This window comes from Rhodococcus sp. 27YEA15 (assembly GCF_049739425.1).
Lineage (GTDB): Bacteria > Actinomycetota > Actinomycetes > Mycobacteriales > Mycobacteriaceae > Rhodococcus_F.
On record NZ_JBMHHW010000001.1, the window covers coordinates 1,190,172 to 1,275,000 of the forward strand.

General features: G+C 63.7%; 79 protein-coding genes, 2 tRNA genes, 4 pseudogenes and 1 riboswitch (2 of these 86 only partly in view). Of the genes and pseudogenes, 52 read left to right on the forward strand and 33 right to left on the reverse strand.

Annotated features, from left to right (window positions below; genetic code table 11):
* Both ABH922_RS05500 and ABH922_RS05505 read left to right on the forward strand, forming a co-directional pair.
* Nucleotides 1–226, forward strand: a pseudogene (locus tag ABH922_RS05500) (hypothetical protein) (it extends 666 nt beyond the left edge of the window).
* On the forward strand, nucleotides 223–546 hold the full coding sequence (locus tag ABH922_RS05505) for a 4Fe-4S dicluster domain-containing protein (protein ID WP_424805967.1): 324 nt from the start codon (nucleotides 223–225) through the stop codon (nucleotides 544–546). The pseudogene ABH922_RS05500 and the gene ABH922_RS05505 overlap by 4 nt, the downstream one beginning before the upstream one ends.
* Before the next feature lie 162 nt (nucleotides 547–708).
* Here ABH922_RS05505 and ABH922_RS05510 read toward each other — a convergent pair.
* A pseudogene (locus ABH922_RS05510) lies at nucleotides 709–936 on the reverse strand (alcohol dehydrogenase catalytic domain-containing protein); the annotation flags it as partial.
* Nucleotides 937–1,131: 195 nt separating this feature from the next.
* Between ABH922_RS05510 and ABH922_RS05515 the strand changes: the two are divergent.
* On the forward strand, nucleotides 1,132–1,806 hold the full coding sequence (locus ABH922_RS05515; protein ID WP_424805968.1) for a GntR family transcriptional regulator: 675 nt from the start codon (nucleotides 1,132–1,134) through the stop codon (nucleotides 1,804–1,806).
* On the opposite strand, the gene ABH922_RS05520 is transcribed toward ABH922_RS05515, so the two are convergent.
* The 5 genes from ABH922_RS05520 to ABH922_RS05540 all read right to left on the reverse strand — a co-directional run bounded on the left by ABH922_RS05520 (nucleotide 1,799) and on the right by ABH922_RS05540 (nucleotide 6,980).
* Nucleotides 1,799–2,152 carry a UBP-type zinc finger domain-containing protein gene (locus ABH922_RS05520; RefSeq protein ID WP_424805969.1) on the reverse strand — a complete coding sequence of 118 codons (354 nt, stop codon included), beginning with the start codon at nucleotides 2,150–2,152 and terminating at the stop codon, nucleotides 1,799–1,801. The two genes, ABH922_RS05515 and ABH922_RS05520, sit on opposite strands and share 8 nt — an antisense overlap.
* Nucleotides 2,153–2,225: 73 nt before the next feature.
* Nucleotides 2,226–3,659: an ATP-binding protein gene (locus ABH922_RS05525; protein ID WP_424805970.1), complete on the reverse strand. Its 1,434-nt coding sequence runs from the start codon at nucleotides 3,657–3,659 to the stop codon at nucleotides 2,226–2,228.
* A gap of 9 nt (nucleotides 3,660–3,668) precedes the next feature.
* Complete coding sequence (locus ABH922_RS05530; protein WP_424805971.1) at nucleotides 3,669–5,345, reverse strand: FAD-dependent oxidoreductase; 1,677 nt, start codon at nucleotides 5,343–5,345, stop codon at nucleotides 3,669–3,671.
* 614 nt (nucleotides 5,346–5,959) lie between these two features.
* Nucleotides 5,960–6,421 (reverse strand): 6,7-dimethyl-8-ribityllumazine synthase, encoded by a 462-nt coding sequence (locus ABH922_RS05535; protein ID WP_424805972.1) that lies wholly within the window; start codon nucleotides 6,419–6,421, stop codon nucleotides 5,960–5,962.
* Nucleotides 6,422–6,467: 46 nt separating this feature from the next.
* On the reverse strand, nucleotides 6,468–6,980 hold the full coding sequence (locus ABH922_RS05540) for an Lrp/AsnC family transcriptional regulator (RefSeq protein ID WP_424805973.1): 513 nt from the start codon (nucleotides 6,978–6,980) through the stop codon (nucleotides 6,468–6,470).
* Between the two features lie 213 nt (nucleotides 6,981–7,193).
* Between ABH922_RS05540 and ABH922_RS05545 the strand changes: the two genes are divergently transcribed.
* A complete protein-coding gene (locus tag ABH922_RS05545; protein ID WP_424805974.1) occupies nucleotides 7,194–8,324 on the forward strand; it encodes a Glu/Leu/Phe/Val family dehydrogenase in 1,131 nt (376 codons plus the stop codon).
* A gap of 148 nt (nucleotides 8,325–8,472) precedes the next feature.
* On the forward strand, nucleotides 8,473–9,591 hold the full coding sequence (locus ABH922_RS05550) for a methyltransferase (protein ID WP_424805975.1): 1,119 nt from the start codon (nucleotides 8,473–8,475) through the stop codon (nucleotides 9,589–9,591).
* 40 nt (nucleotides 9,592–9,631) lie between these two features.
* On the opposite strand, the gene ABH922_RS05555 is transcribed toward ABH922_RS05550, so the two are convergent.
* The 7 genes from ABH922_RS05555 to ABH922_RS05585 all read right to left on the reverse strand — a co-directional run bounded on the left by ABH922_RS05555 (nucleotide 9,632) and on the right by ABH922_RS05585 (nucleotide 15,957).
* Nucleotides 9,632–10,984, reverse strand: a complete 1,353-nt coding sequence (locus ABH922_RS05555) for a T3SS (YopN, CesT) and YbjN peptide-binding chaperone 1 (protein WP_424805976.1) — start codon at nucleotides 10,982–10,984, stop codon at nucleotides 9,632–9,634.
* Nucleotides 10,985–11,090: 106 nt separating this feature from the next.
* The gene (locus ABH922_RS05560) at nucleotides 11,091–11,618 is read right to left on the reverse strand and encodes a hypothetical protein (RefSeq protein WP_424805977.1); all 528 of its coding nucleotides are present in this window, start codon (nucleotides 11,616–11,618) and stop codon (nucleotides 11,091–11,093) included.
* Nucleotides 11,619–11,784: 166 nt separating this feature from the next.
* Complete coding sequence (locus tag ABH922_RS05565; RefSeq protein WP_424805978.1) at nucleotides 11,785–12,339, reverse strand: LysM peptidoglycan-binding domain-containing protein; 555 nt, start codon at nucleotides 12,337–12,339, stop codon at nucleotides 11,785–11,787.
* Between the two features lie 289 nt (nucleotides 12,340–12,628).
* Complete coding sequence (locus ABH922_RS05570; protein WP_424809575.1) at nucleotides 12,629–13,396, reverse strand: ABC transporter ATP-binding protein; 768 nt, start codon at nucleotides 13,394–13,396, stop codon at nucleotides 12,629–12,631.
* A gap of 26 nt (nucleotides 13,397–13,422) precedes the next feature.
* Nucleotides 13,423–14,226: an ABC transporter permease gene (locus ABH922_RS05575; protein WP_424805979.1), complete on the reverse strand. Its 804-nt coding sequence runs from the start codon at nucleotides 14,224–14,226 to the stop codon at nucleotides 13,423–13,425.
* On the reverse strand, nucleotides 14,204–15,247 hold the full coding sequence (locus ABH922_RS05580; RefSeq protein WP_424805980.1) for an ABC transporter substrate-binding protein: 1,044 nt from the start codon (nucleotides 15,245–15,247) through the stop codon (nucleotides 14,204–14,206). Before ABH922_RS05580 ends, ABH922_RS05575 begins: the two co-directional genes overlap by 23 nt.
* Nucleotides 15,232–15,957 (reverse strand): TenA family protein, encoded by a 726-nt coding sequence (locus tag ABH922_RS05585; protein ID WP_424805981.1) that lies wholly within the window; start codon nucleotides 15,955–15,957, stop codon nucleotides 15,232–15,234. The genes ABH922_RS05580 and ABH922_RS05585 overlap by 16 nt, the downstream gene beginning before the upstream one ends.
* Nucleotides 15,945–16,040: riboswitch (TPP riboswitch) on the reverse strand. Its footprint overlaps the gene before it by 13 nt.
* 103 nt (nucleotides 16,041–16,143) lie before the next feature.
* Here ABH922_RS05585 and ABH922_RS05590 point away from each other — a divergent pair.
* A complete protein-coding gene (locus tag ABH922_RS05590) occupies nucleotides 16,144–17,712 on the forward strand; it encodes a carboxylesterase/lipase family protein (protein ID WP_424805982.1) in 1,569 nt (522 codons plus the stop codon).
* Between the two features lie 22 nt (nucleotides 17,713–17,734).
* On the opposite strand, the gene ABH922_RS05595 is transcribed toward ABH922_RS05590, so the two are convergent.
* Nucleotides 17,735–18,007, reverse strand: coding sequence for a GNAT family N-acetyltransferase (locus ABH922_RS05595; protein ID WP_424805983.1), 273 nt, complete (start codon nucleotides 18,005–18,007; stop codon nucleotides 17,735–17,737).
* Nucleotides 18,008–18,572: 565 nt separating this feature from the next.
* On the opposite strand from ABH922_RS05595, the gene ABH922_RS05600 reads away from it, so the two are divergent.
* Nucleotides 18,573–18,905, forward strand: a complete 333-nt coding sequence (locus ABH922_RS05600) for a hypothetical protein (RefSeq protein ID WP_424805984.1) — start codon at nucleotides 18,573–18,575, stop codon at nucleotides 18,903–18,905.
* A 33-nt stretch (nucleotides 18,906–18,938) separates the two neighbouring features.
* Here ABH922_RS05600 and ABH922_RS05605 read toward each other — a convergent pair whose 3' ends face one another.
* Nucleotides 18,939–19,562: a Type 1 glutamine amidotransferase-like domain-containing protein gene (locus ABH922_RS05605; protein ID WP_424805985.1), complete on the reverse strand. Its 624-nt coding sequence runs from the start codon at nucleotides 19,560–19,562 to the stop codon at nucleotides 18,939–18,941.
* Between the two features lie 30 nt (nucleotides 19,563–19,592).
* On the reverse strand, nucleotides 19,593–20,411 hold the full coding sequence (locus ABH922_RS05610) for a maleylpyruvate isomerase family mycothiol-dependent enzyme (protein ID WP_424805986.1): 819 nt from the start codon (nucleotides 20,409–20,411) through the stop codon (nucleotides 19,593–19,595).
* Nucleotides 20,412–21,152: 741 nt separating this feature from the next.
* On the opposite strand from ABH922_RS05610, the gene ABH922_RS05615 reads away from it, so the two are divergent.
* The 3 genes from ABH922_RS05615 to ABH922_RS05625 are packed head-to-tail and all read left to right on the forward strand — an operon-like array spanning nucleotide 21,153 to nucleotide 24,015.
* Complete coding sequence (locus tag ABH922_RS05615) at nucleotides 21,153–22,262, forward strand: Re/Si-specific NAD(P)(+) transhydrogenase subunit alpha (protein ID WP_424805987.1); 1,110 nt, start codon at nucleotides 21,153–21,155, stop codon at nucleotides 22,260–22,262.
* Entirely contained in the window at nucleotides 22,262–22,585 is a 324-nt protein-coding gene (locus ABH922_RS05620; RefSeq protein ID WP_003941319.1) for an NAD(P) transhydrogenase subunit alpha, read from the forward strand. Before ABH922_RS05615 ends, ABH922_RS05620 begins: the two co-directional genes overlap by 1 nt.
* Nucleotides 22,585–24,015 (forward strand): NAD(P)(+) transhydrogenase (Re/Si-specific) subunit beta, encoded by a 1,431-nt coding sequence (locus ABH922_RS05625; RefSeq protein WP_424805988.1) that lies wholly within the window; start codon nucleotides 22,585–22,587, stop codon nucleotides 24,013–24,015. Before ABH922_RS05620 ends, ABH922_RS05625 begins: the two co-directional genes overlap by 1 nt.
* A 112-nt stretch (nucleotides 24,016–24,127) precedes the next feature.
* Here ABH922_RS05625 and ABH922_RS05630 read toward each other — a convergent pair whose 3' ends face one another.
* Entirely contained in the window at nucleotides 24,128–24,763 is a 636-nt protein-coding gene (locus tag ABH922_RS05630) for a hypothetical protein (protein ID WP_424805989.1), read from the reverse strand.
* A gap of 32 nt (nucleotides 24,764–24,795) precedes the next feature.
* Nucleotides 24,796–25,905, reverse strand: coding sequence for an MFS transporter (locus tag ABH922_RS05635; RefSeq protein ID WP_424809576.1), 1,110 nt, complete (start codon nucleotides 25,903–25,905; stop codon nucleotides 24,796–24,798).
* A gap of 209 nt (nucleotides 25,906–26,114) precedes the next feature.
* Here ABH922_RS05635 and ABH922_RS05640 point away from each other — a divergent pair, with 209 nt between their 5' ends.
* Nucleotides 26,115–27,143: a phosphotransferase family protein gene (locus ABH922_RS05640; RefSeq protein ID WP_424805990.1), complete on the forward strand. Its 1,029-nt coding sequence runs from the start codon at nucleotides 26,115–26,117 to the stop codon at nucleotides 27,141–27,143.
* A gap of 3 nt (nucleotides 27,144–27,146) precedes the next feature.
* Here the strand turns inward: ABH922_RS05640 and ABH922_RS05645 are convergent, their stop codons facing one another.
* A complete protein-coding gene (locus ABH922_RS05645; RefSeq protein ID WP_424805991.1) occupies nucleotides 27,147–28,346 on the reverse strand; it encodes a benzoate/H(+) symporter BenE family transporter in 1,200 nt (399 codons plus the stop codon).
* Nucleotides 28,347–28,409: 63 nt separating this feature from the next.
* On the opposite strand from ABH922_RS05645, the gene ABH922_RS05650 reads away from it, so the two are divergent.
* Nucleotides 28,410–28,889 (forward strand): hypothetical protein, encoded by a 480-nt coding sequence (locus tag ABH922_RS05650; protein ID WP_424805992.1) that lies wholly within the window; start codon nucleotides 28,410–28,412, stop codon nucleotides 28,887–28,889.
* Between the two features lie 18 nt (nucleotides 28,890–28,907).
* Here ABH922_RS05650 and ABH922_RS05655 read toward each other — a convergent pair whose 3' ends face one another.
* Nucleotides 28,908–29,381 carry an Lrp/AsnC family transcriptional regulator gene (locus ABH922_RS05655; RefSeq protein ID WP_424805993.1) on the reverse strand — a complete coding sequence of 158 codons (474 nt, stop codon included), beginning with the start codon at nucleotides 29,379–29,381 and terminating at the stop codon, nucleotides 28,908–28,910.
* Nucleotides 29,382–29,485: 104 nt separating this feature from the next.
* Here ABH922_RS05655 and ABH922_RS05660 point away from each other — a divergent pair, with 104 nt between their 5' ends.
* Nucleotides 29,486–30,109 carry a LysE family translocator gene (locus ABH922_RS05660; RefSeq protein WP_424805994.1) on the forward strand — a complete coding sequence of 208 codons (624 nt, stop codon included), beginning with the start codon at nucleotides 29,486–29,488 and terminating at the stop codon, nucleotides 30,107–30,109.
* A 39-nt stretch (nucleotides 30,110–30,148) separates the two neighbouring features.
* Nucleotides 30,149–30,985: a sulfurtransferase gene (locus tag ABH922_RS05665; RefSeq protein ID WP_424805995.1), complete on the forward strand. Its 837-nt coding sequence runs from the start codon at nucleotides 30,149–30,151 to the stop codon at nucleotides 30,983–30,985.
* On the opposite strand, the gene ABH922_RS05670 is transcribed toward ABH922_RS05665, so the two are convergent.
* Nucleotides 30,982–31,428 carry a DUF6328 family protein gene (locus tag ABH922_RS05670; RefSeq protein ID WP_424805996.1) on the reverse strand — a complete coding sequence of 149 codons (447 nt, stop codon included), beginning with the start codon at nucleotides 31,426–31,428 and terminating at the stop codon, nucleotides 30,982–30,984. The genes ABH922_RS05665 and ABH922_RS05670 overlap by 4 nt on opposite strands.
* A gap of 13 nt (nucleotides 31,429–31,441) precedes the next feature.
* A complete protein-coding gene (locus ABH922_RS05675; RefSeq protein WP_424805997.1) occupies nucleotides 31,442–32,260 on the reverse strand; it encodes a shikimate 5-dehydrogenase in 819 nt (272 codons plus the stop codon).
* A 128-nt stretch (nucleotides 32,261–32,388) separates the two neighbouring features.
* Here ABH922_RS05675 and ABH922_RS05680 point away from each other — a divergent pair, with 128 nt between their 5' ends.
* Nucleotides 32,389–33,960: a molybdopterin-dependent oxidoreductase gene (locus ABH922_RS05680; RefSeq protein WP_424805998.1), complete on the forward strand. Its 1,572-nt coding sequence runs from the start codon at nucleotides 32,389–32,391 to the stop codon at nucleotides 33,958–33,960.
* On the opposite strand, the gene ABH922_RS05685 is transcribed toward ABH922_RS05680, so the two are convergent.
* Nucleotides 33,947–34,591, reverse strand: a complete 645-nt coding sequence (locus tag ABH922_RS05685) for a TetR/AcrR family transcriptional regulator (RefSeq protein ID WP_424805999.1) — start codon at nucleotides 34,589–34,591, stop codon at nucleotides 33,947–33,949. The two genes, ABH922_RS05680 and ABH922_RS05685, sit on opposite strands and share 14 nt — an antisense overlap.
* Before the next feature lie 165 nt (nucleotides 34,592–34,756).
* On the opposite strand from ABH922_RS05685, the gene ABH922_RS05690 reads away from it, so the two are divergent.
* A complete protein-coding gene (locus ABH922_RS05690; protein ID WP_424806000.1) occupies nucleotides 34,757–35,989 on the forward strand; it encodes an amidohydrolase family protein in 1,233 nt (410 codons plus the stop codon).
* 11 nt (nucleotides 35,990–36,000) lie between these two features.
* Here the strand turns inward: ABH922_RS05690 and ABH922_RS05695 are convergent.
* Both ABH922_RS05695 and ABH922_RS05700 read right to left on the reverse strand, forming a co-directional pair.
* Nucleotides 36,001–36,584 (reverse strand): annotated as a pseudogene (locus ABH922_RS05695) (GmrSD restriction endonuclease domain-containing protein).
* A gap of 102 nt (nucleotides 36,585–36,686) precedes the next feature.
* Nucleotides 36,687–37,607, reverse strand: a complete 921-nt coding sequence (locus ABH922_RS05700; RefSeq protein WP_424806001.1) for an NADP-dependent oxidoreductase — start codon at nucleotides 37,605–37,607, stop codon at nucleotides 36,687–36,689.
* Between the two features lie 82 nt (nucleotides 37,608–37,689).
* Between ABH922_RS05700 and ABH922_RS05705 the strand changes: the two genes are divergently transcribed.
* The 8 genes and pseudogenes from ABH922_RS05705 (at nucleotide 37,690) to ABH922_RS05740 (ending at nucleotide 47,667) form a co-directional block, all read left to right on the forward strand.
* Nucleotides 37,690–40,506, forward strand: a complete 2,817-nt coding sequence (locus ABH922_RS05705; RefSeq protein WP_424806002.1) for a DEAD/DEAH box helicase — start codon at nucleotides 37,690–37,692, stop codon at nucleotides 40,504–40,506.
* The gene (locus tag ABH922_RS05710) at nucleotides 40,503–41,273 is read left to right on the forward strand and encodes an SWIM zinc finger family protein (protein ID WP_424806003.1); all 771 of its coding nucleotides are present in this window, start codon (nucleotides 40,503–40,505) and stop codon (nucleotides 41,271–41,273) included. Before ABH922_RS05705 ends, ABH922_RS05710 begins: the two co-directional genes overlap by 4 nt.
* Before the next feature lie 36 nt (nucleotides 41,274–41,309).
* Complete coding sequence (gene nagB, locus ABH922_RS05715) at nucleotides 41,310–42,089, forward strand: glucosamine-6-phosphate deaminase (RefSeq protein ID WP_424806004.1); 780 nt, start codon at nucleotides 41,310–41,312, stop codon at nucleotides 42,087–42,089.
* A gap of 149 nt (nucleotides 42,090–42,238) precedes the next feature.
* Nucleotides 42,239–43,741, forward strand: a complete 1,503-nt coding sequence (locus ABH922_RS05720; protein WP_424806005.1) for a CoA-acylating methylmalonate-semialdehyde dehydrogenase — start codon at nucleotides 42,239–42,241, stop codon at nucleotides 43,739–43,741.
* A gap of 14 nt (nucleotides 43,742–43,755) precedes the next feature.
* Complete coding sequence (locus tag ABH922_RS05725) at nucleotides 43,756–44,901, forward strand: isobutyryl-CoA dehydrogenase (protein ID WP_424806006.1); 1,146 nt, start codon at nucleotides 43,756–43,758, stop codon at nucleotides 44,899–44,901.
* Nucleotides 44,902–44,909: 8 nt separating this feature from the next.
* A pseudogene (locus ABH922_RS05730) lies at nucleotides 44,910–45,963 on the forward strand (enoyl-CoA hydratase/isomerase family protein).
* The gene (gene mmsB / locus ABH922_RS05735) at nucleotides 45,884–46,894 is read left to right on the forward strand and encodes a 3-hydroxyisobutyrate dehydrogenase (protein ID WP_424806007.1); all 1,011 of its coding nucleotides are present in this window, start codon (nucleotides 45,884–45,886) and stop codon (nucleotides 46,892–46,894) included. The pseudogene ABH922_RS05730 and the gene mmsB overlap by 80 nt, the downstream one beginning before the upstream one ends.
* Nucleotides 46,891–47,667 carry an enoyl-CoA hydratase gene (locus ABH922_RS05740; protein ID WP_424806008.1) on the forward strand — a complete coding sequence of 259 codons (777 nt, stop codon included), beginning with the start codon at nucleotides 46,891–46,893 and terminating at the stop codon, nucleotides 47,665–47,667. Before mmsB ends, ABH922_RS05740 begins: the two co-directional genes overlap by 4 nt.
* A gap of 292 nt (nucleotides 47,668–47,959) precedes the next feature.
* Here the strand turns inward: ABH922_RS05740 and ABH922_RS05745 are convergent, their stop codons facing one another.
* Nucleotides 47,960–48,493, reverse strand: a complete 534-nt coding sequence (locus ABH922_RS05745; protein WP_424809577.1) for a MarR family winged helix-turn-helix transcriptional regulator — start codon at nucleotides 48,491–48,493, stop codon at nucleotides 47,960–47,962.
* 85 nt (nucleotides 48,494–48,578) lie between these two features.
* Here ABH922_RS05745 and mraY point away from each other — a divergent pair, with 85 nt between their 5' ends.
* Nucleotides 48,579–49,655: a phospho-N-acetylmuramoyl-pentapeptide-transferase gene (mraY, locus tag ABH922_RS05750; RefSeq protein WP_424806009.1), complete on the forward strand. Its 1,077-nt coding sequence runs from the start codon at nucleotides 48,579–48,581 to the stop codon at nucleotides 49,653–49,655.
* A gap of 4 nt (nucleotides 49,656–49,659) precedes the next feature.
* Here mraY and ABH922_RS05755 read toward each other — a convergent pair whose 3' ends face one another.
* Entirely contained in the window at nucleotides 49,660–50,922 is a 1,263-nt protein-coding gene (locus tag ABH922_RS05755) for a multidrug effflux MFS transporter (protein WP_424806010.1), read from the reverse strand.
* Between the two features lie 222 nt (nucleotides 50,923–51,144).
* Between ABH922_RS05755 and ABH922_RS05760 the strand changes: the two genes are divergently transcribed.
* From ABH922_RS05760 to ABH922_RS05775, 4 genes are all read left to right on the forward strand, one after another.
* Nucleotides 51,145–51,215 (forward strand) — tRNA-Cys (locus ABH922_RS05760).
* An 805-nt stretch (nucleotides 51,216–52,020) separates the two neighbouring features.
* Nucleotides 52,021–53,811, forward strand: a complete 1,791-nt coding sequence (locus ABH922_RS05765; RefSeq protein WP_424806011.1) for an N-acyl-D-amino-acid deacylase family protein — start codon at nucleotides 52,021–52,023, stop codon at nucleotides 53,809–53,811.
* Nucleotides 53,808–54,641 carry an alpha/beta fold hydrolase gene (locus ABH922_RS05770; RefSeq protein ID WP_424806012.1) on the forward strand — a complete coding sequence of 278 codons (834 nt, stop codon included), beginning with the start codon at nucleotides 53,808–53,810 and terminating at the stop codon, nucleotides 54,639–54,641. Before ABH922_RS05765 ends, ABH922_RS05770 begins: the two co-directional genes overlap by 4 nt.
* A 75-nt stretch (nucleotides 54,642–54,716) precedes the next feature.
* On the forward strand, nucleotides 54,717–55,856 hold the full coding sequence (locus ABH922_RS05775) for a 3'(2'),5'-bisphosphate nucleotidase CysQ (protein ID WP_424806013.1): 1,140 nt from the start codon (nucleotides 54,717–54,719) through the stop codon (nucleotides 55,854–55,856).
* A 5-nt stretch (nucleotides 55,857–55,861) separates the two neighbouring features.
* On the opposite strand, the gene ABH922_RS05780 is transcribed toward ABH922_RS05775, so the two are convergent.
* Nucleotides 55,862–57,028, reverse strand: coding sequence for a N(5)-(carboxyethyl)ornithine synthase (locus tag ABH922_RS05780; RefSeq protein WP_424806014.1), 1,167 nt, complete (start codon nucleotides 57,026–57,028; stop codon nucleotides 55,862–55,864).
* Between the two features lie 240 nt (nucleotides 57,029–57,268).
* Nucleotides 57,269–57,643: a MarR family winged helix-turn-helix transcriptional regulator gene (locus tag ABH922_RS05785; protein ID WP_424806015.1), complete on the reverse strand. Its 375-nt coding sequence runs from the start codon at nucleotides 57,641–57,643 to the stop codon at nucleotides 57,269–57,271.
* 84 nt (nucleotides 57,644–57,727) lie between these two features.
* On the opposite strand from ABH922_RS05785, the gene ABH922_RS05790 reads away from it, so the two are divergent.
* Nucleotides 57,728–59,206, forward strand: a complete 1,479-nt coding sequence (locus ABH922_RS05790) for an MFS transporter (protein WP_424806016.1) — start codon at nucleotides 57,728–57,730, stop codon at nucleotides 59,204–59,206.
* A 141-nt stretch (nucleotides 59,207–59,347) separates the two neighbouring features.
* Here the strand turns inward: ABH922_RS05790 and ABH922_RS05795 are convergent.
* The 3 genes from ABH922_RS05795 to ABH922_RS05805 form a co-directional block, all read right to left on the reverse strand.
* Nucleotides 59,348–59,420: transfer RNA gene (locus tag ABH922_RS05795), tRNA-Arg, on the reverse strand.
* A 354-nt stretch (nucleotides 59,421–59,774) separates the two neighbouring features.
* The gene (locus ABH922_RS05800; protein ID WP_424806017.1) at nucleotides 59,775–60,509 is read right to left on the reverse strand and encodes a DUF305 domain-containing protein; all 735 of its coding nucleotides are present in this window, start codon (nucleotides 60,507–60,509) and stop codon (nucleotides 59,775–59,777) included.
* Nucleotides 60,502–61,332 (reverse strand): DUF3105 domain-containing protein, encoded by an 831-nt coding sequence (locus tag ABH922_RS05805; protein WP_424806018.1) that lies wholly within the window; start codon nucleotides 61,330–61,332, stop codon nucleotides 60,502–60,504. Before ABH922_RS05805 ends, ABH922_RS05800 begins: the two co-directional genes overlap by 8 nt.
* A gap of 226 nt (nucleotides 61,333–61,558) precedes the next feature.
* On the opposite strand from ABH922_RS05805, the gene argS reads away from it, so the two are divergent.
* The 21 genes from argS (at nucleotide 61,559) to ABH922_RS05910 (ending at nucleotide 83,723) form a co-directional block, all read left to right on the forward strand.
* Nucleotides 61,559–63,211 (forward strand): arginine--tRNA ligase, encoded by a 1,653-nt coding sequence (gene argS / locus ABH922_RS05810; protein ID WP_424806019.1) that lies wholly within the window; start codon nucleotides 61,559–61,561, stop codon nucleotides 63,209–63,211.
* Nucleotides 63,208–64,629, forward strand: coding sequence for a diaminopimelate decarboxylase (gene lysA, locus ABH922_RS05815; RefSeq protein WP_424806020.1), 1,422 nt, complete (start codon nucleotides 63,208–63,210; stop codon nucleotides 64,627–64,629). Before argS ends, lysA begins: the two co-directional genes overlap by 4 nt.
* A complete protein-coding gene (locus ABH922_RS05820; protein WP_424806021.1) occupies nucleotides 64,626–65,939 on the forward strand; it encodes a homoserine dehydrogenase in 1,314 nt (437 codons plus the stop codon). Before lysA ends, ABH922_RS05820 begins: the two co-directional genes overlap by 4 nt.
* Nucleotides 65,936–67,018 (forward strand): threonine synthase, encoded by a 1,083-nt coding sequence (gene thrC / locus ABH922_RS05825; protein WP_424806022.1) that lies wholly within the window; start codon nucleotides 65,936–65,938, stop codon nucleotides 67,016–67,018. The genes ABH922_RS05820 and thrC overlap by 4 nt, the downstream gene beginning before the upstream one ends.
* 44 nt (nucleotides 67,019–67,062) lie before the next feature.
* Nucleotides 67,063–68,007, forward strand: a complete 945-nt coding sequence (gene thrB, locus ABH922_RS05830; protein WP_424806023.1) for a homoserine kinase — start codon at nucleotides 67,063–67,065, stop codon at nucleotides 68,005–68,007.
* 494 nt (nucleotides 68,008–68,501) lie between these two features.
* A complete protein-coding gene (gene rho, locus ABH922_RS05835) occupies nucleotides 68,502–70,640 on the forward strand; it encodes a transcription termination factor Rho (protein WP_424806024.1) in 2,139 nt (712 codons plus the stop codon).
* A 225-nt stretch (nucleotides 70,641–70,865) separates the two neighbouring features.
* Nucleotides 70,866–71,102, forward strand: a complete 237-nt coding sequence (gene rpmE, locus ABH922_RS05840; protein WP_003941310.1) for a 50S ribosomal protein L31 — start codon at nucleotides 70,866–70,868, stop codon at nucleotides 71,100–71,102.
* Between the two features lie 144 nt (nucleotides 71,103–71,246).
* Nucleotides 71,247–72,326 (forward strand): peptide chain release factor 1, encoded by a 1,080-nt coding sequence (prfA, locus tag ABH922_RS05845; RefSeq protein ID WP_424806025.1) that lies wholly within the window; start codon nucleotides 71,247–71,249, stop codon nucleotides 72,324–72,326.
* 70 nt (nucleotides 72,327–72,396) lie between these two features.
* Complete coding sequence (gene prmC / locus ABH922_RS05850) at nucleotides 72,397–73,353, forward strand: peptide chain release factor N(5)-glutamine methyltransferase (RefSeq protein WP_424806026.1); 957 nt, start codon at nucleotides 72,397–72,399, stop codon at nucleotides 73,351–73,353.
* On the forward strand, nucleotides 73,350–74,012 hold the full coding sequence (locus ABH922_RS05855; protein ID WP_424806027.1) for an L-threonylcarbamoyladenylate synthase: 663 nt from the start codon (nucleotides 73,350–73,352) through the stop codon (nucleotides 74,010–74,012). The genes prmC and ABH922_RS05855 overlap by 4 nt, the downstream gene beginning before the upstream one ends.
* A gap of 172 nt (nucleotides 74,013–74,184) precedes the next feature.
* A complete protein-coding gene (locus ABH922_RS05860) occupies nucleotides 74,185–75,369 on the forward strand; it encodes a glycosyltransferase family 4 protein (protein WP_424806028.1) in 1,185 nt (394 codons plus the stop codon).
* Nucleotides 75,370–75,443: 74 nt separating this feature from the next.
* A complete protein-coding gene (locus ABH922_RS05865) occupies nucleotides 75,444–75,854 on the forward strand; it encodes a hypothetical protein (RefSeq protein WP_424809578.1) in 411 nt (136 codons plus the stop codon).
* Between the two features lie 285 nt (nucleotides 75,855–76,139).
* Complete coding sequence (atpB, locus tag ABH922_RS05870) at nucleotides 76,140–76,964, forward strand: F0F1 ATP synthase subunit A (RefSeq protein WP_424806029.1); 825 nt, start codon at nucleotides 76,140–76,142, stop codon at nucleotides 76,962–76,964.
* Between the two features lie 83 nt (nucleotides 76,965–77,047).
* Nucleotides 77,048–77,287: an ATP synthase F0 subunit C gene (locus ABH922_RS05875; protein WP_424806030.1), complete on the forward strand. Its 240-nt coding sequence runs from the start codon at nucleotides 77,048–77,050 to the stop codon at nucleotides 77,285–77,287.
* Between the two features lie 7 nt (nucleotides 77,288–77,294).
* The gene (locus ABH922_RS05880) at nucleotides 77,295–77,852 is read left to right on the forward strand and encodes a F0F1 ATP synthase subunit B (protein WP_424806031.1); all 558 of its coding nucleotides are present in this window, start codon (nucleotides 77,295–77,297) and stop codon (nucleotides 77,850–77,852) included.
* Between the two features lie 5 nt (nucleotides 77,853–77,857).
* Nucleotides 77,858–78,682, forward strand: coding sequence for a F0F1 ATP synthase subunit delta (locus ABH922_RS05885; RefSeq protein WP_424806032.1), 825 nt, complete (start codon nucleotides 77,858–77,860; stop codon nucleotides 78,680–78,682).
* A 62-nt stretch (nucleotides 78,683–78,744) separates the two neighbouring features.
* Nucleotides 78,745–80,388, forward strand: coding sequence for a F0F1 ATP synthase subunit alpha (atpA, locus tag ABH922_RS05890; protein WP_424806033.1), 1,644 nt, complete (start codon nucleotides 78,745–78,747; stop codon nucleotides 80,386–80,388).
* 48 nt (nucleotides 80,389–80,436) lie between these two features.
* Nucleotides 80,437–81,420 carry a F0F1 ATP synthase subunit gamma gene (locus tag ABH922_RS05895; RefSeq protein ID WP_424806034.1) on the forward strand — a complete coding sequence of 328 codons (984 nt, stop codon included), beginning with the start codon at nucleotides 80,437–80,439 and terminating at the stop codon, nucleotides 81,418–81,420.
* A gap of 3 nt (nucleotides 81,421–81,423) precedes the next feature.
* On the forward strand, nucleotides 81,424–82,875 hold the full coding sequence (gene atpD, locus ABH922_RS05900; RefSeq protein WP_424806035.1) for a F0F1 ATP synthase subunit beta: 1,452 nt from the start codon (nucleotides 81,424–81,426) through the stop codon (nucleotides 82,873–82,875).
* Nucleotides 82,876–82,881: 6 nt separating this feature from the next.
* Entirely contained in the window at nucleotides 82,882–83,250 is a 369-nt protein-coding gene (locus tag ABH922_RS05905; protein WP_424806036.1) for a F0F1 ATP synthase subunit epsilon, read from the forward strand.
* Nucleotides 83,251–83,300: 50 nt separating this feature from the next.
* Nucleotides 83,301–83,723 carry a DUF2550 domain-containing protein gene (locus tag ABH922_RS05910; RefSeq protein WP_424806037.1) on the forward strand — a complete coding sequence of 141 codons (423 nt, stop codon included), beginning with the start codon at nucleotides 83,301–83,303 and terminating at the stop codon, nucleotides 83,721–83,723.
* A gap of 3 nt (nucleotides 83,724–83,726) precedes the next feature.
* Here the strand turns inward: ABH922_RS05910 and ABH922_RS05915 are convergent, their stop codons facing one another.
* The gene (locus ABH922_RS05915; RefSeq protein ID WP_424806038.1) at nucleotides 83,727–84,299 is read right to left on the reverse strand and encodes a cob(I)yrinic acid a,c-diamide adenosyltransferase; all 573 of its coding nucleotides are present in this window, start codon (nucleotides 84,297–84,299) and stop codon (nucleotides 83,727–83,729) included.
* 54 nt (nucleotides 84,300–84,353) lie between these two features.
* Between ABH922_RS05915 and murA the strand changes: the two genes are divergently transcribed.
* Nucleotides 84,354–84,829 carry the beginning of a UDP-N-acetylglucosamine 1-carboxyvinyltransferase gene (gene murA / locus ABH922_RS05920; RefSeq protein ID WP_424806039.1) on the forward strand. Its footprint extends 784 nt past the window's final position, so the window shows 476 of its 1,260 coding nt (coding positions 1–476); the start codon lies at nucleotides 84,354–84,356; the stop codon falls past the right edge of the window.

Consider the following 84,829-nt stretch of genomic DNA (forward strand, 5'->3'; position numbering starts at 1 on the left):
CGGATGCAGTCGGCCGCGTCGCTGCCCGGCAGGCAGCGGCGATGACTGCCGTGGGGCGCTGGATGTACCACTCCACGCTGGCGCGGACCGAAAGCGGGGGATGAGCAAGCGCGAGGACTGGCCGGAACTCGATGTGGCGCAACGTCACCACATTCTCACCGGCGGCCTCGGCTCGGTATGGACGGCTACCGCCGGCGTCACCGGTTCGGTTCCGGTGCCGTCGTGATCGAACTGGTGCTGGCGGACACCTGCATCGGATGCGACAAGTGCGTCGAGGTGTGCCCCACCGACGTCTTCGACCGAACCACCTCGGGGATACCGGAAATCGCCGGACAATCCGATTGCCAGACGTGTTTCACGTGTGAGGCGTACTGCCCGGCCGACGCACTGTTCGTGCATCCACAGACATTCCCGACGTCCGCGTCCGATCTGGTCGACGAGGGTCAGATCGGACGCTATCGCGAGAGTATCGGCTGGGGAAAGGGCCGGGCACCCGGATCATTGCTCGCGGTGGGACCGGACGTGGTTCCACCGTCCACGACCTGACGAGGAGCTTGACCGCGGTGTCGTCGAGTTCGATCAACGTGGTGAAGCCTTCGGCGATCAGATCGTCGAGTTCGATGCGTCCGGTGACGACCGGGGCGAGGTCGACCACACCGTCCTGAACCACCTTGATGACGGCGTCGTGGTCACGGACGTATCCGACGCCACCACATCGTCACCGATCTCGCGGTCGGCGACGCCGTCACCGATCTCCTCGACTGTGCCGGAGAACTCGTGGCCCATGATGACGGGCGCGTTCTCGTGTGACGAGGGGGTGCGGATGCCTGGGGGCGAAGGTGAAGATCAGCCCTCCAGATACTCGTGCAGATCGGTTCCGCAGATCCCGCACCACGCGATGTGCAGCTTCACCGTTCCCGGCTGCACCTGGAACACCTCACGTCGTCGATCCCCTGGTGAGACGACGCTGGGCCCGCGGACCTGCGACTTCGTGGGGTCGTACCTGATTGCAGTTGTCGAATTGCAGTCGCGCCGCCAAGCAGTGGTCGATGTCTGGTTCGCAGTAGTATGCGAGCGTCACGTCCATCGATGTCGAGACACCGAACTGACTGATCGACGGCTGGAGAGGAGGTGGCGACTGTGGTGGTGAGACCGCCGACCGGCACGAGCAGCACTCCGCGAGTGATCGCATCTGCACTGAGGGGCGATCTACTCGAAGGCACTCTGGAACCTGGAGATCGACTACGCGAAGAATCGCTGGTGGCGCGTTTCTCGGTAGGACGGCACTCGGTGCGCGCGGCAATTCAGATGTTGGTCACCGAGGGTCTGCTCGTGCACGAGCGTAACAAGGGTGCGGTCGTGCCGGCTGTCACCACGGAGCGAATCGACGAGATATGTTCCTACCGTTCTGTTATCGAATTGGGGGCGCTGCGAATGGCGCTGGCGCGCGGGGCCGATTGGACGGGTGTCGAACGGGCCGTCGAGAAATTGGAGGCGTTGTCGAACGACGCATTGTGGCGTGAGGTCATGGAAGCCCACTCCGCTGTCCACCACGAAATCGTTGCGGCCAGTCACAACGATCGGATCGTGCGCGCGCACCGAGCGTGCGAAACCGAACTGGCGTTCATGTTGGCCGCGGTGAGACCGGACTATTCCGTTGAGCGTCTTGCCGTGATTCACCGGGAGCTGTGGGACAAGCTCTGCGGCGGCGGCGACGCGGCGGTTCGAGCACTCGACGACGATCTGGAACGAGGAGGTCGAGCGGCGATGCATGCGGCCCTGCAGCGCCGGTCCGAGATCAGTTGACCTGCTCCTGCCAATCGGCAGGTACCCGCCCGCGTGGTCCGGGTGTGGGCTGATCGACGGGATGTGACGTCGGCGGCGCCAACTCCGGCCCGTCGTACGCTTGCTCGGTCTCGAAGCTCCAGAACCAGTCCTCACCTGGCTCGTAGCTCTGCATGAACGGATGCTTGGTGGTCGCGGCATGTGCGCTCGCGTGTTGACCTGGCGACGAATCGCAACACCCGACGTGGCCGCACTGCGCGCAGCGCCGCAGATGAACCCACCACCCGCCGACGGCATCACACTCGACGCATCCCGCGCCGCTGGGCGGCACGCTCGGATCTATACCTGCTGGAAGTGCTTCTGTCATGGTTCAACCCTCTCGTGTGGTACGACGGTCGTCCCATCGTGCGCCTGCGGCGGTGATGCCCGCAATACTGCTATCAGTTCTCGGTCGGTCGTTCCGGTCCAGCGATGGGCACCACCACTCGGAATCGAGTGTCACCGGGGTGGGAGGTGACCCGCAGCTCGCCGTGATGTTTGCCGACCACGATGCGCCACGAGATGTCGAGACCCAGACCGGTGCCCTCGCCGACCGGCTTGGTCGTGAAGAACGGCTCGAAGATCCGATCGATCACGTTGTCCGGTATACCGGACCCGGTGTCGCAGATTTCGATGCACGCGCGATCGCCGTCCCGAGTGGTACGGATCGTGAGCGTACCGACCCCGTCCATCGCGGACACCGCGTTGTCGACGAGGTTGGTCCATACCTGATTGAGCTCGGCGGCATAGGCGTCGATCGGCGGCAGCGTCGGATCGTATTCCTTGACCACGTCGATACCGGCACCGATCTTGTTGCCGAGCATGATCAGTGTGCTGTCGAGTAATTCGTGAACGTCGACGGTCTGGAACGGTGCCCGATCCATCTGGGAGTACTGCTTGGCTGCGCCGACCAGTGTGGAGATCCTGGTGGTGGAATCGGCGATCTCGTTCATCAACAGTTCGGATTCGATGGTGTAGTTCAGCCACCGGATCGCGCCTTCGAGAACCGAGTCGTCCACCGCTGCCGACACGTTCTCGAGCCACCCGGTGTCGAGTCCGGCCTGCACGAACGTAGGCGCGAGATCCCACCCGTTGCGAATCGAATGATCGTCGAACCAGTCTGCCAGGGCGTCCTCGCGATCTGCGGCCGCCAACGGCGTCAGCGTCGGCGCCTTGGCGACCACCTCCGCCACCTCTTCCTGTAGCCGGATGAGGGTGACCAGAGAATCCTGGTTGAACTTGCCCGAGGCGATCATTCCCAGTTTGTGGCGCATCCCGGCGACGCGGTCCCGCAGGGTCGCCGTCGCCCGAACTGCAGCCGCTGCCGGGTTGTTCAGCTCGTGAGTGAGTCCGGCCGAGAGCGATCCGAGTGCCAGCAGCCGTTCACGCTGATCGATGACGTGCCGCGTGCTCTGCTTGCCGTAGAACGCACCTTCGAGCAGGTGAACAGCCATCGGGAACCATTCGCGTATCGCGTTGCCGAGTTTTTCGGCGTCGAGCACGAAGAAGATCGACGGTGTGGTCACCCGCATGGACCCCATGTAGATCTGGGGGACGCGATCACCCAGGTACGCGGTCCAGCCGCCGGCGTACACACCACGCTGCGACGTGCGGGTGATTTCGATGTCCTCGCCGCCCGACAGCTTGGACATGACGAGTTCGCCTTCTATCAAGACGTAGAAACACGTGGCCGGTTCACCTTCGAGATAGACCTGGCCACGGTCGATCTCGGCGATATGACCGGCCCGGCACAGTGATTCGAGCTGATCGTCGGTCAAGCTCTCGAACAGAAACAGCGAGCGTAGCAGTTCCGGGCTGCATTGCGGGACAGTCATCGAATCTCCCTAGTGTTGAGCAAGATAGCGGTGGACGAACATCACGGCCATGGCGCCTTCACCGACGGCCGACGCCACCCGCTTCGCGGATTCGGCGTGTACGTCCCCGGCGACGAAGATTCCGGGAACGCTGGTTTCGAGGTGATGGGGGGCGCGATCGAGTGGCCATCCGAGTGGAGTTGTCCCCTCGGTAACCAGATCAGGGCCGGCGACGATGAACCCGTTGCAGTCGCGAACCACCACGTCACCGAGCCAGTCGGTGCGTGGGGCGGCGCCGATGAAGATGAACATCCATTGGGCGTCCACCGTGTCTTCTTCTCCGGTTGCCCTGTTGCGCAGGATGATCCGTTCGAGGTGATCGTCACCTTCGGCTCCGATCACCTCCGTGCAGGTCCGCACCGAGATTCTGGGATTCCGTTCGATCTGCTGGATGAGGTAGTAGGACATCGACGCTTCGAGAGAAGTTCCGCGAACCAGGATGGTCACCGACCGCGCCCCACGCGAGAGATACACGGCCGCTTGGCCGGCCGAGTTCGCCCCGCCCACGATGTACACGTCCTGCTCGCCGCACCGCGCGGCCTCGGTGACAGCCGATCCGTAGTACACGCCGCGTCCGGTGAGCTCGTCCAGACCTGGCGCGACGAGTTGTCGGTACGACACCCCGGTTGCCAGGATCACCGCGTGCGCGTCGACGGACGTACCGTCGTCGAATCGGACGGTACGCGCAGAACCGTTGACCTCGAGGCCCACGACGTCTCGGGCCGTGATGACTTCGGCCCCGAACTTGTTGGCCTGACGTCGGGCTCGATCGGCCAACTGCGAACCGGAGACGCCGTCGGGAAAGCCGAGATAGTTCTCGATTCTCGAACTCTGGCCGGCCTGCCCACCGGTCGCGAGGCGTTCGACGAGGACAGTGCGTAAACCTTCCGACGCCCCGTAGAGTGCGGCACCCAGACCGGCGGGTCCGCCGCCGACGACCACCAGATCGTAGAAATCTTCCGACAGTGTCGTGTTCAGCCCGAGTGTATCGGCAAGTTCGGAGTCCGACGGTTCGATCAAGACGTCGCCGTTGGGGGCGACGACAACCGGGAGGCGGAGTTCGTCGGCACCGGCGGCGGTGAGCAAGCGCTGACCTTCCGGCTCGTCCGACATGTACCACCGATAGGAAAGCTGGTTGCGCGCCAAGAACTCTCGAACATCGGACGACCGTTCCGACCAGCGGTGGCCGATCACCTTCGTCTCTTCGGTCGACCGATGGCCGGAACTCGCCCAGGCGTCGAGTAGTGCATCGATGACGGGGTAGAGCTTTTCCTCCGGGGGATCCCACGGCTTGAGGAGGTAGTGATCGAGATCGACGACGTTGATGGCGTCGATCGCGGCATCGGTGTCCGCGTAGGCGGTCAGCAGGACCCGTCGCGCGATCGGATACAGATCCATGGCCTGCTCGAGGAACTCGATGCCACTCAGACCCGGCATCCGATAGTCGGCGACGATGATCGCGACGGCGTCGCCACGGAGCTTCATCTCGCGCAGTGTGTCGAGCGCCTGGTCACCGGATTCGGCTCGGATGATCCGGTACTTCTCCCCGTACCGTTTGCGGAGGTCACGAACGACGGCGCGGGAAACGCCGGGGTCGTCGTCGACGCTGAGTATCGCCGGTTTGGCCGGGGTTTTCGGTTCGCTCACGCGGTGCCTTCCCGAAGAGGTGGTCAACTTCTCCAGTATGCGACCGCATTGTCTGTCCGGCAGAAAAATGTGGGTGTGCTAGCCGCACGAACCATCGAGAGCTGGGTGAATTGTCATTGTTTGTTCGATTCGTCAGTCATGAGCGATGCGGGTTTCGCTACCGGCGAAAGTGGCACGGGATCCGGGTGGTCCACCGGTGATCGAGTGCCCGGGCGCACTCGACGACACCGATCGAATGCGAACTCCGGGCTCTGCCATGTAGCCCGAAGGTGTAGCTCTGGTCCGTGACAACGCGGAATCCGGAGAAGAAGGGGAACCATATCCGCGCCGGCAGCATCTAACTCGGTGAGTCGACATCAACCCAGGGGGGCGGTCATGGATCAGTCCGAACGGGGGGGTGGACAGATGCCATCGACCGGGGCACCGGTGTCGGCTGTGGCCGGACGCACCTCGACCGCCGGGGGGAGCGGTCGAGAGTGTGTCCGGGTGTGAGGCCGGGGCCTGAAATGGGACGGAACGAGTTGCCGGATCGTCCGCGACGACAAAAAATCCGGCTGAGTCGATTCGGGATCGACCCAGCCGGAATCGGCCTCGACCTCTCGGTCGTGACGACGTCAGGCGGTCGGTAGCGTCTTCAGCGACTCCAGAGTGGAGTGCACGGCACGAGCGGCCTCGGCGCCCTTCTTCACGAAGTGCGCACCGAAGTACTCGACATGCTCGGCGTGCTCATGGAAGTGGTGCGGAGTGAGCACCACGGAAAAGACAGGAACATCCGTATCCAGCTGGACACGCATCAGTCCGTCGATGACGGCGGTCGCGACAAAATCGTGGCGGTAGATGCCGCCGTCGACGACCAGTCCGGCGGCCACAACTGCCTGGTAGCGCCCGGTCTGTGCCAGGCGCCGCGCGTGTAGTGGGATCTCGAAAGCGCCGGGTACCTCGAAGAAGTCGACGTCCGCGCGGTTGTATCCCAGCTCGACGATCTCGTCGGTGAATCCGTCGCGTGCCTGATCGACGATGTTGCGGTGCCACGTTGCTTGAATGAACGCGATGCGCTGTCCCTCGTTGCCACTCATGCCACTGAAACTAGCGCACCGTCGAGAACGGTTTCGACCGGCCGGACTAACTCTGCTGATTGGGCAGTGCCGTGGAACGTCCCCACCCGGCGTCGTTCGTCAGATGTTCGAGCAGCGGTTGGATGCGGTACGGCAACGGGTTGGTCAACGAGATCGTCGTCGTCGAGTGGGTGACACCGCGAAGTGTCACTATCTGCTCCACCAGCTTCTGCAGTGCGGCGTGAGTGGACGTGGCCACCCGGACCAGAAGGTCTTCGCGACCGGTGGTCGCATGGATCTCGATGACCTCGGGCAGCTCGGTGAGACTGTGGACGACGTTGCCGATCTTGCCCTGTTCGAGTTCGAGTCCGACGAACGCCTGGATCGGAATCCCGACTTCCGGAAGGTCCAGGTTGGGCCGGAAGCCGGTCAGAAGGCCGTTCGACTCCATCCGCTTCATTCGAGACTGCACGGTGTTTCGAGCGACCCCCAGGGAATTGGCGAGCTCGGCCACGCTCATCCTCGAATCCTTGCTGAGTAGACCGAGTAGCTGCACGTCGAGCTTGTCGATGCTGAGCACTATGTGAACCTCTCCACGGTGACGACCGTCACCAAGTGATCGATTTGACTAGTTCAAGTCGATTGTATTGACCAAATCCTATCCTAGGTCGACTATTAGATTGTCGAACTGCCAAGCAGGCTGTTCATTTCCTCACGGTTCGACTTTTCAGACCACACGTCTCATCAGCTCTCCGTAGCGCTGCGTATCTCTTTCGGAAAGGTCTATTCCACAATGACTCTCACTGCTGAGCCTGTGAACTCCGTTGCCACCCAAGAAGTGTCGTCGGAGATTTTCGACCGAAGCGACTACCTGCGTGAATACCCCCACGAGCAGATCACCTTCTTCCAGGACCCGGCGAGTGGGCTCAAGGCCATCGTGGCTATTCACTCCACGACTCTCGGACCCGCGCTCGGTGGCACGCGCTTCTATCCCTACGCGGACGAATCATCGGCTGTCACAGATGTTTTGCGTCTCTCGCGCGGAATGACATACAAGGCCGCAGTGGCAGGTGTCGATCTCGGCGGCGGCAAAGCGGTCATCGTCGGCGACCCGGCATCGCTCAAGAGCGAAGAGTTGCTCAGTGCCTACGCCAAGTTCGTCCAGACGCTCGGTGGTCGCTACATCACCGCAGGCGACGTCGGAACCAACTCGAACGACCTCGACGTCATGGGCCGCCACACGGAGTTCGTCGTCGGCCGCAACACCGAAGCCGGCGGCTCGGGAGACAGTGCACCGATGACAGCGCTCGGTGTGTTCGTCTCGATGCGTGCAGCTGCCCAATCTCATTGGGGTTCTGCGTCCCTGGCCGGAAAGACCGTCGGCGTCGAAGGCACGGGCAAGGTCGGATACGAACTGATCAAGCTCCTCGTCGCAGAGGGCGCCACCGTACTGGCCACCGACGTCTACTCGCCCGCGCTCGATCGCGTCAAGGCGGATTTCCCTCAGGTCACCGTCGTGGGCAGTGTCATCGATGCCGAACTGGACGTCTACGCACCGTGCGCAATGGGCGCAACACTCTCCGACGTGACGGCTCGCTCGATCACCGCCGAGGTGGTCTGCGGCGCTGCGAACAACCAACTCACGGTTCCTGCGGTGGAACAGGTCCTTCGGGATCGTGGCATCACCTGGACGCCGGACTACGTCGCCAACGGTGGCGGTCTCATCCAGGTCGCAGGCGAGCTGAAGGGTAGTTCCGCCGCCGAGGTCACAGCCGCTGTCGAGAAGATCTTCGATACCGTCGCCGAGATCTTCACCAAGGCCGAGAGCGACTCGATCCTCGCCGGTGCCGCCGCGGACGCGGTTGCCGAAGCGCGCATCGCCGAGGCCGCGCGCCGCGCCGCCAACCGAGGTTCCGCCAGCTGACGTAAGCACTGTCGAGCAACGCGGCCGGTTCCCGCTAGGGTATACACCAGACAAAGCAGATATGCCGTTCTGGTTCACCCCGGCGGTAGACCGGCCGCCACGCGTCGTGTGCCCTATCCGCTCCACGTTCGGCGCCGGAAGGGCAAGCATGACCGATCAATTCGTGACATGGACCGAAGACGGCGTCGAGCGATCGGCTCGTTGGGGCTCCACCAGTGGCGCGGCTGCACCCAAGCGGGTGATCGTCGCCGATGACACGACCAAGGCCGACGACGCCTACCGATTGGCGTGCGAGGGAACTGCGCTGCTGTGGCGCGGAGACTTCCACAATGGAAGACAGCTCTCCAAAGCCGTCGCCGCTCGGATGGATCGAAAGCCGCGCAAGACCTCGGACGATCCGGCGACGGCATTTCACCTTCACCGCCAGACCCAGGGCCGTCGTGCCCGGATCCTCGGGATGCTGTTGGTTCCCCTGGCCGCGGACCTGTCCATCACACTTCGTCGCGCGCCGGAGGCACGTGCGGCGCTGACCGATGCATTCGGAATTCACGACATGCCGTCGGTTCGCTCACTTCGCGACGTGATGGGAGCGATAGGCGCCGGTGAATGGCACCGAACCGGGGTACGCATCGACGCGCTCGATGCCAGGATTCACCCTGTCTTCGGCGTGTTCTCGCCGGTCCGCGGCGAGTACGTCGACCTCGTCGCGACCGCACCGTTGCCGTCGACCACTTCCGCCTTCGACATCGGAACCGGTACCGGAGTCCTCGCCGCGGTCCTCGCTCGCCGTGGAATCCGTTCGGTCACCGCCACCGACCAGGACCCGCGAGCACTGCGCTGCGCCCACGACAACCTCACCGCACTCGGCTACGCCGATCGAGTGAAGCTGCTGCAGACAGACCTCTTTCCCACGGGGACGGCGCCACTGGTGGTGTGCAACCCGCCGTGGATCCCGGCGAAGGCCACCTCGCCGATCGAATATGCCGTCTACGATCCGGCCGGTGCCATGCTCGAAGGCTTCCTCACCGGTGTGGCGGCGCATCTCGACCACGACGGCGAAGCGTGGCTGATCCTCTCCGACATCGCCGAACATCTCGGTCTGCGAACCCGAGGCCAATTGCACGCGATGATCGCCGCAGGTGGACTGACCGTGATCGACCGACTCGACGTCAAACCCGACCACGGCAAGGTATTCGATCGTTCCGACGTGCTGCATGCCGCTCGGGCACGCGAGACGACGTCCCTGTGGCGGCTACGCCGGCGCTGACACCTGCCGGGTCACCGTGCCGTTCGACCGGTCCGGATCGTTACGACGGGTCGTCGAACAGCGTCTGTTGACGAGGATCCGCGAACAGGCCCATCTGCTCGGGCTGCGGCTTGACGGGAACATCCGACTTCGCATCGGGCAACACCACCAGGCGTAGTGCGCCGCGAAGGCGATCGACCATCCGTTCCCATCCGACCACCTGCTCTTCGCATCCCGCTGCCTCGTCGGAGTCACCTCGGCTGTGAGCGTCGGTGGCCTGATGCCGGAGCTGAATCTGCCACTCGTTACTGATGTGAAGCAGTTGCAGAATCAGATCGCGGTCGCGCCCACACACGTCGGCGACGGCATCGAGTTCGTCGGTGACATCGAGATCGAGATGCAGGAGTGTCTCCAGCTCAGGCGGAAGATCTTCCAACGCGAGAGCGTTTCCGGCGGAGTTCGACTCACCGTTCTTGCTGGTGAAGAAGAGCTCGCCGCCCATTCGCTCCGCGAACTCCTCGTCGACGGTGCGCAGGAACGACGTCAGTGCAGCGCAGGTGTCGGTGAGATGTTTCGGGACGAAAGGTGATCCTGGAACTTCGGTGAACACCGACAACCGATCGTCGATCAACACGAACTTGATGCGTGACCACTTGCGGTTGAGGTCGGCGACGACCTCCGATGCGCGGGTGCGATTGCTGATGTCCTGAACCAGCGGGGAGAACAACTGGACGTCCAGCGACTCCGACAGCGGCCCGACGAACATCACGGTTGCCCCGACCCGGATCGGAATGTCGCCGTCCGCGTCGCGTTCGGGTAGCCCACCCAGCACGGGGATCAAGGCCACCGTCACCATTTCCTTGAGATGATCGATGTCGTGGGGTAGATATGCAGTCGTGGCGTCGACGGCAGGCAACTGCTCCGGTTCGACCGCGGCCGGATCGAAGGCCGGAGTATTCGCGTCGCCGGTAAAATCGCTGGTCAAGAAGGTCGGGTGCTGGACTCCGAACACCTCCCGAAACGCGGACACGGCCATCGACGCGAGCTGGTCCGACCAGTTCTGTCGTTTGTCGACGCAGAATGCCGGGGAGTCGTTGGCGTCGTAACCGGCGTCGTCCCGGAACGGCGGCTGCCACCCCAGTGCGATCAGAGTCTGCTCGTCGGCGTCGTGCAGCCGATAGCGTGGATGCAGAAAATTGTTGGACGGCACTTCACACCGCACCATGTCGCCGTCCCAGATCATGAACTGCACGCAGGGTGCGGATCCGTCGGCCGGGTCGAAATCGCCGGTTGCCGATTCGACCGCGAGCACATCACCGTCGACCATGACGGAAACGTGGTCGGCGAGGCGACGCTGGAAATCCGCCCATGCTCGCTCGACGCCGGCGTCGAGATCGAAACCGCGTGTGGGCATCAGGCACCTCCTTCCACAAAAGCTCAGACAATACGGTAGCCGTAGTCTCCGACATCCCGGTCGGCCGGATGTCTTTCGTCGAGCGATGCAGCGGCGGTGATTCGGATCAGCGGTGGCCGGTCGGGGTGACCGGGGGTCTCCGATCACCACGATCAGCCGTGGTGGTGATCTCGACTGTCAGCGGAGTCGATCCCGTGGTGACGGTCGCGCTCGGGGATGCGGTCGCTGCAGTCGTCGTGGTGGCGGAACTGGTGCTGACGCCGGTCGAAGGGGTGGAGGTGCCGGTCGTCGTCGACGTGGCGCTCGGCGAGGTGGTGCTCGTCGTGGTCGCAGTGGTCGTAGCCGCAGTTGTCGTGACCACCAGCGGCTGATTGCGGGGAGCAGCGGAAGGCTCGGCGACACGCCAGGTCGGGGACGGCGGTATGGCGACCGGGGGAGCGGTGACCGAGTTGTAGAACACCGCCGGTTCGATGCCGGCGACCGTGTCCGCGCTGACCGTGGACACCAGTTCGGGCGGCGTCACCACCGGGCCGCCGACACCGAAGGCGCCGACCGCTCCGCCGAACACCAGACCGGAGGTCAGCGAGATCCCGGCGACGACGGCCGCGGCCACGATGACCGTTTTGTCTTTCATGTAGTCCCGTCCTTCCGAAAACCTACGAACGTACTTTAGGTGACGAACGGCTCGGACGGCACATCGGTGATCGATCGCCGAGATCGACGGAGACGGAATGAAACCTGTTGCAGCAACGAGCAAGGCCCTGGATTCGCGGGGAATCCAGGGCCTTGCTGCGCTCGACTCAAGCCGGGATGGTCAAAACCTGTCCGGCGTTGATGAGGTCCGGGTTGGCGATACCGTTGGCATCTGCAATGCGCTGGTACTGGTTTCCGTCACCGTAGAAACGCTCGGCGATCGCCCACAGAGTGTCGCCACCGGCAACGGTGTACGTCTGCGCCGCCGGAGCTGCGGGAGCAGCCTGGGGCTCGGGTGCCGGGGCAGCCTCGGGTTCGGGTGCCGGGGGTGCCTCGACGGCTGTGTCGGAGGACCACAGTACGTTTCCGCCCGCGGCGAGAACGACGTTACGGTCGTCCTGCACCGAGAGCGACGCGCCGCTGTTGCCCGACGTCTGCGACGCCCATACTGCATCGGAATCCTTGTAGATGACGAAGTTGCCGTCGTCCTGCACCTCGGCACGGTTCGCTCCGGACCCGTTGGTACCGGCGGCCCAGACGGCCTGCCCGTTCTCCGAGAGGACCAAGTTGCCGTCGTCCTGCAAGGTGAGGGAGTAGGAACCGTTGTCGGACTTGAGTTCTTGTCCGACTCCGAGGCTCTGACCTGACTGCAGTGTGCTCACGCTGTCCCTTTCCGAAAATGTAACGATGACTGTGACACCACGAGCCCATCTGATCGCTCAGCTATCCGCTGAGCAATGATCTCGTAGGCGACCGAGTGTACGTCATCGAATGGTACGACGAAGTGTGCATCGTGGCACGCGATACCGGCCAGAGTTTCGATCCTGCTGATATTAAGCCGATTTGGGTGATATTTTCGCGAGCCTGGACAAGCCGGTCGTAAACGCGACGTTGACGGGCGCTGACCATCGAATGAACCGAACGAATTCTCAGTTCATTCTCAGTAATTGACTACTCGCGGGCGGATTCGTGCAGTACTTCGAGCAGTTCACGCTCCACTGCGGCGAATTCCGGTGAGGTGATCATGGACAACTCTCGCGGCCGTGGCAACGGAACGGTCACGATGCGTCGGACCTGCGCCGGTCGAGCCGAGAGTACGACGACCTTGTCCGAGAGATAGATGGCCTCACGGATGTCGTGCGTGATCATCAGCACCGTCCAGCGGTACTGCTGCCACACCTCCTGCAACCAGGACTGCATGTCGGTTCGGGTCAGCGAGTCCAGTGCGCCGAACGGCTCGTCGAGAAGAAGAACCGGCTTGCCTTGAACCACGGTGCGCAGCATGGCTGCTCGTTGCCGCATGCCGCCGGACAGCTGTGCCGGTCTGGCGTCCTCGAAGCCGGACAGACCGAAGGGCGGGAAGAGTTCTCGGGCGCGGTGGCGGGCTTGCTTCTTGCTCGCGCCCTGGACTTCGAGTCCGAGAGCGGTGTTGTCGAGTATCGATCGCCAGGGGAACAGCAGATCCTTCTGTGGCATGTATGCAGTCGGCACCTCGCCGCGGATCGCCGAGGCCACCGGCCGTCCGGCAATTTCCACCGTGCCGGAGGTCGGCTCTTCGAGCCCGGCGACGACGTTGAAGACGGTGCTCTTGCCGCACCCGCTCGGTCCGATCACCGAGACGAATTCACCGACGTCTGCCGAGAAGGACACCGAATCGAGCACGAGTCGCGATTCGCCGCCGGTTGCAAACGATTTGGTGAGATCGCGAATCTCGACCATCTTCTCGTCGGTCACCGAATCTTCTCTCACGCCGGAGGCCTCCTCTGCAGTGCCCACGGCGCGACGACTCGTTCCACGGCAAATGTCAACAGGTACAAGGTGATGCTGATGGCCGCGGTGACCAGGACGGCCGCGAGCACCAGGTCCGTTCGGAACGAGTTCTTCTGGGTGCTCATGTAAATCCCCAGACCGGATGTCGCACCGACGTACTCCGAGAACACCGCACCCACCACCGCGTAGGTGATACCTATCCGCAGGGCGGTGAAGAATCGTGGAATCGCCGACGGAAGGCGGACATACCTGAACTCCTGCCATCGTGACCCACCCATACTTCGCAGGAGAGCGCCTGCCTCGCGGTCGGCGGCCGCGAAGCCCTCGACGAGGCCGATGGTCATCGGGAAGAAGGTCGCGAGCGCGATGACCAGTATCTTCGGCAAGAGGCCGAAGCCGAACCAGATGATCATCAGCGGTGCAATGGCGATGATCGGCAGGGTTTGCGAGACAACGAACAGCGGAACCAGCGCCCGTGCGAGCCACGGCGAGAAGTCGACCACGATCGCCAGCAACCACGCCAGCGCGAGCGAAACCGTGAATCCGATCACCGTCACCTGCAGTGTCGACGCGGCGTGCCCGGCGATCACCGAGCGGTTGTCCCACCCTTGGGAGAGCACCCGTGCGGGGGACGGGAGAACTTGCGGCCTGATTCCGCTCACGTCGACGTAGACCTGCCACGCGAGGACGAGCAGAACCAGAACCATCAGGGCCGGTAGAACGTTCCGGGTGGCTTTGGTGAACCGCCGCACCGGGTCAGGACGCGTCGAGATACTCATTGGTGAAGTACTCCGACCAGTCGGGCTTGGCGGTCAACGTCTTACCGTCCGGTCCGGCCAGCAGCGCGTGGTCGAACAGGAAACCCGAGTAACCCGACCAGGTTTCGAGATTCTGGGTACCGACGACGCCGTTTGCGTCCTTCATGTAATCGGCGGCAAGCATCCGTTGGCTCTCGCGGACGAGATTCTCGTCGGTGAAGACCCCGGGATTGGCGTCTATCAGATCCTGCGCTGCCTTGTCGGGGTCCTCTGCGGCAGTTCGATATCCGCGTTGCACGGCCTGTACGAACTGGCGGGCCTGATCGGGATGCGCACTCAGCCATTGCCGATTTCCGTCGATGACGATGGAGTACTCGTCGGGGAAACCGAAATCCGTGTACTGGAAGTACCGCATCGGTGTTCCGTTGTGCTGGGCCTCGAGGCCTTCCCACGCGAAGTAGGAGACGGTGAAGTCGGCTTGACCCGAGTAGACGGCTTCGTACGCGGAGGTGCCGAGTGTCACGGACTCGAAGTCGCCGGTACCGCCGTCGTTCCGGATTATCTGCTGTAGCGTCTCGACCTCGCCCGGATCTCCGAAACCGGCATAGGTTTTTCCGTCCAGATCTCGTGGGCGGGTGATGTCGGTCCGATCGGCCTTCACCCCGATCCCGGTGGCTCGGTGTTGAAGTGGTGCGATGACGGAGACGGTATCGGCACCGGCCGCGCCCGCGAACGTGGCTTGGCTCTGCGTGCTGATTCCGAACTCGGCGTTGCCCGCATCCACCAGGGTGTCCGGCGCCGTATTGTTGTACGGCAGGATCTGCACGTCGAGACCGGCGTCGGCGAAGTACCCCTCCTGCAGGGCGACGTAGATACCGGTGTGGTTGGTGTTCGGTGTCCAGTCCAGAGCGAATCTGATGGTGTTCGGCGAAGATTCGCTGCCGGCGGCGCACCCGGTCACCACCGTCAAGGCCAGGGCGACGGCGGCCGAGGTGGACAGTGCCCGGCGCAAGGCCGCGAAGGACGTCACGACGCCGGCCACGGCTGTACGTTCAGGGCGGAATCCCAGAACATCAGCTCGTAGCGACTGGCGATGCGGAACGCCTTGCTCATCGCCGCTCGATCGGCCTCGGTAGCGGCCGCTGCTGCGGTGTCGACGAGTTCGCGTGCCGCAGCCACTGATTCGTGAAACTCCGGGGCATCGTACGTGGTTACCCACTGCGCGTACGGATGTGACGGATCGGCGTCGAGTACTTGACGGGCCGATGCAGCGAGCTCGCGTCCGACTTCCGCGTAGATCCAGAAGCACGGCAGCACGGCAGCCGCCGAGACGGCATAGGGCGCAGTTGCAGCGGTGGCCGTCAGATACGACACGTAGCCCAGACATGCGGGTGAGTGTTCCGGCAGGCCGGAGCCGGCGGGGAGGGTGTCGCCCGCGAGTAGTCCGTCGTGCAGCGAAGACTCCACCGTGGCCGTCGTGAACGCGGAATTGGCCCAGAAGCCCGCGGAAACCGGGTCGGGAGCGTGAGCGGCGACCAGCGCCAACGCGGTCGCGTATCCCTCCAGATAGAGCTTGTCCTGCTCGAGATAGAACCGGAAGTTCTCCAGCGGCAGAGTTCCGTCGCCGAGTCGGCGCAAGAACTCCAGGGAGTCGATCGCGGTGCGGAGTTCCGTGATCTCGGACCACAGGTGATCGGTGAAGCGGCCCGTCGACATAGCGACAGGCGTGTGTGCAGGCTGTGTAGTAGCCATGACATCCCTTCGTCAGCATTACCTGATCAGGTTCCCGGGTGTGTTCTCAGCCCCGCCCGTGCGGAGCACCCCGTGTCAGAACTCACCGACCTTAACACCGAGGGTTCGGGCGGGCTGCCGCGCCTTCGGGACGTTGGTACGTTTGGTGGAGATCGGGCCAGGTTCGGGGCGTGAGGGGATTGCGGTATGGAGACCGAAGTTCGACCGGAAGCGATCGAGGACGGAACTCTGGTAGTGCCTACTCGTTCGGGCGCGGTACGTGGACACCATGACGGATCGGTATATGCCTGGAAAGGCATTCCCTATGCGGCGGCGCCGGTGGGCGAGCGTCGATTCCGAGCCCCGGTGCCGCCCGAACCGTGGAGCGATGTTCGCGAGTGTCGGGATTTCGGACCGATCGCACCGCAGGGGCAGAGCCCGGCGGTGCCGATCGATCGGGCCTTCGTGATCGACGAGGACTGCCTGTCCGTGAACGTGTGGGCGCCGGAGCCCAGTGGAGAACTGCTGCCGGTGATGGTGTGGATCCACGGAGGCGCCTATTGTCTCGGTTCCGCCGCCCAGACGATCTACGACGGTCGGCACCTGGTCGAATCCGGCAATGTCGTGCTGGTGTCGTTCAACTACCGAGTGGGTGCGCTCGGCTTCCTCGACCTCTCTGCGTTCTCGACCCCCGACGTGGAATTCGAATCGAATTGTGGTCTGCGAGATCAGATTGCCGCACTCGAGTGGGTGCGTGACAATATCGATGCATTTGGCGGTGATCCTGACGAAGTCACCGTGTTCGGTGAGTCCTCCGGTGCGGGTTCCATCACGACGCTGATGACGTGCCCGAGCGCGGAAGGGTTGTTTCACCGCGCGATCGCGCAGAGCCCGCCGGCGACATCGGTCTACGGTGCCGAGCGAGCGAGGACCGTGGCTGCGCGTTTCCTCGAATTGCTCTCGATCAATCCCGAGGACGCCGGATCACTTCGTGATCTTGATCTAGCAGTTATCGTCGCTGCGAGCGACGAGCTTGTCAACGAGATTCCGCAGCGAACTCCCGGCACCCTGGCGATGGCACCGGTTGTCGACCGGAAGTTGGTGCCGCACTACCCGGTTGCGGCATTTCAGAAGGGTTATGCGCACCGAATTCCGCTCATCATCGGATCGAACAAGGACGAGGCTTCGATCTTCAAGTTCATGAAATCCCCGTTGATGCCGGTGAGTGCGCAGTCGGTGGAAGCGATGTTGCAACTTCTGGCAGACGATCACCCCGACATGTCGCCGACCAAGTTGGCCGAGATCATGTCTGCATACCCGGACCACGCGAAACCTTCTGGTGTGCTGGCGCTTTCGACCGATGCTGCGTTCCGGATGCCGTCGTTGTGGATTGCGGACGCTCATTCCAGGCATTCCCCGACGTGGTTGTACCGCTTCGATCACGCAACTCCGATGCTCAAAGCCGCGCGGATCGGCGCCGGGCACGCTACCGAACTGCCGTACGTGTTCGGGAACTTCGGGACGTTGAACGTCGATCCGACGTTCTGGCTCGGGGGTCGCAAGGCGGCAATGGAGGTGGCGGGCAGGGTTCAGCGCCGATGGCTGGCATTTGCAGCACATGCGGTACCGGCGGCGCTGGACGGCTCGAAGCACTGGGCGCCCTACGACGCCGAACGCCGTTCAACGTTGATCATCGACACCGTCGACGTACTGCTGGACGATCCGGACCATGGATTGAGGACCGCGTGGGGAAACGAGGTCATGGGTTTCCAGTGAACCGGTGTGGCCCGGTGGCCGGTCACCTGGTCTGGAACTCGGGATTGTCGTCGATGAACTTTGCGACGTACGAGCATGTCGGGCGAATCGTCAGTTCGGCAGCCCTGGAGTTCTCGAGCGCTTCCCGCACGACGATCGCGGCCAGACCCTGCCCGCGGAACTGGGGGTAGGTCACCGTGTGATGCATGTCACGAACTCCGTCGGCGTCGGTGTATTCCGCGAATCCGGCGAGCTCGCCGTCCACGTGGATTTCGAAGCGGGTCGCCTCGCGATTGTGCGTCACCGTTACCGACATGTCGGCCTCCGTTCGAGCTTCGACTGCTTCGTTCGAAGCAGGTAATGGGTCGCCCGTTACTTTACTGCGGCGTGAATCACGACGGTCTGCCAGTGCGAATCGCTGCTGTTGCCGACAGCGAAACTGGACGAACGCTCAGAATGATGCTGCTGTCCTGTGGGCCCGCGATATAGCCCTGTACTGGCGATTTGCGGCCGGGTTCGATGGCGAGAACGGGTACGAAACTCGACATGACGCCAAGATATCTCAAATAGTGGGATCAAACCGAAGGTTTTTTCCTGTGAACGCGTAAAGCGACCGACTTGTCGCGTTTCGGTCAAAATGCTGGTCAGGGTGCGCAGGTCGTGATGTGCATCCCCGGCAGCATCCCGGGGAGCAGGCGTGAAATGCAGACGTCATCAGATCGTTTCCGTGCTGTCATCCCAAAGTCTTCGTCAGAGGATTAGCGTTTGAATCGTCGGGGATGGATGAAGCGTTACAGCTTTGCCGAAAAAACTTTTTCGGCTCGGGCCGGAGACAGGTTCGCATCGAATCCTCGTCGGACGCCATCGAGGAAGGAATGCACATGATTTTCGGGCAGCGTGAGTCAGACAGTTATTATTCCGCAATTTTCGCGTACGACTTTCTCGACAAAGGTGTCGGTTACGAAACCATCGCGCGGATCCATCGTGGCGAGATCGGTGAGTGGATCAGCGACCTCGAGGCATCGGGTCTGTTCTCCTCGGCCGAGATCCATGCTGCAGAACTGGCATGGCAGGAGAACCCCCGTCTGCTGATGAACGCATTGCTCGAAGACGCGGACGAGGTGTCGGTCAAGCGATGGGGAATCGCGTGGGCACGATTGGATCGTCAGCGCATCCCGGTGCCCGCGGACGGAGTGGTTGCCGAACACGGCTGACGCGCTCTTCGCCCGAATCGGCGGGGGAGTGGTTCACTGATCGACGATCACGGCCTGTTCGTCGGACAGGGCGCGGTAAGGAATTCCGGCCGCGTCGATAGTGCGAATCGTGGCGGCTGTGACGGCGGCGTTTTCGAGTAGCGAGTCGCCGGCATGCGGAACTATCGCGAAGTCGACGAAATGGAGCCCGGACCAAAGAGTTTCGACTCCCCAGTGCGCGGGAACATCGGCCGGATCGTCGGCTGCGTCGATTCCGGTCAACGTCGGTCCCGCCACGCATGCTCCGGCGCTGTACCCGGCATAGGTCAACTCCCCACCGCGCACCAATTCGTCGACGACGTGATCTGCTCCGGTGCGGGCCAACTGTGCTCGCAGGACGAAGGTGTTGCCACCGCGCACCCACAGGCAGTCGAAGCCGCGAAGATCTCGCCGTAGGCGCTGCGCCGAGCCTTCGTAATGCCGAAGATCGACTTCCTCCGCAGTGAACGCGGCAGCGGACAGGCCGACTACGTCACTGGTGACTGCCGAAGCGCGAGCGCGTGCGGGCCAGGCGTCTGCCGCAGCCGCGATCACGGCGATCCGGGCGCCCCGCCCCACCAACTGCGTGAACTGTTCCTGGTGATCACCGAAGCGGTACGACGAGAGGAACAGCTTCATCGGTGCCGCGCCGCCCGCACGGGGGGCGAGTCAGATGGTGAAGGCAAGACTGCTCACGATCCGTTCACCCACCGCGACATCGCCGCCGATCGAGATGGAGGCGCGGTGGTCGTCGGCCCGCACCCGCCCACCGCAGAGTCGAGTGAACAGCGTCGACGGCATGCCGATCGTTGTCGTGGCGGACTCGTCGAAAGACTCGACCAGCGTGGCTCGGTCGTTCACTGCAACGTGAAGACGCCGAGCGAGCGGACCGCTGAGATCGAAGGTGACCCGGGAGCCCGCCGGAGCACCTGCCCGCTTTCCGACGAGAAAGCCGACGGCGCCGGTGATCTCCGTGAGGGCGAGTTCACCGCGGAGCCCACCCTCGTCCCCGGGCCGGCCCAGCGCGTCTCGCACATCCATCTCGTGCATCCAGCAGTCGAACATCCTGATGCGCATGAAGCGACCGTACGGCGCGGGCCCCACCGGGGTAGGGGTGATTGCTTCCCACTCGGAGTCGGTCACTGCCGCAAGGTCGACTGCCCGACTGGCCGTGACGGCACGAAAGCGATCGAGGAGCGCCCGCGGTGGTGCGTCGGCCAGGGCGCGAACCCAGCGTTCGTTGAACGCCGCCACCTCGTTCCGTACATGTGCCTGAGCATGCGGATCGAAATCGTCGGTCGGTGCTTCGATACCGGCGAGGAGTGATTCCGTGCCGATCAGGTGCGAGACTATGTCGTGCACGGTCCACCCCGGAAGCCCCGACGCGGTGGCCCACTGATCCTCGCTGATACCGCTCAGTAGAGAGTCGATGACGTCCCACTCGTCGATCAACGACGCGATTACCGATTGTCGGGTCCACTCACTCACCGGACACTCTTCCTTACTGTCTCAGATGTGGCTGTTCGAGTTATGCAGGTCCTCGTTGTCCGAGATGTGCAGGACGGGGGAGCACAGGATCCTCGTTCCACCTTATTGCCCGGTGCCGAATGCGTCTCGTCGGCCGATTCAGCCGGTGCCTCCGTAGGCTACGTAGGAGCGCGTCTCGAAGCCGAACGAAAAAGACTACTGCGCAGACCATTTGCGCGGTAAGCCGGTATCGTCTTGGCGCCGAATCCGGTGGTGGTCACCGGTGGCGCTCGCTGACCGAAGGTGAATGCGCGCAGCGCTCGCTCGGGGTACGCGAACGACGCAAGCCCGGCGCGGGGTGATCCACGAGTCGAATCCCTTCCGGTCGTGTGCCGATCCCGCCGGGTGAACCGACTGGACGTCAGACCTACTTTCTCGCTCCTGATCGGACCGGGTGCATGGCAACATGTCGAATTTCGGGTGGAGTTTGTGCAATCTGCACTCGGCCAACTGCCGTTCAGGTGGAACAGGTCGGTTCATTTTATGTGACGGACGACACATCTTCGCATATTCGGTCGGTGAATACCTACTGTTCGGACTCGATTCAGAAGATTTCACACCACTGTCGTGTTCACCTGAACACCTCGAGTCTGACTAGTATCAGTCACCATTCATCTAAAAGCGGGTCATCTTCCGCTCATCACACGTTGGTTGCCGCTCGTCGCAGCAGGCGAACCACCAACCGCAGAAGGTCAGAAAAACATGGAAACATCGAAGAGCGCAGCAGTGCGTCCGTCGGTCGGCGTTCCTCGGGAGTCGAGTGACGGTGAGCGTCGGGTGGCGTTGGTGCCGAAGATCGTGTCGGCGTTGATCGGTAAGGGCGTGGACGTTGTCGTGGAGTCCGGCGCGGGTTTGGGGGCGTTGATTCCGGACGAGTTGTACACCGCTGCGGGCGCGACGATCGGTGATCCGTGGGTATGCGATGTGGTGGTCAAGGTCGCGCCGCCGTCGTCGGACGAGATCGGCCGGATCAGCTCCGGTGCGAAGTTGATCGGTTTCCTGAACCCGCGTAATGCCGATAATCGCATTGCAGAGTTGAAGGCTGCCGGTATCGAGGGGTATGCCGTGGAGGCGATCCCGCGTATTTCCCGTGCGCAGGTGATGGACGCGTTGTCCTCACAGGCGAATGTGTCCGGCTACAAGGCGGTGTTGTTGGCGGCGTCGGAGTCCACACGGTTCTTCCCGATGCTCACCACCGCTGCCGGGACGGTCAAGCCCGCGACGGTGTTGGTGCTCGGTGTCGGTGTTGCGGGTTTGCAGGCGCTGGCGACAGCGAAGCGTCTCGGTGGCCGCGCCACCGGCTACGACGTGCGCCCCGAGGTGGCCGATCAGGTGCGTTCGGTGGGTGCGCAGTGGCTTGATCTCGGTATCGATGCGGCGGGCGAGGGTGGATATGCCCGCGAGTTGACCGACGAGGAGCGCGCGAAGCAGCAGCAGGCACTCGAGGATGCGATCAAGGGTTTCGACGTGGTTATCACCACGGCGCTGGTTCCGGGTCGTCCGGCGCCTCGTTTGGTGACCGCTGCCGCTGTCGAGGGCATGAAGCCCGGCAGTGTTGTCGTGGACCTCGCCGGTGAGACGGGCGGTAACTGTGAGCTGACCGAGCCCGGTCAGATCGTCGTCAAGCATGGTGTGACGATTTGCTCGCCGCTGAATTTGCCGGCGTCCATGCCCGAGCATGCGTCGGAGTTGTATTCGAAGAACATTTCCGCACTGATCGAACTGATGTTGGTGGACGGTGCGTTGGCGCCTGATTTCTCCGACGAGGTCATCGCCGGTGCATGCGTGACGCGTGAAGAGAAGGGCGCCTGATGTACACATCGCTTCTGGCGAACATCGCGATCCTGGTGTTGTCCGGGTTCGTGGGTTTCGCTGTGATCTCCAAAGTTCCGAACACCCTGCACACGCCGCTGATGTCGGGCACGAACGCTATTCACGGCATCGTGGTCCTGGGTGCTCTCGTGGTTCTGGGCAAGGTGCACGATCCGTCGATCGGGTTGCAGATCATCTTGTTCGTCGCACTTGTCTTCGGAACCGTCAACGTCGTCGGTGGGTTTGTGGTCACGGACCGCATGTTGGCGATGTTCAAGGCCAAGCCGGCCGCCAAGTCTGTGTCGAAGGATGGTGACCAGTAATGGAATATCTGGTCAATGGTTTGTACATCGTCGCGTTTGCGATGTTCATCTACGGTCTGATGGGTCTGACCGGCCCGAAGACCGCGGTGCGCGGCAACCAGATCGCCGCGATCGGCATGGTGATCGCCGTAGTGGCGACTCTGATCTCGATTCGTGATGCGCAGGTGGGTAACTGGATTCTGATCGTCGCCGGCCTCGTCATCGGTGTGGTGCTCGGTGTTCCGCCGGCGCTCCGTACCAAGATGACGGCGATGCCGCAGTTGGTCGCGCTCTTCAACGGTGTGGGTGGTGGCACGGTCGCGTTGATCGCGTACGCGGAATTCCTGGACTCGGACGGGTTCACCGCATTCCAGCACGGTGAGTCCCCGACGGTGCACATCGTGATCGCGTCGCTCTTCGCCGCGGTGATCGGTTCGATCTCGTTCTGGGGCAGTGTGATCGCGTTCTTGAAGCTGCAGGAAACCCTGCCGGGCCGCCCCATCGGAATCGGTAAGCTCCAGCAGCCGCTCAACGCTCTGTTGCTGATCGCGGCCGTCGCGTTCTCGGTGATCATCGGTATCAAGGCGATCTCGCCGCAAGGCCCGACCAGCTCACTGTGGATCGTCGGTGTGCTCGTGCTCTCCGGTGTGCTCGGCTTGATGGTGGTGCTGCCCATCGGCGGCGCGGACATGCCCGTTGTCATCTCGCTGCTCAACGCTCTGACCGGGTTGTCGGCTGCGGCTGCAGGTTTGGCGCTCGACAATCAGGCGATGATCGTCGCCGGCATGATCGTCGGTGCGTCGGGCACCATCTTGACCAACTTGATGGCGAAGGCGATGAACCGGTCCATCCCGGCGATCGTCGCCGGCGGGTTCGGCGGTGGCGGCGGTGAGGCTGCGGCATCGGACGGTGTCGTGCGTACGGCGAAGGCGACCTCGGCCGCCGATGCCGCGATCCAGATGGCCTACGCCAACCAGGTCATCGTCGTACCGGGATACGGCTTGGCCGTGGCGCAGGCCCAGCACGCGGTCAAGGACATGGCGAAGTTGCTCGAGTCGAAGGGCGTCGAGGTCAAGTACGCCATCCACCCGGTCGCCGGCCGTATGCCCGGGCACATGAACGTTCTCCTCGCCGAAGCGGATGTCTCCTACGACGCGATGAAGGAAATGGACGACATCAACGACGAGTTCTCCCGTACCGACGTCACCTTGGTGATCGGCGCGAACGACGTCACCAACCCGGCAGCGCGTAATGATCCGAGCTCACCGATCCACGGGATGCCGATCCTGAACGTGGATCAGTCGAAGTCGGTCATCGTGCTCAAGCGTTCGATGAACTCCGGCTTCGCCGGTATCGACAACCCCCTCTTCTTCGCCGAGGGCACCTCGATGCTCTTCGGCGACGCCAAGAAATCGGTCTCCGAAGTCACCGAAGAACTCAAGGCACTCTGAGGGCACGTCCCGAATGACCGAAGGCGCACTCTCCCCGAACGGGGAGGGTGCGCCTTCGGGGTAAAGGATCGGCAGAATCGGAGTCGGATCCCGGTGTCGATCGGTGTCTTGCTCAGCACTGGGGCCGAATGCTGCGGTGGCGTGAGAATGCCATGGCCGCAGTGTCCGGCCGCAGCTCTTCACGTTTCGCGGCAACCGGCGAGCGCGCCATCACCGCTGCTGCGCCACAAGCCCACACGAGTGCGACAAGTGCGCCGCCGATCACCCCGAACAACCCGCTGTTTTCGGTGACAATCGTGCACGCGGCTACGGCGCATACTCCGACCGACCCCAATCCGAGCACGGCAGGTCGCCAGCCCGGCGCTGCGATCAGTACCGCCGAGCAGTAGAGGGCCGTGGCTGCAGCCACGTGACCACTGGGCAGAAGTGACCGCGGTGCAGCGCCGAGCCATGAACTCGATGCGGCGGCGGTGAGGGTGGCGCCCACTCCCAAAATCAGTATCGCGCCTATTCCGTACGGCAAGGCACGGACCATCGAGACCACCGCAAGGGCTGTGGTCGCCGTGAGTACCGCCGTGACGTCGAAGTGCACGAGAAACCACTCGGCCGGCTGGTAGACCGGATTCGGAACTGCCACGTGCGGTGAATCGGGCTGAACCGTGTAGAGAGCGATCAACAGCACGATGCCGATCGCGGCAAGGACGGCGAAACGGATGGTGGGACGGGATTGGGGGGTGGAGACGGTCACGATTACCAGCATCCGTCATGAGCCTGTGCCGATCATGAGGATCCGGTGTGATCTCGGTCGGTGGTAGGACCACCGCGACGAACGACCCCGGCGAACCCGGCCGCGACCAGGACACACATCAGCGGGACCAGCATTGCAGTGGTGAGCGATACAACTGTGGTGATCCATCCGATGACCGCCGGTCCGGCCAGGAATCCGACGTAACCCATACCGACCACGCGAGACATGTTGGTGCCTGCCGAACCGGAGCCGAGATTTCCTGCCGTCGTGAAGATCTGCGGAATACACCCGGAAAGTCCGGCTCCGAACAACGCCCAGCCGGCCAACGTCAGCGGCAGCAGGCCAGAGGTCACCACGGTGAGCATTCCGACCGCGGAGATCAGAGCGCCGACGCGGACGACGGCGACCGGCCCGACCCGAGCGCTGATCCGATCGGCGGTGAATCGGCCCACCGTCATCGTCGCCGAAAATGCTCCGAACGACAGTGCTGCAACGGCATTCGATGCCCCGAGTTGTTCCTTGACCTGAAGCGCACTCCAGTCGTTCGCCACTCCTTCGGCCAGCATCAACATGAAGGCGAGGGCGCCCAATGCCAGCACCCGACTCGAAAATCTCCCGTGCGACGACGACTCCCCGCCGACGGGCGGGTCGATGGCGCGGTGCGGAAGCAGTGGGCGCGAGAACGCGGCGACGGCCACGAAACCGACAGCCGACGAACAAGCGAGCGTGACGTACGGGGGTAGGGACGCGGCCAACGTTCCGAACCCGATGAGCGAGCCGAGAACACCGCCCACCGAGAACATTCCGTGAAACGCCGACATGATCGGCCGCCCGTACAGTTGCTCCGCCTCGACGGCTTGTGAGTTCATCGACACGTCGAGAGCGCCGTTGGCGAATCCGAAGACAGCCAGCGCGGCACCCAACTGCCAGGTGGTGACCGCGAACCCCGGACCGAGAGTCGCGGCCGCCAGTCCGCTGCCTGCCAGAACGACCATCCGGCGGCTGCCGTAACGGTCGGCAAGTGGACCACTGAGTTGCATACCGGCGATAGCGCCGACGGCGAGGAAGAGCAGTAGCGAGCCGAGCGTCGAATGGCTGATTCCCACCCGATGCTCGATCGACGGAATATGCACGACCCACATGGCGAGCAGAAATCCGTTGATGCCGAAAATGCCGAAAATGCCTGATCTTGCCCGAACCGGAACGGAATCAGAAGTTGGCGTATGGAGGCTCACGGTGTCATTTTCGCAGGTCGTTCGGCGGGGCACGAGTTTCGGTGGTTCGGAACCGGCGAGTAACAAAGCTGTCCGTACCCCTCCAGATCGGACCCTCACCCGCTAGCATCGGTGCGGTGACTGCAGTCGGGTTGAATGATGAAGCTGTTTCCGCGTGGATTGCCGGATTGGGGGTCGGGGCTACCACCCCACTGACCTTCGAAAGGATCGGCAACGGTCAATCGAATCTGACGTATTCCGTCTCCGATGCGGGGGGTGGGCGCTGGGTATTGCGCCGCCCACCGCTCGGCACTCTCTTGTCGTCCGCACACGACGTCGTCCGCGAGCATCGAATTCTGTCGTCCTTGCAGGGCACGAAGGTTCCCGTTCCCAAGGTCCTGGGAATCACCGAGGATCCGGCGATCACCGACGCGCCCCTGGTCCTCATGAGTTTCGTCGACGGAGTGGTGATCGATTCGGTGGCCGTCGCACAGAAGCTTTCGGTGGACGAGCGCCGGTCGATCGGGTTGGCGATGCCGAAGACATTGGCGGCGATTCACGGAGTCGACCTCGGCGATGCAGGGCTCGAGGATCTGGCCGGGCGGAAGCCGTTCGCCGAGCGTCAGCTCACGAGATGGACGGCTCAGTGGGAGAAGTCGAAGACCCGCGACATCCCGGATATCGACACATTGGCGGAGCTTCTGCATCGCAACGTCCCGGAACAGAGCGAGGTGACGCTTGTTCACGGCGATTTCCACCTCAGCAACGTCATCACCGACCCGGCTGAGGGACGAATCGTCGCCGTCGTCGACTGGGAACTGTGCACGCTCGGAGATCCCCTGGCCGATGTCGGGGCGTTGCTGGCCTACTGGTCGGAAGCCGGGGACGCGGCCGGCGGTCCCTTCCTGGCGTCGACGCAAGAAGGTTTCCCCGATCGCGACGAGTTGGTGACCGCGTACGCCGCGGCAACCGGGCGCGATGTCGTGGCGGTCGGCTACTGGCACGTTCTTGCATTGTGGAAACTGTCGATCATCGCCGAAGGTGTGTTGCGGCGGATTCTCGACGACCCCAGGAACAAGGCCGAGCACGGTGGCCCGACAGTCGCGTTGATCGACGGTATCGTCGCGAGGGCGGTGGCGACGGCAGCTGCGGTGGGTTTGAGCTGATCGTCATCGCGGCGACGGTTCAGCTCGCGGTTTCAGGGCGACTCGCACCGCCAGTCCGACCGCCAGGGCCCAGAATGCGGAGCCGATTCCGAGGATGCTGACCCCTGATGCGGCGACGAGGAATGTGACGACGGCACTTTCCCGCTCGCCGGCGTCGCCGAGTGCGGCAGCCAGTGCTGCCCCCAAGGTTGCCAGAAGGGCAAGACCGGCAACGGTTTCCACCACTCCGGCGGGGGCTGCCGCCACGAGAGCCGCGACCGCCGCCGCGCCGACGGCGAGCACGAGGTAGGCCCAGCCCGCGGTGGCAGCGGCAACCCAGCGGCGTTTCGGATCCGGGTGCGCGCTCGGTGCTGCCGCGAGGGCTGCACTGATCGCGGCGAGATTGACGGCATGTCCGCCGGCCGGCGCGCCGATGATCGTTCCGACCCCGGTCACGACCATGGCGGGCCGCCACGGCACGGCGAAACCGAACGATTTCATCACCGCGACACCGGGAATGTTCTGCGAGGCCATCGTCACGATGTAGAGCGGAACGGCGATGCCGATCATCGCCTGCCACGTCCATGCAGGCGCGGTCAGGCTCAGCCTCGGCACCATGGACGCCGTGTCGATTGCGCGGTCCGAGGTGAGCAGGCTGATCCCGATCACGATCGCGGCAGTGGCGAAGGCCAATGGAACTGCCCACCGCTTCGAGAACCGTTGCGCTGCAAGCCAGACCACGATCACGGGGGCAACCGCGCTCGGGGCGTCTCGAACCGCACCTATCGGTGCCAGGCACAGTGGCAGCAAAACTCCGGCCAGCATCGCCTGGGCGAGTGGAGTGGGAATGGCCGAAATGATCGTGCCCAACCTCGGCCAGAGTCCGGTCAGGACTATCGCGACACCGACGACGAGGAAGGCACCGACCGCGGCGGGCCATCCGCCCTGAACGGTTCCGGCCCCGGCGAGAAGTGCCGCGCCCGGCGTGGACCAGGCCAGGGTGATCGGCATGCGGTACCGGCGAGCCAGCCACAACATTCCGAGGGCCTGCGTCACGCACAGTGCCAGTAGCCCTGACGCGGCCTCGGTCGTGTCCGCGCCCACCGCGTGCAATCCGGTCAGAACCACCGCGAACGAGCTGGTGAATCCGACCAGGGCGGTCACGATTCCGGCGCTCATCGGCTGGGCGAGTGAGGGTGTGGCCCCCTCTGGTGTCTGCGGCATGGTCAATCATTGTGCCGGACCGCTACCGAGGCGGTGATGCCGTGCGAAGCTGGAGGCATGTTCATGCCGGAGATCAGCTACCTGAAGATTTGGAAGTTTCCGATCACGGGGTCGGATGCGCCGGGTGACGCGCCCGAGAACATCGTTCTCGCCTGCCACGCCGTTGGGCGTGATCTGCAATTGCGCCGGCACGGAACCGACGTCTACATGCACAACTGCACGTGGACGGTGTCGCTGGACGATTCCGGACACTGCCACATCAATCTCGACGGCGGCCCGCGACCACGGCACAAGACTGCGGGAACGATACCGCTGCGAGGTTTCGGCTTCGGCGGGCCGCACGTCGGACAGTCGGCGCTCGAGGCGACGGTGTCGATCGCCGGCGAAGTGCAGGACGAACTGGCCGGCAGTGGCGACTACGTGCTCTGGCCCATCGAGGGTGAGCGATTGCTGATGCCGGTGTCACGGGGTGGACGCGCAGTGTGGGTGGTTCGACGTACGGATCGTGTGGTCGCCGAGATCGGCGCGTTGCGCTCGCCGTGAATGAGCCGGGACGCGCGGTTACCGGTCCGGGCGTAGCGGCGCCGTGACGGCTTTGCCGTAGATGAGATGTGTCTGCGCGTGCCATACCTCCGGATGAGTGGCCAGACGATCTATCAGGATCCGCTGCAGATGGGCGCTGTCGCGGACTGCGACGTGCAGGAAGAAGTCTTCCGGACCCGACACGTTGAACAGTGCCAGGGTCTCGGGCATCGCCAGCACGTCGGCGGTGAAGCGATCGACCAGATCGCGTCGATGCGGGCGTAACTGCACGGCGATTATCGCCTGCATGGATCGCCCGACGGCCACCGGATCGACCACAGCGTGGATTCCGCTGATGACTCCGGTGGCGCGGAGGCGTCGAACTCGCTCGTGGCAGGACGACGTCGCCAACCCCACACGCTCGGCCAGTTCCTTGTTCGTGATGGACGCGTCGTTCTGCAGTTCGGCCAAAATCTTCCAGTCCACCGAATCCACACCGCCATTGTTCGTCATTTCTCGGATTCTATCCGGTTGTGTTTTGAATCATCCGAATCGGAATGCACACTCACCGTCATGAACTCGACTGCCGAATTACCCCCTGGACTGCGGTATTACGTATGAGTCTCGGACAGTGGCTGGCGTTCGGCTCCCTACTTTTCATCGTCCTGATCACGCCGGGTCCGGATTTCGTCCTGATTCTGCGCCACTCCTTGGCGAACCGGCGGACCGGGGCGACCGTGGCGGCCGGCGTCGTCTGCGGAATGTTCGTCCACACCGCTGCTGCAGCTCTCGGACTGTCGGCGCTGGTGGCGGCCCGGCCGGGGTTGCTCACGGTGCTGACCTATGCCGGAGCCGCCTACCTGGCGTGGCTCGGGTTCTCGGCGCTGCGCAGTGCATTTCGAGCACACGGCGCCGATGCGTCTCTGGTGCCGATGCGAGAGCGGATCCCGACCACCACGGCATTTCGATACGGCTTCCTGTCCAACCTCCTGAACCCCAAAGCGCTGCTGTTCTTCCTCGGGTTGCTGCCCCAGTTCGTCGAGCCGGGTGCAGGCGTCGTAGGGCGCACGGTGCTGTTGGCATCGGCCACCGTGCTCGCCGCAGCTCTCTGGTGGACGGGGCTGGTGGTCGTTGCCGCGAGCGCCGGCCGTCGGCTTCGTCGGCCCACCGTCTCGAAACGCATCGACGTCGTCTCCGGCGTCGCCCTGGTCGGGCTCGGAGCGTTCTTCGGGTTCGCCTGAACGGACGAATGCGTCGGCGACCATGTCAGGATGGAGTGCATGACCCTTCCCGTGCTGATCGACGTCACCGAACTGTCCGAACTCATCGATTCCGCAACTGCACCGAAACTCCTCGACGTCCGGTGGGCGCTCGGAGCGACGGACGGTGAGCAGCGTTTCCGCGACGGGCACATTCCCGGCGCCGTGTTCGTGGATCTGGACGCCGAGCTTGCAGCGCCGCCGTCGCCGGAGCGTGGACGCCATCCGCTGCCCGAACTCGACGACCTGCAGGCCGCTGCACGGCGGTGGGGGATCTCGGACGGTGATTCCGTGGTGCTCTACGACGCGAGTGGCAACCTCGCGGCTGCCCGCGGATGGTGGCTGCTGCGGTGGGCGGGCCTGTCCGACGTGCGCCTCCTCGACGGCGGTGTGCAGGCCTGGGAGTCGGCCGGACACGACGTGGCCGTCGGCGACGGTTCCGCCGTGGCGGCGGGCGACGTTTGCCTGACTGCAGGACACCTACCCACCGTGGACATCGACGGCGCCGCCGACTGGACGACAGCGGGGGGAGTGCTTCTCGACGCCCGCGCGGGGGAGCGCTATCGGGGCGAGACCGAACCGATTGATCCGGTGGCCGGTCACGTCCCGGGCGCGATCAATTTACCGACCGCCGGAAACGTCGACGCGGACGGAAGATTCCTGGCTGTCGCGGACCTGCGGGAGCGATTCGACGGAGTGGGCGTCGGCGATCGTGTCGCCGTGTACTGCGGATCGGGGGTGACTGCGGCACATCAGATCGCGGCCCTCGCCGTGGCGGGGTACGAGGCAACTCTGTTTCCCGGCTCGTGGTCACAGTGGTCCAACGACAGTTCGCGCGCGGTGGCGACCGGAGCCTAGAGGCGGTACGGGATCACGAACCACAGCGTCGAGAACATGACGGCAGCTGCGGCGGCGAGCACCTTCGCCAGAATCCCGCCCACGGCGACTTCGGCGATCAGCAGCACGGTGCCCGTCATGGATGCGGCCAGAAAAGCCGTACCGCACAAGGCGAATCGGTTGGCAAGCGTCAGAATGTCATGTCGACGGCCGCGCCGAAACAGCATTCGGTGCCAGACTGCCGGTGCCATCAGCAATCCGAAGGACACCGCAACCAACACCACCGTCACCATGTGGACGGTGCGCACGTACACCGACTGCTCCGCGTAGCGGTCGGTGAAGGCCACCGCGAGGAGGAACGCGAAGAGAATTTGGACACCGGAGAGTGCCACCCGCAGTTCTTGCAGGAGTTCGTTGACGTTCCTGGCGAGCTGCTGCGGTGGCGACTCTCCGGTGTCGGTCATGAGCGCGAGTTTTTCATGCTCGCGAGTACTCGGAGGCCCGTCTGATCTGATCAGCGGACGGTCGCACCCCCGTGTAGAGAACAAACTGCTCGGCTGCCTGCAACGCGATGACCGAGGCGCCGGTGATCGTGGTCTTGCCGAGTTCGGTGGCCAACACGATCAACGGTGTGTTCGCGGGCATCGCGACGACGTCGAAAACGACGTCCGCAGCCTCGACTGCTGCTTCGGTGAAGGGCAGGGCATCGGACTCGCTGCCGCCCGACATGCCGATCGGGGTGGCGTTGATCAGCACGCCGGGTCTGCGGTCACCCAGATCCGGTGCCCACTCGAAGCCGTACTGCTGTGCGAGCGCCGAACCGGAATCGTGGTTGCGCGCCACGACCGTCACGTCGCCGAATCCGGTGTCGCGAACCGCTGCCACCACAGCCTTTGCCATGCCGCCGCTACCGGCAACCGCGACCGACAGTGCGGTGTTCACCTGGTTCTCCCGGAGCAGGTCGGCGACCGCCTGGTAGTCGGTGTTGTAGGCGTGCAACACGCCGGACTCGTTGACGATCGTGTTGACCGAGTCGATGGCCGCCGCCGAGTCGTGCATCACGTCGACGAGGGTGATGACGTCCTCTTTGAAGGGCATCGACACGCCGCAGCCACGAATTCCCAGCGCTCGGATGCCGTTGACGGCTGCCGTGACGTCGTCGGTGGTGAACGCCTTGTAGACGAAGTTCAGACCCAATTCCTCGTACAGAAAGTTGTGGAATCGGGTACCGATGTTGCTCGGTCGCCCGGAGAGCGACATGCACAGCAGAGTGTCCTTGTTGAGGTCGACCGTCATTGCTGTAACTCTAATCGCCTGATCGGTGTAGTTTCTCGCGACGGGCTGTACCCATCCGTGGCACCGGCGGCCCCGAATGCCTCTTGTTCAGATCGAAGCACTATTCGCACCGACAGATCCGAGACGACATGGCCATCTCGACCATCGACGACCGACCTGGTGACGCGCGCGCGCTGCGCCGCAGGTGGGCGGCACATGCACTGTCCGGCGTAATCGCTGTCGCGGTGGTCCTCGGCGTCGGGGAACTGGTGGCATTGCCGATCAATCCGGACTCCTCGCCCTTCTACGCCGTGGGTGCCACGACGGTGGACCGCACCCCGGCCTGGGCCCGTGAGTTCGCGATCCACACGTTCGGCACCAACGACAAGCCCGCACTGTTCATCGCGATGTCCATCCTGATCGTGGTCCTCGGCGCTGTGGCCGGTTTGGTCGAGCGTCGTCGACGGCCGATCGGCAGCGTTCTCGTGGGCATATTGGGACTGGTGGGGGTGTACGCGTCGACGCAGCGTCCGAACGCCGACGCGATGTACGTGTTCCCGACCGTGGTCGGCGTGGTCGTCGGTATCGCCACCCTACGACTCCTGGTAGTGCAGTTGGAGGTGCCGCGGGATCCGATGATTGCCGAATCATGGCTTCCACGAAGGCAATTCCTGATTCTTGCGGGAGCGGCAATGGCACTGGCGGCTGCGGCGGCCGCCGCCGGGAAGACCGTCGGGCAGCGTCTGGTGGGTGCGGTCGCGAACCGTGATGCGTTCGTCGTGCCGACCGTTGCCGAGGTGGCTCCGCCGATACCGGCAGCTGCGAACATCGGGGTGGCCGGGGCGTCGACCTACATCACCGACAACGACGATTTCTACCGGATCGACACCGCGCTGCTGGTTCCGCAGCTCACCACCGACTCCTGGGAACTTCGCATTCACGGGATGGTGGATCGTGAGATCACGTTGTCCTTCGCGGACCTGACAGCGCGGACCCCCGTCGAGCGTGTGATCACCTTGACGTGCGTGTCCAACGAAGTAGGCGGAACACTGGCCGGGAACGCGACGTGGATCGGTTATCCGATGAAGGAACTGCTCGCGGAAGTCGGTGTTCACCCCGACGCGGACATGCTGCTCTCCACCAGCGTCGACGGGTTCACCGTCGGTACCCCGGTGCAGGCCCTCACCGACGGCCGGGACGCGATGCTCGCCGTTGCCATGAACGGGCAGCCGCTCCCGTTCGAACACGGTTATCCGGTACGTCAGGTGGTTCCCGGCCTGTACGGCTTCGTCTCCGCCACCAAATGGGTGACGGATTGGGAGCTGACCCGCTTCGACAAGGTAGAGGCCTACTGGACGCAGCGTGGATGGGGCGCGCAGGCTCCGATCAAGACGGCGTCGCGGATCGAGGCGCCGGCCGCGTTGTCACCTGTCGAGGCGGGTCAGGTGGTGGTAGCCGGGACGGCGTGGGCGCAGCATCGCGGCATCGAGAAGGTGGAGGTGCGCGTCGACAACGGCGACTGGCAGACCGCGACCCTCGCCGAGCAGTATTCGATCGACACCTGGCGGCAGTGGTCCTGGATATGGACTGCGACGTCGGGGCTGCACACCGTGCAGGTGCGGGCGACGGATCTGGACGGCAATGTTCAGGTGGAGGAGCGGACGTCGCCGATCCCCGGTGGCGCAACCGGGTGGCACACCAGGTCGTTCACGGTGAAGTAATTTCAGTATCCGAATGCTGTTCGGTGAGCAGGCGGAGAAGATGCCGAGCGGTCCATCCGGCGATCAGTGTTCGCAGGCCGAACTCGAACGTCTCGTCCGGGCGGACGGGACTGTTGGTCCGGCGGTCGTCGGTGATGCCCGGTGGGTGGGTCGGAGGTTCGGTCCAGGCCACGTCCGGAGTGGCCAACCGTAGGACCGAGCCGACTACCAAACTGTCCAAGGTGGAAATCGCGTGCCGAGCGTCCACCGGTGAGAATCCGCCCTCTGTAAACGCCTGGAACAGTGCATTGTCGATATCGAAGACGATGTCGGTGCGTTCGGTGTGCGCGATCAGAAGTGGGATGAGTCGCCAGTTCGCGGCAATGGTTCGCCGGTATGCCCACCCCCACGCGCGTACCCGTTCACTCCAGCCTGCAGGCGGTTCGGGGACGGCGATCGAGGACATGATCCGAATGCGCATCAGTTCCACGATCCGGTCCCGACCGGACACGTGCGTGTACAGCGACGACGCCGTCACATTCAACCGTTTGGCGATGCCGAGCATGCTGAAGTCGCCCGTCTCCTCCACCGACTGCAGGGCGGCGTCGGTGATGTTCTGCGTCGAGAGCAGTGGCTGGGTCGGTCGCGGCATTCGTTCTCCTGCCAGGGCATTCGCGGGTGACGGTCGGTGTCGGTCCGTCGGCACCGATGCGGTGTCGTGTCTTGATTTACCGCGGTGGCATGGATCATACTAACCGAAACCCATTCGGTATCGGTGAATTTCCCGAACCGGCACACAAGGCGGAGGAACTTCACCATGTCGACGACTTGGCTCACCGGTGCGACGATCATCGACGGCTCGGGAAACAGGCCCGTCGAGAACTGCGCCATCGCCTTCCACGGAGGTCGGATCGTTGCCATCGGCGGTACCGCGCCCGACGATGCGGAGATCGTCGACTGCTCCGGCCTGACCCTGACTCCCGGACTGATCGACGCCCACGTCCATCTCGGAGGTTCGAGTGATCTAGGACCGAGTTTGCGACGCCAGATCTCGGTGGCCGAGCTTGCCGCCGACATGTTCGCCAGTTGCGGGCAGGCTCTCGACGGCGGCTTCACCACCGTCCGCGACTGCGGCGGCGTCGATGGTGGGCTTGCCGGCGTTGTCGCGTCGGGCAAGGTCCGTGGGCCACGAATCCTCACCTCCGGCCCCATCCAGTGTCAGACCGGCGGGCACGGGCATCTGGCGTCCGAATGGGAGCCCACGTCGGACTGGTCCGATCACGACATCCCCGGATTACGGTGCATGTCATTGCTTTCCGACGGTCCGCACGAGATGCGGAAGAACGTTCGTGAGACGTTCCGCCGTGGCGCGGACTTCCTCAAGCTTTGCGTCACCGGTGGCGTCGTCTCCACTCACGACAAGCTCACCGACACACAGTTCACCGTCGACGAGATCGCCGTTGCCGTCGAAGAGGCGAGCGCGCGTGGAACATACGTCACCGTGCACGCGCACAACAACATCGGAATCCGCAACGCGGTGGCCGCAGGTGCGAAGTGCGTCGAGCACGGCTCCGACATCGACGATGCCACCGCTGAACTGATGGCCGCGAACGGCGTCGCGTTGGTGCCGACGCTGGCCGTGGTGCAGGCGCTGTCCGACAATGCGGCCGCTGCCGGACTGCCCGACTCCGTCTCCGGCCGGATCGGGGCGATGATGCAGGGGCAGATCGACGGACTGCTCGCAGCACGCGCCGCCGGCGTCCGGGTCGGGCTGGGATCGGACCTCATCGGCGCCGACCAGAGCGGCCGAGGTATGGAATTGGTGCTGCGCGCGCGAGTGGAAACGCCCATGGCGGCGCTGGTATCCGCGACCCGCATCAACGCCGACATCCTCGGTATCGGCGACGAGGTCGGGACCATCGAAGTAGGCAAGACCGCGGACCTCGTCGCATTCCGTGGCGATCCGTTGGTGGAACCGGAGATCTTCGCCGATCGAGAGCGCATCGCGCTGGTGGTGCAGAACGGTCGAGTGGTGAAGGACCGTCGATAGATTCGGTGCACTCAGCAGCGCGTTGCCAGATCGGACAGCGTCGAGTGATCGGCTCGGCTGATCGGCAGCCCGTAGGATACCGCGGCGGTCAATACTTGCCGGCGTAGAAACAGCGACAGGCCGAGTTCGGTGGTAACCAGTCAGCGGGCGTGCTGTCCCGCTCAGCCTGGTTGTCCGCCCCCCTTGACCGCCGGCAAGTTCAGCGAGGTGTCGTTGGCGAAACCCATCCGAACGGGCAAAGGCCACGCGTTCGCGCCGAAGCCCCACGCGGCCGCGAGCGGATATACGTGGTCGATCTGGACGTCCTTGGCGCGTTGGCGGTCGAATTCGATCCGGCTACCGGAATAGAACTCAGAACGTTGTTACGGGTATCGCAACCGTCATGGCCGTCAGGCGCATCCTGATCGTCGGACCAGGCCGGACCGAATACGCATCTCTCACCAGCGCCGCACCCGCGCTGATATCCGCCCGGATGCGGACGGGTGTCGACGACGGCAACCCGGGACGGGAGTTGTTCCATGTCAGTGCGGCTCGGACTACCCGGAGCAGGCGTCGACCGGGGTGTGCCGCTTGACGTCGTCGTGACCGCCACCATCGCGAGGACCACCCATCCGCCCAGCATCGAACATCGAAAACGCATCGTCCCCCCAACGGTCCGGGCTCATGAAACCAGGACCGACCGACAGCGTTCGACGGTTCAGGGGAACTCGATGACCACCTTGCCGCCATGGTGCCCGTCCTCGACAGCGGCGAGAGCCGCGCCGGCCTCGGTGAACGGGTAGCGGGCACCGACTCCGGGATCGAGAGCTCCGGTTGCCACCAGCGCGGCGACCTCGGCGAACACCGCAGTGGTGCGACGCCGATTCACACCGCCCCCGCCCAGCCGTCCGGCTGTCGACGGGTCGGCGATACTCACGATCGGGCCACCTGCCCGAACCAGAGTCGCGGCGTCGACGAGAGTGGATTCCCCGACGAGATCGAAGAGCGCGTCGACGCCGTGCGGCATGAGAGCGGCGATCCGGTCGGTGAAGCCAACACCCGAGCGGACCCAACGGGCACCGGCAGCCTCGACCGCGGACTTCTTGGCCTCGCTCGCGACACCGATCACCTCGATACCGCGAGGACGTGCGAGCGCCAGAGTGCTGACGCCGACACCGCCGCCGGCTCCGAGGAGCAGCAGCGTGCTGCCCGCGGGCAGGTCGAGGTCGTGCAACGCGTCGTAGGCGGTTCCCGCCGAGACGGTGAGGACGGCCGCATCGGCCCAGGACACGGATGCGGGTTTGTGAGCGGTGGACGCGGCGTCGAGCAGCGTCGATTCCGTGTATCCGCCGAAGCCGGACGCCGTGGCGCCGAAGACCTCGTCGCCGATCCGGAATTCGGTGACCTGCGCTCCGACGGCGGTGACGACGCCGGAGACTTCCCGGCCGAGCACTCCCGGCAACGTCACCGCCACCGTGCCCTTGCGGTCACCGGCACGCACCTTCCAATCGGCGGGATTGACGCCCGCCGCACGTACCGACACCTGTAACTGTCCGGCGCCGGGCGGGGGCAGCGTCACGTCGACATAGATCTGAGTTTCCGGGCCGCCGTACTCGGCAAAGCCGTAAGCCGTCACCATCCGTACAGCGTATGACCGGCGGACGGCACGCGGGGCGCCCGTCCCGGATCGTGGTGTCGGAGGTTGCTGATTTGATGGTGGGATGCTGCATGGACTCTGGTCGCCGGGATCGGGGCTCACACTGTGGGTGGACGGGCACGATCTGGCCGTGACCGAGGACCCTCACGACCCCGTCTCCTCGATCCTCGGCCGCAAGTTCCGGCATCGAGTGTCCGTGTCCATGCCGCCCGTTCCCGGTGGTCCGTTGCAGAGCGAATACGCGGCGGTTGCACTGGCACCGACAGGTGCCGCCGACATGCTTCTGCGGTTCGATCCAGGTGACCCACGGATCGCCGGTGACCTGCGATACCTCGTACATGTCGTCCGGGGTATCGACCGATGGGTCCGCGCCGGCCGAGTGGTTCCTGCCCTGAACCGGGCGGAGGGCAATTGGTGGCCCCGCTGGACGCTGATGGGTGGAGAACGCCGGCGTGCCTGGGTCGGTGAACTCGTGGTGGCGATGCCACCGGTGCAACGTCAGGTGGGTTCGCCCCGCGAGACGGTGGAGGACATCACCGCTGAACTCACCGATCCGATGGTGCGCCGGGTGCTCGCGACCGTCGACGCCCCGGTGGTCACCGACTTGTGGCGCGCGGCCGTCGACGGTGAGCCGTTCGACGGTGCGAGCCTGCGACTGGCCGAAGGGCTCGCGGAATGGGGGTCGTCCTTCACCGTGGACGAACCCGACCTGGTACTCAGGCTGATCGAGCCGGAACTGGACGAGAACTCACATCCGGACGACGAGGCGCTATGGCGCCTGCAGGTGTGCTTACAGCCGGAAGGTGAAGCGCCGCAACGGATTCGTCTGCACCGCACCGATGCCCGACGCATTCGTCTGGCCAGTGAGAAGCGGGAGCAGGCGATCATCGCCTATCCGAGACTGCGGGACGTTCCACACGACGACGACAGTCTCGATCTGCTCCTGCCCACTGCGGTGGTCATGGATCTGGTCGGCCACGGCGCAATTGCGCTGCGGGAACGTGGAATCACACTGTTGTTGCCCCGTGCGTGGAGCGTCGTCTCGCCGTCGTTGCGGGTGCGGGTCGCGTCGGCGGTATCACCGATCGTGGCCGAGAACCGCACCGTGGGAATGGATCAGTTGCTCGAATACGACTGGGAAATGGCGTTGGGGGACAAGGTGCTCACGATCGAGGAGATGAACCGCCTGGTGGACGCGAAATCCGATCTCGTGCAATTGCGCGGCGAGTGGGTGCAGGCGGACAAGGAGGTTCTGGCGCGCGCCGCCCGTTTCGTCAGTGCACGCCACGGTAACGGGGAACGAGCGATAGTGGATCTGATCAAGGACCTCATCGCCGACGATCTCAAAGACCTACCCGTCGAAGAAGTGAAAGCAACCGGTTGGGCTGCGGCACTGCTCGATTCGGCGGTCGAACCGCGAGAGGTTCCGGTGCCGGCGACGCTGGACGCGACGCTTCGCCCTTATCAGCGGCGCGGTCTGGACTGGTTGGCGTACATGAGTGAGCTGGGGGTGGGGGCGATACTCGCCGACGACATGGGATTGGGCAAGACTCTGCAACTCTTGGCGCTGCTCGCCCACGAGAACGCGAAGACACCGACGCTTCTGGTGTGTCCGATGTCGGTGGTCGGCAACTGGCAGCGTGAGGCGGCTCGGTTCGTTCCCGGCCTTCGCGTGTACGTCCATCACGGCAGTGATCGTGCCAGTGGAACAGTGCTGGACGAGGCCGTGCGGACTGCCGATCTGGTGATCACCACGTATGCATTGATGACCCGCGACGTGGCGGCGCTCGCCGAGCTCGACTGGCGGCGGGTGGTGTTGGACGAGGCTCAGCACATCAAGAACGCGAAGACCGCGCAGGCCAGAGCAGCACGTAGTATCCCGGCGGCGCATCGGGTCGCTCTCACCGGAACGCCGGTCGAGAACCGCCTCGACGAGTTGCGATCCATTCTGGACTTCGCCAATCGCGGTGTGCTCGGGTCCGAGCAGATGTTCCGCAAGCGATTCGTCGTACCCATCGAACGGGAGAAGGACCAGCTCGCGGTATCGCGCTTGCGAGCCGTCACCTCGCCGTTCGTGTTGCGTCGCGTGAAAACCGATCCGTCGGTGATCTCCGATCTGCCGGAGAAACTCGAGATGACGGTTCGAGCAAATCTCAGCGAGGAACAGGCGGCGTTGTACCGCGCGGTGGTGGACGAGATGATGGCGCAGATCAAGGGAACCGAAGGGATGAAGCGCAAGGGGGCGGTGCTCTCGGCTCTGACCAAACTCAAACAGGTCTGCAATCATCCCGCGCACTTCCTCCGGGACGGATCTGCGGTGCTTCGGCGCGGTCAGCACCGCTCGGGAAAACTGGGGCTGGTCGAGGACATCGTGGAATCGATCACTGCCGATGACGAGAAAGTCTTGCTGTTCACGCAGTTTCGTGAATTCGGTGAGCTGGTGGTGCCCTACCTTCGTGATCGTTTCACCACCGAAGTGCCCTTTCTGCACGGTGGGGTTTCCAAGGTCGGTCGTGACACCATGGTCGAACGTTTTCAATCCGACGGTGGCTCGCGCGTGATGGTGCTGTCACTGAAAGCCGGCGGCACCGGGTTGAACCTGACTGCCGCCAATCACGTGGTGCATCTGGATCGGTGGTGGAATGCGGCCGTGGAGAATCAGGCCACCGACCGCGTGTTCCGCATCGGTCAGCAGCGCAACGTTCAGGTACGCAAGATGGTGTGCGTCGGGACGCTCGAAGAACGGATCGACGCCATGATCGAGAGCAAGAGTGAACTCGCCGAACTCGCCGTCGGTACCGGCGAGAACTGGGTGACGGAGATGAGCGTCGAACAACTCGGCGAGTTGCTGCGACTCGGCGACGATGCGGTGGGCGAATGAGTCCGCGCGCGAAAGGGCCGGACTTCGGCGAATACACCGGCCCCCGCAAGCGGGCGGCGGCGCCGCTGCGATCTCGGCCCGCATTCGGTCGGACGTTCTGGGGCAAGGCCTTCGTTCGGGTGATCGAGGAGATCGGTGACAAACCACGGTTGGCGCGTGGTCGAACCTACGCACGGACGGGGCGCGTCCTGGCGCTCGACGTCGAACCGGGTGTCGTGACCGCCGAGGTGCAGGGCAGTCAGTTGCAGCCGTTCGTGTGCACGCTGACCGTGGACACTCTCGACGAAACGGATCGAGAAGACATGGTCGTCAAGATCCGCCGGGTTCCCGGTAGTCTGGCCGCGCTGGTCTCCGGAGAGATTCCGGACATGCTTGCCGCGCAGTTGATTCCGGACAGTCCGGCTGCTTTCAGCTTCGACTGTACGTGCCCCGACATCGGCTGGCCGTGCAAACACGCTGCGGCCGTGGCTTTTCTGACTGCCGAACGCATCGACAGCGATCCGCTCACCCTTCTGCGTCTACGCGGCGTCGAGTTGGACGATCTGATCGGAGGAGTTGAGAAAGAGGACACGGCTGCGCTCGACGTGGAGAACTGGTTCGGTGATTCCTCGCTCCTCCCGGCCTTGCCTCGAGTGCCGTTTCGGGCAGCTGTCGACGATCTGGACGTGCGCACGTTGCGGTCCGCGCTTGCGTCGGCCGGGCTCGGCCTGGCCGAGCAGAACCTGGCGCTCGAGGAACTGCACGCCCTTTATCGCCGGTTGACATGATGTTCTCGGTAGCACTCGCTACCGGAAAGGGAGCTCATGGAAATCGTCATTCGACCGACCGCCGCGGAGGTGGACTCGACCGCCGCGGACATCGTGGAACGCTACGTCAGGTCCGGCGCAACCACGCTCGGTCTGGCCACCGGGTCCTCGCCGATCGGCACCTACCGCGAACTGGCCAGGCGCCATCGTGATGCCGGTCTCGATTTCGCCGCGGCACAGGCCTTTCTGCTCGACGAGTACCTCGGGTTGCCGAGAACAGACCCGCAGTCGTACTACTCGGTGATCCGATCGGAATTCGTCGACCACGTCGATCTCGATCCGGCGCGGGTATGGAGCCTGGACGGAGAATCGTCGGATCCGGAGGCGGAGGCCGATGGATTCGACAGCAGCATCGGGGCCGTCGGGGGAGTGGACGTGCAGCTCCTCGGAATCGGAACCGACGGGCACATCGGGTTCAACGAACCAGGGTCGTCGCTCACCTCGCGGACCCGGGTCAAGACCTTGGCCGCGCAGACGCGGCGTGACAACGCCCGGTTCTTCGGCGGCGTCGACGACGTTCCCCACCAGGTGCTCACGCAAGGGTTGGGCACGATCTGCGATGCCCGCCATCTGGTGATGATCGCGACCGGGGTGGGTAAGGCCGCTGCGATCGCCGCCGCGGTCGAAGGGCCGCTGTCGGCGTTCTGTCCGGCATCGGTGATGCAACTGCACCCGCACGTGACCGTCGTGATCGACGAGGCGGCGGCCGCGTCACTCGCGTTGGCCGACTACTACCGATACGCACTCGAACACAAACCGTCCTGGCAGTCTTTCTGAGCCGTGCGCCTTTGTTCACCCCCGGCGGTTGACAAAGGCGCACAGCAAGCGTGACTCTGGACATACATGGACATCCAACTATAGGATGCTAGACATATCAGCTGCTGTTTCCGCGGCGGTCCACAACAAGCAAGGAACGGGTTAGCGCAATGGTGCAAGAGTTGACGCATTTCGTCGGTGGCAAGCGGGTGCCCGGAGAGTCCGGTCGTTTCGCGGACGTGTTCGATCCCAACACCGGCAAAGTGCAGGCGCGGGTTCCGCTCGCGAGCAAGTCCGAAGCCGAAGCCATCATCGCCAATGCCGAAGAAGCCCAGAAGGTATGGGCAGCGTTCAACCCGCAAAAACGTGCCCGCGTGCTCATGAAGTTCCTCCAGCTCGCCCAGGCCGAGATGGACTCGCTGGCCCGACTGCTCTCCTCCGAGCACGGCAAGACCGTTCCCGACGCCAAGGGCGACATCCAGCGCGGCCTCGAGGTCATCGAGTTCGCCGTGGGAGCCCCGCACCTGCTCAAGGGTGAATTCACCGAGAGCGCCGGCACCGGCATCGACGTCTACTCCATGCGTCAGCCGCTCGGTGTCGTCGCCGGCATCACGCCCTTCAACTTCCCCGCGATGATCCCGCTGTGGAAGGCCGGCCCGGCCCTGGCTGCCGGTAACTCCTTCATCCTCAAGCCGTCCGAGCGTGACCCCTCGGTGCCGCTGCGTCTGGCCGAACTCTTCCTCGAAGCCGGACTACCCGCCGGCGTGTTCAACGTCATCAACGGTGACAAGGAAGTTGTCGACGTCCTGCTCACCGATGATCGCATCAAGGCCGTCGGCTTCGTCGGCTCCACCCCGATCGCGCAGTACATCTACGAGACCGCGGCCGCGAACGGCAAGCGCGCACAGTGCTTCGGTGGTGCTAAGAACCACGCCATCGTCATGCCCGACGCCGATCTCGACGAGGTTGCCGACGCCCTGATCGGCGCCGGCTACGGCAGCGCCGGTGAGCGTTGCATGGCCATCTCCGTTGCCGTCCCCGTCGGTGAAGAGACGGCAGACGCGCTGGTCGCCAAGCTCGAGGAGCGCGTCGCCAAGCTGAAGATCGGCCGCAGCGACGACGAAGGCGTCGACTTCGGTCCGCTCGTGAGCCAGGACGCCCTCGATCGCGTCAACAACTACGTGCAGATTGGTATCGACGAAGGCGCCACCGCTGTCGTCGACGGCCGCGGCTTCACCCTCGACGGCCACGAGGGTGGCTTCTTCGCCGGTGCCACCCTCTTCGACAACGTCACCTCGGACATGCGGATCTACAAGGAAGAGATCTTCGGACCCGTCCTGCAGATCGTTCGCGCCGCCGATTACGAAGAGGCACTGCGTCTTCCGACCGAGCACGAGTACGGCAACGGCGTCTCCATCTTCACCCGTGACGGTGACACCGCCCGTGACTTCACCGCCCGCGTCAATGTCGGAATGGTCGGGGTCAACGTCCCGATCCCCGTCCCGATCGCGTACCACACCTTCGGCGGCTGGAAGCGCTCCGGATTCGGTGACCTGAACCAGCACGGTCCCGACTCCTTCCGCTTCTACACCAAGACCAAGACCGTGACGCAGCGCTGGCCTTCCGGCAAGAAGGAAGAGACCAACCACTTCGTCATCCCCACGATGAACTGATCGGAACACTGTCGATGTTTACTCTGACCGATGACGAGCGGGCGATCCGGGACACCGCGCGCGACTTCGCGGCCGAGCATCTGGCACCCAATGCGGTCGAATGGGACCAGACCAAGCATTTCCCGGTGGACGTTCTCCGCAAGGCGGCGTCTACCGGTATGGGCGGCATCTACATTCGTGAAGATGTCGGCGGGTCCGAACTGACCCGTGTCGATGCCGCCCGGATCTTCGAGGAGCTCGCGAAGGGCGATCCGTCGATCGCCGCGTATATCTCCATCCACAACATGGTGACGTGGATGATCGACTCGTTCGGCAACGACGAGCAGCGCCACAAGTGGGTTCCGGGACTGTGCGCGATGGATCAGTTGGGTAGCTACTGCCTCACCGAACCCGGTGCGGGTTCCGACGCGGCAGGCTTGAGCACCAAGGCCGTTCGTGACGGTGACGACTACGTCCTCAACGGGGTCAAGCAGTTCATTTCCGGTGCAGGTACTTCCGATGTGTACATCGTGATGGCCCGCACCGGCGCTGCCGGACCGAAGGGGATCTCGGCATTCATCGTCCCCAAGGATTCACCGGGACTTTCGTTCGGTGCCAACGAGATCAAGATGGGGTGGAACGCGCAGCCCACCCGCCAGGTGATCCTCGAAGACGTGCGAGTACCTGCGGCGAATCTCCTCGGTGAGGAGGGCGGCGGCTTCCGCATCGCCATGAAAGGCCTCAACGGCGGGCGGCTCAACATTGCCGCCTGCTCGGTGGGTGGCGCCGAAGCTGCTCTCGAGAAAGCTGTCGCTTACCTGGTGGACCGCAAGGCTTTCGGCTCGGCCCTCATCGAATCGCAGGCTCTGCAGTTTCAGCTCGCCGACATGCGCACCGAGCTCGAAGCCGCACGCAGTCTTCTCTGGCGCGCCGCTGCTGCCCTCGACGAAGGTGCACCCGATGTGGTGGAGCTGTGCGCGATGGCCAAACGATTCGCAACCGACACCGGATTCGACGTTGCCAACAAGGCGCTCCAGCTGCACGGTGGATACGGCTATCTTGCTGAGTACGGGATCGAGAAGATCGTCCGCGACCTTCGCGTACATCAGATCCTCGAAGGCAGCAACGAGATCATGCGTGTGGTCATCGCCCGCAGCGTGGTCGGGGCCCACGGGAAGTAAGGAGCGGTATGAGCGAGCAGTTGGAAGTGTTGATCGACAAGCGTGACGGGTTGGGGCGCATTGTTCTCAATCGTCCGAAGGCGATCAATGCGTTGAATCATGCGATGGTCACGTTGATCGCGGCGGCGTTGGAGCAGTGGAAGTCCGACGACGAGGTCAAGGCGGTTGTCCTGACCGGTGCCGGTGAGCGTGGTTTGTGCGCGGGTGGCGATATCGTCTCGATTTATCATGACGCGAAGGACGGCGGTAGGGGGTCACTCGATTTCTGGCGTGAGGAGTACATCCTCAACGCCGAGATCGCGAACTACCCGAAGCCGTACGTGGCGATCATGGACGGCATCGTGATGGGTGGCGGTGTGGGTGTCTCCGCGCATGGTGATGTTCGGATCGTGACCGAGCGGTCGATGGTCGGGATGCCCGAGACCGGGATCGGGTTCCATCCCCGATGTCGGTGGCACGTATCTGCTTTCGCGTGCTCCGGGGGAGCTGGGTACCCATATCGCGCTGACCACGGCGCGTTTGAGTGCCGGTGATGCCATTGCCGCCGGTTTCGCCGACAACTTCATCCCGTCGGAGAACATCGAGGCGTTCATCTCGGCTATCGCGGCGTCGAGCGTGGCGGAGGCGGTGGCGCAGTTCGCCGAGCCGGCTCCGGTGTCGGAGTTGTCGGCGCAGCAGGGGTGGATCGACGAGGCGTACGCGGCGTCCACCGTCGCCGAGATCGTCGACAATCTGACCTCGAGTGGTAATCCGGAGGCCGAGAAGGCTGCGGAGCAGATTTTGGGGAAGTCCCCGATCGCGTTGTCGGTGACGTTGCGTTCGCTGCGTGAGGCCGCTGACACCGCAAGCCTCGAAGAAGTTTTGAATGTCGAGTTCCGGGTGTCGACGGCGTCGCTGGGATCACATGATCTGGTCGAGGGTATCCGGGCCCAGGTGGTGGACAAGGACCGTGATCCGAAGTGGTCGCCGGCGACCCTGGCCGATGTCACCGCCGAATCCGTCGACGCGTACTTCGCGCCGTTGGGTGAGAACGAGCTCGGACTCACCACCGCTGCAGGCTAGCCGAAAACTTTTCGCACAAGGAGCGATCGTTATGAGCACGACTGTTGGATTTATCGGACTCGGCCACATGGGTGGACCGATGGCGGCGAACCTGGTCAAGGCCGGGCACACCGTTGTCGGGTTCGACCTTGCCCCCGCGGCCCTCGAGCAGGCCGTCCAGGACGGGGTGTCGGTGGCGGAGTCGGCGGCGGACGCGGTACGCGGCGCTGACGTCGTGATCACCATGCTGCCCAACGGCAAAGCCGTTCTCGGTCTGTACGCGGACCTGCTGGCGATCGCCGCCCCGGGCACGCTGTTCATCGACTGTTCCACCATCGACGTCGCCGACGCCCGTCAGGCGCACGAGAACGCTCTCGCGGCGGGGCATCGCAGCGTCGACGCCCCCGTCTCGGGTGGTACCACCGGTGCCGCCGCGGGCACGCTCGCATTCATGGTGGGCGGCTCGGACACCGATTTCCAAGCCGCGTCGCCGCTGCTCGAGGTGATGGGCCGCAAGATCGTTCACTGCGGCGACGCCGGTAACGGTCAGGCCGCGAAGATCTGCAACAACATGATCTTGGGTATCTCGATGATCGCGGTCAGCGAAGCGTTCGTGTTGGGTGAGAAGTTGGGTCTGAGTAACCAGGCACTTTTCGACGTCGCCTCCAACGCGTCGGGGCAGTGCTGGGCGCTGACCACCAACTGCCCGGTCCCCGGACCGGTACCGACGAGCCCGGCGAACAACGACTACCAGCCCGGTTTCGCAGTCGCGTTGATGGACAAGGATCTCGGGTTGGCCGCGAACGCGTTGCGCAGCAACGGTGTCGATGCCGAGATCGGTCTCAAGGCAGCCGAGCTCTACAGTCGATACCATGCCGCGGGCGGTGGCGGAGCGGACTTCTCTGCCATCATCAACGACATCCGTGACCGTTCGAGCGAAGGACAGCTGTGACCGACTTCAACACCATCATCGTCGAGCGTCAGGGGCGCGTGGGCGTCATCACGCTCAACCGGCCCAAGGCGCTCAACGCCCTCAACTCGGAGTTGATGAACGAGGTAGTGGCCGCGCACGCCGACCTCGAGGCCGATGCCGGGATCGGTGCAATCCTGATCACCGGTTCCGAGCGGGCGTTCGCCGCCGGCGCGGACATCAAGGAAATGCAGTCCAAGACGTACATAGGTGCCTACGTCGAGGACTTCTTCACGCCGTGGGATCAGGTGGCCGCCGGGCGTAAGCCGTTGATCGCCGCGGTTGCCGGATACGCCCTCGGTGGTGGTTGCGAGCTGGCGATGTTGTGCGACTTCATCATCGCCGCGGACACCGCGAAGTTCGGGCAGCCCGAGATCAAGCTCGGTGTCATCCCCGGTATCGGTGGCTCGCAGCGCCTCACCCGCGCCGTGGGCAAGGCCAAGGCGATGGAACTGTGCCTGACCGGCCGCACCATCGACGCCGAGGAAGCCGAACGTGCCGGACTGGTCGCTCGTATCGTTCCGGCCGCCGATCTACTCGACGACGCCCTGAAAACGGCCACCACCATCGCCGAGATGTCGCTACCGATTGCGATGATGGCGAAAGAAGCAGTGAACCGGTCCTTCGAGAGTCCCCTCGCCGAAGGCCTGCGGTTCGAGCGTCGCGTCTTCCACTCCACCTTCGCCACCGAAGACCAGAAAGAAGGCATGGCTGCCTTCGTCGAAAAACGATCACCCGAGTTCAAACACCGCTGATGCGCGAGCGCAGCTGAGATTCGTAACCTCGCGCGCTCGATGGCATGAGTACGCAGAAGAGGACGGCACGGCCGCACCCGCACAGGTGCTGTCGGGCCGTCCTTTTTGCCTCGGAGCGTGATGTCGAGCGTCAGTGGCGATCAGCGGGTACCGACCGCACGGTGTGGATACCCGGGTGCGGCAGGAGTCCAACGCTGTTCGGCGTCAGGACTTTCCGAACGACGCCCCGACTCGAACGACGCCTCGACTCGAACGGCCTCCCGACGCGACGACGGCACGCACCCGGCGCTGGTCACCACTTGGTAGGTGCGTCTCCGGTGTCGAAATCTCCCGCGGTCTTACGCAGCTCCGTCAAGATCGTCACCAACTGCTCGAGCTTGTCCGGCTCGAGACCAGGATGGGCGAACACCTTGGCATTGAGTAACTCGGTAGCTTCCAGCGCGAGGTCCCGTCCGGCGTCCGAGATCTCGACCAGTGTGGCGCGGCGGTCGCTCGGGTGGGGGACTCGCCGAACCAGTTCCGCCTTCTCCAGGCGGTCGACGGCGTTGGTGACGCTGGTCGGGTGCACCTGGAGACGGGCGCTGGCCTTGGCCATCGGCAGTGCCCCGGTTCGGGTGAATGTCAGAAGCGTCAGCAGTTCGTAGCGGGCGAACGTCAAACCCAAAGGCTTGAGCACCTCTTCGACGCGCGCCATCATGATCTGCTGCGCCCGCATCACCGATGTGACCGCCGCCATACCGTCGGCGACGCTGCTCCAACCACGCTCGGTCCACTGACGATGAGCCTCTTCGATGGGGTCGAGAGGCAGCGGCGTGGGTGGGGGCATACCGTCGATCATCCCATGCCCCGAAGCGCTCGCGTGCGTTGTCTGATTGTGTGTCGCAGCGGTTGTCATCTGTAGAGTCCGTCGAGTGATTTCAATCCTCGTTGCGGGCGGCGTCTCGTTGTTCGTCGCTCTGGTCCTGACTCCGTTTCTGATCCGGATCCTGTCGAAGCAGGGAATGGGGCAGGAGATTCGCATCGAGGGCCCGCAATCTCATCAAGGCAAGCGGGGCACCCCCTCCATGGGTGGAATCGCGATCATCGCCGGTATGTGGGCGGGCTACCTCGCCGCGCATGCCATCGGTTTCGGTTCTCGGTTACCTCGGCTGTCCGCATCCGGCTGGCTGGTACTGGCGTTGGCGACATCACTGGGCCTGGTGGGGTTCCTCGACGATTTCATCAAGATCCGCAAGCGCCGCAATCTGGGATTGAACAAGACCGCGAAGACCGTCGGCCAGCTGGCGAGCGCCCTGATTTTCGGCGTGCTGTTCCTGCAGTTCTCCAACAACAAGGGCCTTACTCCAGGTAGCCCGTTCCTTTCGCATGTCCGCGACATTTCGGTCGTGTCGCTGGGCAGTGTCGGATTCCTGATCTTCTTCTGCGTCCTGGTGTTCGCGTGGTCCAATGCCGTCAACTTCACCGACGGACTCGACGGTCTCGCGGCCGGCTCGATGGGAATGATTCTCGGCACCTACGTCGTGATCGCCGGATGGCAGTACCGAAACTCCTGTGTTCTCGATCCCGCGGCCGGCTGCTACGACGTCCGTGACCCGCTCGACTTGGCGATCATCGCCGCTGCGGCAGGCGGTGCGTGCCTGGGGTTCTTGTGGTGGAATGCCGCGCCCGCCCAGATCTTCATGGGCGACACCGGTTCGCTGGCCCTGGGTGGCCTGGTCGTGGGCCTGTCCGTCACCACCCACACGGAGCTGCTGATGGTCATCATCGGCGCGCTCTTCGTCGCCGAGATCCTGTCGGTGATCATCCAGGTCCTGGTATTCCGCTCGTCCGGGCGCCGAGTGTTCAAAATGGCACCGATACATCACCACTTCGAACTACTCGGCTGGCCCGAGACGGTTGTGATAGCCAGGTTCTGGATCTTCGTCGCCATCTGTTGTGTGTTGGGTCTGGCGACGTTCTACAGCGAATGGTTCGCTGCCACCAGCTGAGCTGTCAGGCTCTCGTCCGCAACCGCGACGCTGTAAGTAGTGCGGTGAGGCCCAGCGCTGTACTGGCCGTCATCGCGATGGACAACGCGGTGCTGGTGTTGCCCAGCAGGCCGACGGCCGGGGCGATCGCAGCGCCGACACCGAACTGAAACGCGCCCAGCAGAGCTGCCGCGGTTCCGGCCGCTTCACCGTGCCGGGCAAGGGCCAGCGCCGGGGCATTCGGAAGTACGAAACCGACAGCACCCAACATGATCCACAGGACGATCACGAACCCGATCAGACCACCGAGCTCGAGCACGGCCACGACGATCAGCAACGCGCCGGACACCGACGACGCGACGAGCGCCGCCAGCGTGATCTGTTGCGGAGTCCAGCGGCTGAGCAACCGGACATTGATTTGTGACGCGCCGATCAGAGCGATTGCACCGGCGCTGAACAACAGAGCGAATTCCTGCTGATTGAGGCCGTACTGATCCTGGTAGACGAATGAAGCACCCGAGACGTAGGCGAACAGTGCGCCCATGCCGACACTCGAGACCAACACCAGAACCATGAACGTGCGATCGCCGAGCAGCGAACCGTAGGTGCGCAGGATCGATCCCAGTCCGCTGGCCCGACGCCGTTCACTCGGCAGGCTCTCGGACAGTCCGAAAGCGCCGATCATCGCGGTTCCGAAGCCGATCACCGCGAGGACGACGAAAATCCCGCGCCAATCCAACGCGACGAGGAGCGCCCCGCCGATACTGGGCGCCAGAATCGGAGCCACCCCGAGGACGAGCATCAACCTGCTCATCACCACGGCAACGGTGTTCCCGCTGTAGAGGTCACGCACGATCGCCATGGTGACCACAGCTGCCGCCGCTGCACCCATTCCCTGGAACACACGTAGTACGCCCAGGATCTCGACGGTGGGGGAGAACACTGCCAACAGTGATGCAATGACGTGGACGGCTATTCCGGCGAGCAGCGGACGCTTGCGGCCCAGCATGTCGGACAGCGGACCGACCAACAACTGCCCGAGAGCCAGACCGAGAAGCGTGCCGGTGATGGTGAGCTGCACCGTCGACGGTGAAACACCGAGATCGGTGCCGATGTCCGGCAGCGCAGGCAGGTACATGTCGATGGTGAACGGGCCGAGCGCGGTCATGGAACCGAGTGCGAGGATCTTCCCGACGGTCGGTTTACGTTCGGCGCCGGCATTGCCCGCAGCCTCTGGTGTGGTTGTGGGGGTCACGGGTGGAGCCGTGGTGGTGTTCTCGGCAGTCATGAAACCTTCTGGATAGTGCGGCTGTCGGATCGATGATGTCGGTAGGACCCTCACACCGTTTCGGGTTTGCGTCCACCGCTGCTCCTCAGCGTCGTCGTCGATTTATTTGTTCCCCCCGACGCACATCGTTCCAGGGGTTGGAACGAGCGGCCTTTCGGGCTCGAATCACGGTGAGTGGAAATCTGGCCGGAGGTGCCGCGGTCCGGCATAGTTCTCAGTGACGCGGGTGTGGCTGAGTGGCTAGGCACCGGCCTGCAAAGCCGTTCACACGGGTTCGAGTCCCGTCATCCGCTCGGGTATCGGGGTCGGCGTACGTCGCCGGCCCCGATTTTTTTCTGCCACTCGTGCGGGCAGAAGTCGGCTTTAAAGAAGTCGGCTGTACAGACGGGTGCGATGGTGGGGCCCCGGTCTGAGCGTGCGGGCGGGCGCTGTTCGGAATCTTCCGCCCTGGCCGAGACAGTGGTGCATCTCGATCAACGGTGTACTTCGCTCGAACATGGAAACAGGCCGAACTCGATCGAGTCCGGCCTGTTCGGTGGTGTCGAGAGATCAGCTGAAGGCGGAAAGGGCGCTGACCAGGCCGATTCCTGCAACTGCCACCTTGAACACGCTCAAGATGTCATCGAGCTTGACGCCAGCAGGCAATACTTTTTCGACAGACTCCATTGTGGATCCTTAATGTGTTGGATGTGGTGGCCGGGCGCCACTGAAAGCAAGATACCCAACCGCAGGCGATCACGTGAACCTGCGGTGAGTATCCATTACTCGAACAAAGTCTCATCTTTGCTGGAAATTGACTCGAGGGTATTACGATTCCGGCCAATTGTCACAATTGTCGCGGTAGGCGATTTCCCGGCGTCGATTACGGCGACGCGTAGTCGGAGCGCGATGGTTTGCTCGTCTCGATTCGCTCCCCTGATGCGACCGGTCGCGCTCCGATCACACAGCTCGGTGGACGACGAATTTCGCCCGCGTGAACGCGGGGCGTGGTGTGAGAACCGGGTGGTTTCGCAGTCGACCCGCGTCGCGTTATTGACTAGCGGTCAATTATGTCTATAACGTGACGTAACACATACGCGAGGCGGGGAGGTCCATTCGATGTCAGATTTCGACGTAGTGGTCAACGACGGATTGTGGTTCGACGGGACGGGTTCTCCCGGATTGCGACGCAACCTCGGCATCCGGGACGGTGTGGTGGCCGAGGTCTCGGCATCTCGACTCGATATCGGGCCCGACACGGAAGTGATCGACGCGGCCGGTAAATGGGTACTACCCGGATTCGTCGACGTTCACACACATTACGACGCCGAGGTACTGGTCAGCCCCGGTCTTCCCGAGTCTGTCCGGCACGGTGTCACCACCGTGGTGGTGGGCAACTGCTCGTTGTCGACGGTGTATTCCACCCCGCGTGAGATCGCAGACCTGTTCAGCCGTGTCGAGGCGGTTCCGCACGAGAGTGTGCTTCGGATTCTGAACGAGCAGAAGACGTGGACCGGACCGCAGGAGTACGTCGCATCGTTGGACGCGCTTCCGCTCGGCCCCAACATCGCGGCATTCATCGGGCACTCCGATGTTCGCACGCATGTGCTCGGATTGGATCGCGCTACCGATAAATCGGTCAAACCGACGCAAGCGGAACTCGACCGCATGGGTGACATGCTCGAGCAGGCGCTCGATGTGGGGATGCTCGGACTGTCGTCGATGACCAACTCGCTCGACAAGATCGATGGTGACGAATATCGTTCGCGCTCTTTGCCTTCCACCTACGCGCGGTGGAAGGAGTTTCGATTCTTCAATCGGATTCTGCGTAACCGCGGAAAGATTCTCCAGAGTGCGCCGACCATCAATTTCCATCCGAACATCGCGGCGTTCTTCGTGGAGAGCTCCTCGATCGGCCGCAAGAAGGCACTCAAGACGTCGTTGCTCTCGGGTGCAGATTCCAAGGCGTATCCGGTGATCGTCTATTTCATGCTGACGGCGGCCCCACTGCTCAACAGGTTCGCCAAGACCGATTTCAAGTGGCAGCACCTCCCGGTACCGTTCACCGTGTACGCGGACGGAATAGATCTGGTGGTCTTCGAGGAATTCGGTGCGGGCGCTGCGGCTTTGCATCTCAAGGACCAGGTGGAGCGCAATGAGCTGCTTCAGGACGAGAACTACCGTCGCGCTTTTCGCAAGGACTACGACGACAAGTTCTCGCCCCGCATCTGGCATCGCAATTTCTACGACGCGATCATCGTCGGATGCCCCGACGAGACGCTGATCGGCAAGAACTTCGGCGAGGTCGGCGATCAGCGGGGCATTCATCCCGTCGACGCGTATCTGGACCTGGTGGTCAAGTACGGGCCGAAGTTGCGCTGGCGCACCACCGTTGCCAATCATCGGCCCAAGTTCGCGAAGAAGCTCGCTGCCAGCTCCGGCGTTCAGATGGGCTTCGGTGACGCCGGTGCGCATCTGCGGAACATGGCGTTCTACAACTACCCGGTCCGATTGCTCAAGAAGGTCAAGGACGCCCAGGGCGATCGTAAGCCGTTCCTGAGCATCGAGCGCGCGGTTCACCGGTTGACCGGGGAACTCGCCGACTGGTACGGAATCGACGCCGGTCACTTGCGTCAGGGGGATCGCGCCGACCTGGTGGTCATCGATCCGGCCGGCCTCGACGACGGCGTGGACGGACTGTTCGAGGCGGTTGTCCCCGAATACGACGGCATCAGCCGGATGGTCAACCGCAGTGACGGGGCCGCGGTCGCCACGGTGATCGGTGGCCGGCTGGTGTATCGGGACGGAGAGTTCGAGCCCGGATTCGGTACGGAGAAGACCGGTGTGTTCTTGCGCGCAGGTGAGAAATCCGTACGCTCGAAGCCGGCAAGGACCACGGTCGCGTCGTGACCGCCGGGCGAGTATCGACCTTTTCCCGATCGGGGCTGACGTTCGACGTTCGCGACGAGGGCCCGCTCGACGGACCTACGGTTGTCCTACTTCACGGCTTTCCCCAGGATTCGTCGTCCTGGGACAAACTGGCACCGCTGCTGCACGCCCGGGGTTTTCGCACGGTGGCGCCGGACCAGCGCGGATACTCGCCCGGAGCCCGCCCCCGCGCTCGGCGCGCGTATCGCGGATCGGAGTTGGCCGCGGACGTCGCTGCCTTGATCGACGAGCTCGAAGTAGGGAAGGTCGATCTGGTGGGCCACGACTGGGGCGCGGCAGTCGCATGGCAGGTAGCGGCGAAGCATTCGGACAAGCTCCGCACACTGACCACCCTGTCGGTTCCGCATCCGATCGCGTTCCTCGGGTCCATGCTTCGGAGCACTCAGGGACTGAAATCGTGGTACATGATCGCCTTTCAGGTGCCGTTCCTACCCGAATGGGCGCTGTCGTCGACCGGGGTGGGGGAGAAGCTGCTGATATCGAGCGGGCAGTCGCCGGCGAACGTCCGACGAGACCTCGCGGCGATGCGGGCTCCCGGCCGGCTGCGCGGCGGCGTGAACTGGTATCGCGCCATGTGGATGAGCGTTCCCGGTAATGCTCGGATCACGGTTCCCACCTTGCATGTCTGGAGTGACGGCGATACCGCGCTCGGACCGAAAGGCGCTGCTCTGACCCCGAAATACGTGGACGGGCCGTACCGGTTCGAGGTTCTTCCCGGTGTCAGTCACTGGATTCCGGACGAGGCACCCGAGGCGGTGGATCGACTGCTCGGTGAGCACTTGACACCCTGAATCGGCGACCGTGCGCCGCGAGCGCAGCCGGCGCCGTGGCGGAAGATCCGTGCACGATGTGGAAGTGTTGAGCCTGTGAACACGCGGGAGGAAACCGGGCGGGCGACGAGTGACACGACAGTGGCCGTCGAACTTGCCGAGGCGGCGGGCGAGTTGTTGTTGCGGATCCGGGTCGAGGGGCTCGGCTCGATCGACGGTCGGGAGTTGGGCAGGCGCGGCGACGGCGCTGCCAATACGTTCATTCTCGAGGAATTGGCCGCTCGCCGTCCGGGTGACGTGGTGCTCTCGGAGGAGTCTGCCGACGATCGATCCAGGCTCGACGCCGATCGTGTGTGGATCATCGATCCGGTGGACGGATCGAAAGAGTACGGTATTGCGGGCCGCTCGGATTGGGCTGTGCACGTTGCCCTCTGGGAGCGGGGGCGGGGCGTGACCGCGGCTGCGGTGGCTCAGCCTGCGCTCGCAGTCGTCTACAGCACCGACGACGAGATCCGTCGTGGCAACGAATCCGGATCGCCGACGATCGTTGTCAGCGGCTCGCGGCCACCGTCTTTCACCGCAGCGGTGGCGAGCGAACTGAACGCCGAAGTGGTCCATATGGGTTCGGCGGGTGCCAAGGCGATGGCCGTCGTGCGCGGTGACGTCGACGCGTACCTGCATGCAGGCGGGCAGTGGGAGTGGGATTCGGCGGCACCGGTCGGCGTGGCTTTGGCGCAAGGTCTGCATTGCAGCCGCATCGACGGCTCACCGCTGCTCTACAACCAATCGCATCCGTATCTGCCGGATCTGGTGATCTGCCGACCCGAACTGGCGGATTCGATCCTGCATGCCATTGCCGAACATGCTGCCGAACATGCTGCCGAACATGGCGAGAGCGCCGTCAGTGGCCCGGTGGCGATGGCCCGTGAGTATGTCAAGGCATTGACCAGTCATGACGCCACCAAGGTGCGGTTCGCGGCGCAGGCGTGGCGGATCGAGAACGGTACCCGAACCGGAGAATCCGGTGCTGCGATCAGCAACGACCTCGAGCAGGGCGCGCGGTACCGCGCGATCAAGGCGGTACGTGAGCTCACCCTGCGAGAGTCGGTAGGCGGAGTAGTCGCCCGGTACCTGCTCGACGTGCACGGCTCGACCGAGCCGACGAGGGTGACCGAGTATTTCGCCATGGTGGCCGGCGAGATCGAGTCGGTGACCTCGATTGCCGAGCCGGGCTGAATTGGTTACTGCACCTGAATCTCTCGGTCGAGTATCGGGTGCGGGTAGTCGGGGCTGCGGTCCTGGAAACGAGTGATGGCGGAGTTGACGATCACGCCGTCACGGATTTCGATCGAGCGGTCGATGGTCTCGTCGGCCTTCCACCCGTCGGGCCCGGCCATGACGCCCTCGAGATACGGCAGTAGTGCTTCGCTGATCTCCCAGGACGCCGAGTTCCACAGGTAGGACGGACTGTGGTCGACGCCGTAGTACGTGATGTTGTCGCCGACGACGAAGGTCGGATCGGCGAAGGACGTCGGACGTGCCCAGCTGAAACCCATCCCTTCGTCGCAGGAGACGTCCACGATCAGGCTGCCCGGTTGGAAGTCCAGAAGATCCTCCTCGGTCAGGAATGTCAACGGCGAATCGGTGTTCTGCAGTACACAGTTGACGACGATGTCGTGTTCGGCGAGGAAGCCGGGTACCGGAAGGCTGTGGTTGTCGACCATGACGTGACTGCCACGGACGTCGCCGGTGTCGTTGTCGAACGAGAGCATGCGGGCGGAGTGGATGGGGGAGCCGACGGCGGTGACGCCGCGTTGGGTCAGAACGTCGACCTCGTGGATACCGTGTGCCTTCAGTGCGGTGACGGCGCCACGTGCGGTGGCGCCGAATCCGATCACGGCGGCGGAGAGTCGGCGACCGTAGTCGCCGGTGGAGCCGATCAACTGCAAGGCGTGCAGGACGGAGCAGTAGCCGGCCAGTTCGTTGTTCTTGTGGAATACGTGCAGGTTGAACGATCCGTCACTGTGCCAGTGGTTCATTGCTTCGAAGGCGATCAGCGTGAGCTTCTCGTCTATGGCGACCTGGGTGAGTTCGGTGTCCTGAACGCAGTGCGGCCACCCCCACAGCACTTGCCCGGTTCGGAGGTCGCCCAGATCGCTGACCTGGGGTTTGGGCAGCAGAACCACATCGGTCTCGGCGAAGATCTCCGCACGTGTGCGGATTCCGGCAACCAGGCGTCCGAGGTGCTCGTCGGAGTAACCGAAACGAGTTCCGTAGCCTTCTTCGAGATAGATCCGTGAGCGAAGGCTCTCGTCGATCCAGGCGAAGTGGGCAGGATGGATCGGCAGCCTACGTTCGGCAGGTTTGCTGGACTGTCCGATGACTCCGAGCGTGCGTACGTTGTTCAATTGTCTTGTCTCTCGGTAGGAGAAGGTCGAGATGTCAGGCAGGAGCCTGAGGGCGGAGCGGAAACCGCAGAAGCGCCGGCGGAATGCCTGTCCGGACCGCTGTGAAGTGGGGTACGGGTCGCGCTGCTGATGGAACACCGACCGGCATCAGAAAGCGCGTCGGTACCCGCCGAGTCTAACCCGTCGACCGGCCGTTCGGCGGCCAGGTCCGAAGGCCGGCCGAGCCGGGTTCGTGATCTCCTACGTGATCAGGTGTGAATTGAGCACGGCCAGTTGAATTTTGCTGGCGTCACTGTGCACGCGGCGACCCTCGTCGGTCACGTCGACGTATACGCCACGCCGATCGGCCTCGCACAACGAGCGCTGTACCAGCCCGGCCTTCTCGAGCCGCGCGACGGTGCGGGAGAGTGCGCTGGGACTCAAATACATTTCCGACGCCAGGTCCTGCATCCGTGGCCGGTCGCACACGGTATCCATGAGTCGGTCGAGTGCTTCGAAATCGCTCATGCTCAGCCCGTGGGCGGATTGCATCTGTCGATCGAGCTCGCACGCGATTCCGTTGTAGCTGGTCGAGAGCGAGCGCCAGGTGTTGCGTAGTTCGGAGTCCGACGTCACGCCCGCATTCTAGTTGAAGTATCCACTACTTGCAATTGCATTAAATGCTTGTGCAATAAGTGCATATGCATCTATTCTTTCGCGGTGACACGCACCGATTCGACACGACATACAGCCAACTCGCCGGAATCTGCACACCCGGCTTCAGCGGAGAGGTGGCCACTACGACTGTGGGGAGTCCTCGCAGTGCTGTGCCTCGTCTTGTTCCTCGATGGACTGGACGTGTCCATGGTCGGCGTCGCACTACCGTCCATCGGCCACGAACTGGGCCTGTCGACCACGTCACTGCAGTGGATCATCAACGGATACGTACTGGGCTTCGGCGGCCTACTCCTGCTCGGTGGACGCACCGCCGACCTTTTGGGGCGCCGAAACGTCTTCCTGATCGCACTCGCGGTGTTCGCCGCCGCATCACTGGTCGGCGGGCTTGTCGACAACGGAACACTGCTGATCGCCTCACGATTCGTCAAGGGACTCGCCGCCGCGTTCACCGCTCCGACGGCGATGTCCATCCTCACCACGACCTTCAAGGAGGGGCGCGAACGCAACAAGGCGCTGTCGGTGTTCTCCGTCTTCGGCGCCAGCGGATACTCGTCCGGCCTGATCCTCGGTGGCCTGCTGACCAGCGCCGGTTGGCGTTTCACATTCCTGATGCCGGTTCCGTTCGCCGTCCTCGCCCTGATCGGCGGCTACTTCCTCGTGCCACGTGACAAGCCCGCCGACACCGGCGGACACGACCTGGTCGGCGCCGTAACTCTGGTGACCGGCATGCTCTTGACCGTCTACACCGTGGTGTCCGCGCCGGCACGGGGCTGGGCGACACCGATGACGTTGGGGTCCTTCGCGGTGGCGATCGCGCTGCTGGCGACGTTCTTCCTCGTCGAGCGAAAGGTGCCACACCCCTTGGTTCGGTTGGGGTTGCTGCGGGTGGGCACGATCGTGCGGGCCAATCTGGCCATCATCGCTCTCTTCGGTTCCTACCTGAGCTTCCAGTTCATGATGACGATCTTCCTGCAGTCGGCGCTGGGATGGTCGCCACTGAAAATGGCCATGGCACTGCTGCCCACCGGAATCATCGTGGCGTTCGGCTCGCCGTTCGTCGGCGGGTTGGTCGATCGTTTCGGGAGCCCGAAACTCATCCTGGCCGCGCTGGCCTCGTTGAGCGCCGGCTATCTGTGGTTCCTGTTCGTCGGCAGCGATTCGCCGTCGTACGTCGTGGCAATTCTGCCCAGCGTGATCCTGCTGGGGTTGGGTTTCGCGCTCGGCTACACCTCGATCATCGCGCAGGCCACCTCCGGCGTCGACGACTCGGAGCAGGGTCTGGCGTCCGGTCTGGTCAACACCTCCGCCCAGGTCGGTGCCGCACTCGTGCTGGCATTGACGACGGCATTGGTGACGGCGGGATCGCACACGGCGACCGACGACACCACTACCGGGTTCGAGCAGTTCCATCCCGGACTGATCCTCGTCACAGCCGTGGCACTGGTCGGGTTGGCGATCACCGTGGCGCCACTGCTGCGGCGTACTCGGGCAGGGGACCGGGAGTTGGTCGACGTGTCCTGATCGAGTGGATCTCGGTTATTTGCGACGGTGATTGCGTCTGCACGTGACGAAAAACGTCCGCAGAAATGAAAACGCCGCCACCGGCAAGGATGGCGACGCTGTGTCCGAGCACATCGGACGACGAATACCGTGTCCTGAGTGTGCCCCCGGCAGGATTCGAACCTGCGACCTTTCGCTCCGGAGGCGAACGCTCTATCCCCTGAGCTACGGGGGCGCACCGATGAAATCGGTGTGCCGATTGGGCTGCGTTAGCGTAGCGCATGAGAGGTACCGAAGACCAAACCGGGATACCTGTTGCAGGTCGGACGAGCCGGGAATCTTCGACGATCCATCTGGGCGGCAGGCCACATCATCGGTCGAAAACCTTGCACTCGGCCAAGGCCATGGCGTCACCGACGCCGAGATTTGCTTGTCGCCGAGCATGATTGGGATTCGGGCCGCGCTCGAACACGCAATCGCCGATGAGATCGTCGCGAGTGCAGGCAGCAAACTGGACGTGGTCCTGAGGATTTCAGGTCCACGTCCAGTTCACGTTCGACCGGCGGTGTGCACGGTTCAGCGCGGAAGATCAGTTCATCGGAAGCGGAACTGCTCCGCGCGCGGTCAGCATGTCGGTCATCAGCTTGGATTCGCCGTCCTGTGTGACGACCATCGTCTTCGCCAAGTTCCGGACGACGGACTCCGATGCCTGGTCTTCGGCGAACTCCATCATCGGCAGTCCACCCTCGTGATGGCGCAGCATGAGCTGGAGGAACAACACGTCCAGCTCGGGCCCGGCCGCGCCGCGCAGGTCGGTCATGTCCTGCGGCGACGCCATCCCCGGCATGGTGTCCACCGGCTCGGAGTGGCCGTCGTCCATGGTCATCGTCGCCGTCGTGCCGTGCGAGTTGTGCCCCGAACCCGCGCCGGAACTCATCCACGCCATGTAAGGGCCGACCTTGGAGAGCGGCTGATTCCACATGGTCAGCCACGCCTGCATCATTCCCAGCTGATTCTGCTGCGTGGTCAAGATGTCGTAGGCCAAGGTCCGAACGTCGTTGTCGGTGGATTTCGTCAATGCGATCGACGCCATCTCGACCGCCTGACTGTGGTGCACGCTCATGTCCTGCGAGAATCCGACGTCCACCGAATCCGATGCCGGAACCGTCAAACTGCTCTTGCCGTCCGGTGCGAGGAGATTGGTGAGTGAGCCCAGCGCGAATCCGACCGCGATGGCGCCGATCAGCCCGATGATCAACAACGCGGTGCGCTGGCTCGGCTTCGACGCGTCAGCGGCCGCTACGGGGGTGTCGGGCCTATCCACCGGCGGGTACGTTCTCGTCGGTGGCAGCTGCGGAGCCGGTTCCGTCCATCTTGATGGCGTCGGGGCCCGGCGGCGTCGGATCGAATGGCGGCGGGTTGGACGGATCGAACAGCGGGTTGGTGCAGCTGGCACCGACCTCCGGGTAGGTGTTCGGATTCTGGTTCAGCGCCGTGATGAACTGGTTGATCCGCTCGTCGTCGGCGTTGTCCACCTCGAGACGGTGACCCCACGACTGCAGCGAGATGGGGCTGCTCAAACCCGGGTACGGCGACATCAGCATGTAGGACTTGCCGTTCACCCGTTGCGCCAGGCTGTCGATCTGGCTCTGGTCGATGCTGTCCGGGTTGTAGGTGATCCAGATCGCGCCGTGCTCGAGCGAGTGCACGGCGTTCTCGGTGCGGATTCCGACCGAGTAGACCGTTCCCGTGCAGTTCGCCCAGGTAGCGTCGTGCGGTCCACCGAAGGGCGGGCTCTGGTCGTAGGCCACCCGCTGAGTGGAGTCGACGTGCTGTCCGGCCGGGTAGTCGATCTTGAGAACACCGTCGATCTTCGACGACGGGTCTGGGTCGTCCTTGCTGTAGGTGTATGCCTCGAGTGCCTGCTTGTCCTCGATCTTCGGCCACAGATTGACACCGAGGACTGCGATCAACGCCACCACGGCCACTCCGGCGCCGATCGAGAGCCACGGAACCTGCCGCGGAGCGGGAACACCGCCCTTGCCCTTACGGGATCCACCGCTCTTGTTGTTGGCAGCCTTGATGGCCTTGGCTGATTTGGCCCCGGAATTGTTCTTGGGACCGCGACTATCGGAACCGCTTGGCATCGATTGGGCTCTTTCGGTGTGTTGGCTCGAGGGACGGCACTCTCGCCCACCTCGGTGCAGGCGGGCAGCGGGCATCACCACTGTACTTTCCCCAGCCTGAGAACAGTCTGGGAGAGTGTCGTGCCAGTGTGCTGTGACACGGACGATCAACGTGCCGGGCGTGTGTGACCCGCGACCAGTGAGGCGACTCAGCCGCTTGGGTGTCCAGGCAATAGGATGAGAACCTGTGACTCCAGCTGACCTTGCCGAACTGCTCCGCGGAACCGCAGCGAGCGTCCTAGCCGAACGCGGCCTCGACGTCTCGGTGCTCCCTTCAACTCTCACCGTCGAGCGCCCGCGCAACCCTGAGCACGGCGACTACGCCACCAATGTGGCGATGCAGGTTGCCAAGAAGGCAGGCGCCAATCCGCGCGATCTGGCCGGCTGGTTGGCCGAGGCCCTGACCGCCGCCGACGGAATCGACTCCGCCGAGATCGCCGGGCCGGGCTTTCTCAACATCCGACTGGACAAGGACGCCCAGGGCGCCATCGTCACCCAGGTCCTGACGGCGGGCTCCGCGTACGGCTCCGGTACGTCGTTGGATGCGAAGAAGATCAACCTCGAGTTCGTCTCGGCAAACCCCACCGGGCCCATCCACCTCGGCGGAACACGCTGGGCTGCCGTCGGCGACGCACTCGGCCGGATTCTCTCCGCGCAGGGCGGCCTGGTCACCCGCGAGTACTACTTCAACGATCACGGCGCCCAGATCGATCGATTCTCGCGGTCGCTCATCGCTGCCGCCAAGGGCGAACCCGCGCCCGAGGACGGTTACGCCGGCGGATACATCGCCGACATCGCCGCTTCCGTGCTCGAGCAGCGCCCCGACGCGCTCGAACTGCCCGCCGACGAGCAGCAGGAGACGTTCAGATCGATCGGCGTCGAGTTGATGTTCACGCACATCAAATCCACCCTGCACGAGTTCGGCGTCGATTTCGACGTCTACTTCCACGAGAACTCGCTGTTCGAATCCGGAGCGGTCGCGGAAGCCATCGAGACCCTCAAGGGCTCGGGCAACCTCATCCACGAAGACGGCGCCTGGTGGCTCAAGAGCACCGACTACGGTGACGACAAGGACCGCGTCGTCATCAAGAGTGACGGCAACGCCGCCTACATCGCCGGCGACATCGCATACTTCCAGAACAAGCGTGCCCGCGGTTTCGATCTCTGCATTTACATGCTGGGCGCCGACCACCACGGCTACATCGGCAGGCTCAAGGCCGCTGCTGCCGCCTTCGGCGACGACCCGGACACCGTCGAGGTTCTCATCGGACAGATGGTCAACCTCGTCAAGGACGGCGTCGCCGTCAAGATGAGCAAGCGTGCCGGAACGGTGATCACCCTCGACGACCTGGTCGAGATCATCGGCGTCGATGCCGCTCGCTACGTGATGATCCGCTCCTCGGTCGACTCGAGCATCGACATCGACCTCGACCTGTGGACCAAGACCAGCAGCGAGAACCCGGTCTACTACGTCCAGTACGCGCACGCCCGGCTCGCTGCCATCGCCCGCAACGCCGCCGATCTCGGTCTCGCGGCCGACGAGAGCAACCTCGCACTGCTGGACAGTGAACAGGAGGGTGACCTCATCCGCACGATCGGCGAATACCCCCGCGTCGTCTCCAGTGCCGCGAATCTGCGTGAGCCACACCGTATTGCGCGCTACCTCGAAGAACTTGCCGGCGCATATCACCGTTTCTACGGCGCGTGCCGGATCCTCCCTCAGGGCGACGAAGAGGCAACGGACGTGCACCGTGCACGCCTGGCCCTCTGCGCCGCCACCCGTCAGGTTCTGGCCAACGGCCTGGACCTTCTCGGCGTCACCGCACCGGAGCAAATGTGAACGCTCATCCCGCAGGACCCAAGCACGCCGAACAGCTGCAGGCCCCCGGCCTGCCCGACCGCCCCGCCTCACCCGAAGCATTCGGTGAACTGTCGCCGCAGGTGTGGCCGCGCAATGCTTCTCGTGGCGACGACGGTGAAGTAGCCCTCGCCGGTGTCAAGGTCAGTGAACTCGCCGAGAAGTACGGCACCCCGTTGTTCGTCATCGACGAGGACGACTTCCGCTCGCGCTGTCGTGACATGGCCCGTGCCTTCGGCCCGGATGCCAAGGTGCACTACGCATCCAAGGCATTCCTGTGTGGCGAGATCGCCCGCTGGGTTGCCGACGAAGGTCTTTCGCTCGACGTCTGCTCCGGCGGCGAACTTGCGATTGCGTTGCATGCCGGTTTTCCGGCTGAGCGAATTGCCATGCACGGCAACAACAAATCCGTTGCCGAACTGGCCGCCGGCGTCGCCGCGGGTGTCGGACACGTCGTGCTGGACTCGGCAATCGAGATCGAGCGCCTCGACCGCGTCGCAGGCGAAGCGGGCATCGTGCAGGACGTCCTGATTCGACTCACCGTCGGCGTGGAAGCGCACACCCACGAATTCATCTCCACCGCGCACGAAGACCAGAAGTTCGGATTCTCGCTGGCCGGGGGAGCGGCGATCGACGCCGTTCGCCGGGTATTCGCCGCCGGAAACCTCCGGCTCGTCGGGCTGCACAGCCACATCGGCTCGCAGATCTTCGACGTCGACGGCTTCGAAGTGGCAGCGCGACGCGTCATCGGACTGCTCCGCGACGTCGTCGCCGAGTTCGGCGTGGAGAAGACGAAACAGATTTCGATCGTCGATCTCGGTGGTGGAATGGGAATCGCGTACGTCCCGTCCGACGATCCGCCGCCGGTGGACGAACTGGCCGCCAAGCTCGCCGACATCGTCCGCAACGAGTCGGCGTTGGTGGGCCTACCGGTCCCGACGCTCGCCGTCGAGCCCGGACGCGCCATCGCCGGACCCGGCACGGTGACCCTGTACGAAGTGGGCACCATCAAGGACGTCACGGTCGGCGCCGCCCTCACCCGCCGTTACGTCAGTGTCGACGGCGGTATGAGCGACAACATCCGCACCTCGCTCTACGGAGCCGAGTACGAAGCCAAGCTGGTATCGCGTACCTCCGCCGCGGAACCGGTCGTGGCACGTATCGTCGGTAAGCACTGTGAGTCCGGCGACGTGGTCATTCGTGACACCTGGATGCCCGAGGACGTCGGCCCCGGTGATTTACTTGCGGTAGCGGCAACCGGCGCTTACTGCTATTCGATGTCGAGCAGGTACAACTTGCTCACCCGCCCGGCCGTGGTGGCGGTGCGTGACGGAGTCTCACGCGTGATTCTGCGGAGGGAAACAGTGGAAGATCTGCTCAGCTTGGAGGTAACGCAGTGACGAGCGAATCGGCGCAACGCGCTATCGGTGTGGCCGTACTCGGCCTCGGCAATGTCGGGAGCGAGGTCGTCCGGATCATTCGTGAGCAGGCCGAGGAACTCGAAGCACGCGTCGGTGCCCCGCTGGAACTGCGCGGTGTGGCGGTTCGGCGTGTCGGCGCAGACCGCGGCATTCCCGAGGAATTGCAGACGACCGATGCGGATGCATTGGTCGCACGCGAGGACGTCGACATCGTCGTCGAGGTGATCGGCGGCATCGAACTGCCCCGTAAACTCATCCTCTCCGCGCTCAACTCCGGCAAGTCCGTCGTCACCGCGAACAAGGCGCTGCTCGCCGATCACACCGGCGAACTCGCCGAGGCGGCGGAGAAGAACTCGGTCGACCTGTACTTCGAAGCTTCGGTCGCCGGGGCGATCCCCGTGATCCGACCGCTCACGCAGTCGCTGGCCGGAGACCGGGTCACCAAGGTCGCCGGAATCGTCAACGGAACCACCAACTTCATTCTCTCCGCCATGGCGGAGACCGGTGCAGACTACGCGGACACCCTCGCCGAGGCAGGCAGGCTCGGCTACGCCGAGGCCGACCCCACTGCCGACGTCGAAGGTTACGACGCCGCAGCCAAAGCGGCGATCCTCGCGTCCATCGCGTTCCACACCCGCGTCACCGCGGCCGACGTCTACCGCGAAGGCATCTCCAAGATCACCTCCGACGACCTCGCGTCGGCGAAGGCCCTCGACTGCACCATCAAGCTGCTCTCGATCTGCGAGCGGATCACCACGCCCAAGGGCAAGGAGCGAATTTCCGCTCGGGTGTACCCGGCACTCGTTCCCCTGAGTCATCCGCTGGCGACGGTGAACGGCGCGTTCAATGCCGTTGTCGTGGAAGCGGAGAACGCCGGCCGGCTGATGTTCTACGGCCAGGGCGCAGGCGGCGCACCGACGGCGTCGGCAGTTATGGGCGACCTCGTGATGGCAGCACGCAACAAGGTTCACGGTGGCCGTGGCCCGCGGGAATCGAAGTACGCCAAGCTCAAAGTTGCTCCGATGGGCGACATCGTCACCCGCTACTACGTGAACATGGAAGTCGCGGACAAGGAAGGCGTACTGTCTGCGGTCGCTGCGGAGTTCGCTCGGCACGGCGTCAGTATCTCCGTGGTCCGTCAGGAAGGCGCCGGAGTCGGTGCCCGCCTGGTGGTCGTCACTCATGTAGCAACCGATGCGGCTCTCTCCGAGACCGTGGCGGCCCTGGAAGAACTCGAATTCGTCACCGCTGTGACCAGCGTGCTGCGACTGGAAGGCACTGAACAATGACCGGCATCGTCAACCCCGTCCACAAGGCTTGGCCGGGACTCATCGAGGCATATCGCGACCGGCTCGCCATCGGGGAGAACTGGAAGACGGTCACCCTGAACGAGGGCGGTACGCCACTGATTCACGCCGGGCACCTTTCCGAGATCACCGGCTGCGATGTCTACCTCAAGGTCGAAGGACTCAACCCCACCGGCTCCTTCAAGGACCGCGGTATGACGATGGCCGTCACCGATGCGCTCGCGCGTGGCCAGCGCGCCGTCCTGTGCGCCTCCACCGGTAACACCTCCGCATCCGCCGCGGCCTATGCCGCCAAGGCAGGTATGACCTGTGCCGTGTTGATCCCACAGGGCAAGATCGCCATGGGCAAGCTCGCCCAGGCCGTCATGCACGGCGCCAAGATCATTCAGGTTCAGGGGAACTTCGACGACTGTCTCGAACTGGCCCGTAAGACCACCGCCGAATTCCCGACGATCGGTTTGGTGAACTCGGTCAATCCGGTTCGGATCGAGGGTCAGAAGACTGCGGCGTTCGAGATCATGGACGTACTCGGCAAGGCTCCCGACGTCCACGCATTGCCCGTCGGCAACGCCGGTAACATCACCGCCTACTGGCGCGGCTACTCCGAGTACTTCGCCGACGGACTCACCACCGTCCGTCCGCGCATGCTCGGCGTCCAGGCAGCCGGTGCGGCTCCGCTGGTCAACGGTGCTCCCGTCAAGGACCCTGAAACCATTGCCACTGCCATCCGCATCGGATCGCCGGCGTCGTGGAACGGTGCGGTTGCGGCCAAGGAAGAATCGAACGGTGCGTTCCGCGCAGCCACCGACGAGAAGATCCTCGAGGCGTACCGTCTGATCGCCGCCACCGAAGGCGTGTTCGTCGAGCCCGCGTCGGCGGCCAGCGTCGCCGGTCTGCTCGCAGCGCGCGCCGAAGGCTGGCTCGAGCCCGGGCTGACCGTGGTGTGCACGGTCACCGGCAACGGGCTCAAGGACCCCGACACTGCGCTCTCCGGCATGCCGAACGTCGAGCCGATCGGGGTCGATCCCGTCGCCGTCGCGGCTGCCCTCGAGCTTGCATAGTGTCTGTGGATTCGTCGACCACTGCGCGGAATCCGGTGTCTGACATGACCAGAACTCTGCCCGTAGGCATCTCGGTGACAGCTCGTGTTCCGGCCTCGAGTGCGAACTTGGGGCCGGGATTCGACACTCTCGGTCTGGCATTGGGTCTCTACGACGAGATAGTCGTCACCACAACGGATTCCGGTCTCGAGATCCGGGTCGAAGGTGAAGGCGCGGTGGACGTGCCGTGGGGTCCGTCGCATCTGGTGGTTCGAGCGATCGAACGCGGACTGGAAGCGGCGGGCGTCTGGGCGAGTGGCTTGGATGTGTTGTGCCGCAATGCCATTCCGCACTCTCGCGGACTGGGGTCTTCGGCTTCGGCCGCGGTCGGCGGGCTCGCGGCCGCCAACGGATTGGCGCGTGCTCTCGATGCCGAGATCGGTTTGAGTAACGAGCAGATGGTTCAGCTCTCGTCCGAGTTCGAAGGTCACCCGGACAACGCGTCGGCCAGCGTGCTGGGTGGGGCCGTGGTCTCGTGGACCACCACATCGGTGACGGCGGGAGGTGAACCGGTCTATGCGGCCGCCAAACTCGACGTCCATCCCGATATTCGTGCCGTCGCTCTCGTTCCCGAGGAGCGTTCGTCCACCGCGCACACTCGCGGGTTACTGCCGGATCTCGTCCCGCATCAGGATGCGGCGTTCAATGCCAGCCGAAGTGCACTCGTCGTGGTTGCGCTCACCACGCGGCCCGAACTGTTGATGGTTGCCACCGAGGATCGTCTGCATCAGGCGCAGCGGGCGCCGGCGTTGCCGCTCACCACCCGGTGGATCGGCATTCTGCGGGACGCAGGTATCGCCGCCACCGTCTCGGGGGCAGGCCCTACCGTGTTGGCTCTGAGTACCGAGCCGTTTCCCGCGGAACTCGCCGAAGCGGCCCGCTCGGACGGATTGCGGGTGCTCGAGTTGGACATCGCCGACGGAGTCGAAGTCCGCGCGAACGTGGTCTGATTCTTTCCGCAGCGTCGCACGGCGCTGCGTAGTGGCTGGTGAGCTGACACACGGAGTCGACGGTAATCTTGCCGGACGACGGTTTGGACGCTATCCTGGCAATGTCCGTTCATCGTGCGCGTCAGTCGCCGGTGCATCAGCCAGGGGGCAAAAGTCCTTTCCAATCGGGTCTACGGTCCTTGGTGTGATCCTCGTACTCCAACCTTCTCGTGAAGGTTCGAATCCACGGTCGTCCGTGTACACGGTGGATTCGAATCCTCATGACGGGTGCGATGTGCAGGATCGCTAACGCATGACGGTGTGAAGCGAGAGTCACTGAATACGCGGGGACGCGTGATCGAGGTGGCGTAGGTTTCTGCTGTCGCGTGGCAACGGGCTGGCCGGCAGTTCTCGACATGCAACTACGTACGGCACCACCGATTTCGGTACTCAATCGAAATTCGGGACGAACCCTCGACTCTGCGCAGCGCGAGTGAGGGAAGGAAAGGACCTCCGTGACCGATACGGACACCATCGCCACTTCTGCACCTTCGGCGGACTCCGCCGGGACGCAAACAGGCGACAATTCTCAGGCGACCTCCACCAAGCGTGCCGAAGCGCGTCGTGGTGCCGGGCTTTCCGGCATGGTGCTCACCGAACTTCGTTCACTTGCTGGTGAGCTGGGCATCAAAGGGACCTCCGGTATGCGCAAGGGCGACCTGATCGCTGCCATCAAGGAGCGTCAGGGCGGCAGTGCCAAGAGCGCGCCGACCCAGAGTGAACTCACTCTCGACGACGCACCCGCGACCCGCACCCGCACCAAGAGCGCTCGCTCCGCGCGCGCCGAAACCCCGGCTGCGGAAGCCGCAGCGCCGGTGGAAGCCGCGGTAGCCGAGCCCTCCGCTTCGGCCGACACCACCGAGGACTCGGATTCCGCAGCTCCTCGGCGTGGACGTCAACGCCGTGGTGCCGCTCGCCGGGCAGGTTCTCCTGATCAGGCCGAGCTGAACATCGAACAGAGCACCGCTCCTGCTCGGGAGAGCGAGACCTCCGCCCCCGAGCGCAAGCAGAGCGAGCGGCCGGCGCGGTCCGAGGAAACCCGTGTCGACGCGACTCCGGCCGAGGCAGACTCCACAACTGCAGTGGAGACCGGCACCGAGCGTCCCCGTCGTGAACGCGGCAACCGGGACAACCAGAGTCAGCGCGAGAATCAGGAACGCGGAAACCAGGGCCAGCGTGAGAGCCAGGGCAGCCGCCAGGAACGCGGAAACCAGGGCCAGCGCGACAACCAGGGGCAGCGCGACAACCAGGACCGCAACAACCAGGACCGCAACAACCAGAACGGCTCCGGCCCACGCACCGACAACCGCAACAACGGCCCGGAAGACGACGACGAGAACGGTCGTGGACGGCGTGGGCGTCGATTCCGCGAGCGTCGCGGGCGTGGACGTGACCGCGTCGAAGGCGGTGCAGGCGGGGATTCTCGCGAGACGGAGATCCGTGAAGACGACGTCCTGCAGCCGGTAGCAGGCATTCTCGACGTTCTCGACAACTATGCCTTCGTGCGGACGTCGGGATACCTCGCCGGACCCAACGACGTCTACGTGTCGATGAACCTCATTCGCAAGAACGGTCTGCGCCGCGGCGATGCCATCACCGGTGCAGTGCGCGTATCCCGTGAGGGGGACCAGGGGAATCAGCGGCAGAAGTTCAACCCGCTCGTACGCATCGACACGGTCAACGGGGGTGATATCGAGGCGGCGAAGCGGCGCCCCGAGTTCAACAAACTCACACCGCTGTACCCGAATCAGCGTCTGCGTCTCGAGACCGAGCAGAACATCCTCACCACCCGTGTCATCGACCTGGTCATGCCGATCGGCAAGGGTCAGCGCGCGCTCATCGTGAGCCCGCCGAAGGCTGGTAAGACCAGCGTGTTGCAGGCGATCGCCAACGCGGTCGCGACCAACAACCCCGAGTGCTATCTCATGGTCATCCTGGTGGACGAGCGTCCCGAGGAAGTGACCGACATGCAGCGCAGTGTGAAGGGCGAGGTCATCTCCTCGACCTTCGACCGTCCGCCGGGAGATCACACGGCCGTTGCCGAGCTGGCGATCGAGCGAGCGAAGCGACTGGTGGAGATGGGCAAGGACGTAGTGGTTCTGCTCGACTCGATCACTCGACTCGGCCGTGCCTACAACAACTCGTCGCCTGCGTCGGGACGAATTCTCTCCGGCGGTGTCGACTCCACCGCCCTGTACCCGCCGAAGCGATTCCTCGGTGCCGCTCGCAACATCGAGAACGGCGGTTCGCTCACGATCATCGCCACCGCGATGGTCGAGACCGGATCCACCGGCGACACCGTGATCTTCGAGGAGTTCAAGGGCACCGGTAACGCCGAGCTCAAGCTCGATCGCAAGATCGCCGAGCGTCGCGTGTTCCCGGCCGTCGACGTCAACCCGTCCAGCACGCGCAAGGACGAGTTGCTGCTGAGCCCGGACGAGGCAGCTGTGTTGCACAAGCTTCGCCGCGTTCTGTCCGGACTGGATTCGCATCAGGCGATCGACCTGCTGATCGATCGGCTGAAGAAGACCAAGAACAACCTCGAGTTCCTCATGCAGGTTTCCAAGACTGCTCCGGGTGCGATCGACGACTGATCGTCGCCACGAGAAAGGCCCACAACCTACTGGTTGTGGGCCTTTTCTCGTCTCTGGAACAAAACCTGGGTGGAGTGTGTTGAGAGCTTCGTACAGCCACCCGAGGCGTGCGAGAAGCGGATTTTCGGTAGAACAACCGCATCTGGCATACTGAACGGCCGAGTCCGGTTCCGGTTCACGATGTCGATTGGCGACATCGACCCGGCGACCATCGAAAGGGACATCATGAAGGCAGGAATCCACCCAACCTACGTAGCGACCACCGTCGTCTGCGGTTGCGGTAACACGTTCGAGACCCACAGCACCAAGGAGTCCGGACGCATCAACGTCGAGGTTTGCTCTCAGTGCCACCCGTTCTACACGGGCAAGCAGAAGATTCTCGACACCGGTGGACGCGTCGCTCGCTTCGAGGCTCGCTACGGCAAGCGCGCAGACAGCAAGGTTCCGGCCACCGAGTCCTAGCTGTTCCGCCGACGCCCGATCTGCACACGTGCAGATCGGGCGTCGGCTTTTTTGTGCCTGAACCCGGTTTCGTGCGTCTACCGGGCCGCACGGGCGATTCCCTAACGCAGACATGCACGAAGAAAACACAGAGCGGAGCGAACCATGGCAGGGACAACCCAGCCCTCGGCCATCGACGACATCCTGGCCGAACATGCCGGTCTCGAAGCGCAGATGTCCGATCCGGCGCTGCACAACGACCCTGCCGCAGCCAGGCGCGTCGGGAAGCGGTTCGCCGAACTCTCACCCATCATGTCGACCTACAACAAGCTCACGGCCGCACAGGACGATCTGGAAGCCGCGCGTGAACTCGCCGCAGACGATTCCGGGTTTGCCGCCGAGATCCCGGCCCTCGAAGCTGAGGTGGCGCAGCTCGAACAGACGCTCACCGATCAACTGGCACCGCGCGATCCGCACGACGGCGACGACATCGTCCTCGAGGTGAAGTCCGGTGAGGGCGGCGAAGAATCCGCGCTCTTCGCCTCGGACCTGGCCCGAATGTACGTGCGCTACGCGGAACGTCACGGATGGCGCGTCGAGATCCTCGACGCGACGGTGTCCGATCTCGGGGGATACAAGGAAGCCACCCTGTCGATCAAGAGCAAGTCCGACACCCCGGACGGCGTCTGGGCGCGACTGAAATTCGAAGGCGGCGTACACCGGGTTCAGCGAGTACCGGTCACCGAATCCCAGGGACGTGTGCACACGTCAGCAGCGGGTGTGCTGGTGTATCCCGAACCGGAGGAGGTCGAGCAGGTGCAGATAGACGAGAGTGACCTGCGCATCGACGTGTACCGCTCGTCCGGCAAGGGTGGTCAGGGCGTCAACACGACCGACTCGGCCGTGCGCATCACGCACCTTCCCACCGGCATCGTGGTCACCTGCCAGAACGAGCGTTCGCAGCTGCAGAACAAGGCGCGCGCCATGCAGGTCCTTGCAGCCCGTTTGCAGGTAGTCGCCGAGGAAGCTGCGGACGCCGAAGCGTCGGCGGGTCGCCAGAGTCAGGTCCGGACGGTCGATCGTTCCGAACGCATCCGCACCTACAACTTCCCGGAGAACCGCATCACCGACCATCGGATCGGCTTCAAGTCGCATAATCTGGATGCGGTGCTCGACGGTGAACTCGATGCACTGCTCGACGCTCTGGGCAAGGCGGACCGCGAGGCTCGTCTCGCCGCGGAATAGGACTGCTTGTGACGAAGGATCTGCCGGTCGCCACGACCGTTGGCTCGAACGAGTGCAGGAGGCACAGCCGGTGAGTCGACGTCCTTTGCGACTGGCGCTGATCGAGGCTGCGCAACGCCTCGAGGCCGCCGGTGTACCGAGTCCGCGTACCGACGCCGAACTGCTGGCCTCGCATCTGCTCGGTGTCGAACGGACTCGCCTGGGCCTGGTGCCCCTCGTCGATCCCGAGGTGATCGAGGAATTCGACGAGTTGGTGGCGCTTCGTATGAAGCGAATACCGTTGCAGCACATCATCGGAAGTGCGTCGATGGGAAACATCGACGTCGCAGTCGGTCCCGGAGTGTTCATTCCGAGGCCCGAAACCGAACTGCTCATGGGGTGGGCGTTGTCCTTCCTCGAAGGCTGCAGCAGCAAGCCGCCGGTCGTGCTGGATCTGTGCACCGGATCCGGCGTGTTGGCGTTGTCCATCGCCCAGGCCAGACCGGACGCCGTCGTCCACGCCGTGGAGAAGGAAACTGCCGCACTGGCCTGGGCACGTCGTAACGCGGCCGACCGGGAAAACGCGGGTGACACCCCGATCAAACTTCATCAAGGCGACGTCACCGACCGGAATCTGCTGCCGGGGCTCGAAGGCGGCGTCGATCTGGTGGTCGCCAATCCGCCGTACATCCCCGACGGCGCACAGCTGCAACCGGAAGTCATGCACCACGACCCACACAGCGCGTTGTTCGGTGGTCCGGACGGGCTCTCCGTCATCAAGCCCATGGTCAGCAACATCGCTCGCTGGTTGCGCATCGGTGGAGCTGCGGGGATCGAACACGACGACACCAACGGTGACGGTGTCGCTGCCTTGTTCTCCTCTCGTCGCGTCTTCGGGGACGTAGCGCAACATCCCGATCTTGCCGGCAGGCCCCGATTCGTCGTCGCCCGTCGCGTAGCCACCGACGTCGAAGCGCAGCGAGCACGAACGTACGGAACGCAGCGCGATCAGGCCGCCGCTGCCGCGAGTGACAGGATAGTGGAGTGAGTACCGTTTACGACTGCAGTCAGACAGATTCTCGAGCCGCGGGCTTGGCTGCCGCGAAGAATGCGCTCAAAGCCGGTCGCCTGGTCGTTCTTCCCACGGACACCTTGTACGGGCTCGGCGCGGACGCCTTCGACAGTGAGGCCGTAACCAGCCTGCTCCGCGCCAAAGGTCGAGGGCGGGACATGCCGGTTCCGGTTCTGGTCGGCTCCTGGAACACCATCGACGGGCTGGTCTACAGCGTTCGGCCACAGACTCGGGACCTGATCCGCGCGTTCTGGCCCGGTGGTCTGAGTCTGGTTGTCGAACAGGCGCCGTCCCTGGCCTGGGATCTGGGGGATACCCGTGGAACGGTGATGCTGCGTATGCCGCTGCACCCGGTAGCGCTGGAACTGCTGCGCGACGTCGGACCGTTGGCCGTCTCGAGTGCGAATATCTCCGGACGACCGCCCGCATCCACGGTGACCGACGCGCGTGATCAACTCGGTGGTTCGGCCAGTGTCTACCTCGACGGCGGTCCGGCCGAGCACGCGCTGGCGTCGACGATCGTCGATCTGACAGGAACCGCACCCCGTATCCTGCGGGTGGGTGCGGTCTCCGCCGAGGACATCGCCGACGTGTTGGGTACCAGCCCGGAGAGCCTCATCGAGGGAGTTTCGTAACGATGGTCGGTCCCGGTGGCGAGCGCCCGGGCACAACCTCGAAACGGCTGGACGCTCGTGCGGTGCGGCGCCTTCGCCGCCACGGGTTCGCCATGTGCTCGAGTACCGAAAGTTGTTCGAAGCCAATCGAATCGTATGGGACAGCTGGAACCACTGCGGCAGGTAGTCCGCGGTGACCGCCACTTCGGCCACGGTACAGATCCTGGCACAGTCCAGTGGGGGAGCGGGCGTCCCGATCCGGGAGTTACTGCTCGTGCTCTGCACGGCTGCCGTCGTCACCTATCTGGTGACCGGCGGCGTTCGGCTGGCGGCAATTCGACTCGGAGCGGTGGCCGTGCCGCGAGATCGGGACGTACACGTCGAGCCCACCCCGAGGCTCGGCGGCGTCGGCATGTACGCGGGTATGGCGGCAGCGCTGTTCTTCGCTCAACAACTGCCGGCTCTGACTCGGGGATTCGCCTTCGACAATCACGTCAACGCTGCCCTCGTTTCCGGTGGTGTCATCGTTCTGGTCGGAATAATCGACGATCGGTGGGGTCTGGACGCTCTCACCAAATTCGTCGGACAGGTGACCGCTGCGGGCATTCTCGTGGTGATGGGTGTCAGTTGGTACATCATCTACAACCCCATCGGTGGGTCAGGTGGATCCACGATCATTCTCGACCAACTGCAATCCGGACTGTTCACGGTGGCAATCGCGGTCGCCATCATCAACGCGATGAACTTCGTCGACGGACTCGACGGTCTGGCTGCCGGCTTGGGCTTGATCGCCGCGGTCGCCATCCTGATCTTCTCGATCGGACTCCTTCATGATCAGGGCGGCGACGTCAGTGCCTATCCGCCGGCAATGATCGCCGCCGCACTGGCAGGCGCTTGCCTCGGCTTTCTGCCACACAATTTCAATCCGGCCCGGATCTTCATGGGCGATTCCGGCTCGATGCTCATCGGATTGATGCTGGCCGCAGTTTCGACAAGTGCCTCCGGGCGAATCCCGCTGACCGCGTACGGTACCCGCGATCTGGTTGGTTTGCTGGCGCCGTTGTTGCTGGTGGGTGCGGTGATGTTCATTCCGATGCTAGACATGCTCCTCGCGGTCATCCGGCGTACGCGGGCGGGAGTGAGCCCGTTCAGCCCGGACAAGATGCATCTTCATCACCGACTCTTGCAGATCGGACATACCCATCGGCGCGTGGTCTTGGTGATCTACCTGTGGGTCGGAGTGCTGGCGTTCGGTGCGGTGGGATCGTCTCTTCTCAACCGTCAACTGGTGGTCGTCCTCGTCGCCGCGGGCCTGTTGGTAGCTCTGCTGTTCACGGCAATCCCGTCGTTTCGTGAACGAAATCAGCAACGGAAGTAGCGGAAATATCTCATCCGTTAGTCTTGGGTACCGTGACGAATACGCCGCAGCCCATTCCCGATTCGACCGCCGCCATGAAGTCTGCCGTGAGGTGGGGTGTGATGGGGCTGGTGGTGCTGGCCGTCGTCGGTGCCTTGCTCGGCGGCCTGTTCGACGGGAAGAAGGGCGTCTACGGCGCTCTGATCGGAGCGGCCGTCGGTGGCGGCTTCATCCTCTTCACCGCACTCGGGGTGTTGCTGACTGCCAAGTTGCCCGCACTCACCGCCGGAGCCGTTCTCCTCGGAACATGGCTGCTGAAGATGATTCTCGCGATGGTCGTGCTGTTCATTCTTTCCGGTATGGATTTCTACAACAAAACTGCCTTGGTGCTGGTCATCATCATGTCGCTGGTTGTCGTCCTCGGAGCGGAAACCTACGGCGTACTCGGGACCAAAACGCCCTACGTGGAGCCGACCTCGAGTAACGCCGACAACGACGACGAGTAGTACTACGGGAGGTAACTAATCGGACTTCCAGGTACCCCATCTACACAATGTCGTAGATGACTTGATAAGGTCAGGTACAAGCGAGAGCAATGGTGGGCGAGGTAACACTCGGCCGACGATGCCATGTGCTCGCAGGTGGCTCATATTTCGGGCCACCGAGTCGACGAGAGTCGCCGACACCGACAGACGCCAGACCCTGTACCGGGATCTCCAGCTGCTGACGAATGCGCGAGTCGAACTTGTCGGCTTGTAGATCGTCAATGTCCGATCGAACCGCAGTCAACGATGGCTGGGGACCGACTACGGGAGAGAACGCTGAGCGTCACCACCCTGGCCGCGGATGAATTCCATGCGCCGTCACTAGACGATTTTTTCCCGCCCTCCGTGTTGATTCACGCGGGCCCCTTCGAACTCGACCGCCTGATGCTCATCCGCATCCTGATGTCGGTGCTGGTCGCAGCGTTCTTCGTGATCGCGATGCGCAGTCCTCGATTGGTACCTCGCGGAGTTCAGAACGCAGCCGAGCTCGCGCTCGACTTCGTTCGCATCAACATCGCCGAGGAAATCCTGGGTAAGGAACAGGGCAAGCGCTTCCTGCCGATCATCACGACGATCTTCTTCATCGTGGTCGCCAGCAACGTGGCCAGCATCATCCCGTTCCTGAACATCTCGCCGAACGCGCGAATCGGTATGCCGCTGGTGCTCGCGGCGCTCGCCTACATCGTGTTCAACTACGTGGGAATCAAGAAGTACGGCTTCTTCAAGTACGTCAAGAGCAGCATCGTCGTCCCCGGCGTGCCGCTGCCCCTGCACTTCCTGCTGGTGCCGATCGAGTTCATCTCTACCTTCATCCTGCGTCCGTTCACGTTGATGGTTCGTCTCATGGCCAACATGTTGGCCGGCCACATCCTGCTGGTGCTGTTCTTCAGCGCGACGAACTACTTCTTCTTCGTCTCCGGCGGCTTCCAGGCGATCTTCGGCGTTCCGTCGATCATCGCCGGTATCGCATTCACGTTCTTCGAGCTGCTGGTCATCTTCCTGCAGGCCTACGTGTTCGCGCTGCTGACCGCCGTGTACATCGAACTGGCGTTGCACGCCGACGAGCACTGACCTTTTACCTCCTCACCAGCTACACCAAGAACTGAGCCTCTTCCCGAATCCGGTGGAGGTCAACAGAAAGGGAACGGAACATCATGAGCCTCGCTTACCTCGCGCAGGACGTAACGACGACTGCCAAGGGCTACGGAGCCATCGGCTACGGCCTCGCAGCAATCGGCCCCGGCATCGGCGTGGGCATCGTTGTCGGTAAGGCAATCGAAGGCATGGTCCGCCAGCCCGAGATGGCCGGCCAGGTCCGTACCACCATGTTCCTCGGTATTGCATTCACCGAGGCCCTCGCGCTGATCGGCCTCGTCGCCGGCTTCATTTTCTAAGACCGACATGGCAGCCACCATCGCAATTCTCGCGGCCGAGGGGACGACTCATAATCCCCTCGTGCCGGAGACATACGACATCGTGTGGTCCGCGGTCGCGCTCCTGGTAGTCGGTTTCGCTTTCTGGAAGCTCGTTCTTCCGAAGTTCCAGAAGGTTCTCACCGAACGCACCGAGCTGATCGAGGGCGGTATTCAGAAGGCCGAAGCTGCACAGGCAGAGGCCAAGGAAGCGCTCGAGCAGTACCGAGCACAGCTTGCCGAAGCTCGCACCGAGGCTGCGCAGATCCGTGAGGAAGCGCGCACCCAGGGCCAGCAGATCATTGCCGACATGAAGGTCCAGGCGCAGGACGAGAGCGATCGCATCGTGGCCGCAGGCCACAGCCAGCTCGTCGCCCAGCGTCAGCAGATCGTTGCCGAACTCCGTTCGGATCTCGGCAAGACCGCTGTTGATCTGGCGGAGAAGGTCATCGGTGAGTCACTCGCCGACGACGTGAAGCGCGCAGGCACGGTTGATCGATTCCTCAACGAGCTCGACGCCGTCAGCGCTGATTCAGCCGGGAAGTGAGCAACATGTACGCAGCGAGCCGTGAAGCATTGGCGCAGAGTCGTTCTGCGCTGAGCAGTGCCCTGGGCGCCGTCTCTGCAGGAGCCGCAACAGCGGCCGCTGCACAGGCTGGGTCCGAGCTCTTCTCGGTGGTCGAGGTACTTGACGGCCAGCGCGTTCTCCGTAGCGCGCTGGCTGACGCTTCGACACCGGCTGCTGGTCGTCAGGCTCTGGTCGAGCAGTTGTTCGCGGGCAAGGTCGGCGCCGAGGCGCTGGCCACCGTGAAAACAGCTGCCGGTCAGGACTGGTCGGCCACCCGCGACCTGGTCAACTCGCTCGAACTCCTCGGACGCGAAGCTCTGCTTCGCGCTGCGGCAGACCAGAGCCAGTTGGACACCGTGGAGGACGAGCTGTTCCGACTCGGCCGCATCGTGGCCGGGGACCCCAGCCTCGAGCAGACGCTCTCGGACCTGTCGGTACCTGCCTCGCGCAAGCGGGAGTTCCTCTCCCGACTGCTGTACGGCAAGGTCACCGCAGTCACCGAGGCAATCGCCGGCCAGGCGGTCGGACGATTGAAGTCCGCACCCGCGGACACGTTCGACCAGTTGTCGAATCTTGCCGCAGCGCAACGCGACACAACTGTTGCCCATGTTCGTAGTGCTTCGGCCTTGAGTTCGGAGCAGACGGATCGTCTGACGAGCACTCTCACCCGCACCTACGGGAAGCGCGTGGCAGTACACGTCGAGGTCGATCCAGACCTCCTCAGCGGCTTGGTCGTCCGGGTGGGCGACGAGGTAATCGACGGTAGTGGAGCGGGTCGACTCGCAGCACTGCGGAAGAACCTCAAGTAGTCCTTCGGCCGAACACACACTCCAGATCTTTTCGAAGACCAGACACCGAGAGCAGGAATAACATGGCGGAGCTGACGATCTCCTCCGACGAGATCCGTAGCGCGATCGACAACTACACCGCGAGCTACTCCCCGGAGGCCTCCCGCGAGGAGGTCGGCACAGTGACCGACACCAGTGACGGCATTGCGCACGTCTCTGGCCTGCCTTCGGCTATGTCCAACGAACTGTTGGAGTTCCCCGGTGGAATCGTCGGCGTCGCGCTCAACCTGGATGCCACCGAAATCGGTGCCGTCATCCTTGGCGATTACCAGAACATCCAAGAAGGCCAGGAAGTAAAGCGCACGGGCGACGTTCTGTCGGTTCCCGTCGGCGATGCTTTCCTCGGCCGTGTCATCGACCCGCTCGGTGCACCCATCGACGGCCTCGGCGAGATCGCGAGCACCGAGAACCGTGCACTCGAGCTTCAGGCCGCGTCGGTGCTCGAGCGCCAGCCGGTCGAAGAGCCGCTCCAGACCGGTATCAAGGCCATCGACGCCATGACCCCGATCGGCCGCGGCCAGCGCCAGCTCATCATCGGCGACCGCAAGACCGGCAAGACCGCGGTCTGCATCGACGCCATCCTGAACCAGAAGGCCAACTGGGACTCGGGCGATGTCAACAAGCAGGTGCGCTGCATCTACGTCGCCATCGGCCAGAAGGGCTCCACGATTGCGGGCGTCAAGGCTGCACTCGAGGAGAAGGGCGCGATGGAGTACACCACCATCGTTGCTGCTCCGGCATCTGATTCCGCAGGCTTCAAGTGGCTCGCACCGTACACCGGCTCGGCCATCGGCCAGCACTGGATGTACCAGGGCAAGCACGTCCTGGTCGTATTCGACGACCTGACCAAGCAGGCAGAGGCCTACCGCGCCATCTCGCTGCTGCTGCGTCGCCCGCCGGGACGTGAGGCATACCCCGGTGACGTCTTCTACTTGCACTCCCGTCTGCTGGAGCGTTCGGCGAAGCTGTCCGACGCACTCGGCGGCGGTTCGCTGACGGCTCTGCCGATCATCGAGACCAAGGCCAACGACGTCTCGGCGTACATCCCGACCAACGTCATCTCCATCACCGACGGTCAGGTGTTCCTCGAGTCCGACCTGTTCAACAAGGGCGTTCGCCCCGCGATCAACGTCGGTATCTCGGTCTCTCGCGTCGGTGGCGCGGCACAGACCAAGGGTATGAAGAACGTTTCCGGTTCGTTGCGTCTGGAACTGGCTCAGTTCCGTGAGCTCGAAGCGTTCTCCGCCTTCGCCTCCGACCTCGACGCTGCGTCCAAGGCTCAGCTCGAGCGCGGTGCCCGTCTGGTCGAGCTGCTCAAGCAGGATCAGTACAGCCCGATCCCCGTCGAGGACCAGATCGTCTCGATCTACCTCGCCGGCCAGGGTGTCTTCGACAGCGTTCCGATCGGCGACGTCCGTCGCTTCGAGAAGGAACTGCTCGAAGATCTCAAGCACTCCGCTGCAGGCGTCTACTCCAGCATCGACGGCGGTAAGGCACTCGATGCCGACAACGCTGCCGCACTGATCGCCGCGACCGACAAGTTCAAGGAAGGCTTCATCGCCGCCGATGGAAGCCGGGTCGTGAACGAGGCCGAGGCTGACGCTCTGGGTGCTGACGAGGTTGCCAACGAGCAGATCAACGTCAAGCGCAAGTCTGTCAGCAAGTGACGGAAATGCACATGACACTGCGAATTCCGAAGGGAGAGTGATTGATCGATGGCGAGCATTCTCGAATTGCGGTCTCGTATCAAGTCGGTCAACTCGACCAAGAAGATCACCAAGGCACAGGAACTGATCGCGACTTCGCGCATCACGAAGGCTCAGATTCGCGTCGCCGCGTCCAAGCCGTACGCCGAGGAGATCACGAAGGTACTCACCGAATTGGCGAGTGCGTCTGCTTCGCTCGATCACCCGCTGCTCAACGAGCGTCCGGAGCCCAAGCGGGCCGCGGTGCTCGTTGTCACCAGTGACCGCGGCATGTGTGGCGGCTACAACTCCAACGTTCTCAAGCAGGCAGAAGAGCTTCAGGCACTTCTGCGCAGTGAGGGCAAGGAGCCGGTCGTCTACGTGCTCGGTTCCAAGGGGCTCGGCTACTACACCTTCCGTGGCCGCGACATCGGCGCTGCGTGGACCGGCTTCTCGCAGGATCCGGGTTACTCGGACGCTGCCAAGGCCAGCCGCCACCTGGTGGAACTGTTCATGGCAGGCTCCGGCAACCACGTTGCCGCTCCGAACGGCGAAGGCACCATCGAAGGCGTCGACGAACTCCATATCGTCTACACCCGCTTCGTGTCGATGCTGACCCAGACCCCCGAGGTTCGCCGGATGGCGCCACTCGAGGTGTCCGTGTCCGAGGAGCACATCGCGCTCGGTGACGACATGCTGAGCAACGGCCACGACGATCAGCACGAGAGCGGTCCCGTCGCCGACTTCAGCTTCGAGCCCGAGCCGGACAAGCTGCTCGGCGCCCTCCTGCCGAAGTACGTCAGCACGCGTATCTTCTCGTCGCTTCTCGATGCCGCGGCATCGGAGTCGGCCGCCCGTCGTACCGCAATGAAGGCCGCGACGGACAACGCAAACGAACTGGTGAACACGTTGAGCCGTCAGGCCAACCAGGCTCGCCAGGCCCAGATCACCCAGGAAATCAGCGAGATCGTCGGCGGCGCCAACGCGCTCGCCTCGAGCGCAGGAAGTGACTAGCACATGACCGCAGCAGTAACCGAAAACAACGGGGCAGGTTCGGCTTCGGCCGTAGCCGGCCGCGTCGTGCGGGTCATCGGTCCCGTCGTGGACGTTGAATTCCCGCGTGGCGCTGTTCCTGAACTGTTCAACGCCCTGAACGCCGACATCACGCTCCCGTCGGTCGCCAAGACGCTGACGCTCGAGGTTGCCCAGCACCTCGGTGACAACCTCGTTCGCACCGTGTCCATGCAGCCCACCGACGGCCTGGTCCGCGGCACGGCTGTGGTCGACTCCGGACGACCGATCTCGGTTCCCGTCGGTGATGTCGTCAAGGGTCACGTCTTCAACGCCCTCGGCGATTGCCTCGACACCCCGGGTCTCGGTCGCGACGGCGAGCAGTGGGGCATCCACCGCAAGCCACCGGCCTTCGATCAGCTCGAAGGTAAGACGGAGATCCTCGAGACCGGCATCAAGGTCATCGACCTCCTCACCCCGTACGTCAAGGGTGGAAAGATCGGTCTCTTCGGTGGTGCCGGTGTCGGCAAGACCGTTCTGATCCAGGAAATGATCACGCGTATCGCTCGCGAGTTCTCGGGCACCTCGGTGTTCGCAGGCGTCGGTGAGCGTACCCGTGAGGGCACCGACCTCCACCTGGAAATGGAAGAGATGGGCGTCCTCCAGGACACCGCCCTTGTCTTCGGTCAGATGGACGAGCCGCCCGGAACGCGTATGCGCGTCGCCCTGTCCGCGCTGACCATGGCGGAGTACTTCCGCGATGTCCAGGGCCAGGACGTCCTGCTGTTCATCGACAACATCTTCCGCTTCACGCAGGCAGGTTCCGAGGTTTCGACCCTTCTCGGTCGTATGCCTTCGGCCGTGGGTTACCAGCCCACCCTGGCGGACGAGATGGGCGAGCTCCAGGAGCGCATCACCTCGACCCGTGGTCGCTCGATCACGTCGCTGCAGGCTATTTACGTGCCCGCCGACGACTACACCGACCCCGCGCCTGCCACCACGTTCGCGCACCTCGATGCAACGACGGAGCTCTCACGCCCGATCTCGCAGATGGGTATCTACCCCGCTGTGGATCCGCTGAGCTCCACCTCGCGCATCCTCGAGCCGAGCATCGTCGGTGCGGAGCATTTCCGCGTCGCCAACGAGGTCAAGCGCATCCTGCAGAAGTACAAGGAACTGCAGGACATCATCGCCATCCTCGGTATGGACGAGCTTCAGGAAGAGGACAAGGTCCTGGTCGGCCGCGCCCGTCGTATCCAGAAGTTCCTCGGCCAGAACTTCATCGTCGCCGAGAAGTTCACCGGTGAGAAGGGCTCGGTCGTCCCGCTGCGCGAGACCATCGAAGCCTTCGACCGCGTCTGCAAGGGCGAGTTCGATCACCTTCCGGAGCAGGCATTCAACAGCTGCGGCGGACTCGACGACGTCGAGGCTGCAGCCAAGAAGATGGCCGGGAAGTAGTCCACGATGGCTGAGATGACCGTAGAACTCGTTGCTGTCGAGCAGCGCTTGTGGTCGGGAACGGCGACGCTCGTGAGCGCTCAGACAACAGAGGGCGAGATCGGCATCATGCCCGGGCATGAGCCGGTTCTCGGTCAGCTGATCGAGGGCGGAACCGTATCCATCACAGCGGTCGACGGCGGACGTGTCGTCGCTGCCGTGCACGGTGGCTTTCTTTCGGTAACTGCTACGACGGTGACCATCCTGGCCGAGTCCGCGGACCTGGCTCAGGAAATCGACGTCGAAGCTGCCAAGGCTGTGCTCGCTTCGAACTCGAACGATCTGGAAGCGATCGCGATCGCCAAGGGTCAGCTTCGGGCCGTCGAGCGCGCATAGAGTACTCACAGCAAAGCCGCGACGGGAACTGACGAACAGTGACATTTGGAATGACCGTAATGTTCATTCTGGTTGTGCTGCTCGCTGTTCTCGTCGCGGCTTTTCTGTATCGGCTGCTGATTCTGCGTCGTGGGGGAACGGCGGCACTGCTGCGAGTCCTGCCTGCCGCCGAAGGCAGCGGTTGGCGACACGGCATCATTCGTTACGGCGAAAGCACTTTCGTCTTCTTCAAACTTTCATCTCTGCGGCCCGGACCCGATTCGAGAATCGACAGACAAGGCATCGAGGTCGAGAGCCGTCGCGCTCCGTTCGGAACCGAATTCGACATCATGACCGAGGACATCGTCATCCTCTCGGTCACAGACGGTTCCGCCGCCTACGAGATCGCTTTGGACAGCGGTGCTTTGACGGCATTTCTGTCCTGGGTCGAATCACGCCCCGACGGGCGTGCCCGTCGACGTCGTAGTGCTTGACCGCTAGGCCCCGGCGCCCGGCTTCCAGAGAACGTCACCGTCCGGGTTGGCAACTCTTCCCATGATGAAGAGTAGATCGGACAACCTGTTGAGATATTGCGCGGGCAGAACGCTCGTGTCCTCCGGGTTGGCATCGATTGCAGACCACGCTGAGCGTTCTGCTCGACGTGACACCGTCCGCGCGACGTGCAGTAGCGCTCCGAGCGCGGTGCCGCCGGGAAGGATGAACGAATTCAGTGGTGTCAGACGATCGTTGAGTTCATCGCACCAACTTTCGAGACGATCGACGTAGGCCTGGGTGACACGCAGCGGCGGATACTTCGGATTCTCGACGATCGGTGTGGACAGATCGGCACCGGCGTCGAAGAGATCGTTCTGGATCTGTCGCAGCATCGCGAGTAGATCCTCCGGTGGATTGCCGAGGGCAACCGCCACACCCAGTGCGGCATTGGTTTCGTCGCAATCGGCATATGCGACAAGTCGTGGATCGTTCTTCGAGACACGGGAGAAGTCGCTCAGGCCAGTCGTGCCGTCGTCGCCGGTACGGGTGTAGATCTTCGTCAGGTGAACTGCCATGGGGCAACGGTACCGGCGCGGAGATTTCCGAGGTGTGGCTCTAGGCTGTGAAACGTGACTGAGCACTTTCTCGTGACCGGAGGCAACCGCCTCGAAGGTGAAGTAACGGTCGGAGGGGCCAAGAACAGCGTCCTGAAGCTCATGGCTGCCGCGCTGCTGGCCGAGGGCACGACGGTGGTGACCAATTGCCCGGGCATCCTCGACGTGCCGTTGATGGCGGAGGTGTTGCGTGGCCTGGGTTGCGAGGTAGAGCTCGAAGATTCGGAAGTGCGGATCACGACGCCCGCTGAACCCAAATACCACGCAGATTTCGACGCGGTGAAGCAGTTTCGTGCGTCGGTATGCGTGTTGGGTCCACTCGTTGCCAGGTGCCGCCGGGCTGTTGTCGCTCTGCCTGGTGGTGACGCGATCGGCTCGCGTCCGCTGGACATGCACCAATCCGGTTTGCGATTGCTGGGCGCGCACAGCGAGATCGAGCACGGCTGCGTTGTTGCCGAAGCCGAGGACTTGCACGGTGCGACCATCCGCCT

Excerpts from the sequence above, each read along its gene's own strand:
- ABH922_RS05520 (WP_424805969.1), bottom strand. The coding sequence starts at position 2,152 with ATGACAGAAGCACTTCCAGCAGGTATAGATCCGAGCGTGCCGCCCAGC.
- ABH922_RS05525 (WP_424805970.1), bottom strand. The coding sequence starts at position 3,659 with ATGACTGTCCCGCAATGCAGCCCGGAACTGCTACGCTCGCTGTTTCTG.
- ABH922_RS05535 (WP_424805972.1), bottom strand. The coding sequence starts at position 6,421 with ATGAGTGGCAACGAGGGACAGCGCATCGCGTTCATTCAAGCAACGTGG.
- ABH922_RS05545 (WP_424805974.1), top strand. The coding sequence starts at position 7,194 with ATGACTCTCACTGCTGAGCCTGTGAACTCCGTTGCCACCCAAGAAGTG.
- ABH922_RS05550 (WP_424805975.1), top strand. The coding sequence starts at position 8,473 with ATGACCGATCAATTCGTGACATGGACCGAAGACGGCGTCGAGCGATCG.
- ABH922_RS05555 (WP_424805976.1), bottom strand. The coding sequence starts at position 10,984 with ATGCCCACACGCGGTTTCGATCTCGACGCCGGCGTCGAGCGAGCATGG.
- ABH922_RS05560 (WP_424805977.1), bottom strand. The coding sequence starts at position 11,618 with ATGAAAGACAAAACGGTCATCGTGGCCGCGGCCGTCGTCGCCGGGATC.
- ABH922_RS05570 (WP_424809575.1), bottom strand. The coding sequence starts at position 13,396 with ATGGTCGAGATTCGCGATCTCACCAAATCGTTTGCAACCGGCGGCGAA.
- ABH922_RS05575 (WP_424805979.1), bottom strand. The coding sequence starts at position 14,226 with ATGAGTATCTCGACGCGTCCTGACCCGGTGCGGCGGTTCACCAAAGCC.
- ABH922_RS05585 (WP_424805981.1), bottom strand. The coding sequence starts at position 15,957 with ATGGCTACTACACAGCCTGCACACACGCCTGTCGCTATGTCGACGGGC.
- ABH922_RS05590 (WP_424805982.1), top strand. The coding sequence starts at position 16,144 with ATGGAGACCGAAGTTCGACCGGAAGCGATCGAGGACGGAACTCTGGTA.
- ABH922_RS05595 (WP_424805983.1), bottom strand. The coding sequence starts at position 18,007 with ATGTCGGTAACGGTGACGCACAATCGCGAGGCGACCCGCTTCGAAATC.
- ABH922_RS05600 (WP_424805984.1), top strand. The coding sequence starts at position 18,573 with ATGATTTTCGGGCAGCGTGAGTCAGACAGTTATTATTCCGCAATTTTC.
- ABH922_RS05605 (WP_424805985.1), bottom strand. The coding sequence starts at position 19,562 with ATGAAGCTGTTCCTCTCGTCGTACCGCTTCGGTGATCACCAGGAACAG.
- ABH922_RS05615 (WP_424805987.1), top strand. The coding sequence starts at position 21,153 with ATGGAAACATCGAAGAGCGCAGCAGTGCGTCCGTCGGTCGGCGTTCCT.
- ABH922_RS05620 (WP_003941319.1), top strand. The coding sequence starts at position 22,262 with ATGTACACATCGCTTCTGGCGAACATCGCGATCCTGGTGTTGTCCGGG.
- ABH922_RS05625 (WP_424805988.1), top strand. The coding sequence starts at position 22,585 with ATGGAATATCTGGTCAATGGTTTGTACATCGTCGCGTTTGCGATGTTC.
- ABH922_RS05635 (WP_424809576.1), bottom strand. The coding sequence starts at position 25,905 with ATGTGGGTCGTGCATATTCCGTCGATCGAGCATCGGGTGGGAATCAGC.
- ABH922_RS05645 (WP_424805991.1), bottom strand. The coding sequence starts at position 28,346 with ATGCCGCAGACACCAGAGGGGGCCACACCCTCACTCGCCCAGCCGATG.
- ABH922_RS05650 (WP_424805992.1), top strand. The coding sequence starts at position 28,410 with ATGCCGGAGATCAGCTACCTGAAGATTTGGAAGTTTCCGATCACGGGG.
- ABH922_RS05655 (WP_424805993.1), bottom strand. The coding sequence starts at position 29,381 with ATGACGAACAATGGCGGTGTGGATTCGGTGGACTGGAAGATTTTGGCC.
- ABH922_RS05660 (WP_424805994.1), top strand. The coding sequence starts at position 29,486 with ATGAGTCTCGGACAGTGGCTGGCGTTCGGCTCCCTACTTTTCATCGTC.
- ABH922_RS05665 (WP_424805995.1), top strand. The coding sequence starts at position 30,149 with ATGACCCTTCCCGTGCTGATCGACGTCACCGAACTGTCCGAACTCATC.
- ABH922_RS05670 (WP_424805996.1), bottom strand. The coding sequence starts at position 31,428 with ATGACCGACACCGGAGAGTCGCCACCGCAGCAGCTCGCCAGGAACGTC.
- ABH922_RS05675 (WP_424805997.1), bottom strand. The coding sequence starts at position 32,260 with ATGACGGTCGACCTCAACAAGGACACTCTGCTGTGCATGTCGCTCTCC.
- ABH922_RS05680 (WP_424805998.1), top strand. The coding sequence starts at position 32,389 with ATGGCCATCTCGACCATCGACGACCGACCTGGTGACGCGCGCGCGCTG.
- ABH922_RS05685 (WP_424805999.1), bottom strand. The coding sequence starts at position 34,591 with ATGCCGCGACCGACCCAGCCACTGCTCTCGACGCAGAACATCACCGAC.
- ABH922_RS05690 (WP_424806000.1), top strand. The coding sequence starts at position 34,757 with ATGTCGACGACTTGGCTCACCGGTGCGACGATCATCGACGGCTCGGGA.
- ABH922_RS05700 (WP_424806001.1), bottom strand. The coding sequence starts at position 37,607 with ATGGTGACGGCTTACGGCTTTGCCGAGTACGGCGGCCCGGAAACTCAG.
- ABH922_RS05705 (WP_424806002.1), top strand. The coding sequence starts at position 37,690 with ATGCTGCATGGACTCTGGTCGCCGGGATCGGGGCTCACACTGTGGGTG.
- ABH922_RS05710 (WP_424806003.1), top strand. The coding sequence starts at position 40,503 with ATGAGTCCGCGCGCGAAAGGGCCGGACTTCGGCGAATACACCGGCCCC.
- nagB (WP_424806004.1), top strand. The coding sequence starts at position 41,310 with ATGGAAATCGTCATTCGACCGACCGCCGCGGAGGTGGACTCGACCGCC.
- ABH922_RS05720 (WP_424806005.1), top strand. The coding sequence starts at position 42,239 with ATGGTGCAAGAGTTGACGCATTTCGTCGGTGGCAAGCGGGTGCCCGGA.
- ABH922_RS05725 (WP_424806006.1), top strand. The coding sequence starts at position 43,756 with ATGTTTACTCTGACCGATGACGAGCGGGCGATCCGGGACACCGCGCGC.
- mmsB (WP_424806007.1), top strand. The coding sequence starts at position 45,884 with ATGTCACCGCCGAATCCGTCGACGCGTACTTCGCGCCGTTGGGTGAGA.
- ABH922_RS05745 (WP_424809577.1), bottom strand. The coding sequence starts at position 48,493 with ATGCCCCCACCCACGCCGCTGCCTCTCGACCCCATCGAAGAGGCTCAT.
- ABH922_RS05755 (WP_424806010.1), bottom strand. The coding sequence starts at position 50,922 with ATGACTGCCGAGAACACCACCACGGCTCCACCCGTGACCCCCACAACC.
- ABH922_RS05765 (WP_424806011.1), top strand. The coding sequence starts at position 52,021 with ATGTCAGATTTCGACGTAGTGGTCAACGACGGATTGTGGTTCGACGGG.
- ABH922_RS05805 (WP_424806018.1), bottom strand. The coding sequence starts at position 61,332 with ATGCCAAGCGGTTCCGATAGTCGCGGTCCCAAGAACAATTCCGGGGCC.
- thrC (WP_424806022.1), top strand. The coding sequence starts at position 65,936 with ATGACCGGCATCGTCAACCCCGTCCACAAGGCTTGGCCGGGACTCATC.
- thrB (WP_424806023.1), top strand. The coding sequence starts at position 67,063 with ATGACCAGAACTCTGCCCGTAGGCATCTCGGTGACAGCTCGTGTTCCG.
- rpmE (WP_003941310.1), top strand. The coding sequence starts at position 70,866 with ATGAAGGCAGGAATCCACCCAACCTACGTAGCGACCACCGTCGTCTGC.
- prfA (WP_424806025.1), top strand. The coding sequence starts at position 71,247 with ATGGCAGGGACAACCCAGCCCTCGGCCATCGACGACATCCTGGCCGAA.
- ABH922_RS05865 (WP_424809578.1), top strand. The coding sequence starts at position 75,444 with ATGAAGTCTGCCGTGAGGTGGGGTGTGATGGGGCTGGTGGTGCTGGCC.
- atpB (WP_424806029.1), top strand. The coding sequence starts at position 76,140 with ATGGCTGGGGACCGACTACGGGAGAGAACGCTGAGCGTCACCACCCTG.
- ABH922_RS05875 (WP_424806030.1), top strand. The coding sequence starts at position 77,048 with ATGAGCCTCGCTTACCTCGCGCAGGACGTAACGACGACTGCCAAGGGC.
- ABH922_RS05880 (WP_424806031.1), top strand. The coding sequence starts at position 77,295 with ATGGCAGCCACCATCGCAATTCTCGCGGCCGAGGGGACGACTCATAAT.
- ABH922_RS05885 (WP_424806032.1), top strand. The coding sequence starts at position 77,858 with ATGTACGCAGCGAGCCGTGAAGCATTGGCGCAGAGTCGTTCTGCGCTG.
- atpA (WP_424806033.1), top strand. The coding sequence starts at position 78,745 with ATGGCGGAGCTGACGATCTCCTCCGACGAGATCCGTAGCGCGATCGAC.
- ABH922_RS05895 (WP_424806034.1), top strand. The coding sequence starts at position 80,437 with ATGGCGAGCATTCTCGAATTGCGGTCTCGTATCAAGTCGGTCAACTCG.
- atpD (WP_424806035.1), top strand. The coding sequence starts at position 81,424 with ATGACCGCAGCAGTAACCGAAAACAACGGGGCAGGTTCGGCTTCGGCC.
- ABH922_RS05905 (WP_424806036.1), top strand. The coding sequence starts at position 82,882 with ATGGCTGAGATGACCGTAGAACTCGTTGCTGTCGAGCAGCGCTTGTGG.
- ABH922_RS05910 (WP_424806037.1), top strand. The coding sequence starts at position 83,301 with ATGACCGTAATGTTCATTCTGGTTGTGCTGCTCGCTGTTCTCGTCGCG.
- ABH922_RS05915 (WP_424806038.1), bottom strand. The coding sequence starts at position 84,299 with ATGGCAGTTCACCTGACGAAGATCTACACCCGTACCGGCGACGACGGC.